Source organism: Pedobacter sp. ok626, from assembly GCF_900100435.1.
Lineage (GTDB): Bacteria > Bacteroidota > Bacteroidia > Sphingobacteriales > Sphingobacteriaceae > Pedobacter.
Genome location: NZ_FNEX01000016.1, coordinates 1 through 115,343, shown reverse-complemented (window position 1 = coordinate 115,343; position 115,343 = coordinate 1). Strand labels below are relative to the sequence as shown.

Sequence of the window (115,343 nt, the reverse complement as noted above, 5' to 3'; positions counted from 1 at the left end):
TTTACAAGGTAAAAACATTGCGATTGGCTTATTACCTTTAAATTCCCGTCCTTTGCAGGTTAAGCAAATGAGATGAATATTTTTATTGAGAAAAAGGACATTAGAGAGGTTTACGAAACAGCAATCATACAACAGACCGCATTTTGGTCTGAAGTAAAAACCAAACAAGGCCTGCAATCAAAAGCATTTAATTTTAAAGTTGAAGATGACAACATCTATAACAATGCCCTAAAAAACTCTTATACACACGCAGATTTCCTTGTATTGCTACAGCCATTGGATAATGAGCATTCTGTGGCTTACGTACCATATGGTCCGGAAATAGAACCTAATGAGGAATATCAAGGTAAGTTTCTTGAAGAGCTTTCTGAATCGCTTCGTTCATACCTGCCATCAAAATGTATTTTAATCAGATATGATCTGGCCTGGCAATCCCATTGGGCTAAGGATAGCGACAGCTTTGATCAATTGGGCAATTGGAATGGTCCGCCTGAGAAGAAATACCAGGAGTTTCGTTTTAATTTCAACACCACTAACTGGAACCTTAAAAAAGCCAATTCTGATATCCTTCCATCTAATACCATATTTTTGGATCTTCAGCGCGACAAAGACATGATGCTTGATGCGATGAAGCCTAAGACCAGGTATAACATTAACTTATCGTTTAGAAAAGGAATCAATGTTAAAAAAGTAGGTATGGAAAACCTACATATATGGTATGCGCTGTATCAGGAAACTGCCTTTAGAAACAGAATTCACATTAATGACATCAGTTATTTCAAGACAGTATTAACTGCGCGTGCGGAAAACACAGCCTCTCCTGCTGATGTTGAGTTGCTACTTGCCGATCTGGATGGCGTTCCTTTAGCTGCAATGTTTTTAGTGATATCGGGTAATCGAGGAACCTATCTTTATGGCGCATCCTCTTCCAGCAACCGGAATTATATGGCTACTTACGCATTACAATGGGAGGCTATGAAAATTGCGAAAGAACGCGGTTGTATAGAGTATGATCTGTTTGGAGTAGCCCCCAGGGCAGATCCATCACATCCGCTTTATGGCTTGTACAAATTTAAATCTGGATTCGGAGGACAATTATACCACAGAATGGGTTGTTGGGATTATCCTTTGGATGATGAGCAATACAATAGGTTTATTGCCACTGAAATGCATAGTCAGGGTTATCACCTTTAAGGACACAATGAATTTAAGTGGTCAGCCATTAGGACAGTTTTTGCATCTTTTTCCCGTGAGGTACTTTTCACAGCACACCTTTTTTTTCTTATCCTTCTTTTTATCTTTCTTTTTATCTTTTTTCTTTGACATGGCCTGATAGGATAATCACTAAACAAAAAAAGGTACATACTGTTTTGCTTTTCGCATAGTATGTACCTGATATATTTGTTTCCGGAAAAACCGGAACTAATGGTGTCTTAAGCTTCGCTGTAGGTGATTTGACCAACATGTTTGTCGATCTGCCATCTGCCAGTTCCTTCTTCTCCAATTACTTCAAACAATTCAACAGCTCTTCTAGCTTTATACTCTTCTTCTCTTTGTTCTTTAAAGAACCAGTTTAAGAATTCAAGTGTTACAAAATCCTGCTCTTTGTGGCAACGGGCAGCAATATTTTTGATAGATTGTGTTACGCTGATCTCTTGCTCCAAAGCTTCTTCAAAAACCTCACGGAATGAGTTGTATTCAGCTTTAACCTGAGTGATTTCAGGAGAAACAGCATTACCACCCATATCTAAAACATATTTGAAGAATTTCAATTGATGTAGTCTTTCTTCTTCTGCTTGAGCAAAGAAATAATCAGCAGAACCATCGTAACCGTTCCTATTACACCATGAAGCCATTGATAAATAAATTGCTGATGAATGTGCTTCTTTTTTTATTTGTTGGTTTATAAGTGTCTCTACATCTGATGATAGTAAACACTTAACACGCATAATGTCTTTCATATATTGTATGTATTAAGTTCCAATTTTCTAATACAAAAATACGGCTAAGTATTCACAATACTCAAAATAAGAATAATATGGAAAGAATCTAATTCTAGCCTAATCAGCTAATTATACGATGCAGACGATCGTAGATGATGTGATTGAGTTCCAGCATCACAAATGTCCCTTGTAACAATTCTTTTAAAGCAATGATTTCGATTAAGGATAACACATAGCAATGATCGCAAGCGCAAATAAAAAGAATCTCTACATCTGGAGATTTTGTGTTGTTAAGCAACAAATCCTCTATATCAATATGGTAAACCGCTTTCTTTAACTTCAAAATATTGCGATAGTCAAAGCGGGCAAGCTTTCCTGCAAAATCAATGTACCAGCAATTTTCAACATCAGATTGATAGATTGCACCTGCTTTAGTGCTAAACACCTCAACAAAATCGACAGAAGACTGGATGGTTAAATTTTGCATTAGTAAATATTGATTGATACAAAGGTGATTATTATTTAGATTTATTCCAAATCAACAAGAAATATTTTGTAAATTTTTATTTAGAGATGGTCTTATCTATGATTAATCGACCTTTTTCATAGATTACAGCCAGTTATAATCGTTCTAAATAAAAGAAAAAACCTTTAGCAATCATAAAATTACATTGTATTTATAATGCAAGAAGTAACTTTACAAAATTATGGCTTAGGGTTTGATAACATCGTTTACAAATGAGACAGAGCCCTTTACATTTAAGCACCACTACTGAGATAATTATGATATTAAGCCTTATTCATGGAGAACAAAGCTGAAAATCCATCCATACCTAACGCAGAAGTTAAAGGCCCGGGCAAATTGGCTCGCATGTTTTTAACTTTATACGATGTCTATAAATTCATAGCTCGCTTCTTTAAAGAAGGCTTTCTGCCTCCTTACGAAGCAAAAGAACTATTTCGTCAATGCTATGAAATTGGTTACCGTTCTGCCCTGCTGATTTCTACCACAGGATTTATTACGGGAATTGTATTCACCAAACAGTCGCGCCCCTCTCTATCAGAATTCGGTGCAACTTCATGGCTACCCTCTCTGGTGGGAATCGCCTTATTAAGAACCCTTGCGCCTTTACTTACTGGTCTTATTGCGGCCGGAAAAGTAGGCTCCAGCATAGGTGCCGAATTGGGTTCTATGCGGGTTACAGAGCAAATTGATGCCATGGAAGTTTCGGCAACTAACCCATTCAAATTTTTAGTTTCTACCCGTGTACTCGCTGCAACCATTACCATTCCAATCCTTACATTTTATACGGCTATGGTCGGAATGCTAGGTGCACTACTTAATGTATCCTTAAGTGAAGGCACAAGTGCACGCGCCTTTTTCCAAGCTTCCTTAGAGCAAATTACTTTTCTTGATATTACCGCCTCAACAATCAAAGCTGTTCTTTTTGGTTTTACTATCGGAATGGTTGGTTGTTACCAAGGTTATAATTCATCAAAAGGAACTGAAGGTGTAGGTAAGGCGGCAAACTCTGCCGTAGTGATTGCCATGTTCCTCATCTTTATTGAGGAAGTGGTTTCTGTACAATTTTTTGGTCTATTTAGAAGCTAATCTTAACAATGGAACAAAAACCGACACTTAAAAACACTGAAAAAGTAATAGAGATCAAAGAACTATATAAGTCCTTTGGCAACTACCATGTACTTAAAGGGGTTGATCTTGACCTTTACAAAGGAGAAAACCTTGTTGTTCTGGGAAAATCTGGTACAGGAAAATCAGTACTGATCAAAATATTGGTGGGTCTACTTACGCCCGGCTCAGGTGAGGTAAAAGTATTGAACCAGCATGTTGATCAGATTTCCTATAAGGAATTGCTTGCGTTAAGACTAAAAGTAGGCTTCTCTTTTCAGAATAGTGCATTATATGATAGCATGACGGTAAGGCAAAATCTTGAATTCCCTTTGGTAAGGAATCAAAGAAAACTAACCAAAGCAGAGGTTAACCTAGCTGTTGAGGAAATGTTGGATGCTGTGGGACTGCTACAAACCATCAACCAGATGCCTTCTGAATTGTCGGGTGGACAAAGAAAGCGGATTGGTATTGCCAGAACACTGATCCTTCGCCCAGAAATCATGCTTTATGATGAGCCAACGGCAGGTCTTGACCCTATTACCTGTTTGGAAATTAACAGTCTGATCAATCAGGTTCAAGAACGATTCCATACCAGCTCTATTGTAATTACGCATGATCTTACCTGTGCCAAAGCTGTTGGCAATAGAGTCGCCATGCTTTTAGATGGGCAATTCCAACGTATTGGAACATTTGAAGAAGTATTTAACACAACCGATGAAAGGGTTAAACCTTTTTACGATTATAATTTTATTCAGTAAAAAAATATGCAAGCAACAGACAACCGTAAACAGATAACAGTAGGTGTATTTATTCTCCTCGGTTTAGTCATATTCGTTTTAGGGGTATTCACTTTAGGAAGCCAGAGAAAAGCTTTTGTAAAGAGCTTTACTGTAAACGCTGTTTTTAATGATATCCAAGGTTTAAAAGCCGGAAACAATGTTTGGTTTTCGGGAGTTAAAATTGGTACGATCAAAAAAATCCAGTTCTATGGTACCTCACAGGTTCAGGTATTTATGAATATCGAGGAAGACTCCCACAAGTATATCCACAAAAATGCATCGGCAAGTATCAGTTCTGATGGATTGATTGGAAATAAAATTATTGTGATTACCGGTGGTAGTCCGAAATTTCCTTTTGTTGAAGATGGCGACCAGTTACAGGTAGCAAGTACGCTCTCTACTGATGACATCATGAAAACATTTCAGGTAAACAACAAAAACCTGGTAGATGTAACTTCAGATTTTAAGGTGTTAGCAGGTAACCTTGTCGAAGGAAAAGGTGCTGTAGGTGCTTTACTTACTGATGAGCAAATCGCTAAGAACTTTAAAGCGATTGTAGAGAATCTTAAAACTACTACGGAGTCGACAAACAGAATGGCTGAACAAATGAATACGTTTAGCAAAACATTGAACACAAAAGGTGGCTTAGCAGATAAATTAATGACAGATACTGCTGTGTTTGCGAAACTTCAACAAGCAGTAGCTGAGCTACAGAAGACTGCGCAATCGGCTTCTGCAATGACTGAGAACTTAAACAAAGCGACGTCTAAGTTTAATAAGACAGATAATGCGGTGGGTTTATTGATCAATGATCAAAACACTGCGGATCAGGTTAAAGTGATCATGAAGAATATGGAAACAAGTAGCAAGAAACTGGATGAGAACCTGGAGGCGCTTCAACATAATTTCTTGCTGAGGGGCTTCTTTAAGAAGAAAGCAAAGGCTGAGGCTGAAGCTGCGAGTCAAAACATTCAAAAGTAACGGTCAAAAATAACAGTCAAAAATAACCGTTCTCTTCAAGAGCTGCATTACTTCGCTGAAGAAGCGAAGAACGCTGAGGCTCTTTCTGAGAAGGTAATTTTTGTTTCAAAGCGTCCCATAAAAAAGGGGGGCTAAGCAGTGTGCTTAGCCCCCCTTTTTTATGGGATGTTTAATTATTTGATGACTGTAAATTCTTTTTTCAATTTGATATCTTCTGATGAGTTGCCGATCATGACTTGAAATTTACCGGGTTCAACCGTCCAGTTCATGTTTTTATCGAGTAGGGCCAGATCATCAGGGTGGAGTACAAATTTTAGGGTTTTAATTTCTCCTGGAGCAAGGCTTACTCTTTCGAAACCTCGCAGAACAGATTCGTAGGTTGTTACGCTACTCACCAGATCTTTAAGATATAGCTGTACCACTTCATCTCCTTTTCGGCTTCCGGTGTTTTTTATGTCAACACTGATTTGAACATCTGCTTGTTGATGGATTTCTGTTGCGTTGATTTGTAGATTGCTGAATTCAAAAGTAGTATAGCTTAATCCGTATCCAAAGGGATATAAGGCACCTAATACGCGTGTTTTACCATTTCCATTCGGATCATCATTTTTGCCTTGGCCAGCTTGAGAACCTGGCTTAAACGGGAAGTTTAGTTCGATCTGTCCGATTGATTTCGGATAGGTCATAGTTAACTTACCTCCAGGATTGTTTTCACCAAATAGAGTTTCTGCAACTACTTTACCTGCCGAAGGCCCAGGGAATCCAGCTTGAAGGATTGCCGGTAAATAACGGTTCTCCCAGTTGATTGTCAGTGGGCGACCGTTTACCATCACCATCACCACAGGTTTTCCTGTAGCATGTAAGGCTTGCAACAATAGCAATTGACGGCCGGGTAAGTTTAAGCCTGTTCTTGATTTACTTTCACCAACCTGATTATCTGTTTCACCTACTACCGCAATTACGATGTCTGAGTTTTTCGCATCAGCAACCGCTTTATCGATCAGTGTTTTCTCTTCCACCGTTAGGTCGGTTGGGATAATCTCACTTTCTGGCCATTTAGCATCGATCACTTCACAACCTTTACTGTAATTTACTTTTGCGTTATTACCTGCAAAGGCTTTAATCCCATCCAGAATAGAGATTATGGGGTTATTAGAAGGTCCGTATCTACTTGTCGTGTATTCTATTTCCGTTGCCAATGGACCTGTAACCAGTATATTTTTGTATTTACCGATGTCTAGCGGGAGCAGGTTCTTTTCATTTTTTAATAAAACCATTGATTCCCGGTTTAGCTGAACGGCCAATTCTTCATCAGCTTTAGTATGAACTTTTTTATCTGCCGTAGCGGGATCTTTTACATAAGGATCATCAAACAGACCCAACTTAAATTTCACCCTTAGCACATCAGCAACCCGATCATCCAGTGTTTTCATCGAGAGAGAACCTTCTTTTACCAACTCTCTTAACGGAAGTATAAAATTCTCCGGCATAGTGAAGTGTGTACGCACATTCAATCCGGCCTGTATCGACTGTCTTACGGCCTCTTTATAATCTTGGGCAACATGATGCTTACCTGAAAGAAATTCTACAGCCTCGCTGTCCGAAACCACATAACCATCAAAGCCAAATTGCTTACGCAAAAGTTCTGTCAGGAAGTAATAGCTACCGGTTACCGGCTCTCCATTCCAATCATTGTAGCTGCTCATGATTCCCATTGGCTTAGCTTCCTGAATCACCCTTCTAAAAGGATACAGAAACATTTCGTGCATTTCTCTTGGGGCTACATGTGGATCGGTACGTGCCTGACCATCTCGTCCACCTTTAGGTACACTATATACTGCATAATGCTTTAAGGTAGCTGCCGCTCCCTGGTCTTGAATGCCTAGGGTCATTTGCTTGCCCAGTTCGGCAATCAGAAAAGGATCTTCTGCATAACATTCAACTACCCTACCCCAACGCGGATCTCTAGCCACATCAAGTATGGGTGCATACACATTGGTATAGCCCAAAGCTCTGGCTTCACGCCCTACAATGCTACCGGCTTGATATACCAATTTTTTATTCCATGTGCTACCTATGTTTACCGGAGCAGGAAAAGGAGTAGCGCGATCATGGCATAAACCATGAATCCCTTCATTGCTAAAATCTACAGGGATGCCCAAACGTGTTTCCTCTACAAACCATTTTTGTACTGTATTGATGGCATTCGCATGTTTACTGAAAGGGAAAGAATAGCTAGTCACCGCCTTTTTATTATACGGGAGACTGTTCAACTCTTCATCGATGTTTGCAATACCATCTTTCCATATCTTTGTCTTCCATTCGGCAGTTGGCATTTCATCTTTCAATACCCTGCCATAGCCATATAATGTGGCAGTCTGACAAGTTTTCTCATCCAGATTCATCTGGCTCAACAAATCCTTTACCCGAGCATCAATAGTTTTTGAAGGATCTTCAAAAACATCCATTTCCCCATTTTTATTAAAATCTACCCAGCTCTTATGATATATATTCTTGTGCTGCGCAATAGCGGAATCTGCTAAAAGGGTCAATGCGATAACTGCAAGCGACTTGTATTTCATCATGTGTTAAAAAAATTACGGCAAATATGATGCTAGCAAATTACCTTTTTAAGTCAAGCCTAAATTGGCTAATGACTCAGTTATTTTTACATGGTGTGATCATTAAATCAGATCAATGTACCAATACCCTGCAAGCGCTCCCCCAACAGGAGATGGGTAAGTTCTAAATACCTTTTCACCAATGGTAAAATCTACAGGCCGCTTAAATATGGGGCCATCAAAGACAAAAGTATGGAACTCGCCATTCTCACCACATGGGTCTATACCGGGCGGCAGATCGGCAATAAAACTATCATCAATCACTCTTCCACAAAAGTCTTCAAGGCCTTCTTTAGCACATACCACGATTGTTTTATACCCCAAGCCAATAAATTCCTTTAAAATTTCTGTAGTATCCCTTTTCCAGAGTGGAAATACAGCTTTCAAACCCATTTCGGATAACTTGGCTTCCCGGTAAGCCTTTAAATCTTCCAGAAATATATCTCCAAATATAGAATGGGTAATGCCGGCTGATTTGAGTTGCGTCAAATGCTTGTGCATATGATCCTCATAAACCTTCATTTCCGGTGATTCAGGTAAACGGATTTGGTATAATGGAATGCCTATGCTCTCGGCTTGAGCAGTTAATAAACTTTCTCTCACTCCATGCATACTCACTCTGTTGTATGCTTCATTAACGGTAGTTAACAAATACCGCACATCAAAATTTTCATCTTGAAGGATATGATGCAAAGCCAGCGTGCTGTCCTTACCACCACTCCAATTAAATACACTAGGTTGGTTATTCATTGCTTTAATTAACAGCTAAGATATGGCTAAGATAACACTGACAATAGTTTCAATAATTTTTCAGGATGCTGGCGGTTGTCCCAAAAAGCAGTTACAATAATTCCAGTTTCCGAAATTTTATATATTATACTGAAATACCCCATGGCAGACAACCTCGAATCGGGATAGGAAGTAGATTTCCAGGAATTAGGGTATTTATCAATCGTGTTGATTCGCTTGTTAATGAGTTTAACCAATCTTTCAGCGTAAACAATAGAACCAGTTTTCTCTGTCCAATACTTTAGTATCGCTCTTCTTTGCTTAACTGCAGTCGCTGTCCAGACTACAGTACCTTTAACCATTTCAGGTCTTCCTTATCTAAATCCTGCTGATCAATAACATCTCCATTTTTAATATCGTTATCGCTCATCTTTAACATTAAAATCTGCTCCGCTGAAAGCTCAGCAATATCATTTTCCACAGAACTATTTTCGATCAGATTATTTAATGCAATTAAATAATCTTTATTAGATATAGCCATTAGCTTATCAATTATGGTATTCCTTAAATGATCTATAGAAGACGGCATAACAAATTGGTGTTTCATCAAATTTCGCTATTTAAGTTTTAAAATCCTATACAATATGCTCTGGCTTTAATACAAATCAGCCGACCAAACAAATATACATATTAAATAATAAATAAACTAAAACAACAAATAAAAAATAAATAATCAACAAATTAAATATAATTGAAATTAATCAAAAGAAATAAAAAAGGTGGCCAAGCATTACACATGCCTGGCCACCCTGCTTTACACTAAAATTACCTTCTCAGAAAGAGCCTAGCGTTCTTCGCTTCTTCGGCGAAGTACGCTAGGCTCTTTCTGAGAACGGTTATTTTAGCTTTTGGTATCTCAACAAGGCCTCCAAAAAGTAATAATCTGCATAGATTAAAGGCACATCAATTTCAGATTTATGAGGAAGACTTCCTACAGAATGCTTTAAGATAAAACCTGCATTTGTGCCTGGTTTCGCTAAGTACTTGTCGCCCGACAATGACTTCAACATCAACTCAGCCTGCGTAAAATACTTTTTACCATCCTTAGCAAATGTACTTAGCTCCAGTAATCCAGATGCAGCCAGTGCTCCAGCCGAAGCATCACGAGGGATATAGGATATTTTATTCGCTGCGTAATCAAAATCTGGCTTATAACCTTTTTGTTCCGCATTAAAGTCCCAGAATGGAATTTTATCTTTTGGCAAATTAGGATGGTTGATGTAAAAATCTGCTGCTTTTTCAGCCGCTTCTAAAAAGCGTTTGTCTTTCGTTTCTCTGTACATCATGGTAAAACCATAGATAGCCCAGCCCTGTCCTCTAGACCAGGTTGAATTATCTGCATAACCCTGATTGGTTTGCTGATGCAACACTTTGCCATCAGGTGCATAATCAACCACGTGATAAGTACTAAAATCAGGTCTAAAATGATTCTTCATCGTATTTAAAGCATGACTTATCGCTACATCTTTATACTTCGGGTTGCCCGTTAATTTAGATACATAACAAAGCATTTCCAGATTCATCATATTGTCGATGATTACAGGGTATTGCCACATTGTTTTATTGTCCCATGACTTTTTAGCGTTCCATGATTTAATTAAACCTACTTTAGGGTCAAAGCGAGTCAACGCAGACTCTGCCGACTGGATTAATATTTTATTATACAGTTCAATTTTCTTTGGATCTTTTTCAAATCTAATCGCATTACCATAAGAGCAATACATTACAAAACCCACATCATGGTGTTGTGTTAAAAACTGTGCTTGTTCTAAAGCTTCAGTCCATTTAGTAGCCGCAGCTTTCCATTCTGGATTCTGAGTATATTCATAAATATACCACAATCCACCAGCAAAAAAGCCCTGTGTCCAATCCCATACATCTGTACTTTTTACAGACCCATCCTTATTGGTAGTACGTGGAAACTGAGTAATATCCGTTGAAGTTTTAAGCAATTGGGTATACTGTTTTTCAGCAACAGCAAAGTCTTTTTTTATCAGTTCGGTTTTTGGCGATAGCAATAAGAATGAAGACGCGGTCACTGAAACCGCTAACGCTGATACAAGCAGCAGGTTACGTCTTTTCTTCGTGAGATTTAGTTTCATTTGTGTTGTTTTATATAGATATTAATATTCAATTACTTTTTCTTGCTGCTCTTCCCAAAGCTGTTGTCATTTGTGCTATAGGTAATCACATCCTGCAGGCCAATCTTTAAATCTTCTGGATTGACATAAAGAACTGCAGTTTCGCCTTTAGGAATGCTGCAGCTATAAATCTGGTTACCCATATCCAGGATTTTAACAGCGGGATTAGCTTTCAACTTTGCTGCGCTTACAAATCCAGGTTTAATCCGAAGTGTCCCTCCATTTAAGCTTTCTATTTTAATCCAGCGCGTAGTGCCGGACTTACGAACTGCAGTTAACAAAAAGGCCCCCTCAGTACGTAAATTCTCAAACGCGGCATTTGCCCAGTCTGATGGTACAGCAGGGAATACTCTTACTGTGTTGTCCCAATATTGAAGATAAAGCTCCTGAATACTTGCCGCTGCAGCCAGCGGGGTTTCTATAACCGGCCCACTTTCGAGGTACATGGTATTTGGCTTTACAAATTTATCGAAGAGCTGGTTCAAATAATCTCTGGCCGCATCTCCATTACCCATCAAGGCGTAAATAGAAGCCCCTCCGGTGAATGAATACCCTTGTAAAGCGGTTGGAAAACTATGCCAGTGTGCCAATGACTTTTTAATTATGTCCTGGTTTTCGGGCTGGTCCCAGTTCACAAGATATAGTGGATAAACCATCAACAAATGTGAATAATGACGATGCGATTGACTAAAAGGCACATCCGCGGCAATACGAAATCCATTTTCATCCTGTGGATAAGTAACAAGATTAGCTAATACATCTTTCCATTTAGTTGCCAAAGGATCATTTAATTTCAAATCATCGTTAATCTGAAGTAACGTCTTACAGCCCCAATTAAGCAATGCAAGATCATAGTTTGTGTCGGTACCTTTCCCTATCGGATACTCAGGCGAATGTGTCTTAACGCTGAAATGCCATTTACCATCATCCTCTTTTTTTAACAAGTGAAGGGGGTAGTTAATGCTACGCTTTAATAATGGATATAGCTTGTTTAACACGGTTTTATCCATGCTATACCTATAATGTTGCCAATAATAATATAAAATCCAGGTAAGGTTACTCAATTCAGCTTCGCCATTAGAAATTTCGGAAGTTGATCCAGCAATCAATTTGACAGGGGCTACAAGGTCTGCCCCCGAAGCCCTTGCTATTGCTGCAGCATCGTGTTGGTATTCTTTAGGAACATTCTTAATCAGATTGCCTTGCTGCTCATCAATAATACGCATTAAAGAAGTAGCAATATTTAGCCTATTGGCCGTATAAAGTGGACTATAAGTAAGCTGTATATTTAAGTTAAGCCAGTATGCAGGCCATGGCGTTTGCTTAAACCAGGGCCCCATTAAATCCAGAGCAGGCTTATCCGCTCTTGTGCCCGATGCTAGTTTATACTGCTGCATCCAATAAAAAGATTGCATCCTTGAATCAGGAATTGTCAGAAAGCTTTGAGGATAATAGGTATGCCACCATTGTTGATGCTTTTGAATTTGACTGTTGATTGGTGCCAATCCAAAGCTTTTAAGCGTTTGAACTGCTTTACTTACATATCGCTGGCCTTCCTTTGAAAAGGCAACGGTAATTACAATGTCTTTTCCCGATGCTATATTATGCTCCTGCCATGCAGTTGCATAACCACCACCAGCATTCAACGATTGGTCATACACCTGAGTTTCTCCTTGTTTAACCAGCTTACCTGACGGATTTCCTTTATAATTATCGGGGACTTTAATATGTGAATATTTAGTCCTGCTACTTACCGATTCCTCTGGTACCCAAGACCAGGTAAAACCTCGCTCATCACCGCTATATACTGCGCTATAGTAGATCACATCGGATTCGGAAAACGTAAGGCTTCGAAACGCTATGCTTCCCTTATCCGTATGAATGATTCCCCTGATCTCCGCATTCCATAAGTCCAGTCTAGCGCTCACCTTAGTGATCTTGCCGACAGGCTTTACCAGAAAGTGTCCAATTGGCAATCTTGCTTTAGCTAAAAGCGGAGAGGCATTTCCTGATTGGTGATCCCTTACGTCGCTACGTCCAATATCTATACGCAAACCATTTTCGGTATCCCTATAGATCATTGTCCCTAACAGCCCATTTCCAGTAAACAGTCCTTCGTTCCAATTTGTACTTAAATCGTCAAATACCAGGTCGCAACCCAAAAGAAACTTAGGCCAGTTTAACTCAGAACGCGGCTGACTGACAGCCTGCAAACAAGGCATAGCAAATAGGAGTATCAATACAATCCTGAGGGATATCGTTTTTTTCATTAAATGGTTACTTTAAATACATATACAGGAATGCCTATTGGTAATTTTGCCGGTAGTTTTACAGATAGCATACCACTATCCTGCTTCCATTGCACCTTTTCCTTTGAGCCCAAAAGTGATACGGTCTGAACAGGAGCAATAGTTTTTCCCAGACTCTTTATCAACATATCTCCAGCACTCCAGCTTCGTGCGTACACATAGATTACACGATTCTTTTGAGCAAAATAAATATCCGGAGTAATCCCTTTAACCGTGTTATCATTGTCTGTATCTACCAACCCTGTAGCGGCTTTCGGGCCAACGCTCGCTTCAACAGGAAGGCTTTCAGTCGTAATTGTCCAAGGTTGAGTACCATAAATGGCCTCATCATTTACTTTCATCCAGTCACCTATTGCTTTCAGGTTATCCACACTTTGCTGAGGCAGCGCACCTTGTCCATCTGGGTTTACATTTAGCAGGAAGTTTCCGCCTTTACAAACGATTTCCACCAATTGACGAATCAACAGTTCTGGAGACTTCCAGGCTTTGTCGTAGCGATTATAGCTCCATTTACCGCTCATAGTGATACAAGCCTCCCAAGGTTTCGTCATCTTTGCCGCCGAAATTTGCTGCTCCGAAACAAGGTAGTCGCCCAATCCATTACCAATACGACTGTTGATGATGCAATTTGGTTGAAGCTTGTGAATAAACTGCTCCAGTTCTAAACTTTCAGCTTTACTGATCAATTCAGGCGTATCAAACCAAATGATGCTGATAGGGCCATAATTACTTAAAAGCTCTTTAATCTGTGGTTTTACTTTGCGTTCAAAATACTTAGCAAACACTTTTCCATCCTCATTCGGGAAATCCCAGGTATTACTCCTTCCAGCTTTCTCTGGCCAGTTTGTTGGAACATCTGGATCCTCCCAATCACGACCCAGCGAATAATATAGGCCTAGCTTCAAACCATATTTTTTACATGCAGCAGCAAGCTCTTTTACTGGATCTCTGTGCCATTTCGTTGTTTTTACAATATTATAATCGCTCACTTTAGAATCATACATCGCATAGCCATCGTGATGTTTACTGGTAAAAACCACGTACTTCATTCCCGCCTCTTTTGCGCCCTTAACCCAGGCATCCGCGTTAAATTTAACGGGATTAAAATCATCAGCTATTTTAGCGTATTCCTTAACCGGAATACGCTCATATAACATAAAATGCTCATTTCCTTTTGAGGGTTTGCCTTTCCATTCTCCAGCAGCGACAGAATAAAGCCCCCAATGCACAAACATGCCAAACTTAGCATCTTTCCACCATTGCATATCAGCAGAAGTAGGATTTGATTGTTGTGCCTGCACAGAACCGGCGCAGAAAATCAGTATTAAAAGACCTTTTAGTACCTTCTTCATTTATAGGTTTATATTTTATGATTAAGGTTTAGTCACTTTTATTGACAGTGGTTTTACTACAGTAGCAGAACTATTAACGACATTATTTGAAGCTACAAAAGTTGGTTCGGACAGCGTTACCGACGAGTATTTATATGGGTAATTTTCGAATTTAGCGGAGATAGATTTAAGCCCTACACCAACATCCGGACTAACCTTCTTTAGGTTAATAGGTCCCATGATTGCCCATGCTTCTGCCGGAGCTGTTGCCGCTCCTACAGTTGCCGCACCAGTAATGACTAAGCTTGTTCCTGCAGTAAATACCCATGGATATTTATTAGCATTTTTGACTTCATCATAAGAAACCCACCAGCCTGGACTATAGGTAATCACGCCGTAATTTTTAATTTCAGTATTTGGCGCGCCTAAATTCCCTATTGTATAAATCGACTCATCTGCCAGTTTATTTGTAAGCGTTAACAAGGTAATGGTCCATTTATTTTGTACGGATCCTGCAGCAGCTACATATTTAAATGCGATGTATACAGGCTTACCTAAGTTTGCAAAAGAAGATAGATTGATCTCTCCTGATGGAGTTGCTGCACCGGTGGACAAAGCTGCTTGTGAAGTAATATCTGACCATTGTGCAGTTGCAATGTTAGCGTTCGTAGTAACAGTATCTCTAATTGTTGAACCAGGTTTTAATGCGATTCCCTTAAAATCAGACGACACCATTAATGCCAGAGAATTTGCCTGTGTTCCGGTAGCTCTTAAAGAAGTAAACTGCAAAATGGGAGTTCCATCGGCAACTGTTCTATCTTTATTAATATACTGCCGGTTAATTTCCCCTGAGTAGAACGTAATCACGTCAGGGTTCCCCTTGAAAGCAAAATTCAAAGAATCTGAAGTCGTATAAGTGTTACTAACAGCACCGTTAGTTTTAGATACGGTGACATCAAAATTAAGCGATTTTACTTCTATTTCTTTACTACAGCTTGCAAAAGTGAATGCTATTGCTGTAACCATTATATATCTATTGATCATAAATAAGTTCGTTTATTGGTTAATGGTTCTTATACTTTACCAGCCCGGATTTTGTGTCATGTTTTTATTTACAGATATTTCTGATGAAGGAATTGGATATAACAAATTCCGGTCACCGATACTTGATCCGGCTAATCCACCGTAGGAATTTCCGCCAGCATTAGCTTTCATATCTAAACCTAAATCATTCATCGTTTTCACCCATTTTCCCCAGCGAATCAAATCTGGTCTTCTCAAAGTCTCGTAACAAAGCTCTCTTGCGCGCTCATCTTCTATTGCCTGTTGAAAGTCTGCAAGTCCAGCCAAGTCCACTACAGAAGTTGCAATTGTAGCTGTAGCGGTTGCCCTCGCGCCTGCATAAGTAAAGACCGCTCCTGTTACTGCGGCAGATGAAGCTCCAGTCGTTTGTGTAGGTCCGGTAGCTGTTGAGGTACCTGCTGTTGTAACTGTATACAAATTACTTCCATTAAACACTTGCATTCCTACTACATACACAGTATTAGCCGTCCAAGCAGAACCAATGGTAACTGTTGGGACACTTGTATAACCTTTTCCGGGTTTAGTTAAAGCTAATGCAGTCACCTTGGCGGTCGCAGCAGTAGCTGAATAAACAACCAATGCCTCACCTGCTGCATCTGTACCTCCTCCTCCAGTAATGGTCACTGGAATATTATTTACACCTGCTGTAAGATAACCAGTATTACCAGCGGTGGCTAAGGTTAAACCGCTTACTACAGATATTGAGGCAACGGGCGTTTGAGGATTCAAGCCAAAACCGCGTCTTCTAACCTGATTTAACGCATCATAAGCAATCGGAGTAGCACCATTAACATGGAATTCTGCTTCTGCTAACATGAGCAAAACATCAGAATACCTTAAGATAGGGAAATTTATAGGTGTAATATTTTTTCCTTTAACCGCAGTAGTTTCATATTCCCTTCTCCATTTGCCGGCATTACGACCGTACAGATTTGTTGCTGTGAAATAGTTCTTATAAACTGTATTTGTGGCTGTATTGAATCCATAGGTATAAGCACCAATGGCCCAATCCCTTCTTAAATCACCAGCAGAATAATAATTATATAATTTAGCTGTAGTATTGATAAATCCATAGCTGTAGCCTATTGTAGCTACAATATTGTCAGCTGTAGCCACAATACCATTTGTATTTCCTAAACGATTTGCATTACCATAGCCATCAGATCCATTCCCTTTATTTTCAACTTCCCACATACTCTCTTTCACATCATATTTATCCTGATGTGCATTAATAAATACCTGGCTGTAATTGGAGTTCAAACTATGTGATCCTGATTCTTTTACCAGTGTAGCCCATTTCAGTGCTGCAGCATATTTACTTTGATCTTGTAAAGGAAAACCAGCCATTGTTAAACAAACTCTGGCTAAAATACCTTCAACGACTGTTTTTGAGACTCTTCCACTAAACCCAAGCTGATCAGGACTGAATACTTTACCTTCTGCCAACTCCATATCTGCAAGTATTTGTGCATACACTTGCTTTGCAGGTGTACGGGTTACAAATACGTCAGTAACTGATGGTGTAGGCTCTGTTTTTAGTGGTATGTCTCCAAAATTGCTAACCAACAAAAAGTGGTAATACCCGCGCATAAAATAAGCTTCACCTAATATTGCATTACGTTTTGTTTCATCTATTGAAGCTACATTGATGTTTTTGATGAGAATATTTGCTCTTTCAATGCCCTGATAGAGCTGAGACCAGAAACTATTCAATTCCGCATTTGTGTAATCAAAATTATAAACCATAACACCGGTCGCCTGTCCACTCCTGGCATAATACCCTTCGTCTGTTGCCGCGCCTAATTGGTCAAACATATTGTCACCATATATTCCAGCGGTACCTAAAGGTTGATATACACCCGCAAGCGCACTTATCAATTTAGCTTCAGTATTGTAGTATTCCTTTTCTGTTAACGAATCAGTTGGTTCCGTATTTAAAAACTTTTTACACGAGCTAAATCCAAGACTGATCAATATTGCTATTATGAATATGTGTTTCATAAACTTCTTTTTTTAAAATTAAAAACTCAGGTTAGCGCCGAAAGCAATTGTCCTGCCACGAGGATAAGCACTATAATCAAATCCTGCGGTTAATGCCGAAGCATAACTATTTACTTCTGGATCAAGACCAGTATATTTTGTGAAAGTGTATAAGTTCTGCCCTGACACATAAACTCTCAAAGACTGAACTTTAATCTTTTTCAACAAATTAGCTGGTATGTTATATCCAAAGGATACTGTTTTTAGCCTTAGATACGAGCCATCCTCTACAGTACGAGAAGAATAACCTCCACCAAAAAATCCATTTACCCGGTAATTGGATGCATTCTGAGTATCAGGTGTCCACCTGTCACTATAACTGGCAAACTGTTGCAAGTATGTTTTATTTAACCCATTTCCTTCAAATACCAGCCTGTTTGTATTTTGTATATCATTACCGTAAGACCACTGTAAGAACACATTCAAGTCAAAGTTTTTATAGGTAAAATTATTCCCAAAACCGCCAATATGTACAGGCAGGCCATTTCCTATTATTGTGTAATCTGAAGCATTTACAATACCATCACCGTTCAGATCTTTATACTTGATATCACCTGGTTGTATCAGTGCACGCGTATTTCCATTTGTAGGAACATTATCTTTTAAAAGATAAGCTCCACCACTGGTAACAGTAAAGTCGCTGTACTGGTAGTTACCATCCCATATAAAACCATACATGTCTCCCAGTGGCCTTCCTATTTTCGCTATATAAGCTGGCGTGTTCTGATAACCATTATCCCATCTTACCGCAGTAGTAATGGCCTCCTGGTTTTCTGCAAGCGCCAATACTTTATTCCCGTTAAATGAGATATTGAAACTACTCGACCATTTAAAATCTTTTGTGTCGATATTAATCGTGTTAAGCGCAAACTCGAGACCTTGATTTTGTACTTTCCCTATATTCTTAAATGCTCTATTGTAACCTGAGGATGTTGGAATATCAGCGGCTAACAAAAGATCTTTTGTAATTTTTCGATAAGCATCAACGGTAAGGTTTAGACGATTTTTAAAAAATGAGAGGTCTAAACCAGCATTATATTGATCAGTTGTCTCCCATTTCAGATCTTTATTACCGATGAAGTAATACCTGGTATCATTAATATTGTAACCTGGTATTACAGATGTAACATAAACATCATTAAACGAATAAGATAACGTTACTGGCAATGCTGAGGTAGATAGGTAAGAAAAATCACCTACCCGGTTGTTTCCGGTCTGACCATAACTTAATCTCAACTTACCATCAGAGATAACAGAGATCTTTTTCGCCCAGTCCTCCTGTTTAAATCTCCATGCAAATGATGCTGCTGGAAAATAAGACCAATGATTCTCCTCACTAAACTTTGATGATCCATCTGCACGATAAGAGACTTCTGCGTAATATTTAGACTTAAAATTATATTTTAAACGTCCCAAAAATGATGCAGCCGTCCACAAAGAACTTACCGCCCTGGTACTAGCAGGATTTAATATCCCTTCATCCAACCCACTTAAGCCCAAAGATTCATTCGGCAAGAAATTAGCACCAAAGCCATAAGCGCTGGATGTATTCCCTTGTTGGGTAAAACCAGCTAACACGTTCAGATTATGTATTTTATTATAGGTTTTATTCCAGGTTAATGTATTCTCATTTGCCCAGTTAAACGACTTGGTGGTAAGTATGCTACCGTTTACACCATTGGTCATTCCAGGATTCGTTTTGGGATTACCATAGTAAGACAAAGAGTTATTAAATGATTCTGCAATTGCTGTATTGTCAGTTAAAACACCCGTTGCGCGAAATTTCAAAGTTGGAGAAAGCGTCAGTTCAGCATACGTATTCGCGCTAATGTTTCTCGTTATGTTATCCCTGATTAAGTTCTTCTGATTGATCAAGGGATTATATTTATAATCATTGGTACTGTTAGTGGTTTCATCTACAGGCACTGTTTCCGACAGCGGCGAAGTAGGACTAGAGCCCCATACACTATATAAGATATTAGTTGTACCGCTATTCGTAGATGCCCCTACACTATTACCCGATTGCTTAAGAAAGGAGTAATTGGCATTAATACCAACCTTAAGGGCTTTACCTATATTTTGATCGAGTGTAATCCTTCCCTGGTAACGTTTGTAACTGGTATTAATAATGGTACCATCCTGTTGATTTGCAGAACCTGAAATTGAATACAATGTTTGTTTAGTACCACCTCTTACAGCCAGGTTATAATCCTGTAGACTTCCAGTTTGAAAAAATGGCGACTGCCAATCTGTAGCCGATTCATTTCTGTAATCTTCCAGTGATTTCCCCGGTCTGGTTAACAAATAATAAGTTGGTGTAGGATTTGCAGGAGTTCCAATAGCTGGATCACGTTCTAACTGATATCTCACATAGTCGTAGCTACTCATCAGATCCATTCTTTTGTTATTCGTTGTATAACTCTGAGTTGTACTAAGTGTAATCACAGGGTCACCTATTTTACCTTTTTTGGTGGTGATCATAATTACTCCATTGGCGCCTCGAGCTCCATATATTGCAGTTGCTGCAGCGTCTTTTAATACATCAATAGATTCGATGTCCTGTGGATTGATCACATTGTTATTAGCCCCTTCTATTGGAAATCCATCTATAACATACAATGGTGAGTTATCCTGAGTAATAGAGTTGGCCCCTCTTACTACAATACTTACTGGCGATCCCGGTTGACCATCTGAGGAAGTAACCTGTACACCGGCAACTCTTCCTGCCAGGGCCTCATCAAAAGAACGAACCGGAGCATTTAGCATATCCTTCATGTTTACCTGAGCCACTGAACTCACTAAATCAGCTTTCTTAGATGTCCCATATCCAATTACCACCACATCATTCAGCGTTTTATTATCCTCGGCCAGAATCACGTTAACAGTCGATCTGTCGCCAACAATAACTTCCTTCTGCAAATAACCGATATAGGTAAAAACCAATATGGCATTTCCTGCCTTAGGAATCATAATGGAAAACCTTCCATCACTGCCAGTTGTTGCGCCAACCTTAGTCCCTTTAACCAGCACACTTACTCCGATTAAGGGAACCTCGCTTCCTTGTTCTGTTACCTTACCATCTACCTTTCTTGTCTGTTGGGCAAATGTTGTAATGGCAAAAAACAAGCACATAAAAATCATGTAAATTTTTCTCATACATCAATAAGTTTAAATTTGGTATACTCTCTCGTAACCTTGGGATTACTACAATCAAATTTGAGCATCAATAAGATTAAAAAAGGGGCACTAATTAATTTAAAAGAGGGTAATAATTAGTCAAAACGGCTGCTTAAACACCTTATCACCCTCAATCTCAATTTATTTAAGCATTACCGTAGCGCCGGCAAACGCTTGCTGAGGGAAACTAACCGGGTAATCGGTTGTCTTCCCATCCTTGTTATTTGTGATGCTAATCACAGCATTTCTTTCTTTTTGTTTTGGGTCTGCCACAGAGATCACTACCTTACCATTCAGGGATTTAATTAACAGTGCACAGGCCTTATCCGACTTAATGGTATAGGCTGATGCCTTTAATACGCCGGGCTCATAAAAGATCGCCTGCACCATATTTAACGGCTCATTACTTACGGCCTGGACTTGGGGCGTATTGGCTAAAATCTGAATCCCTGACTTTCCAAAATTGACTAAAGGTGTAGTATTTTTAATACCTGGTAAAACTACATAAGCATACTTTGCAGCTTCTGGTTTTGCACCATGATTAATCCATAGTTTAAAAACATTCCCAGAAAGCTCCGTCTTTGAATTTGCATTATTGATCTTGTACCAACTCCCTTTCTGAGTATTGATACTCAAACTTATATCCGCAGCTTCAGGAAATACATAACCGATGCCATCGTGTAAGATCCAGCTTTGATGATCATTTTTAAATACTTCCGTTTTCCCCTTACCGAACTTGCCCTCTATAGCAGAACCTTGTACATCACCGTTTAACCAGCTTTGGTTAACAGTAGTTACAATCGACTCCGGTGTATTGCTACGAATATCTGCTCCCAGACATACAATCTCCTGATCAAAAAAGAACCAGGCCTTTTTTCCAGAGAGACTATCGTAATTTAATGTATAAGTACTTGCACCATATACACCATCAGAAACACCACCAACAAAATCAGTACTACCATCTTCGCCCCAAAACTTGGTAGTCAAACGATCTTCCGCATAATCTCTTGTTGTTGTTCCCGGAATCTTATCCCATTCCCAGATCGGCACAATATTGTAGTACTCCGGTCCACGAACCTGAATATTGGTCGCACCATCAGACAGGTACCTACCAAATAAATTCTCTTTGTTTCCAGACTCACTACGTTTAGTCCGATTACTCACCATCCTTACGTTAAAAGAATAACCAGGTCTTAGATGCATTACATAATCCCCAATCCAGAATTGCTTGTGCAATGGTTCAATTTTATAATCCGGCGCTGCTGAGCTATCTGTTCTTGCAATTGCACTTTTCCATTCATCCGCATGTAATGGATCAACGAGAACCGCTGTAATTAATCTGGTTTTCTCGGTATTCTTCCTTAAAATATTAGGCCTGCTCACCCCACGCCCTTCCGTATTAAAGTCCATATAACTACCTCTAATCGCTTTTAAATAAGTCTCACGGTAGTATTTAGAGAATAGCTGTAATTTTTCATTGCTGATTGCATATGGCGTTCCCTGTACGTAATTAATCATTTTCAATATCCCGGTAATATATACCGCGCCATAACTTGATATTTGAAGTTGCGGACCATGCTGCAAATAAGAATAATCATATTGCAAGCCCTCATCATAATGTACCAACCTAATTGGATCAAATAACTCTACAGATGAAGTAGCCAATAAAGCTTGATTATTAGTCAACAAAGCCCTATAAAAATAATGCAGTGCGACATCTGTTTTATTCGCTCCAGTTTGTTTTGCTAGGTCACCACGCTTCATTCTTTCAATCAGTGAGCTCTCTAAATCAGCAGGGATTCTACTTTCACCATTACGGAGTTGAATCAACAATTCGCCTATAGCCTGAGGAGTAGCGATTTCATTATGCCACCAGTTGCTACTTTTCGGATCCTGATCGTACCAATGTTTCAACGCAAGGGTAATGGCTTCAAGTACCTGGTCATTGCTAAAATAACGACTATCTTTTGTCACATAAGCCTGAACAAGGCTCTCTAATTTTACCAAATGATCACCTGGCTCCCATTTGGCAATGGTTTTAGCGGTATAATCTATACCCTTCCAGCTCCCATTAGCCTGCAAAGTCGCTAGATTCTTTTCCGCAGCTTTATCTACACTCTGTATTGGTTTTCTAAGATCCAATACAATTCTTTGCATAATTAATCCAGCTGCATCACCAGATTGCGCCTTGGCCGGTCTCGAGGTCAACATACTTAGGGTTAATACCCCGATTAACAATATTCTCTTCATTGAGCTATAATTTTCGTTGGTTTATTTGATTAAGGATACATTCTTTCCATGTCACGTCCAGTAGTCTCCATGCGGTGTTTCATGATCTGGTTCTGATCTCCATAAGCACTGGTCCAATGTGGGCTATCCAGTCCCTTTTCCCACTGGGCAAGCTTGGCGAGCATTTCTTTTACTTTAGCTGGATACTTTTGCACGAGATTGGTAGTTTCAGAAATATCCTTATTCAGGTCGAAAAGCAAAATATTGTCCTGTACACGGATCAATTTCCAGTTGTCTTCTCTCATAGCTGCAGCTATTCCTCTCCTCCAATAAAGAGCCTCGTGCGGAGATTTCTTATTCTGGCCAGTCAGATACGGCAATAGACTTACCCCATCTAACTTTTTACTTCCCTTTTGTTTACCATTACCGGCTGCAATTGAGGTAGGCAATATATCTAATGAACTTACAGGGCGACTGTAGGTTTTATTTTCGGCAATATGTCCCGGCCATTTCATCATCATAGCTACACGGATACCGCCTTCCCATTTTGATCCTTTCATACCACGCAAGGGCCCGTTATCAGAAGAGTTTACTGTAGCACCACCATTATCATTGATAAAAATAATGATGGTGTTCTTATCCAGCTTTTGCTGTTTCAGAGTAGCCATTACTCGTCCAACACCGTCATCCAAAGAAGTCATCATTGCTGCATAGGCTCTTCTACCAGTATCTTGAATACCGGCATAGCGCTCCATCAAGTCTTTCTTAGCATTCATAGGCGTATGAACAGCATTGTAAGCCAAATACATAAAGAAGGGTTTGTCCTTGTTTTCGGTGATAAAGCTAGTTGCCTTATCAGTAAACATATCTGTTAAATAAGTGATATTACTTTCTGGAACGATCTCATTGTTGTTATACAGCGCATGTTCGTTGGTACGCGCGCCTTTATAGGCAAAGAAATCCCTATGACCACCTGTAAAACCATAAAATTCATCAAAACCACGCTTTAGCGGAAAATGCTTTGGCTCATCGCCCTGATGCCATTTACCTATGGCAATGGTTTTATAACCATTGGCCTGCATCTCATTACCAATCGTTTGCTCTGATGGATCCATACCTACATCGGTAATTTTATATCCAGGAGCAACCAAATTAGAGGTGTTGTGCTCAAAGCCAAAACGCTGTTGATAACGGCCTGTTAAAATACCAGCTCTTGAAGGCGCACATACCGAGGCAGAAACATAAGCATCCGTAAAACGGATACCCTGACGGGCTATAGCATCAATATTTGGTGTTGGAATCTGTTTACCACCATAACATCCAAAGTCAACATATCCCGCATCATCACTGACAATGACAATTACATTGGGTTTATTTGAAGACTTATTTTGTGCTACCGCTCCGCCTACTGAAAACATAGCCAGCAATGCACACATCATTGTATTCTTCATTTTATATTCTCCTTTAATTTTCTTTTAAACAATTCAATTTTTGAGGCTATCCCGTCTGCACATTTCACACTAAGCAAGGTGTTACCATCGGGCTGCAAACTTACCTGCAAGCCATCTGTAACTCCTTTTACATCCCAACTACCTTTAATCAACAGCTTCATCACTGATGGTTTAGCCGGAGAACGGTACCAGTTACGGGAGTAAATACTCACTTCTTTTCTTTTGCCATCTACCGTTAAGGGACTATCATCTGGCCCCTCATAAAAAGCAAGATCAGGATCCGTAACCGAAATCGACAATTGTTCCCCATTTTGCTGATACATCAGCAAACATGGCCTATTATTGCCCATCAGTAAAGAATCAGAGAGGTTGTGATTAATTCCAAAAACGGCGATTGCAGTAATCTGCTGTGGAGCATACCATACAATATGCGCCGTGCTATCCCTTTGTAAAACTTTATACACGGGTTTAGTACTTTGCTGCAACAAAGCTAAGGTTTCTAATGCTTGCTTATCCGTCTTTATCAACATTGTATATTCGTATCCGGCATCTAAAGGCGCATTTCCATGTCGTAAGATTAACTTAGCAAAATTACCAGTGGTTTTACGGCTATCCTTCTGGTCACGTGAAACTTGTGTTGTTTTTGTTAACAATACGTCTCCACCGTCGGGGATATAGTAACCAATACTTCGGTTGTCCATGATCCTTAAAGGCTTTCCTGCTTCCCCTTTTCTGGTGTACGGGAATGAATTTATAGCTGTACCATTTATGTTGAGCACATCTGCCGAATCTTTCAGGTAATTTTGGAATAAGGTCGTTTCTGTCGGATATGCTGGTATGGCATTTTGAATGCCTGAGCCTAAATTGACAACCAGGTTATCAAACATAAACCAAGATTTGGTGGCTCCAAAACTCCCCATATCATATTTATCATGACCATGTAGTTTCATGGCAAACATACCTTGTTTCTTAAATGTTGTGCCACCTGCAAAACGCTCGTCGGAGATCAACATTTCTTCTATTCCACTATAATCATCAGCATTGATGATGTTAGCCCGCAGCTTATTTAAAGGTAGATGTAAAGTTGTTGTCCCCGGAATATTGTTCCAGTCCCAGCCCTCATCCTTAAAGTTGCTGCCATCATCAGCCTTGGTTTCAGGGAACAGCACTTCCAACTGTCCATAAGCCAGATATCGACCATACATATTTGCACCTGGATAGGACTCATGGCTAATGAAATACCGATTGTGACCGCGTACGGTAAGCAACCAATCCTGACGACGGTGTATATCAAACAAACCATAATTAAGATTCCAGTGCCCACTGGTATAACCTATTGGCTTAATCTGGCTATTTTTAAAAGCAGTGGTCCATTTATTTTGCTTATTGCCATTAAGCTTCAGATATATCGAGGCCATAAGTGTATCAGTTTCTAAGCTACCATCAGGAGTTCCAGCCATCGCCATATAGGCATAAGGTGCATCGGGAATACGCCAGTTTCCAGTCGGATGACGACCAGACACACTAATTGGCCACTTATAAGGATTGGTATAATAATGCATCATGAGTAAACTATTTCGTAGACTTTCATGTGCTTGTTGCGCTACCTTAAATGAAGTTCCACTAAGCACATATACAATTGGGGCAATCCCTGTATAACCGCCAATACCATAAGCTGGATAAAGATTACCATGATGAAAAACAGCACCATCGGGTTTAAAAGCTCCTTCAATAGTATGGTCAGGCTCGATATTTTTAGACAACCATTTCGAAAAAGCATTCAGATAACGTAGTTTCTCTGGTGTATCATCCATCACCAGAATAGCAGATAGCATACTCCCCAGCAAGGTATTGAATACATCAATGTTAGAAGATGGCAATTCGGAAGGGAGCTGAAAAGTACGCCCTAAGCCACTAAACCAAGCCATGCTTTTAAATGTGCGATCTAACTTATTTTGTTTTTTGATCACATCTTTCATGAGCAAACAAGCCGAATAATAGCCTTCAAGATTGTAACCATGGTGGTGCAATGCGCCCATACCACTGCCATAAGCCCAGCCCTGATCTTCAAGATGATCCAGCATATCCATAAAAATGCGCTCCAGTCTTTGTTTAATTATTGCATCTGATGAAGTTTGATAGGTTTGAGCAACCTGTAACATCAGTTGAGTATATCGTTTTATACCTGATAGGCGATTGGCTTCTTTCAGCCCTTCAGTTTGCGATAGAGACACCAACTCTACATCATTCATAGAATAAACTGGTCGCCCCGTTATTCGGCCGCCATTTCTGTTAATATTCCAATAACTAAAAGCCTTTTCAATATCTTGAACTACGTTTTTCCCATTGTTTTTTTCTGAAGTCAGAATCTGTTCTTTAAACCGTTGGCTGATTTGCTCCATATCGGTTCGTTCAGTTGGCTCCAATTTTCCTTTCAAGGGTGAATATATTGGGGTTCTATTAAAAGCGTACAAAGCGTTCCAGTGTGCATTAGCAGCTTTATCTCCCTCTGGATTAACAAAAGGCAATTGCTCGTCCCGCATTGGCGAACGTGGATTAATAGTTACATCATACATCAACTGATCAATAAACAAGCTCCCCTTTTTTACAGTTGCAGGTGCATATACAGTCATAACATCCATGTCTGCCTGAGGCTCGCCCAGCATATCTCTATGGTACATTACCCAAGCTGTGCGCCAACCCATAAAATTAAGGTTAAAATCGAAACTAGCAACCGTTTTATCTTGAGTACCAAATTTAAACACCAGCTTATCATTTACAGGTATTTCGTTGTATATCCATACCACGAAAGTACTTCTTGGATTTGCGACCACGGCTTTGAATGCAGCATTCTCAACTTTCAATATGCTTTTTTCAGCGCTTGTCCAGTCCCACTTTACGGATTGTTTACCCAATTTAAAATGGTCGGTGGTTATAGATAAGCTACCATTAATAACCTTCCAATTGTTGGGTACACTATTCTCGCAAATGTCTGTTTGTATTTGTGCATAACTGCTGGCAGACTGCCAACAAACAAATAAAAAAACTAAAAGCAAACGGTTCATACTTGGTCTTCTTCTGAAATTTGGTTCATACAAGATTCAAATATTCATTTTAATCCGTCTACAAAAGGTGACAAATCAGTTCAAAAGGGGGGTCTAATCTGTTTTTTGAACATAGTCCGAGGGAGCTACACCAAATTGCTTGCGAAACTCTTTACTAAAGTACTTCCGATCATTGAAACCAACAGAATAAGCTACTTCCGAAATATTCAATTTATCCTCCGACAATAACTGAGCGGCTCTTTTTAATCGTTGTGATTTGATAAAATCTGTAATGGATAAACCGGTAATGGCTTTGATCTTTTTGTACAGTACTGTCTGACTCATTCCAATATCTTCAACAAGGCTACCCACATTAAAATCAGGATCTTCCATATTTTCCTCAATCACAAGCATCAGTCTGTTCAAAAACTTATCCTCTGGCGATTCTGTTTCAAGCCTTCTCGGGGTCAGCATTACCTGACGCATGTATTTCTGCTTCAGCTCCTCGCGGCCCTGTAAAATGTTGCGGATACTGAGTTCCAAAACCTGGATACTGAAAGGTTTGGTAATATAAATATTGGCTCCTGCCTCCAATCCATTAACCAAATGTAGCTGCGATGCCATAGCAGTAAGTATAATTACAGGGATATGGCTGGTTCTTTCTTCCTTTTTTAATCTGGCACAAAGTTCCAGACCGTCCATTTCGGGCATGGTCACATCACTAATAATCACATCGGGAACATGTGCAATAGCCATCTCCCAACCTTCCCGCCCATTCAGGCCTTCCAGAATGTGATAAGTATTTTGCAGCGACTGCACAATAAAACCTCTCAATTCATCATTATCCTCGACAACCAGAATGGTATATTTTTTCTCTTCAGGAATAGATTCTCTTTCCTCATCGGCTTCAGCGATCGTTGATATAGCAACATCCCCTACAGCTGTCATGATTCTATCCCGATTCAGCATCTCTTCCTCCGTAAAATGAGCTTTACCAAGTAAAAGAACAACGGTCAGACTAGTTTCTCCACCTTCCCCAGCTATAGCCGGCACGCTGGAAACCGAAATTTCTCCTTTGTGCAGGTCTACTATATTTTTAACCAATGCCAAACCTATTCCCCAACCTTCAGCTGTAACCGCCCTCGATTTTACCTGGTAGAAATTAGTAAAGATTTTATCTTGTGCCTCTATAGGAATCCCAATACCGGTATCGGCAATAACCACTTTTACCTGCTCATTTTCCAGATAGATAGCGAAGCTTATTTTTCCACCATCGGGTGTATATTTAAACGCGTTGGAAAGGATGTTAAAAAACACTTTCTCCATCTGGCTGACATCAAAATACACCTGAATTTGAGGTTCGGTACTGCTAAAGCTATAATCTATATTTTTAATCTCAGCCAGGCTTTCGTAAGCATCGTAAATACCGCGGCAAAAAGAAACCAACTCCTGTTCTGAAACCTGTAGTTTGGCATTGCCTGTTTCTATCTTTCTAAAGTCTAACAACTCACTGATCAACCTTAGCAACCTGTCAGTATTTCTCTTAATACCCGTCAACTGCTGGTTAACGGTATTGTTTTCCTTAGTGAGGTTAATCAGCTTTTCAAGTGGTGCAAAGATGAGGGTTAGTGGTGTCCGGATCTCGTGTGATATCCGGGTAAAGAAATCCAGTTTCATCTGGTAAAGCTCTTGTTGCCGCTCATTATTCAGGTGCTCATAATACAACTCCGACTCCAGCCTTTGTTGTCTACGACTAAAGCGCAATATGAAATAAAGCAATGCTGAGCCTGCTATAAAATAAAGTAGGTATGCCCACCAGGTACGCCACATTGGTGGTAGGATACGAATCTCCAGACTAGCAGGGTTTTCATTCCAAAGGCCATCATTGTTACTGGCTTTCACTAAAAACCGATACTTGCCAGACGGTAGGTTGGTATAGGTTGCTGATGGAATATTGACATAGTTCCAATCCTTTTCAAAGCCTTCCAACTTATAGGCATACTTATTACGCCCCGGCTGTATATAGCTTAAAGCTAAAAAATCAATGGTAAAAATATTTTGTCCTGCCGAAAAGGTAATCTCCTTGGTAAAACTAATGTCCTGATTCAACAAATGATCTGGCCCATTAATGGCTACGGGTTTATTGAATAGCTTTAAACCAGAAAACACAATTTTCGGCACATGGGTATTCACCTTAATGTCGCGGGGAGTAAAACTTACTAAGCCGTTGTAGCTGCCAAAATAAAGCTTCCCGCTTTTATCCTTATAAGCGGAATTCACGTTAAACTCATTGGCAGGTAATCCATCTGTAATGTTATAATTTTTAAAGAATTTTCGTTGCTTATCAAACTTAGTAAGGCCACGGTCTGTACTCAGCCACAAGTTACCTTCATTGTCCTCCAAAATATCAATGATATTATCGCTCGCCATACCATTTGCCTTAGTATAGGTTGTAAAGGAATTGGTTTTAGGATGATAAAGGCTCAAGCCTCCTCGTAAAGAGCCTACCCAGATGTTACCTTGCTGATCTTCCCTTATACAATTGACCTGACCTGATTTAAGACTATCCTTGCTACTCCCTTTGAAGAAAAATTCGAATTGTTTGGATTGATCCTTTAATAAATTGAGTCCCCGTGGTGTACCCACCCAAAGATTTTTCTTGGAATCAGTATAAGCAAAACGAATGTAACTGCTACTCAGCCTTAGCCCGGATGAGGTAGGCACATCACTAATTACAGAGAAGTTTTCCTGCTCTGGATCAAATACATTTAATCCTTTTGATGAAGTACCGACAAGCAGCCTCCCCTGATCATCTTCAGCAATACTGCTTACATAGCCAAAACTTAGCGCTCTGGGATTCATGGGGTCAGGTTTGTAGTGCTTAAACTTACCAGTGTTTGGGTTAAAAAGCTCAAGTCCCCCTTGAAATAAGCCTATCCAGATTCTGTTCTTGCGATCTCGATAGATGGCCTTAATCGTGTTATTACCTAGACTTCCCGGATCACGAGCATCGTTCACATACTTTTTAAATTCACCGGTTTTAGTGTTGAAATAATTAAGGCCATGCCCTTCAGTACCAATCCAAAGATTTCCCTTTTCATCCCCCTCAATAACGCTGATGATGTCGCTGCTGATACTGTTCTTGTATTTATTGTATTTATAAACCGTAAATGGAATGGTATTACTGTGGGTAACATTTACACCTCCAAAATTAGTACCCACCCAAACTGAGCCCTGATTATCTTCATAAATGTCCTTAATAGAATTATCACTTAAGCTCTTACGGTTATCCGAATCGTGCTTAAAGTCGGTAAACCTTAAGGTATGTGGATTTAAAATATTCAAGCCGTTCATGGTCGCCACCCATAAATCACCTTTTTTACTTACAGTTACTTTGCGGACAATGTTATTACTCAGTCCATGTGGCTCAGCAGGATTATACTTAAATCTTTTAAAAGAAGCGCTTTCAGGTATAAACAAATTCAAACCATCTGCTTCTGTCCCTATCCATATTCTCCCTTGCTTATCCTCAACAATGGTTCTGATAAAATTTCCACTGATACTATTCAGATCAGCGGGATTATTACGAAAGGTCGTAAAGGTATACTCGCCATTCTTTAAGGTCATCCTGGTCAAGCCCTCAGTAGTCCCTACCCAAATATTGCCTTTACTATCTCCAAAAACTGCGTATATAGAATTCCCCGCCAGCCCGTCTTTTTGAAAAAACCTTTTAAACTTTCTGGAAGCAGCGTTTTCCAGCATGCTTAAGCCTAGATTAGTACCGAACCAGATCTTCCCTTTGCTATCGGAAAATATGGAAAGCACGATCTTATCGCTGATACTATTCGGATCGTTCTGGTTGTATGGGATACGCTCAAAGGCATCCTTCTCAGGAATATACCGATTAAGGCCGTTTTGCGTCCCAATCCATAGGTTTTGCTTTTTATCTTCCAGCAAAGCATAGATATAATCTTCCGAGCTTATGGTTGAAGGATCATCAGGGTTTGTATGGTAAATTTTAACACCTCTACCATCATAGCGATTCAGACAGTCGCGGGTACCAAACCACATGTATCCCCTACTGTCTTTACATATAGATAAAACGGTACTTTGAGATAATCCATTAGTGACCGATAAATGATCAAAGGATAACTGAGCAAATGAGCGCATGAAAAAGCAGTTGAATATTACGATTAGTAATATTCGCGTGGCAATTTTATGAAGGTTAGTAGGTTTAGTCATTTCCGCTTTAAAGATACAAAATAAACCATTCTGCTCGAAGGCTGGCATCTCTTGGGCTCCTGAAGGGGAGCAAAGCGCGCCTAGGCCTTTACGCAGAAGGTATATTTTGGTTAAGCAGGGTGTATAACAAATCAGGTCTATCCGTTTAATCGGATAGGCCTGATTTGTTAGAAAGGAGCCAATGAAATTCTTATTTTGCTCCTAAAGCTTCATTAATACGTCCAACCGTCTTATCCTCACTTGGTCTGGATGCATTATTGTCGAATATTTTTCCATCGCGACCAATGATCACATAATGTGGAATACCCGTAATGTTAAAGGCCTTTCCGACAGGGCTATTTGTTCCGCCAAGCGACAGCAAGTGTATACCTTCTATTTTATCATCGGCAATAGCTTTTTTCCAAGGTTCTTCTTTACTGTCTATACTGATGTACAGAAAAACCACATCCTTGTTATCTTTAAATTTCGCATGTAGTTTAGGGCTCCCATTTTTCATTTCGTACCTGCAGGGTGAGCACCAGCTCGCCCAGAAATCCATGTAGATCACTTTTCCGGCAAAATCCTTTAGGGTCACATCTTTACCGTCCAGGTCTTTTAAAATAAAAGGTGGGGGCGTTTTTCCGGCTGATAGCTTATCCACTTTAAGGTAATTAGCTCTTAATTCCTTTGCCTGGGCTTCAGTGGCATATTTAGCTATATAATCGTCCATTAATGGCTTAATCAGGGATAGCTCTTTGCTGCTAACCACAGCAGTATTTACAATCCCAAAAAGAGCAGCACGTTTTAGCTTTTCCGGATATAATTTTTCAACAAGTGCAATCTTAAAATTCAGCTCTGCTTCAGGCGACAAGATTTTGTCTAAAGTTCCTTGTTTGAACTTTTCCTTATTGCTTAAAAAAACCGGAAAAATATTCGTCATAAATCCCATATAATCAGGATTTGTGCTGAATTGGTCGTCTATTCGGATATCTTTTCCCAGATCCCAATAACTATCCGGAATACATTCAGAGAATTTTTTCTCTGGCGTAACATAGTATTTTGGGAGCAAAATCGGTAGCCCCAGCTTTTCACATGAAAAAGAAATAAAGCAGTCATTATAAAATGTTGCGCTAACTTTTTGCCTGCTGGCTTCCAGCGTATTTAACTTCAATTGCCCAAGGTCATAATAAGTTTTAATAGCATCTGCTGGGCTCAGTATTTTATCACCAATTTCCATTCTCTTCTTTTCGTATGCTGATGCATACACCCTTGTACACTCCTGGAATACCCTGGCATTTTCGGCACCCTTGCCCGAAAATGAGGTGTTTTTATCAAAGTCAGTAACGATATTCAGCTGGTCTCCCTGTTCCAGATATAAATTCATACTCCTTTTTTCCGGCTTGTCAAATCCCATTCTAACCTTTAAAGGTTTCTCGTGCTTAAAATGCAATACATACTTATTGTCTTTGCTTGGTTTGGCAAAAAAAACATCGCCATAGCCGGCGACCCAGATAGAATCGGGTCTTGTAGCGGTAATCTCAATGGTGACTTTTGTTTCTCCTTTTTGTCCGAATACTATACCTACGTACAGGCATAGTATGGACATCATGATTATTTTTTTCATGGTTCTCTTTATTAAAATCTTTTAATTTTTGTCCTTGTTTTTATGGATTTTGTTTCAAACCGGGGTTCGCAGTTATAATGTATTGAGGAAAACGAAATGTTAATCTTTCCGGCTTTAAAGGATAAGATTTTATAACGTTGCCCGATGCATCATACACGTTATGTACCATGCCAACGGTCGATTTGTAGGTATCATCAACGGAGAGCCGGCGCATATCCCACCAGCGTTCACCTGTGGTTGCAAACTCCCTGATCCTTTCTTCTAAGATATATTTAGTAAGCGCCACGTTATCCGAAGCAATACTTGCCGGGACATCTGCTGCGTTTGCCACATCTTTCTGCATTCTTGTTTTACGGAAAGTGACCAGGTCATTAACTGCGTTTGTAAGGTCACCTGTACGTGATTCGCATTCGGCCTTTAACAGATAGATATCGGGAACATTTATGCCCATATTGTTATACCTGCCATAACACCTCATCATTTTATTCGGATATATGGCCCCGGTTGGCGGGAAAGGAGAAGTCGTGAAAAAATTGAGGCGCAGATCTTCTTTTATGTACAATGCTGCAGTTTGGGGACTTACCGGAATACCGGAATAAATATAACTGTAATAATTGAGGAAGTTTTTAAAATACAGAACCTCTTTATCAGTAGCCAGGTTAAAACGGTTGGGCCCTGTAATAGGATTGGCGGGATAAAAAGCTCCTCCAACATTGAATGCCCCGTTGAAGTCGTACAATCCTACCGAGATGCTTGCATTTGATAGATTTGAAACAGACGATGTCAATGCCGGTAAGGCCTTATCAAATTGCTGCATATATACATATACTTTCCCTAGAATAGCCTCTGCGGCAGATTTTGACATACGGTGTCTGCTGATGATCTGAACAGGTAAATCAGGGATAGCCTTGGTTAAATCAGTAATAATCAGGTCGTACGCCGCTTGTACTGAAGCACGTGTAAAGGTAGTACGGGTTACATCAGCTATTGTCACCAATGGAATACCAGGATCCGAAGCGGCGGTTGCGGAATTATAGGGTTTGCCATAATAGTTGATCAGGATAAAATGGACCCATGCCCTGCCAGCAAGAGCTTCGGAAAGTAATGCTTTTTTCTGGTTATCATTCCCCTCTTTAGATTCCATTACCTCGTTGATCACCTTATTGTAGGTATACAATTGTCTTTCAAGCTGAGTCAGTTCCGAGCTACTTTCAGCTGCTAAATAAATATCATCCTGGTACTCAAATGCTTTTTGATCACTTACAGTGGCAACTCCTGATCCCACAGAGTATAATGGCATAAATCCAGCCAATTCATCAGACATCACTATTTGCGAGGCCGACAATAGGATGTTGAGATTAGGATCATTCAGCAAACGCTCATAATCTGAGGTATTGGTAGCAATGGCAACGCCTTTTGGAACAACCTCAAGGAAGTCTTTTTTGCAAGAACTGAAACTTATCGTTAATATCGTAAGGACAGCTATTTTTATAATATTTATATTGTAAAACATGGCTTTAGTATTTATAAGGTTAAATGGATGCCTACATTAAATGCATTTTGCCCTGTAGGCAACGTTCTTAAGCCATAGCGCGCATCCTGAAATTCAGGATCAATGTCATAATCATTGGCTTTCCAAAGCATAATATTGGTCATCCCTGCACGCAGACTCAGGCCTTCAACTTTTATTTTGGAGGCTATAGACCGGGGAAATGTATAAGTAAGCCCTAGGTCTCTAATTTTCATATACGAGGCGCTCACTACATTCAGGTTACCATAACTATAATAGTCCGTGTTTCTTTTTAAATTATCGGCTCTTGATTTATAGCCAGGAATATTGGTTATACTTTCATCACCGGATTTTTGCCAGCGATTGGCAAATTCAGCATGCAGATTGCCGCTTTGAAAACTCTGATTTGCGATGAAGCCATAACCATTTGTAGATTCCTCATAGGTACGATTTACATCACGGAACATGACATGACCAAGGTTGTAAATGACATTGATACTGAACGAAAAACCTTTATATCCGAATGTGTTGGACAATCCGCCACTCCATGCTGGCTGAAATACCCCCTTAAACAATACATCATCTGCTTTGGGTAGCTCCAAATCGGTCATACCTAACGAAGTGCTGCCGTCTGAAAGTCTCACCAATGGGTTTCCGGCAGCATCAAGCCCCGCATAATTATAAGCAAACACCGAGAACGCTGGATAATCCTGCAAATACTGAGCATTGAGTTTGTCGCGCCCAGTACTTACAGCTGTTAGTAAATTGATCTTAGTGATTTTATTTTTGTTATATGACATGGTAAAGGAGCTGCTCCATTGGAAGTTATGGCTCCGGATATTTACAGAATTAATAGAAGCTTCTACCCCCGTATTTGAAAGATCTCCCACATTGCCTACAATAGTAGGGAAACCGGTAAATGGATTTACCTCCAGTGGTCCGATCAGATCGGTTGATTTCTTCTGATAGAAATCAAGTGAAGCATTCAGGCGACGATCCAGCAAAGAAAAATCCAGGCCGACATTAAGTGTTCGGGTCTGCTCCCAGGTTAGGTTTTTATTACCGGCGGTAAGTATCCTGTATCCCTGTCCTCCAGGAACGTAAACATTCCCAACAGGTGCCAACACATCCTGGCTTGCACTTTTTCCGGGTAAGGGAGAATTTCCTCCTATACCATAAGTAATTCTGGCCGACAGGTCGTTAATAATGCTGTTGTCTTGAATAAACGCTTCCTTGCTAATCGTCCATTTACCGCCAATGCTCCAAGCAGGTTTACGCTGTGCAGACTTATTGATCCCAAAAAGATTGCTTTTATCCTGTCTCCAGCTAGCATTTAAAGTGTATTTTTTATCATAGGTATAGCCCAGGTTGGCATAATAAGATCTGAACCTTAACAACGATTCATGCTGTGCAAAAGGAGCTTCACCAAGCGTCGAATTTGCACCAAACTTTGCATTACCTGCGAGTGTAGGAAGAATGCCTCCTGCTATACCAGTTGTTGCCAATAAATTGTAATCCAGTAACGCAGCAGTTTCCGCATTCCGATCGTAACCATAAACTGTACTTCGGGTGACTATGTTTTTCTGCTCCTGCTCCTCATACCCTGCCAGTGCGGTAACCTGATGAAGCTGGTTGCTTGAAGCATAATCGTATACCAGCTGATTTCTAATTGTCCAGTTTTCATCTGTTAAATTGGAAGTGGTGTATCTGCCGCCGGTATTGGGCAAATTATATTTGATAGTTCCATTATTATTCTGGGCAAACTGAAGCAACAGAATATTCTGATTGTAATTGGTGTTGTCGTCGTAGTTTGTTGTCCGGTTTGTCCCTCTAAGATAACCAAATACGCCTTCATACCGCAGTCCGTTAGAAAGGTTAACAGTAATCCCTGACGTAAGGCGGGCGATTAGGGCATTACTGTTGGTGGTGCCTGTTTCCTGGTTCGCAAGTGGATTATACTTTAAATTCCGACCGGTCAGACTTGATAATCGTGTGATGTCTGAGCCAGGCAAAAGGCCCAGGTAAGACATATCTATATTATTTCCAGACGCTTCACGAAACAACTGATAAGGCAGAAACCTGTTATCAGGGGAAACTGCACGGTTTGAAGCCGTTCGTTGATTAGTCAGATCTCCTATAAGGTAAGCCCGAATCTGTTTATTAAAAGTATAATCGTTTCGGGTGTTTATTTTAAAAGTCTTGTCCTTGTTAGCCGGCGTATAATTTTGGTTATCGGTGTATGCCATTGAAGTATAATTGGCGTATTTTTCAGTTCCACCAGATAAAGAGAGACTATGGTTCATCAGCATTTGCGGACGATAAAATATATCTCTCATCTGGCTAAGGTTATTGATCCCCCCCAAACTGTCCAGCTTTACATTCTTTACAGATTCTGAGATCAGTCCCCTGGCATGATCCCATTCTATTTGCCTGTCAGGCGAGTACCCTGTGCCACCCAGCACTGGCGAATAATTGGGGTTATAGGTAAAATTAACCGGATCAAAAGTCTCTTTAGAGGCTTGGATATACTGACGGCTATTCAGTACCGGGAAATATTCAATATCAGGTCGCCCCTGAAAATTGACAAATGCATCATAATTGATTCTTAATTTCTGACTATTCTCTCCTTTTTTCGTTGTAATCACAATTACTCCATTTGAAGCACGTGCACCCCAGATGGAGGCTGCTGTGGCATCCTTTAGTACCGTTACATCAAGTACATCCTGTGGGTTTATGGACGAGATATCAGGGATCGCGATTCCATCAACAACAAATAAGGGAGAAGCACTGGTATAATTTTGGATTGTAGGTAAGGTTGTTAGGCCACGGATCAGAAACTGCTGCTTTCCTGATGTTGGAGAATTATTGATTACCAGTCCAGGTACTAAACCGTCTAAACGCTGAATGATATTCATACTTGTTGCTCTGTTGGATACAACGTCCATATCTGGTTTGGCAAAAGAACCGGCACTCCGTTCTTTTGATATTTTTTGATAACCGGTACTTACTATTACCTCTTCGAGGTTTCCAGAAAGTTTCATTTTAATCGTCCCGAGTTCTTTTGCAGGTTTAACCGGATAATCCTGATACCCCGTATAAGAAATAACGATAAATGCTTTTTCATCAACATTTTTCAGTTCAAATTCTCCGGCCGCATCGGTTACTGCAACAGCTTTTCGGCCTTTAACCATCATTGAAAAATCTCCTGTCTTCTTATTTTCAGACGATTCCTGAAAGATAATGCTTATGGTTGCCCCTGGCAAGGGTTTACCTTCTTCATCTACTACCCTGCCTTTTACGTCGATTTCACTGAAGAGATCTATAACTTTATCCAATACAGATTTTTTTTTTGCTTCAATGACTACAATTTTGCCGTCAATGTTATAGCTAAGCGGAATTTGGCTAAATAACGCCTTCAGTGCCTCGTCTAAAGTTACATTGTTAAGTTTAAGATCTACCAGCCCGGCTTCTTTTATCAACTTACGTTCAAATAAAAAGTCATAGCCGGTTTGTGATCTTATTTTTTTGAGGACGGTTTCAATTGACGATTTCTGTTCGTTGAGTGTTACCCGCTGGCCAAAGGTGGCGGCACTAACTTGCATAAATGTAGCTATGAGTATGACGGTGGTTAGACGCATAATGACCAATAGTTTATGGAGATGGACACTAGACATAGCCAGTTTCTCCGTATAAATTTTATACATTTGTTTAGGTTTTGGTTAGCATTATGCCTGTAGGTTCGAAGCTCTGGCATCATGCGAATTCGGTTGATATTTATTGTTAATCTTAGCCAAACTAAAGTCAGGGGTGTTTCAGAGCACTTCTGACTTCATCTTTAAAGTTTGATCCTATAATCGGTAGTTATTTAGTCACCAGTACCCTCCTTCCATCTACCTTAAAGTGAACATTACCTGCCAGCTCTATTCTCCGCAGCACTTCCGACAGTTTACTTTGTCTGGATACCCATCCACCCAGTTCGATATTTTCTTTTAAATCAGCATCATACACAATATCCACATCGTACCAACGGGCAATTTTTCGCATCGTTGTTTTAAAATCTTCTCCTTTGAATATAAAGTCGCCATTTTTCCAATCCATTGCCAATTCTATATCTACAGGAACAACTTTTAGCTCAGCACCTCTTAAAATGGACTGCTGCCCCGGTTTTAACAAGGTATCATTGGTCCTCACACTTCCTTCAAGTAAGGTAGTTTTAGTGGCATCCTCATCCTCATAACAACTAATATTAAAGTGCGTACCCAGCACTTCTACCCGTTGCCCTTTACTACCTACAATAAAAGGGTGTTGTCGATCTTTGGCAACTTCAAAATAAGCTTCCCCCATTAACTCTACCTTTCTTTCCTTAGTCGCACTAAAGCTTACAGGAAATTTTAATGTCGTTGCTGCGTTAAGCCATACCTTCGATCCATCTGGTAAAATCACCTGATAGGTTTCACCTTTAGCAGTAGAGAGTACGTTTACCTGATCTGTTTTACCTGTTATCTCCTTAACTTCATAGACCAATTGTCCGTCTGCCGTCTTTGATATGCTAATCCCGGCTTCTTTAGCCAGCTCACCATTGGCGGCGTCAGTCAATCGGATTTTCTTTCCATCAGCTAAGGTAAGTGTAGCGCCATTTCTCCCTGCCACACTAGCATTACCATATTCCGCTATATGCTGCTGACTTGAATAATAGAATAAACCGCCCCCAAAAAGTACCATAGCAATTGCTATAGCCGCAGCAAGTCTTGGCCATAGCTTTTTAATAGCGGGCTCTACCATTTGTTCTTTAGCGATTTCAGCAGATATACGCTTGTATACGTCTAAGCCCATTTGTATTTCTGGTGCGGTTGCTGGGGCTGATAACACCATCTGGTCAGGCAACTCAAGTTCGGTCCTAATCATCTGATATAAGTCATCCAGATTATTTGTTTCAAAATATTCCAGCAACCATTTCAATTCCTCCTCACTAATCTCTCGACTAATCAGCTTTGGATATAAACTTTTTAAGTATAATTTGTTGTCCACAGGATTCTCTATTTAACACTTATACGTTCAAATTGAAAATATCAATGACAAGAATGAGAAAAAAAAGTAAATTTATATTCATTGCACTTATTGCATATATTGCGCTAAAAAAACCAGAAACTCATAACACACTTGAAAATTAGGGAACTTGAACTGGATGAAGACTTATTGCTGATTGAACTAAAATCAGGAAGTCAAATTGCGTTCAGGTACTTTTACGACAAGTATCATCTTCAACTTTACAGGAAGCTGTTAAAAATGGTTCAAGTTGATGTTATTGCGGAGGAACTACTTCAGGATCTCTTTATGAAGATCTGGCAGAAACGAGAGTTAATAGATCCAAATCAATCATTCAAGGCCTATTTATACCGAATTGGAGAACATATCGTTTGTGATCATTTCCGCAAACTGGCACGCGAGATCAAGATAGAGCGTGAACTGAATCTTAACGAAATTGATTTTAGCGAATTCAATGAGGAAGGGCCACAAACGGAAGCCGTTCAGAAAGTCATCAACGAAGCAATCAATACACTCCCTACACAGCAACAAACAGTTTTTAAACTATGTAAGATTGAAGGAAAATCCTACGAAGAGGTGAGTAAGCTTTTGGATATTTCACATGCAACAATTAATACACACATTTCAAGGGCTTCAAAACGTGTGAAAGAGTATGTGATTAAAAATCATAATGGGACGATCACAATGATGAGTGCTTATGTCCTTTTCGAGATGATTCATCAAACAATTCACTAAAAGAGCAAAGAGCGGTGGATTGAGAGCCCGGAAAATCTCTTTAAAACAAAAAAGCTCCAGATTTCTCTGAAGCTTTTGCAGTTCATTTCTGACTTTTGCACTATCTCTATTTTATGTATATTAACGAAGAAGATAACGCGATAGCAAAACTATCTTTCACTGCAGTGTCTTTTTCCAATCTGCCTGAAGCATCCAATTTGAAACAATCACCTACAGCAAAAGAAAATGAACCATTGAAGAGTGGGGCAAACCTCCCGGTACCTATTACCTTGCAATTCTTGATCACCCGACCTAAAGTTTGAATTGTACTTAAAACTGGTAAATCGTCAATTGCCATACCATCTGGTATTTCGCCAATTGTAGCGAGTCTACATTGATTATAGCCAACAAATTTCACAAAGCTACTTTTTGGTATAAAAGATATTGGAGAAATATTCCCCTTGTAAAACAATACGTCAGTGCATTCATGATAATATTCAAGGTTTACACTAAAATAATCAGCAACTGCGTAACCGGCCAACTGAGAATTTATTGAATTTAGTATAGTATTGGCATCAATAAGCGGTGCTACAGCGTAATTGCCGTCAGAATAATTCAGATTAAATACAACAGTTCTATTGATACCATCAATATTTAACACCAAATTCTTATTTGCGGTAACACAATTACCCAACCTGTGCCCAATTATATTTTTTCTATTGGCAATACCTGATTGTATTAATTCATTATCTCCGTATAGAAAACATTTCAAACCTAATGAGCCCTTCCCAATAGTAAGGTTACCTAATAATCCAGCATCATCTGTTACCAGTTTAACTATCGACGTTGAGCCGGTTGTATTAGAAGTTATCCTCAATACTTGTCCGAATGTTTGATCATTTTGAAAGAAAAAAGGTGCATTCCCACCTCCATTAATTTTGATAGAGGGCACAATTTTATTCACACCAGACATTCCGGAACTTGCTAAAATGTTGACATAGAATTTCCCTTCGATAGCACAATTATTCAGCTCAACAAAGCGGCTCTCCCTTGAAGTTGGACTATTGTCAATATTGATTGCAACGCCATCAGAAAGCATAGAAGCGAACGTGCTATTCTTTAATACAAATTTATTCGGCATCTGATCAAGCGTATTTGAATGTATGCGCAACCCATACCTGGCCCCAATAATCCTAACTCCATCAAAATCATATTGAACTCCTGTGGTAATACCTGTTCCTACCGCATCTGTAGCCGTCCATCTTTGTGCTAAAGGTACTTCCTCACTGCCTAAATGTATTGCTTCCCATCTACTAGCCTTGAATATCGCATTTTGATTTATTATTCCGTTTGACCGCTCATAATGAAGTGCGTATCTTATGTTTTTCGCTACAACCCTAATATTTTCTAATTCTCCAAATCCATCCAGGTGCACAGTTTCCGTATTTTCATAATCAGCCAATAACAAATTGGCTGGTAATTCGCCGTAAATTGTTCTAACTCCATTCATGCCCATCAATTTTATGAAGGAACGAACATGCGCTAATACATAAAAAGACAAACCAGATGGCAAGACAAAATCGGTCTTCTGATAACCATAAATATCATCGTATAACTGAACAATGAATCTATTTGAAGCAGAAGCTGTTGTAATAGAAGCCAATGCTGTCATTAAGTTTGTAAAATCACCAGTGCCATCTTTTTTCACCTTTATAAAGGTATACTCAGACCAAACATCGGCATTCTGTAAGATTGACTTATTAAGGTACGCGACATTCAAATAATTAGCCATAAAAGCTTCAAAAGCAGCACTATTAATATTAGGATTAAATGTGACCTCATTTCCTAAGCCATCTTTTGTTCCTATTTTGTTGTTTATTGTAGGAAAGTATGCATTATATGGCAACACGGCACTGCCATAGTTTAATTGATCTTGTCTGCCTTCCCTCAATGTTGCCCTAAAATAAACAGCACCAGCATATTTGGTGAAGGTTTTAAGATTAGCAGCAGTTCCAGACCAGCTAGCCGTTATGGGCGCAAATGCAGCATCATACTGTAAAACTGAATAACACCCTTCTGTTGGTACTGCTCCCTGAAGTCCGACTGACACCATTGAATTGGCATCCCAAGGGATAAATGGGGATGGATGATAAGTGTTAGGACTTGAAGTTGACACCGCTCCTGAAGAATTTGACAAAAAGCCATTAACCAACCGTGCAGTTTCAAAGTCATAAATATTAGGCGACTGTATCATCACAGTATAGTACCCCACTTGATTTGCCTTTGCGGATTCCTTATAAGAATTTAAAGCACTCTCTTGAGCCGTACTTACTGGTTTATTCAAATCGGATGTATTGTCAACATTGGACAATCCCACATCAGCTTTAGTTGTTCCATGAGGATTTCCGACTATTTGGCTATGGTCATAAGCTGTTTTGCCCCTGTCACCCCGATAAGCTGTGCTTGGAGTTTCCCCTAAAGTGATACCCGGATTTAAAAGCGTGTAATTTGAAGTAGCCCAGCGATAGGTTAAATTTGTATCAGCAGCAATATATATTTTGTCACTTTCTCCACTAACTGGAAATGATGCTAAATTTGGGAATTCTAATACGGATGGTGTCTCTAAATTGCTCATAATGTTGTATATTATTTTTCATCGAGTTTTGGTTTATTGGTCATGGTAAATACAAGCTCCCCTCCTTCAGCAAGTTCATGATAACTGATAAAAGAGGTAGCTAATAAAGCCATGGCTAGTATTGTCTTCATAAACATATGGCATTGCCTTCATTTTATTTTCACCTGTTTGTGCGGCAAAATTGGTCATCGCAAAAGGTGGCCCAACACTATGATCATTTTATGATACAGAGGGTAATTTTAAAAGTAAAAGGGTGAAGCTGGGTCAAAATAATTTTATCTAATGGATTTTAACCTAGTTGCATTAGAATTAGTAGTCAATATGGCAATATGAATTCCCGGTTTTATAGTACTTACAAGTAGAGTAAACTTGTCACTCCCCTTCTCCAACATGACTTTTGTTTTTAATAGTGCTGTACCGTTAAGGTTGTAAATACTTAGATCCGCCTGTTCGGCTTTACCTGAATTAACGGACAGATCAACCAACAGTTGATCAGAAGGTACATAGACCGACAGTTAAAGAATGGACTGAGCCATTGTGAGATGGATTGCTGAATTAATCGGTCAATGACAGTGGGATACCCAACATCCTTCTCCCTCCATCACTTTTGGATATTTCTACCTTCCTAACAGCATGTGGACGATAATTACCTTCCAAGATATCAGATCTTAATGTTTGCCAGTTTGCATTCAGGTAGTCAGGAAGTTCATCGGTCTGCATACCATCAGTACCTCCGGCACCCTTATTGGCAGTAACCTGCCTAAAGGCTCTCTGTACATTTCGGATGTCTAATATTTCTTCAAGCATACTACTAAAAAAAACTCTTTCCCAGGCATTGTGCACATTGGTTGCATAAACTTTATGTTTCCTTTGCCATCCTAACATTCAGTCCTTCCCGCTCTGCGGTACTATGACTTCGGCTGACCTCTGAATATCCCATAATCCCTCTCCGGAAAATGTTTCCTCGCCTACATTCGCGCATGTATTTGACAGATTGCATTCAGATCTCCCAGGGTAAGACAATCTACTTTCTATGGATGTAGCCCCTGTATCTACGTAATAGTGTCCTCGCAGTATTGCGACTTCTGTTTGTGTCGCAACATGTTCGGGATTCGCACCCTATAGTCGATTGCCATGCCTGGCACCACAACAAAAAAGCTCCAGATTTCTCTGAAGCTTTTTGCAGTGGTATGGGCCGGGATCGAACCGGCGACACATGGATTTTCAGTCCATTGCTCTACCGACTGAGCTACCGTACCATCTTATTTAAACATAATTTCGTAATCATGTTCCCCTCGGTTGGGATTGCAAATGTAATATCTTTTCTGTTACTACCATATCCTAAACGCTGAAATAATCTTTAATCGCTCTCTTTCACATAATTAATTTTTTAAACACTACACTTCAATGCCAAAAAATCACTGTAAAACAAAAAAGCTCCAGATTTCTCTGAAGCTTTTTGCAGTGGTATGGGCCGGGATCGAACCGGCGACACATGGATTTTCAGTCCATTGCTCTACCGACTGAGCTACCGTACCATCTTATTTAAACATGATTTCGTAATCATGTCCCCCTCGGTTGGGAGTGCAAATGTAGTGTCTTTTTTTGAAAAGCAAAATCTTTTTTGAAAATAATGTGATTTTATTTAAATCCACTCTAAATTTTCAATTTTATGCATGCATAATAATCGGTTTTAAATGAAATACTTTAACTTCGCCTTACGATAAGAGATATTTCAAATGGTGTCACAAATCCTATTCATAGCCATCACGCTAGCCGCAATAGCTCTATTTAGCTATAACGTAAAGAAAGTAATCCGTAATATTCGCTTCGGAAGAGCTGTAGACCGGTCAGACCAACCTCAAAAAAGGCTGATGACCATGCTCAAAGTTGCATTCGGACAAACGAAAATGTTCTTCAGACCGATTCCAGCCGTCCTACACCTCATTGTGTATGCAGGCTTCGTGATCATCAATATTGAAGTATTGGAGATCATGATCGACGGAATCTTCGGTACTCACCGTGTATTCGGAGGCTTAGGTATTTTATATGATGTCTTGATAGGCTCATTCGAATTCCTTGCCCTGGGCGTATGGTTGGCCTGTGCCATCTTCCTAATCAGGAGAAACATCCTCAAACTGAAAAGATTTAGTGGGGTTGAAATGAAACGCTGGCCAAGATCAGATGCCAATTATATCTTGATTACTGAGATCCTATTGATGACGGCCTTTTTGCTTTTAAACGCAGCAGACTCCAAATTACAGACTATGGGTGTTGGTCATTACACCCTTGCCGGAGCTTTTCCAATTAGCCAATTCTTACAAGATCTTTTACCAAATACAGAAGCTGGTCTTATTGCGATAGAAAGAGGCTGTTGGTGGTTCCATATCATAGGCATATTTGCTTTCTTAAACTACCTGCCCTACTCTAAGCACTTCCACATCATATTCGCGTTTCCGAACACTTACTTCTCCAACCTGGAACCTAAAGGTGAGTTTACGAATATGCAAAGTGTAACCAATGAGGTTAAAGCGATGCTTGATCCTTCATTTACACCACCAGAAGCTGCACCTGGTCGTTTCGGAGCTAAAGATGTAAACGACTTAACCTGGGTTAATCTAATGAATGCCTATACCTGCACAGAGTGCGGAAGGTGTACCTCTGTTTGTCCGGCCAACATTACCGGAAAACTATTGTCGCCGCGTAAAATCATGATGGATACCCGCGACAGAATGGAAGAAGTAGGCAGAAGTCTGGATAAAGCAGGTAAAGGATTTGACGACGGTAAATCTTTAATTGACGACTACATTACCAGAGAAGAGATATGGGCTTGTACCAGTTGCAACGCCTGCACACAGGCCTGTCCAATCAACATAGATCCTTTAGCAATCATTACCGACCTGAGAAGGTACGCGGTAATGGAAGAATCACAATCTCCTACAAGTATCAGTACCATGTTGGGTAACATTGAAAACAATGGAGCTCCATGGAAATACTCTCCGGCCGACAGATTTAATTGGGCTAAAGAGGATTAAGGAACAAAAGAATTAAAAATCAAAGATTTAAAGAAATAGCTTAAACATCAATATATGAGCGCACAACTAAATTTTGAAGTGCCAACAATGGCAGAAATGATAGCCAAAGGCGAAGAACCTGAGATTTTATTTTGGGTAGGCTGCGCCGGTAGTTATGATGAAAGAGCACAAAAAACTACGCGCGACATCTGTAAAATATTACATCATGTCGGCTTAAAATATGCAGTATTGGGTACAGAAGAAAGCTGTACTGGCGATCCGGCTAAGCGTGCAGGAAATGAATTCCTGTTTCAAATGCAAGCCATGACCAACATAGAAGTCCTGAATGGTTATAACATCAAAAAGATTGTTACTGGCTGTCCACATTGCTTTAACACTATAAAAAACGAATACCCAGGATTAGGTGGCAATTACGAAGTAATACACCATACCCAGCTTATACAACAACTCATTGACGAAGGCAAGCTTAAAGCTGAAGGTGGTGAGAGCTTTAAAGGTAAAAAGATTACTTATCATGACCCATGTTATTTAGGTCGTGGAAACGATGTATATGAAGCGCCAAGAAAAGCTTTAGAAGCACTAGATGCCCAGCTCGTTGAAATGAAACGCTGCAAAACCAATGGCCTATGCTGTGGTGCAGGTGGCGCACAAATGTTTAAAGAACCTGAAAAAGGAAACAAAGACATCAATATCGAAAGAATTGAGGAAGCTTTAGAGACCCAACCACAGATCATTGCAGCATCCTGCCCTTTCTGCATGACCATGCTAAGTGATGGGGTAAAAATGAAAGATCAGGACCAGAATGTAAAGGTGTTAGATATTGCTGAAATCACAGTCAGAGCCAATGGATTGTAATCATCTTTTCATAGCCTCCTTAAACTCCGGCAGCAACGGAAACTGCTACTACGTTGGCAACAGCGACGAAGCCATACTTGTTGATGCCGGGATATCCTGCAGGGAGACTGAGAAAAGAATGCTGAGACTTGGCCTTTCGATGCAAAAAGTAAAGGCCATATTTATTTCTCACGAACATACTGACCATGTTAAAGGCTTGCCTACCCTTGCTGCTAAATACAGTTTACCCACTTATATCAATCCAGGCACCTTAGCAGGCTGCAGATTCAACCTCAGGGAAGATCTCATCCGACCTTTGCATTATGACACACAGGTCCAAGTAGGCAATCTGCTGATTACCGGCTTTCCTAAAATACATGATGCATCTGAACCTTATAGTTTTGTGATTTCCTGTGGAGAGACCAAAGTGGGTGTTTTTACGGATTTAGGAGCAGCTTGTGAGCAACTCACTTTCCATTTCAAACAGTGTCATGCTGCTTTTCTGGAGGCCAATTATGACGACGAGTTACTTCAAAAAAGTGCCTATCCTTACTTCTTAAAAAAACGCATCAGCGGAGGAAGAGGTCACTTGTCTAACAAGCAAGCATTGGAGCTCTTTAAAGCCCATAAGCCGAGCTATATGACTCATCTGTTGCTATCGCACCTATCTAAAGATAACAACTGCCCAGAACTGGTTGCAGACTTATTTACACAACATGCAAATGGCACAGAGATTATCGTAGCCTCCAGATATGAGGAAACAAAGGTTTATACTATTTTTGAGCCAGCAGCTGTGCATTCGTTTTAACGAGACGATCCAAAAGGTCTGAAAGATCCTGTGGCTCCATATTTTTCATCGGAATAACCATATAGGTGGCCATACTATCAACATCCCCGCCCTTTTTATCATTATAGGTTTGCACAATTACATTTTCACCTTCGGTACGCAAATAAAGCTGTCCATTTTTATCGGTCCCGTAGTAGTCCAAATCCTTAAATTTAACCAGGTTAAAAGAGAAGTATTCAATTTTACCGCTTGCATAATAACGCTTGTATCTGCAAAAGCCAGTGTTGGTAACATTTAGATCATAACGCTTAATCTGTTCCTCGCCATGTTCATTATCGTGATGTTCCAAGAGCTTCTTCTGAATATAGACAAGCTCTTCGTCCAGAAGCGTGTGTGTACTAAAAGCCATTAATATTAGGCCTAGCGACAAAAAGAGGGACATTCTTAAGCTTAATGTAAACTTATTCATCACGTTAATATTTTAGCACCAACAAATTAAATATTTTATTAAATTTGAACTATGAGTTTTTCTCCACAATCTAAAGTTTGGATCTACCAAAGCAACCGTGCATTTACTAATGACGAGGTATCCGCCATACAGCAAAAACTGGATGACTTTACTTCGCAATGGAAAGCCCATGGCCACCAGTTAAAAGCAACTGCACAAATACCACATCAGTTTTTTATTGTCTTTATTGTTGACGAGGCTTCTGCTGGCGTTACAGGATGTTCAATAGATGCTTCTGTACGAATCATCAAGGAAATTGAGCAAACTTACAACGTTGACCTATTCGACAGGTTTAACCTTGCTTATAAAATAGATGGCAAGGTGATTGTAACCAATAAAGAAGATTTTGAAACCCTGGTAAACATTAAAACTGTTGGGCCAAAGACTATTGTATTCAATAACCTTGTTCAAACCTTAGAGGAGTTTGAGACCAAATGGGAAACTCCATTCGAGGAAAGCTGGCACAGCAAAGTGTTTGCACACTTGCTGTAAGCTTCTTTATTTAAGCGTATTCAGTATTAAAAATCTAAAGGCCCCAGTCTTCTCATGTTTTTCATGATTAGGTATTGGCGGTGTTTGATATAGCGCGTTGGATTCCTTGGTGTCCACCTTCTTGGATTAGGGAAACAAGCAGCAATCAATGCAGCCTGAGAACGGCTTAATTTAGTGCAAGATTTACCAAAATAGGCCTGTGCAGCTGCTTCTGAACCATAGATACCATCGCCCATCTCAATCACATTCAGGTACACCTCCAATATCCGCTCCTTGCTCCAGAACATTTCTATCAGCAGCGTGAAATAAGCCTCAAAGCCTTTTCTAACCCATGAACGTCCAGGCCATAAAAACACATTCTTAGCCGTTTGCTGGGAAATGGTACTGCCTCCCTTAATTTTTTCACCTTTTTTGTTTGTTTTAAACGCCTTTTCTATCGCATTAACATCAAAACCTATATGCTTTAAAAACAACTGATCCTCTGCCGAAACAGCAGCACGCTTCATATTGTCAGATATATCATCGAAATCTACCCATTTCTTTTCCAGCTTTAATGGCTTGCCTTCGCTCTTGCGTTCTATATTACGCAAAACCATCAACAGGGTAATAGGTGGGTTAACAAAGCGGTAAATCAATACCCATAGTACACTAACCAATAAAAACCAAACAAAAATTCGGGTTAATATGGAAGATATTTTTTTAGTAAAGGATTGTTTAGATTTACTGCTCGAACGTTTTTTTTGTGCCATCGCTCAAAGGTAATAAAAACATTAATTTCAACTCACAAGCAAAGCTGACAAATAAAAGAATTAAATAAATTACTTAAATTTACTTCAACATGAAATTTACAGCATCCAGACTATCAGAAGGAAACAAGGTTTTCCCTACAGAGATTCACCTAGAAGAAAACAGTATAGAGATCAAATCACCAGGCTTATTTAGCGGGGATTCGAAATATCTAAACTACGAAGACATTACGTCGATTGAGGTAGACTCTCCGATGATTGGATTTTCTACGTTAAGGTTATTCTTAACAGGGAATAAAATTGAAATCAGTGGCTTTTCTAAGAGCGATATCAAACAGATCCGTCAGATCATTGACGAAGCTAAGAACAAGAGAAGGAAATAGAATTATATAGGCATAAAAAAAGCTTCCTGAAAATCAGGAAGCTTTTTTTGTATCTAAAAAGAAGATTACTCAGCTACAACTTCGAAAGCAACTTTAACTTTCACTTCTTTGTGTAAGTTTAAGTTTGCAACATATTCACCTACAAATTTAGGCTCAGTTTCGAAAGTGATACGGCGACGATCTACATCAAAACCTTTTTGTTTCAATGCTTCAGCAATCATAATGGTATTTACAGCACCAAAAATCTTACCTGTTTCACCAGCTTTAGCACCGATAGACAATTTAACATCAGTTAAACGCTCTGCGATACCTTCAGCATCTTTCTTAATTTTATCTTGTTTAAAAGCAGCTTGCTTTAAGTTTTCCGCTAATACTTTTTTAGCTGAAGGAGTAGCCAAAGCACCAAATCCTTGAGGGATTAAGTAGTTACGACCATATCCTGGCTTTACATTAACGATATCATCTTTCTCCCCTAGGGATTTGATATCTTGTTTTAAAATGATTTCCATCTCTCAGCTCCTATTTTAATTGGTCAGCAACAAAAGGTAACAAACCAATGTGACGTGCACGTTTTACCGCTTGAGCCACTTTACGTTGAAATTTCAATGAAGTACCAGTTAAACGGCGAGGTAATAATTTACCTTGATCATTGATGAATTTTAACAAGAAGTTTGCGTCTTTGTAATCAATATATTTAATTCCGTTTTTTCTGAAACGGCAATATTTTTTTCTGTTATCGTCCACTTTTGGAGCAGTAACATATTGTATTTGATCTTTAGCCATTATCCTGCAACCTCCTCTTTCTTAGGTTTTTTGTTAAAAGCACCACTGCGTTTCTTCTCATTATAAGCAACCGCGTGACGGTCTAATCTAATGGTAAGGAAACGTAGCACACGCTCATCACGCTTAAGCTCCAATTCCAATTTACTAATTAATTCACCAGAAGATTTGTATTCTGTAAGGTGGAAGAATCCGCTTGCTTTTTTCTCAATCGGATACGCTAATTTTCTCAAACCCCAATTGTCCTCTTGAACAATTTCGGCTCCGCTATCAGTAATGATTTTGCTGAATTTGGCTAATGCCTCTTTCGCAACTTCTTCTGACAACAACGGGGTTAGAACGATAACAGTTTCGTACTGATTCATTGTTATTTTGTTTATTTTTTAATTAATCCGCTCTTAATGCGGGATGCAAAAGTAGTAATTAATATCTTAAAAACAAAGGGTTTATTGAGAAATATTGACGCCTTCAGAACGCCCAGTCCCACCCAATTCTTTTTACAAAAAAAAAGAGCTTGCCCTTTTGAGACAACCTCTTCTAAACATAAAAAACTAATCTAATTAACGAATTTGCACCACTTTGGTAAATTCTTGATTTTCAGATTTGATCAAAAAAGTCAGATCACCTAAACCTACCCTGGCCACATTAAATCTTTTAGTAAAGGCCGACTCACCTTCAAAAATTTCGTTATATAATTCATCGTTGTATTCGTTCACAATTCGAACCGCAATTGGTCCCTTAGGTGCATTTTCCAAATTCAACGTGATCAATTCATCTTCCTTAGTTAAAACCGGCTTAAACTTTTCTGTAATCATAGGATTAGATACGATAGTTTTACCTTCCACAATCGAAAGTTGATATTCAGTTGAATTCGATTCTGTCGTTATTTTAAATGTATAATTTCCGTCAGGGAAAGAACTCAAGTCATAAGTTTTAGTAGATCCGCGTTTTGCCTTTATTCTTTTCTCATATAGAACCTCATTTTCTGCTCCATAAATCGAAACATCAACAATTTGAGCTTCATCTATATAAAAAGTAACTGATTTTTCATTTACCCCTTTAACTTTCAACACAAATGAGCCTTCACTTGCATATAAGCTAGCAGAAAAGAATAAGGAAACTGCTATTAGACTGATTTTTAATAAATTTTTCATGATAAAATTGTTTAAAAGGTTAACAATTATTTTATACTCCAAATTTACATCGCATTTTAATGAGAAATTTATTCCATATTCACTGATATCTATGCTATATTAACCGCACTTCAGTATCTTTCGGACAAAAAACAATAAATATGATTTTTTAAGTATTTTTGATCGTGCAAAACAGGAAAAATATAAAGCCAGGATTTGAAGTTATTGAGCCCACTTTCGGGAGTTCATTCTATTATTCGAAATACATAGAAAACGACAACAACAAAGCACATGTATGGCACTACCATCCCGAAATTGAAATGGTTTTTGTAAATGGCGGTGCAGGGAAACGACAAATCGGAAGCCATATCTCTTATTATACCGAGGGTGATTTAATACTGATTGGCAGTAATCTACCCCATTGCGGTTTCACCGACACCAATACCGGAAATAAAAACGAAACCGTTATACAAATGAAAGATGACTTTCTTGGAAAAGACTTTTTAGGTCTCCAGGAAACGAAATGTATATCCGACCTATTTAATAAGGCGAAGGGTGGTATTGCTTTTGGACAAAAAACAAAAGATGCCGTAGGCCACAAAATTGAACTTATGGACGAGCAAGAGCCTTTTGAAAGACTTTTAACCTTATTAAGTGTTTTAAAAGAGCTGGAGAACGCTACCGATTATAAAATTTTAAATGCTGCTGGATTTTCAATGGAAATGCAAATCCAGGACAATGACAGAATTAATATGGTATTTAACTATGTTAAAGATCATTTTCAGGAAGAGATTAATTTGATGGCTATTGCAGAAATGTCTAGCATGACCGTCCCTTCCTTCTGCCGGTATTTTAAGAAAATCACAAAAAAAACATTTACACAGTTTGTAAATGAATATCGGGTTGTACATGCCTCTAAACTTTTGGCTGAAAAACAAATCAGTGTAGCAAACATCAGCTACGAAAGCGGCTTTAATAATTTCAGTCACTTTAATAAGGTATTTAAAGAATTCACCGGAAAAAGCGCCTCGCAATATAGAAAAGAGCTAACAGCAGTTTTTAAATAAAAAATATTTCAATCTGCTTATCAACGCCCTTCTTTGGTGATTTTTTCAACATTCAAGACTTCCAGTATTCCAACCTCAACAAAAATTCCTATTTTCGTGGACGAAATGGAGAATTTTATAGTATCAGCCCGTAAATACCGCCCGGCAACGTTTGAAACCGTTGTTGGACAGCAGCACATTACAGGTACGCTAAAAAATGCTATAAAAAACAACCAACTGGCACAGGCCTTTTTATTTTGCGGGCCAAGAGGTGTAGGTAAAACTACCTGCGCACGTATCCTCGCCAAAACAATTAACTGTACCAATTTAACTCCCGAGCAGGAAGCCTGTGGCACTTGCGATTCCTGCGTTTCATTTCAAACCGGCCATTCTTTTAATTTTCATGAGCTCGATGCCGCATCGAATAACTCTGTGGATGACATCAGAAGCCTTATTGATCAGGTACGCATACCGCCACAAGCCGGAAAATATAAAATCTATATCATTGATGAGGTGCACATGCTATCAGCAAATGCCTTCAATGCGTTCCTAAAAACGCTTGAAGAGCCACCTTCTTATGCTATATTTATATTAGCTACCACAGAAAAGCACAAAATACTGCCTACTATATTGTCACGATGCCAGATCTTTGATTTCAACAGGATCCAGGTAGATGATATATCAAACCATTTAAATAAAATCGCACAACGCGAAAACATAGCCGTAGAAGCCGACGGTCTACACATCATTGCTCAAAAAGCCGATGGTGGACTAAGGGATGCCCTATCTATGTTTGATCAGATTGTAAGTTATACCAATAAAAACCTAACTTATAAATCGGTAATCGACAACCTTAATATACTTGATTACGATTATTATTTTAAGCTTACCCAATACCTTACAGCTGCAGATGTAAGCAACACCCTAATCTTGTTTGATGAAATATTAAACAATGGTTTTGATGGGAACAACTTCATCAATGGATTAGCCAGTCACATGCGCAATCTATTGGTAGCCAAAGACCCACAGACCACTAAACTTTTAGAGGTTAGCGAAAACATCAAACAAAAATACATCAGTCAAAGTCAGCAAACACCGGTATCGTTTATCCTTACCGCTTTAAATCTGGCCAACCAGTGCGATCTGAATTACAAAAACAGTAAAAATCAGCGGCTACAGGTAGAGATGGCTTTAATTAAAATGTGCCACATTCCATCGGTACTTCAACTAGCCAGCCAACCGCTTACCAACGCAACTGACAACGATCAGATTAAAAAAAAAACTAATGTAAGTCCTGTTGCAGCGCCTGCGCCAGCAACAAATCAAGTAGCCAATACAGCTCCAACAACTGCAATTCCTATAGCCCCACAAAATCCTGCTGCAACTGCAACACCGGCTATACCAGTTATGGAAACAAAACCTGTAGCTACCCACTCGGCAAGTATTCCGCTTCCTAAGAAAGCACCGGCACCGTCGGCCAAAATTGTACTTAAACCATCATCTCCTGCCCAAAATAATGCGGCAATGCTAATTCCGTCTTTAAATGGCATAGAAAAAAAGGGAGAAGGTGCTGTTGATGACGAACCGAAATATATCTCTGGTAGCGACCGTGAGTCGTTTACACATGAACAACTTCTATTTTACTGGAACGAGTATGTAAACATCGTAAAACAGGCTAACAGAATCAATGTGTACACCCTGATGAGTACCTCGCCACCAATATTGGTAAGTCAGGAAGAAATTTTAGTGCATATTGAGCATAAACTGCAAGAAGGTATACTCCAGGAAGAAATGATAGATCTACTTAATTTTTTAAGGCCAAGACTTAAAAACTTTAGCATTATCATTAAAACTAAGCAAGTGGTAAAAGAGGTAGTGAACCGTTTGTACACCAGTGTTGAAAAATACCAATACCTGGTAGAGAAAAACCCCAAGCTAGATGAAATGCGCCGTAGGTTTAACCTCGACGTCAATCCATAACCTACCTACCTGGTTTATCGTTGATGGGATAACCCTCCTCATCCAGATCATCACGGTCATCTTCAGGCGTACGGGCCAGTATTTCATCCTCAGGACTCACCATCACAACACTCTCACCATCATCTATGCGCATTCCTGCACCATCTAACCTTTCTTTCATCTCCCCCTCTTTATCGTACTCCAATCCAATATAAGGATTCGACTCATCGTAAGTTGAAATACTATCCTCACCATTTGGCGCGGAAGTATCATAAGGAAGTGGATGATCGTAATCCGTATCTTTCCCTTTTACATCAAACTCGAAACTATTCCGTTCTTTATCAAAAGACAAATTGTTAAAGTCCTTCGTTTCACCCAAATCTGTTGGATGAAGCTTATCCATTGCGCGCTTAGCACCACCTTGCTGATCATTATCGCCCGTCATCATATTGGTTAGGTTTTATACCGATATAACATAGAAAAACAGCTAAATGTTTTTAATTATTCGCACTATCAGGCAAAAAAATGGTCTGTACCATGATGATACAGACCATTTTTACAAGCACAAAGCTTTGCTTATAAACTTGCTAGAGCTGTGTTTAACGTTTTACTTGGACGCATTGCTGCAAAAGCTAAATCATCATTTGGATGATAATAACCACCAATATTTTGTGGCTTACCTTGTGCGCCGATTAACTCTTCTACAATCTTAGCTTCATTTTCAGTCAAAACTTTAGCAAGTGGTGCAAACTTAGCCTGCAATTCTGCATCCTTAGTCTGTCCAGCTAAACCTTGAGCCCAATACATCGCCAAATAGTAATGCGAACCTCTATTGTCAATCTGACCTACTTTACGAGCAGGTGATTTATCATTCGCTAAGAATTTCTCCGTTGCTAAATCTAATGTTTCAGCCAATACTAAGGCTTTTGCATTGTTTTGAGTTTGCCCTAAATGCTCTAAAGAAACTGCTAAAGCCAAAAACTCACCTAGAGAATCCCAACGTAGGTAACCTTCGTGTAAGAATTGCTCAATATGCTTAGGTGCAGAACCACCAGCTCCGGTTTCAAACAAACCACCACCGTTCATCAATGGTACAATAGATAGCATTTTTGCAGATGTACCTAATTCCAAAATTGGGAACAAATCGGTTAAATAATCACGCAATACGTTACCAGTTACCGAAATCGTGTCTTCACCTTTACGAATTCTATCTAATGTAAACTTAGTTGCTTCAACTGGTGATAAAATACGGATGTCTAAACCTGAAGTATCATGGTCAGCCAGGTACTTTTTCACTTTCGCAATAATTTCTCTATCATGTGCTCTGTTCTCATCTAACCAGAAAACTGCTGGTGTAGCTGACAAACGAGCTCTGTTTACTGCCAATTTAACCCAGTCCTGAATTGGAGCATCTTTAGTTTGACACATACGGAAGATGTCACCTTTTTCAACCTTTTGATCGAAGAAGACATTACCGTTTGCATCCGTTACACGGATGGTACCATTTGCAGTAGCCTGGAAAGTTTTATCATGAGAACCATATTCTTCTGCTTTTTGCGCCATTAAACCTACGTTTGGTACAGAACCCATTGTAGTTACATCAAAGGCACCATGCGCTTTACAATCCTCAATTGTAGCAGTATATACACCTGCATAGCAACGATCTGGAATTAAAGCAATGGTATCTTCTTGTTTGTTATCTTTATTCCACATCTGACCTGATGTACGAATCATTGCTGGCATTGAAGCATCAACGATCACGTCAGAAGGTACATGCAGGTTGGTAATTCCTTTATCTGAATTTACCATAGCCAATGCCGGGCCATTTGCAATGGCAGCATCAATAGCAGCTTTTACCTCTGCTTCTTTTGCGTTACCAGCAATTTTAGCATAAACATCGCCTAAACCATTACGGGTATCAATATTTAATTCTTTGAATAAATCAGCGTATTTAGCAAAAACATCAGCAAAGTAAACTTCTACGATAGCGCCAAAAATGATTGGGTCAGAAACTTTCATCATTGTTGCTTTTAAATGCACTGAAAGTAAAACCCCCGCTGCTTTTGTCTCTTCAATAGCCTTTGCTACAAAAGATTTCAATGCAGAAAGGTTCATTACTGAACTGTCAATTACTTCACCAGCTTTTAACGGCGCTAATCCTTTTAATTCAACAACAGCACCGTTGGCATCTACAAATTCTATTTTAAACTGAGCAGGTTCAGCTACGGTAACAGATTTTTCCGATCCGTAAAAATCACCTTCAGTCATGCTTTCTACTTTAGTTTTGGAATCTGCAGACCAAGCGCCCATCGAATGTGGATTTGCTTTCGCATAATTCTTAACTGCTTTAGGCGCTCTACGATCTGAGTTACCTTCACGTAAAACCGGGTTAACAGCAGAACCTAGGATCTTTGCATATTTTGCTTTGATTGCTTTTTCTTCTTCAGTCTGTGCATTATCCGGGTAATTAGGAAGTGCGAACCCTTGTGATTGCAATTCAGTAATTGCGCCCACCAACTGTGGAATAGAAGCAGAAATATTAGGTAATTTGATAATGTTGGCCTCTGGCGTAGTTGCCAATTGGCCAAGTTCCGTCAATGCATCTCCAATTTTTTGGTCCTCCTTTAAAAACTCTGGAAAATTCGCTAAAATCCTTCCGGCTAAAGAAATATCCCTGCTTTCTACGTCAATACCAGCTGATGCTGTAAAAGCTTGTACAATTGGTAGCAATGAATAGGTTGCCAACATTGGCGCTTCATCTGTCTTGGTATAGATAATTTTTGATGTGTTTGACATATTGTTATAAATACGATTATATGAATGTAAAATAAAGCTGCTTGTTTATGATAAACAAGCTCTTGATTAAATCGCCTAAAGATAGAATAAACTGATGGAAATAAGAAAAGTTTACATAACACAAGGATAAATAGCACATTTAGGAGCGTAAATAGCCAAATTAGGAGTTAAAATTGTTCGTTCTAAATTTTAGCTTTGCTGTAGATGAAAGCAATTTTTACAAGCTGTTTGATAGTGCTTAGTTATTTAGGTATTGCACAAACGAAACAAGACACCACAAAAAAACTAAATGAGGTTGTTATTCATCCTTATTTCTCGGCACAACCTCTATTAAGATCAACAGGCTCAATTGGTTTAATAGATCAGGCCGCCATGGATAAGCAACCTTCCGCATCATTTGTTTCTACGATGAATACCGTATCCGGGGTTCGGATGGAAGAACGCTCGCCGGGTAGTTACCGTCTTTCTATTCGCGGGAGCTTATTGCGCTCGCCCTTCGGTGTGAGGAATGTAAAAATCTACTTTGACGATTTCCCTTTAACAGATGCCGGTGGCAATACCTATTTCAATGCATTGGATGTATCCGCAGCGCAGAGTTTACAGATTTTAAAAGGTCCACATGGCAACATCTTTGGCGCAAACTCAGGTGGGGTAATATTAATCCAACCTCGAGGCGCAGTCCCAGATAGCACAACTTTAGATTTAAATCTTGAAGGAGGTTCTTATGGCCTCTTCCGGGAGAATTTAATTTTAAACAAGCAGTTTAATAAATATAGCTTTAACCTAACGCAATCTTATCAACGTAGTGATGGCTACCGCAACCACAGCGGTATGGATCGGAAATACTTCCAGACTTTCCACAAATGGGATTATGCAAAAAATGCAGCATTAAAAGCATTTGTATTTTATTCAGACCTCCATTACAATACGCCCGGGGGATTAACCGAAGAACAATATCTGCAAAACCCAAGGTTATCAAGACCTGCCGCAGGAGCTATAAAAAGCGCCATACAACAAAGTGCTGGAATTTATAGCAATACATTATATGGAGGTCTTGCTAACAACTGGCAGATCAACGAGCAGCTTAAACACGTAGTGACTGTCTTTTCTTCCTATACAGACTTTAAAAACCCATTTATTACCAATTATGAGAAACGCAAGGAGTTTACACTTGGCCTTAGATCTTATCTCGAATACGAACAGAAACGAACTGATTTGAACTGGAAATTCGATCTAGGTGTGGAAAGTATGCAGACCTCAACAAATGTTGATAATTATATTAATAACCTTGGTTTTCCAACTACATTGCAAGCTTCAGATAAGCTAAAGGCAGCATCTAATTTCGCCTTTGCTCATATCACAGCAGATCTATTTGACAAATGGCTATTTGAGCTTTCTGCCAGTGCCAATTTGTATAAATATGGTTATGAAAGCATTGCTCCCCTGGCTATTCCCAAAAATACAAACAGCTTTGATATCCAGGTAATGCCGAGGGCAGCACTATCTTATCTTGCAAGCGCTCAATTATCGTTAAGAGCTTCCGCAAGTAAAGGCTACTCCCCTCCTACGCTGGCAGAAATCAGGGCATCAAATAATGTAATTAATATAGACTTACAACCGGAATATGGTTGGAATTACGAAACTGGACTAAAATATCAGACGCTAAACAATAGATTATTTATTGATGTAGCCGGTTTCTACTACAATCTAAAAAGTGCAATTGTAAGACGGTTAGATGAAAATAATGCAGAATATTTTATCAATGCTGGCGGCACCAGGCAATGGGGATTGGAAAGTACGGTTGCTTTTTGGGTAATTCCGGTTAATGCTTCAAACTTTATACAGGGCTTACAGCTTCGCAGTGCTTATACTTTAAGTCATTTTAAGTTTGACAAGTACAAGGATAAAACGATTGATTTTTCAGGAAACGACCTTACAGGTGTTCCAAAAACCATGGTCGTAAGTAGTATTGATGTACAATTGCCGAAAGCTTGTTATGTTTTCTTGCAACACAACTTTACTTCGCAAATTCCATTAAATGATGCCAACACAGTTTATGCTAAAAAATATCATCTCTTGCAGGTCAAGATTGGGTATAAGAACTTACGCATTGGCCGCGTTCCTGTAGAGATATTTACTGGGGCGGACAATCTATTAAATGAGAATTACAGCCTGGGTAACGACCTCAATGCTTTAGGAGGCCGTTACTTTAATGCGGCTGCAAAACGTAATTTTTATGGCGGTTTAGCTGTACGGTTGAATTAAATCTTGATGAACTTCCTGTACCTTTGGTTCATCATTTTCAATTTCCACTTTTTCCTTGTTCTCCGGCTTTCTTTTGATTTCCAGAATATCTAACTCCATCGTATTCACGACAACTTCGGTAGAATAGCGCATCTCACCTGATTTGTCTTTGTAGCTTTGTATGTTTAGTTTTCCTTCAATACTAAATCGGGTTCCCTTCCTAACCGCTCTTTCGACCAACTCGACCTTTTTATTCCAAAAAATCAGGTTAAACCATTGTGTTTGGTTCATCGACACACCCAAACTATTTTTGTAAACTTCGTTCACTGCAATACTTATCCGCGCTAATCTTTTCTCATTTGCAAAATTGATGATGATCGGATCAGTTCCCGCAAACCCAGTTAACCGGACACTGTTTCTTACTTTTTCCATTTTTATGAATTTTTCGTTAGGTATTTACTTCATTAACAGTCGCTAGCACAATTGTCAATTAAGCAAATGTGTATAGAATGAGCAAAATAAACATGACCTTACACGGGTATATCCGGTTACATCCGTATAATTAAGATAATTGAAATACAACTCTGTATATTTACAATAATTAATCTGAAAAAATATTAACCTATTGTATTGTTTTCGTAAATTAAAGCTATGACCTCACCGATAACACGTTTATGTTTGGATTGCGGGAGCCCCCTACACGGGCGAATTGATAAGAAGTTCTGTGATGATCAGTGTAGAAGTAGCTACAACAATAAGATAAAAGCAGAAAACAACGGCATGATCAAATCAGTTAACCTCATCTTAAAAAGAAATCGCGACATACTGGAAAAACTTAATCCAGGCAAAGAAACCAAGGTTAGCGGAAGCAAGTTAATGGCTTCAGGATTCAATTTTAATTACCATACACATAGCTACGATTACCATAAAGGTAATATTTGCACCTTCTGTTATGAATATGGTTATATACGCCTGCCCAATGATGAATATCTATTGGTTAAAGAAGTCGTAAAGTAAGATCCTAAGATCTACGTTTTTTGTAACTACCAGTATTTAAAATCGTATTATTTCCTAACTTAGGCGCAAACTATTGAACCATGTCTAAGATTTTCTCCTACATTATTGCAACTAGCTTATTGATACTGTTTTTTGTAAACCCTATCGCTGCAAAGAAAAAAATACTCGTATTCTCTAAAACTGCCGGCTTTCACCACAGCTCGATAAAAGTAGGAATCGCTGCAATTCAAAAATTAGGCCTTGAAAATAAATTTCAGGTAGATACAACCATAGATGCAACTAAATTCAACTACAAAAACCTTAAAAAATATGCCGCCGTTGTTTTTTTAAGCACAACAGGAGATGTGCTCAATGACGAGCAACAAGCCGATTTTGAGCGATATATTAAAGGTGGCGGTGGCTTTGCTGGCATACATGCTGCTACGGATACAGAGTATGGCTGGCCATGGTATGGCAAACTTTCAGGTGCTTATTTTACAAGTCACCCTGCCCAACAAATGGCAGATTTAAATGTACTCAACAGGAAAACCATCGCTACTAGTCATTTACCTGAAATCTGGAAAAGAAAAGACGAATGGTATAATTTCAAAGAAATTGGAACGGATTTGAATGTATTGATAAAAATTGACGAGCGCAGTTATACCGGTGGAAAGAATGGTGATAACCATCCGGTCGCCTGGTACCATAATTTCGATGGAGGCAGATCATTTTATACCGCACTTGGTCATACGGAAGCATCTTATACAGAACCTTTATTCTTAAAACACATTCTTGGTGGCATCCAATATGCCATGGGGATCAAGAAAATGGAGCAATAGCCACTTTTCTTATACTTGACTCTTTATCTTTAAAGGACGTCTTCTCTTCAAGATTGGTGTTGAAGGATATTTTCGATGTCTTAAATTGTTAAATATCAATGCAACAGCAAAGAGAATCAGGACTCCGGTCAATACTGGCGACAATACATACAAATAACCCAGCTCTTCAATTTTTTTACCTCCGGTAACCGCAATTAGCGCGGTTGCTCCACCCGGCGGGTGCAAGGTTTTGGTAATTTGCATGGCTACAATAGATAAAGAAACAGCCAAAGCACAGGCAAACCATAGCTCACCGGCAAAGAGTTTAAAAACCGTTACTCCTATAATTGCAGAGATCATGTGTCCACCAATAAGATTACGCGGCTGAGCTAGTGGACTATTAATAATACCATAAACCAGCACGGAAGATGCCCCAAACGAACCAATAAGGAATAAATTATCACTCGCTACCAGATATTGACTATTTAACAATCCTATTAAACCTATTCCAACAAAAGATCCTATAAAGGTGAGTACATGTTCTTTGGCATCGATAAGTGTTTCACGGTACAGGATATATCGTGCTTTGCGGTATTGTTTTCTAATGATTCTTCTCGGCATTGCTTTTGTATATTCGCCGCAAAATTAACACAATATCTAGTCATCTACTAGTCATTATTGATCTTCTTAATAGCCAGCTGTAAACCTTTGTTGAAGATGTTTATTCTGCTCAAGTTCATCTGCAATTGCTACGGCCAAATCCTGAACGGAAAGCGAGCTTCTGCCGGTTTCATCAAAAATAGGACTATCCTTACCTAAACGATACTTTCCTGTACGACCTCTATCAATTCCGGGATGCATTTCGATGGCTGGACTAAAGAATGTCCATTGTAAGTCCTTCTCTTGTTTAATTGTATCCAAGTAATCCCTTGCAGCTGCTGCCCCTGCTTTATAAGCTTCAGGAAAATCAGCCCCATCAACCAATTGTTCACCATCAATTTCCAAACTACCTGCACCTCCAATTACGATCAATCGCTTTACACCGGATGCCTTCACTGCTTTTTGTATCGCTTCAGAACCTGCAATAAAATCAATGTATAGACTAGGGTTACTCCAACCTGCATTATAAGCACTAACAACTGCATCAGCGCCTTGTATTGCTGCAGCCAATTCATCTGTATTTAACACATCTATTTCCTTTACAATTAGCTTATCATTTTTGGTCGCGATCTTATCAGGATGACGGACAATTGCAGTCACTTCGTGACCACGGTTTAACAATTCGTTTAAAATACTGGATCCAACAAAACCACTTGCCCCTATTAATACTGTTTTCATATGTTTTTTATTTAATTCTCTATTGTTCGCACTTTATTTTTATCTGTTTATTGATCTGTTTGCCTACCAGGCACTTCGGATCTGGCGTATGGTTAGAAACACTCAATAAATTACTTTGTTTTATAACCCCGATACGCATCAGCTATGTATTCAATCAATTTTGGCGAAGTTATTGAGTATTTTCGCCCATGGTTAATGCCTGTGCTATTTTACGCCTACCTTCTTCTGTTTGTCTGATTTTATTGACACTTTTTTGCGTTTCCTGTAAAAAACCGGATCAAGCAACGATGTCGTTTTATTATTGGAAACAAAACTTTCAGCTTAGCAAAGGGCAGTCGGATATTTTAGCGGAAACGAACAGTAAGAAGCTTTACTTGCGTTTTTTTGATATTAAATGGAATGCCAAAGCTCAACGCCCTTACCCTGAAGCCATCATCAACTTTAAGCAAAGTTCAACAGCTTTCGACATTACCCCTGTCGTATTCATTACCAACCAAACTTTCGAAAAACTCGAGCAGCAGGGTATTGACAGCCTGGCAACAAAATGCAATGACCTACTAAAAAAACTTGCAGCTAAAGAACAACTCGATTACAAAGCCATACAGATAGATTGTGATTGGACACTGGGCACAAAGGACAAATACTTTAAATTCTTAGAGTCCCTTAAGGCACTTAGCAAAAAAACACTAGAGGCAACAATTAGGCTACACCAGGTTAAATATCAGTTTAAAACAGGTATTCCGCCGGTAGACCGCGGCGTACTAATGTTTTACAATATGGGCAAATTATCTGCTGATCTAAAAGAGCCCAATTCTATTTACAATGCTAAGACAGCAGAAAAATATATAGGCAGCCTAAACGATTACCTTTTACCTTTGGATATTGCATTACCTGTATTTTCCTGGGCTTTACAAATCAGAGAGAACAAAGTTATACAGGTATACGGAAAAATAGGAAGGGCTGAGTTGAACAATGCGCAGAACTTTAGTCCAACTGCGCACAAAGATTGGTATAGGGCCATTCGCAATTTCTTTATGGGTGGCATCTACATAAAAACAGGCGATCTGTTTAAACTCGAAGAAACAGACAAAACCTTATTGGAGCAGGCAGCAGAACAGTTGACTGCACATTTAAATAAAAACAAAAAAAGAACAATTATCTACTATGAACTGGGCAACCTCAATTTATCAGCGTTTAAAGCAAAGGATCTCGAAGAAATTTCTGCTTATTTTTAGTCTTTTCGGGCTCTCGGCCGGCGGCATAGTTTGGGCCTGCTCAGACTACGGATTTGACTATGAGTATTCGAGCTTTAGTCCAGAAGCCTTTGTGAGTACAGCATATACCCCTTTCTTTTATACGGAATACATTTCTTATTATGGAGATTACTACTATTCCGAGAACAGCACCTCCCGTTACAACGATGTGATTGTAAATGAATGGCAGGGTTATTTTAACGGTAAACTTGATAAAAAGTCCCTGCAATATTTGTTAACAATAGCGACGGCTAAAGGCGTTGACTCGGTGTATGAGCACATGAAAGGAAAAATAGCGGCACTTCCTAATGGTATGCCAGAATTAAAGTCTTTAAAACTCAATAAAAAGAAAGTAAATGCTTTTTTCGATTATCTTCAATTGGCCAAATCAACGGAGTCCTTTGCAGCTACTGATGTCACCTATTCATGGGAACCGCAGCCACAAATAAACGTACCGACTGCACTGGAAATCCAAATAATAAAGCAGTTAAAAAAGGCTAAAGATCCCTTTATTAAGCAGAGGTTATGGTTTCAATTGGTCCGTTATTATTATTTTATGGAACGCGGCGACTCTAGCATATCGACAGACGCATCTAAAACATTAAGCACCTTTAACGCTTATAAAACAACGTTTCCACAAAACATGATGTACCATCGGACTTTAGGTTATGTTGCTGGCTGGTATTATAAAAATAAGGATTATGCCACGTCCAATTACCTGAACAGCCTCTGTTATAATTATTCTAATGAGGCCAAGATTCCTGCAGAATGGAGTTTCCGTCCGCAAGAAGAGGCCGATTGGATCAAAACGCTGCAAATGGCGAAAACTACTGCAGAAAAGGCTACCTTATGGCATTTACTTGGCATTCATTATGATCCCCAAAGAGCGATTCAGGAAATTATCAAGCTGGATCCAAAGTCGGAGAAACTGGATCTATTGCTGGCCAGAGTTGTAAATGTAACAGAATATAACCTTGGCAACTTTTATCAATCTACACCCGATTCTGCAAGTAAAGAAAATTTAAAACGGAATACAGCATTAATCAGTGGTATCGCATTAAAAAACAATACATCGAAGCCGTATTTCTGGAACCTGTCCGCAGGATATCTAAACTTCCTGAACCAGAACTACACAGCAGCCAGAAGTTTCTATAAAACGGCAAAAGAACAGCTGCCCAAAGATGAGAAACTCGTTATGGCCCAATACAAGATACTGGATTGGACTTTGTACGTTAAGGAATTAAAAAAGATTGATGCAAAAGTTGAGGCACAAATGATAGAACCTTTAACCTGGTTTGCAAACCTCAAGGACGGGAAAGATACAATCCCATCATTAAGGTTTTATAAAGCATTGGATGAAAGCATCAGTAACGTGTCAGCGCTTTATAAGAAACAGGGCGATATGGTTAAAGCGAATGCTTTTAAAAGTTACTACGAGTTCTATGCGGATAACAATAAAATAGAACTGATGAAAGCTTTGCTGCAAAAACAAAAAAAATCGACGTTTGAGCAGGTTATGCTACGTTATTATCCCTTCGATATACACGACCTGTATTATCATCAATCGCAGGTGCTTACCTACCAGGATAAAATTGATGAAGCTATAGTGATGATGGACAAAAGTGAAAGCAGTGGCTTTATAATGCCTGCCAATCCATTTAACATCAGAATAAATGATTGCCATGATTGTGACCATGAAGTTAAACCAACTAAGGATATGTATGCCCTGGACGTTTTAAAAACCATGCGAGACATAAAAATGGAAATCAAGCAGGGCAAAAACGTTTACAACAACACCTATTTACTAGCCAATGCTTTTTACAACATTTCGTTTTATGGGAATTCGAGAATATTTTATCAAGGGAAAGTGATGGAAGCTGATGGGAACACCCCTTTCGAAATACCAAGTACATTCAGAAATATGGTACTATCCAATAAAATTGCCGAAGGTTACTACCTAATGGCCGCCAATGCTGCTAAGACAAAGGAACAAAAAGCCAGATGTATCTTTATGGCGAGTAAATGTGAACGCAACGAGAGTTACAACAAAGAATATAATAAACCGCAAAATGCAAACGAATCGTATTGGAATGTGAATATAGAACCCGTTTTCTATGGGAAATATTTTTCCGTTTTAAAAACCCAATATGAGGACACTAAATTCTATAGCGAAGCCATAAAAGAATGCGGATATTTCAGAAGCTATGATGATAAAATAAAAAATTATTAAAAAAAATTAAGTCGCATACAATATTCTCTATTATATAGCGTCTATATATTTGAGAGCGTTAATTTAGATGAGCGGGAGTGGTCGGTAGGATCATTCCCGCTTCTTTTTTATATTTAAATTACTGCATTGGCAATGTAAACGCTACTTTACCGGCTTTGATCCGTTACCTCATTACGATGATCTTCCCCACTTCAATTTTAAAGTGTATGCCGCCATTTAACTCAAGCTGCTTTAACGCCATAGAAGCATTTTCAAAACGCGAAGCCTTTCCGCTAAATAGTTTATTTTTATCTACACCCTCATATACTACATCTACATCATACCATCTGGATATCTTTTTCATAATATGCTCCAAAGGTTCGTTCTCGAATATAAATAGACCATTTTTCCAGGCCAAAACTTCCTCAGGATCGACTTTAACTATATTAACCAACCCTTGATTTATAATAAATTGCTGACCTGGCTTTAGGGTAGCCTTACTTACCTTAACAATCCCCTTAAAAAGTGTTGTTTTCATAAATGGATCATCAACATAGCTACTGATATTGAAATGTGTACCCAAAACTCGTACTTCTTCTTCTTTTACTGTAATTACCTTAAAAGGATGCCTTGCATCCTTCGTTACTTCAAAGTATGCCTCCCCACTCAGTTCAATTCTTCTTTCACTTAAGGAAACAAAGCTCGTTGGAAATTTAAGACTTGAAGCCGCATTTAGCCACACTTTGGTGCCATCCGGCAATGTGATCTGATAGGTACCTCCTTTTGGAGTTGAAATCGTATTGTAAGTATAACCAGTACAATCATTATCACCCGCCACAGCTTCATACACCAATTGTCCATTTCCTGTTTTACGAACCACAGTACCAGCCTCTTTTATCAACTCACCATCAGCGGCCTCATTGAGTATAATGCTTTTCCCATCAGCTAACATTAAAGTTGCTCTATTACCACCAGGAGGAATATCATGGGTAACAAACTCGGCTGCCAGATTTTTAAAACTGACATTCGGATAATTCTTATGAAACATTGCGGCTATCCCAGTTACAAGTAAAGCAGCGCAAGCAATAGAAAGGTAAATAAAAGCCCTTTTCTTATAAAAAGGAATGGGAACAATCTCACCATCATTTTCGGCCTTAAATTGTTGTTCATTCCCGCTTTCTGATTGCTGTGTTCGCATTTTTATAATTACTGATAAGCTTAGTTAAGATCCGAAAAAATAATGGATCATGCTACCAATATTATATATAATTTCTGAATTAAGTACAATATTCAGCAAGTTTTACCACTATTTATCTACATAAAAAGTATTTTAGTAAACAACTAGCGCATTGACTTGTTATAGCCTAACAACCATTTTAGCATGAAAACAACAACCTTAGTACTAGCAGCCTTTTCATTGATCATCTTATCTTGTAACAATGAAAACAAGGAGAAGCACGATGCCAACATCGCGCAAATAACTGCAAAAAATCCTGGTACAGAGCCTAAAATAAACAGTAACGATTGTTATGTGCATATCAAAAACAGAGATACGGCTAACCTTAAAATAAATATCGAAGGCCGTAATCTGATTGGAGATCTCGATTATAAACTATTTGAAAAGGATAGCAACAAAGGTAAAATTGTCGGTCAAATAAAAGGCGATACCATTATTGCTGAATATACCTTTTTCTCTGAAGGAGTAAAATCGGTACGAGAAGTCGCTTTTCTAAAAAAAGCTGATGGCACTCTTTCTGAAGGCTTCAGCGAAGTAATAGAAAAGGATGGCAAAATGGTTTTCAAAAACCACTCTGCCTTAAAGTTTGATGACTCAATGGTATTTACAAAAACAGACTGCAAATAGAACCCGCCTATACTTTATTATTCTTTATAGAATTTGAGGGTTAATTCGGCTTTCGGAGCCTCTAGAATTTCTCCGGTATCCTTATCTTCATATTTAATATTGGTGAAATTTGTCTGCCAGGTCATCTCATTTTTAGTTACATCAGTCAGGGTCCATACACGAGCATTAAATATTTCGGCATCATTCAATTTCATATAAATTAGGCTTCGCTCTTCTGCCAAATTATAGGGTGTATTCACGATAGTAGAATCCTGAGTTTCGATTTTAGCCTTTGCTCCCTTTACAAAACTGACATTTGTAGCCAAACCGTTAGCAACCAATACCTCTTCATATTCCTTTTGGCCCGTCTGATCAAAATAAATTATATGGTTTGATTGAACAGCCCATTTCCCTATCAAGTCATCGTTGATTTTTTCCACCTGCGAACCATCTTTTTTGCATCCAACAGCAACCAGTGCCATAAATGCGATTGCTATTGATAACATTTGTTTGGCAGAAGTTAGTTTCATTTACTCTTGTGTTAAGGAAACTAAAATTAGCGAATCGACTGTGGAAATAATTGTGTTTTATACGCTTAATTGTCAATCATCTTGACATTGGATTAGTATGAAGCACATAAAAAAAGGGATTCTTTAGAATCCCTCAAATTTTTCCCAGAAACCATCTACAGGCAGCTTTGCAAAAATATTTACCGGTTCCTTTTTAACCGGATGAATAAATTGGAGCCTGCGTGCATGTAGACAAATACTGCCTTTGCGACTACCACGGGGGTAGCCATATTTATTGTCGCCCACAATTGGACAGCCTAATGTAGACAGCTGTACCCTAATCTGATGTGAACGACCGGTTAATGGATCAACTTCGATTAAATAATAACCATTCAACTCCCCAATAAGCTTATAGCTCAATTCGGAACGTTGGCTACCAGGCACCTCTGTATTATAAGGTGTCACCACATTTTTTTGCGGATTCTTAATCAACCAATGAACCAAAGTACCAGATGACTTTGCCGGTTTATTGCGGACCACAGCCCAATAAGTCTTTTTAACCTCCCTGTTTTTGAACATTGCATTGATCCGTTCTAGCGCCTTGCTTGTTTTAGCAAACAAAATCACACCACTTACAGGTCTATCCAAACGGTGTACTACACCTAAAAATGCACTATTGGGCTTATTATACTTTGCAGCCAGGTACTTTTTAACCTGCTCGTCTAATGGCTCATCGCCAGTATCATCAACTTGTACAATATCCCCCGCACGTTTCATCACGGCAATAAGATGATTGTCTTCGTAAAGTATGTCTTTATCAGTTACAGGCATTAATATTGTTCCTTTTCGTTTGGAAAATCGTTCCCTTTAACATCTCTGATATAAGATTGTGCAGCTTCTTTAATCCCTTCATATAAATCCAGGTATTGACGTAAGAAGCGTGGCTTAAAACCTTTAGTTAAACCAATCATATCATTCACTACCAAAACCTGTCCATCACAGTCACCACCAGCACCAATACCAATAGTAGGGATATGTAAACTCTGAGAAACTTCCTTACCCAATTTAGCAGGTATTTTCTCCAGAACTACAGCAAAACATCCTGCTTCTTGCAAAGCAAGAGAATCAGTTCTTAATTTTTCAGCTTCTGCTTCGTCTTTTGCTCTTACCGTATAAGTACCAAATTTATAGATAGATTGAGGTGTAAGTCCCAAATGGCCCATTACAGGAATACCAGCAGTAATGATACGCTGTATAGAATCCACAACTTCAGTTCCACCCTCAAGTTTCACACCATGTGCACCAGATTCTTTCATAATGCGAATGGCAGAGTTTAAGGCTTCTTTTGAATTACCCTGGTAAGAACCAAAAGGCAAATCGACCACTACAAAAGCACGGGCAGCACCTCTAACTACTGATTGTGCGTGGTATATCATTTGATCTAATGTAATAGGAAGCGTAGTTTCGTGACCAGCCATAACATTAGAGGCCGAATCGCCTACCAATAAGACATCTAGTCCCGCATCATCAAGGATCGTTGCCATTGAATAATCGTAAGCAGTTAACATGGAGATCTTCTCACCACGTTGTTTCATTTCCTGTAATATATGAGTAGTTATTCTTTTTACTTCTTTATTTACCGACATGCTTTTATAGTTTTGTTAAGGCAAAATTAGTTTTTACATTCGAAATAAAGGGAATTTATTCCATTTCTGACATTCCGCCGTTATCTTGACAATGAAAACATAAACTCGCTTGAATGAAAATTCAAAACATCTACATATATATTCCTCCTGGACCAAGCGAATTGGTCCATAGTCATAGCCCATTTAAACTTCCTGAGAGGCCATTCCCTCCAAGTATACAAATAGATTTAGGAAATGTTAAAAAAAACCTTGAATAAAACATGCAAAACCCTATCTTTGTACCCCGAAATGCAGGGCTTAATTAACAGCACATTTGTTAAAAATCTAATCGGTGTAAAAACTGAACCTAAGACCTCATTTTTCCTTTTTTTTACACCCATAATTTCTCATTATAATTACCATGACTAACTACATCAAGTTACCTGCTATCTTGTTATTGGCTGATGGAACCGTATACTATGGCAAAGCTGCCGGAAAAATAGGTACGACCACGGGCGAAATTTGTTTTAATACTGGAATGACAGGATATCAAGAGATTTTTACAGATCCCTCTTATTTCGGTCAGATCATGGTGACTACCAATGCGCACATTGGAAATTACGGAATACATAAAGAAGAGATCGAATCTGACAGCATCAAAATTGCTGGTCTGGTTTGTAAAAACTACAACATCGGCTTTAGCCGTAAAGAGGCTTCTGAATCTATTCAGGATTATTTTCAGAATGAGAACATTGTAGGTATTTCAGATATTGATACTCGTGCACTTGTACGTCACATCAGAAACAAAGGCGCTATGAATGCCATTATTTCTTCTGAGATTACTGATTTAGAAGAATTGAAAAAGAAATTAGCTGAAGTACCTTCTATGGACGGTTTGGAGCTTTCTTCTCAAGTTTCAACTAAAACTTCTTATTTCTACGGTTCTCCAGATGCTACTTATAAAATAGCTGCCTTAGATCTTGGGATTAAAAAGAACATCCTTCGTAACTTTGAGCACAGAGATGCTTATGTACAAGTATTCCCGGCAAAAACCACGTTCGAAGAAATGGATAAATGGGGTGCTGATGGTTACTTCATCTCTAATGGCCCTGGCGATCCGTCGGCAATGCCTTACGCTATCGAAACCGTTAAAAAAGTATTAGCAGCAGACAAACCTATGTTTGGTATTTGCTTAGGTCACCAACTACTGGCAGAAGCCAATGGTATCGGTACCATGAAAATGTTTAACGGACACAGAGGTTTAAATCATCCAGTTAAAAATATCATTAAAAACCACTGCGAAGTAACTTCTCAGAATCATGGTTTTGGTGTAATCCCTGAAGAGGTAAAAAGCTCCGACAAGGTTGAAATCACCCATATTAACTTAAACGACCAGTCTATCGAGGGGATCCGTGTAAAAGGGAAAAAGGCATTCTCGGTACAATATCACCCAGAATCTTCTCCTGGTCCTCATGACTCACGTTACTTATTCGATGATTTCATCGAGATGATTAAAGGTGAACTGGCCTGGTAATGTCAACTAAAAATGCCATTATCAGTGTAAAAAACCTGGTAAAAAAATACGATGATTTCACAGCCGTTCAAGGCATTAGTTTTGAGGTGTATGAAAATGAAATCTTCGGACTTCTAGGTCCTAATGGTGCTGGAAAAACTACCACCTTAGAGATCATAGAGACACTTCGCGAGAAAACTTCAGGAGAAATTCTGGTAGATGGCTATTCGGTAGAAAAGGACGCCAATAAGATCAAAAGAATTATTGGCGTTCAATTACAAGCTGCCGGCTATTATCCGAATCTGAATCTGGTTGAGCTGATGGAGCTTTTCTCAGGTTTATATGGGGTAGACATTAAGCCAATGGAGATGCTTGAAAAAGTAAATCTTCAAGATAAGGCTAAAGCGAAATACAAAGCGCTTTCTGGTGGACAGAAGCAGCGTTTTTCAATCGCCACCACCTTAATCAATGCGCCAAAAATAATCTTTCTTGATGAACCCACTACTGGCTTAGACCCTCAAGCTCGTCGCAATTTATGGGACCTGATCGTCAGCATTAGAAATAATGGAACAACGGTAGTGATCACCACCCATTACATGGACGAGGCGGAGCAATTGTGCGACCGCGTTGCTTTTGTAGAACGTGGAGAAATCATTGCACTCGACACACCAGATAATCTAATAGATAAACTGGTGAGCAGTGGATTTGAAAGAAAAAAAGAAGTTAAAAAGGCCAACCTCGAAGACGTTTTCATTAACCTGACCGGTAAGGAATGGCGCGAGGACAATTAAGATAAACATGGGCAAACCCTACAACAATACCAAAGCTACACTGGCACTTGCCAAAGCAAGTTTCCGTTCCATCATGCGCAGTCCTTCTGCGGTTGTTTTTACACTTGCTTTTCCCTTAATATTTATCCTTGTTTTTGGCTTTATAGGTAGCGGAGAGATCAAAGTAAAACTAGCTGTTGCCCCGGGTTCTGATCTGCAAAACCCAGTTATTCAAGCATTAGAGCACAATGCAATGGTTAGCCTGGTAAAAGACAAAGATACTGCTGACATCAGAAATGGACTGGAAAAGGGAAATATTGATGCCCTGATTAATGTTAAAAAGAATGACGCTGGTACACCTGCATATCTCGCCAATGTTGAATATACATCTGCATCGATTGACAAAGGCAGCATCCTTAAATCTGTACTGAGTAATTTACTAAGCACGCTTAACGCTAAAGATGTAAAACCTACTGTTGCAGAGCTTTATGAAAGCACGGTACAAGGCAGAGTTTATCGCAGGATAGACTTCATTTTACCCGGACAATTGGGCTTCTCACTACTTAGTACAGGTGTATTTGGTACTGCATTTGTATTTTTCAGCTTACGCCAAAACCTGGTGATCAAACGCTTTTTTGCTACACCAGTTAAAAGATCTAGCATTGTTTTTGGAGAATGTCTGGCCAGAATAGGCTTTGCCCTATTGGGAGCAATTTTCATCATTGTAATTGGCCATTTCTTCTTCCATTTCACTTTGATACACGGAGTAATTACAGTCTTAAATATGTTATTGCTTTCTATCATAGGACTCATTGTATTTATGGGTTTTGGCTTTGTCGTATCAGGTATCGCTAAAAGCGAAAGCACCATCCCCCCTATTTCAAACATCATTACACTCCCTCAATTCTTATTGTCGGGAACCTTTTTTTCCATTGAAGTCTTCCCTTCCTGGCTTCAACCAATCAGTCGCGCTTTACCCCTAACCTACCTAAATGACGCCATGAGAAAGGTAGCTTTTGAAGGTGCTGGATTATGGGATGTAAAACACCAGATTTTGATTATGGTAATTTGGGGAATTGGCATCTACGCCGTCGCTGTTAAGACCTTTAAGTGGGAATAAACCCTGCTAAAGCTATAATTTCCCTATTGGAATATTAATAATTTGTAGTTAAATTCAGGGTATAAACAAACACATCGAAAACAAACTATTTATGAAAAAACTTGCTGCAGAATTTATTGGAACATTTTGGCTGGTATTAGGCGGTTGCGGAAGTGCCGTTTTAGCCTGTAATTATCCGGGTGCTGGCATCGGCTTTTTAGGCGTTGCCCTTGCATTTGGACTAACCGTAGTTACTATGGCTTATGCGATAGGACACATTTCTGGTGCGCACTTAAACCCTGCCGTTTCGGTTGGCTGTTGGGTTGCTGGTCGTTTAGATGGCAAAGACCTTATTGGCTATATTGTAGCACAGGTTTTGGGTGGTATAGCAGCAGCTGCTATTCTCTACATCATTGCTACAGGCAATGGAAGTTCTATTGGCAGCTTTGCCAGTAATGGTTATGGTGACCTTTCTCCAGGCAAATACAGTCTGGGTGCAGCCATGGTTTGCGAGATCGTAATGACCTTTATCTTTTTACTGGTTATCCTTAGCGCTACCGATAGCCAGGCACCAAAAGGCTTTGCAGGATTAGCAATAGGCTTATGTTTAACCTTAATCCACCTAATTAGCATTCCAGTGACCAATACTTCAGTAAACCCTGCCAGAAGTACCAGTCAAGCATTATTTGCAGGCAGTGATGCTTTAGGACAGCTTTGGTTATTCTGGCTTGCCCCAATTGCAGGTGCAATTTTAGCCGGAATTGTTTATAAAACCTGTTTTGCTTCTCCACCAGAAAGCAAATAAACACCCCCATCAGACAGTATAAAAGATGCCTGCTACATTGTTTTTAGCAGGCATCTTCAGTATTAGGTCATACTGATATAAACAAATCCAGTGGAGGAGCTGGAAATCCCCCACCGAATCCCCCCCGATAAACGGCTCTTAAGACAGCCCTGGCGTCCAGTCATTTTCTTTATTTTTTTTCAAAAAAGCTGGGATAATTAAAAAAAAGTGATCACAATCCCTATAATTTAAAATTTATTATAACTTTGGGTATTGTCTTAGTAATTGTACTTTTTACACTAAGGCGGATTTACTAATAAAAACCAAAAAAATGAGTTTAATAATCGATGTTCATGCACGGCAAATACTTGACTCCCGTGGCAATCCTACAATTGAAGTAGACGTAATGACAGAAAATGGTGTTCTTGGTCGTGCGGCAGTACCATCAGGCGCCTCAACAGGTATTCACGAAGCCGTTGAACTTCGCGATAACGACAAGGCTGTATACATGGGTAAAGGTGTATTAAAAGCCGTTGCAAATGTTAACGATGTAATTGCTACTGAATTAAGGGGGGTAGATGTATTTGAGCAAGTTGCAATCGATAACTTATTAATCAAATTAGACGGAACTGAAAACAAAGGTAAATTAGGTGCAAATGCTATTCTAGGTGTTTCTTTAGCTGTGGCTAAAGCAGCTGCACAAGAAAGCCGTCAGCCTTTATACCGTTACATTGGTGGTGTTAATGCTAACACATTGCCTATTCCAATGATGAACATTGTAAATGGCGGTTCTCACTCTGATGCCCCTATTGCTTTCCAGGAATTTATGATTATGCCTGTTGGCGCTTCTTCATTCTCTGAAGCGTTGAGATGGGGAACTGAAGTGTTCCATAACTTAAAAGCAATTTTACATAGTAGAGGTCTTTCTACTGCTGTAGGTGATGAAGGTGGATTTGCCCCAACTTTTGAAGGTACTGAAGATGCTGTAGAAACCATTATGCAAGCGATTGAAAAAGCAGGTTATACGCCAGGTAAACAAATTGCCTTAGCATTTGACTGTGCTGCTTCTGAGTTTTACAAAGATGGAAAATACGATTACACAAAATTTGAAGGTGATAAAGGTGCTATTCGCACAAGTGCTGAACAAGCTGAATACCTTGCATCTTTAACAGAAAAATATCCTATTATCTCTATTGAAGATGGAATGGGCGAAGATGACTGGGCTGGCTGGAAATTGTTAACTGAAAAAATCGGTGATCGCGTTCAGTTGGTAGGTGATGATTTGTTTGTAACGAATGTTAAAAGACTACAAACTGGTATCGATAGCGATACTGCAAACTCTATCCTTGTAAAAGTAAACCAAATCGGTTCTTTGACAGAGACAATTAATGCAGTTTCTTTAGCACAAACCAATGGATATACTTCAGTAATGTCTCACCGTTCGGGTGAAACTGAAGATGTTACCATCGCTGATTTAGCGGTAGCATTAAACTGTGGTCAGATTAAAACTGGTTCGGCTTCCCGTTCTGACAGGATTGCAAAATACAATCAGTTGTTACGTATTGAAGAAGAATTAGGTTCTGCTGCCAGATTTATTGGTAAGGACTTTAAATACGCAATAAAATAGTTTAAACTACACATATTTTAAAAAAGAGCCTGTCCTCAGGCTCTTTTTTTGCTTTTAGCAAAACAAAATAACAATTCATGCAGAATTGTTATTTTTATTTACATTTGTATATCATGAATCGCATATTAGAACTAGTCCGCAACAAATACTTCCTGTCTGTAGCAGCGTTTATAGTATGGATGTTGTTTTTCGATAGGAATGATATGATCTCTCAGTATGAGTTCAAATCTGAAGTAAATAAGCTTCAGGAAGAGAAGGACTTCTATGTTAAAGAGATTTCGCAAGTTAAAAAAGACTTAAACGAGCTGAATACCAATTTAAACACCGCCGAGAAATTTGCGCGTGAGAAATACTTTATGAAAAAAGACAATGAAGATGTCTTTGTAATCATTAAAGAAGCCCCTAAGGATTAATACCCAAACTTAGGCAAGGCAAGCTTAAAGCGAACTACAATTACCCTCAATATAAATATAAAGGCAATTACAATAACTGTAGATGCGCCATCTGTAACGTTAAAATACTTTAACAGAAAAAATAAGATTCCTCCTAAAATACAGGCTGTCGCATATATTTCTTTATGGAAAATTATAGGAATCGTATTTAACAGGGTATCCCGGATCACACCACCAAAACAACCGGTAATGGTACCAAGCGCCACACAGATACCAGGATCTAGCCCAAACGTAATCCCTTTCTGAATCCCCAGCATCGTAAATAAACCCAAGCCCAGTGAGTCGAAAAGGAACAATGTTACCTTGAACTTTTTAATGTGAGTTTTAAAGAAGATAGTTGCAAGGCTGGTCAGTAAAATCAGCAGACAATAATTTACATCCCTCATCCAGGCAACAGGTGTATCCCCCACCAAAAGGTCCCTAACGGTACCTCCACCAATAGAAGTTACAAAAGCAATGATCAGTACGCCAAATGGATCCAGTCGTCTTTGCATAGCAGCAAAAGTTCCGGATATCGCAAATGCGACGGTACCCAATGTTTCAATGGTTTCCATTGTATTGATCTGCATAGCTTTTCTTTGTTAAATTTCGCCGTTTCTTTTACGGAAGAACCATTCCATAGTTAGCAATGCCATAATCAGCACAAACAGCCACTTAAAGTTAATTAATTCTTCGTACTTCCGATCTTCATAACTCAATGTTTTGATCTGATCGTTCGACCTTATTGCATCAACCAACGTCAATAAATCCTGTGGCATATACATTTTCCCGCCTGTTTGTACCGACATAGTATTTAACAATTGATGGTTGGCAACCGTTTGCTGGTATTCTGCGACCATCGCATTCACATAAAAAACACCTTGTACAGCATAATTTTTATTCCCCAATACTGTGGTTGCTGTATATGTGTAATTACCCGCAGGTAAGGTTCCCGCATCAAGCTGATAAGCCGCATCAGTTCTGGAAAACAAGAACTTAAAAGCTTTACCGGCATCATTTTTAATGGTGATACTCACATCAGGAGTATTTACCGAAACATAACTATCATTATACAATACTGCGTTGAGGAGTATATTTTCATTCTCGTCAAAAGTATTTTTGGCGGCATATACTTTAAATTTCCGTTTGTCATCCTTAACAGAAAGGTACTGAACAGTTTTAGAGATTAAGCTATTAAATACCATTGGCTCTTGCTGCGCTTCTCCAGCTTCAGAAAGTTTCCAGCGCCACAATCCCTCTCCTATTAAAAAACCTGTTTTCTTGCCATTATCCGCCATAAAAAATAGCTGTGGGTAATCTGTACCAATTTTCCCAATGCGTTGGTTCAACACAACGGAACTATTTCCATTTACCACCACATTACCAAAGGGAGCCTGTAAAGGGTCAAAGCTTGCAATCTGTTTAGCCATTGCCTTATCCAGATCAAATGCAGTAAATCCAGTGTTTACATCACTAAATGTCTCCTGCAAAGTATTGTTACTCCCACTAAACCGCACTTGTTTTTGCAGCTGATTAAATGAATTTATATTGCTTTGAGCCCCTAGGATGTGCCATACAGCAACATTCGCTGCGCTTAATTTATTAATAAATGAAGAAGCATCAAACACCGTAGAAGGCAACTGATATAAGATAACCAGCCCATAGTCCTCAGGGCGCAAAGTATTTAATTCTTCTGCCATTGCAACTTTTACCTCAAAGTTTTTTTGAACTGCGATGGCTTGCTTTAGTGCCGTAATATCAGGATGTGGTCCGGCTGCAGCAATAAGCACCTTTTGCTTTGCATCTATCACATCAATAAAAATAAGCTGAACGTTGTTCTTTTCAGAGATCTCGCTTGACACAGGACTTAACTCCACGGTATACTTTTGCAGACCTAAGCCGGTTGCTTTAAGTTTAATAGGAATATTTTTGACAAAGGCATCTGATGTAACCGCCAAACGCTCCCCGTATATCCTTTTTCCATTAGTACTCACAGACAGCTGGCTTTCTGTGCCCCGAGCTTCAAAGGCTTGTACCTGTACCTCTATGGTAAAATCATTATCACGATAAACCAAATTGTTATGATTGATATTGGCAATCAGTAAATCCTTTTTGGGAACCGTATCTCCAAGGGCAATCGTATAAACGGGCGCTTTTAATTTATTTAACTCATAAAGCGGACTCCCACCACGGTTAAAAATCCCATCCGAAGCTAAAATAACTGCACCAACATTCCTATTCAGGTATTCGTCATTCAACTTCGCAATCAGTTGTGCTCCATTACTCAGCTTGCCCTGATTAGAAAAATCAAAGCCAGATTTAACACTATCGCTAAAATTATAAATACTCACTTCATATTGTTCGGATAGTTCCTTTGCAAGGCGCTGCATTTGCTCTTCATAGAGCTGCTTATTAAAGCCCGTAGACGTAATATTTCCTACAGATAGGGAATTGTCCTGCCCGATAACAATAATAGGTTTCTCAGGGTTATAAGAAACACTTCTGATCAATGGAAAGAAAAGCAAAAAACCAATGGCTGTAACCACAATCGTACGTGCAATAGCCAATCCATAACGCAGCCTTTTATCCAGATCTTTTGTCTTGCCGTACAATAACCAGGCAAACAAGACACCTATAAGCAGGCATACAAACAGAGACAAAAAGGTATAGAAGTTAAAAGAATCGCTCATAAGTATTTGGATAAAGATGCTAAATTTTAAAATAAACTACTAAGCATTTTATCTAAGTTTGTTTTACCAAACGCTTGTTAAACATGAAAGCCTACTTAAAGCTCATTTTATTATTCAGCATTACCTCACCGGCATTTGCTCAATCGGAATTTAAAACTAAACAATTATCCTTTACAAGGGTAAAAACTGCCTATAGTGAGAAATGGAACGCACTACAAAAGGAATTGACACAGGCCGGAATTAAAGGCCCTTTTAAACTTTATTTGTCCGCTTATAAAAGCGAAGGAAAATTAGAGTTATGGCTACAGTCCGAAAAGGAAAAAGCATATAAACTATTTAAAACATATAACTTTTGCGCCCATTCAGGTGTACTCGGCCCCAAAATAAAAGAAGGTGATCTTCAAACACCTGAGGGGTTTTATAACATTAATGTTTTTAATCCTGAAAGCAACTTTCATTTATCTCTTGGTGTAAATTACCCGAATGAGATCGACAGACAAAGAAGCAGGCTGGAAAAGCCAGGTGGTGACATCTATATTCATGGGAATTGCGTAACTGTTGGCTGCATTCCCTTAACAGATGAAAAAATAAAGGAAGTCTATGTATTGGCTGTTGAAGCAAGAAATGCCGGACAATTACAGATTCCTGTACATATTTTTCCATTTAAAATGAGCCATAAAAATCTCAACAAATACCTGGTTCAATTCCCCGCACAAAAAGCTTTCTGGAAAAATCTACAGCAAGGTTATGCTTACCTCGAGCGACATAATGTGCCACCAAATGTGGTCATGCAAAAAGACAAATATCTCTATAAATAAAAAATGGGCTGTATCAAGATCATGATACAGCCCATTCTTATTATAATTTACCTTACAACATTCCGCCGCAAACCGACAGTACTTGTCCAGTTACATACGAGCTCATATCTGAAGCTAAGAATACGCATACATTAGCTACATCTTCAGGCTCCCCTGCTCTTTTCAAAGGAATACCTTCTTCCCAGCCTTTAACAACTTTAGGATCCAGTACATCCGTCATTTCGGTACGGATAAAACCAGGAGCCACCACATTGGTACGAATGTTACGTGAACCCAATTCTTTAGCCAATGATTTAGAGAAACCAATGATACCAGCTTTTGAAGCCGCATAATTAGCCTGTCCAGCATTTCCTTGAACACCTACAACTGAACTCATGTTGATGATAGAACCTTTACGTGCTTTCATCATCACTTTAGAAGCAGCTTTACATACGTTAAATACTGATTTCAAATTAACATTGATCACATCATCCCAGTTCTCCTCGCTCATGCGCATCAACAAACCATCTTTTGTAATCCCCGCATTGTTTACCACAATATCTAAAGCACCAAAATCAGCTACAATATCATTGATCAATTGATCTGCTTCATCAAATTTAGATGCATCCGAACGATAGCCCTTTACTTTTGTTCCAAAACTTTGTAATTCCTGCTCTAAGGCTTGTCCCTTTTCTACAGATGATAAATAAGTAAAAGCAACATTAGCACCCTGTGCTACAAACTCTTCCGCTATTTTGCGGCCTATCCCTTTAGAGGCACCAGTAATAAGTGCCGTCTTTCCTTCTAATAACTTCATATATATTAATTTTTAATTGGGTGACCTGGAGACGTATAACCACCATCTTGTTGTGACGGTTCTTGCTGACTTAAACAGTGAAAGCTTCCCAGTCCCCATATAATGTCTGTTGAATCTATACCAACTACTTTTCTATCCGGGAATACACTTTGAATGATCTCCAAAGCAATCTCGTCGTTCACATCCCTAAACGTTGGTACAATTACCGCCGCGTTAGCGATATAAAAATTCGCATAAGAAGCTGGTAAGCGAGTGTCTTCATGAATAACTGGCGAAGGCATTGGCAGCTCCACAACATTTAATGGTCTACCATCCCATAAACGCATCTCTTTTAGCGCTGCTAGGTTCTCCTGAAGGATGAGATAGTTTTCATCCAGTGGATTACTTTCTACTGCCGTCAATACAGTATCTACATTCACAAAACGGGTAATGTCATCAATATGGCCATCAGTGTCATCACCAACTATCCCCTCACCCAACCATAAAACCTGTTCTGCACCGTAAAAATTAATTAAATACGCCTCTATCTCTTCCTTAGTTAAGTGCGGATTTCTGTTTTCATTTAACAAACAAGCCGTGGTGGTTAAAATCGTACCATCCCCATTAAATTCAACAGAACCACCCTCCATTACTATCTCAGGATAATATAACGGCAACTTAAAGTGATTTGCAATCTTGGTCGGAATATCATCATCCAGATCATACGGAGGATATTTATTCCCCCAGGCATTATACCCCCAGTCTACAACAGCTTTTTTATAAAAATAAACATCCATCAAAAATGCTGGTCCATGATCCCTACACCAGGCATCATTGGTTGGGAAAAAATAAAACTCAACCTGACTCATATCGACGCCTACCTTTTCCATTTCAGAAATAGCAAAAGCTTTCATCGCTTCGTCATTAACGTTAATCCTTACCTTTTCACCTTCAGCAATTATTTTGATAAACTGACAATAGGGGCCGTAAACCTTATCTAATTTACCAGGCCATGAGGCTTCTTTATGAGGCCAGCTTAGCCAGGTAGCATCGTGTGGTTCCCATTCTGCAGGGAAACTATAGCTCCTGTTTCTAGGGCTGTTGCGAAATTTTACGTCGTTAAATGCTGACATATGTAAGTGTTAATCTTCGTCAATATATCTTTTAGTAATCGGCTGATAAGAATCTATTCTACGATCTCTTAAAAAAGGCCAATGTTTACGGAAGAAATCAGATTCAGATAAATCCAATTCTACCACCTTAGTTTCTTCATTATCATGTGAACCTAAATAAAGTATCCTACCCTGCGCATTTGTTGCAAAACTTCCGCCCCAAAACTTCATAGCTCCATCTTGCTCAAGACCTACACGGTTTACACTTACTACAGGAACACCATTAGCTACAGCATGAGAACGCTGAATAGTCTGCCATGCATTATATTGATCTTTATTTGTTTCTTCATCCTGATCGGTCGCCCAGCCAATAGCTGTCGGATAAAACATAATCTCCGCACCCATCAACGCTGTAATACGCGATGCTTCAGGATACCATTGATCCCAGCAAATCAGTATACCGATTTTAGCAAACTTTGTCTGAAAAACCTTATAACCTAAGTCACCGGGAGTGAAGTAAAACTTCTCATAGAAAGCAGGATCATCCGGAATATGCATTTTACGATATTTACCCAGATAAGATCCGTCAGCATCTAAAACAGCAGTGGTATTATGATATAATCCTGCTGTACGCTTCTCGAATAACGAGGCAATAATAACCACGCCCAATTCCTTTGCAACAACTTGTAAAGCATCGGTGGATGGGCCAGGAATAGCCTCTGCCAAATTAAAGTTATCGTAATCTTCAACATCACAAAAGTATAGAGAAGTGAAAAGTTCTTGCAGACACACAATTTGTGCACCTTTTGCCGCTGCTTCTCTAATTTTTAAAATTGCCTTATCTAAATTTTCTTGTTTATTAGCGGTACAACTCATCTGCACCAGTCCAACCTGTACTTTAGCCATTCTTCAATATTTGAAATGCAAAGGTAAAATAAAAAAAATCCAAAAGGCATATTTTCCATCTTGATCGGAAGAGAAAACACGTATTCGCTAATCCAAATGAAAGTAAATATAGAAAATAAATTACACAGCTAGCAATTAAGATGTTACATCGGCTCTATATTCTTGCTGTAGTTCAAATAAGCACTTGGCGCAAAGACAGCCATCATATAGCTCACTAATGTATTGCACCTCATTTAAATCGAGATGAATCACACTGCACTGGCATTTAGTATACGCGTTCGCTTTACACTCTATAGGAGTGCTACAACGTTCGCAAGGTATGATTTCGTGTTTTGCCATTGCTGCAAAGATACGGTATGGAAGAATAAGGAGTACAAAAAAAGGAGTAAGAATTGCTTCTTACTCCTTTATAGAGATATCAATCTGAATGATTAGCCTGAACAGCTGATGCAACCTTCCTCCATTGAGCAAGTAGGACCTTCTGCAATTTCTTCAGCACTTTGTTCAATGTGCTCTGGAATTACAGGCTCCATGTTTTTACCAGCTTGATTTTCTACCGTGAACTTAACAGCTTGAGAAGCTGCCTGAGTACGCAGATAGTACATTCCAGTTTTCAATCCTTTTTTCCAAGCATAGAAATGCATTGAAGTTAGTTTTGAAGTATTTGGAGCGTTGATAAACAAGTTTAGTGATTGAGACTGACAGATGTAAGCACCTCTGTCGGCAGCCATATCAATAATGCTACGCATTTTGATCTCCCAAACTGTTTTATATAATTCTTTGATATAATCAGGGATCTCAGCAATGTCCTGAATAGAACCGTTAGCCAAAATAATCCTGTCTTTCATAGCTGGAGTCCATAAACCTAAGGCTACTAAATCTTTCAACAAGTGTTTGTTTACCACGATAAACTCACCGCTCAATACCCTTCTTGTGTAAATGTTAGAAGTGTAAGGTTCAAAACATTCGTTGTTACCCAAAATCTGTGAAGTAGAAGCAGTTGGCATTGGTGCAACCAATAAAGAGTTGTAAGCACCATCTTTCATTACTTTCGCACGTAAAGCTTCCCAATCCCAACGACCGCTATCTGGTTGTACATTCCAAAGATCAAACTGGAATTTACCCTTAGATAAAGGAGAACCAGCAAAAGTCTCATATGGACCATGCTTAACAGCCAGGTCGTTAGAAGCAGTCATAGCTGCAAAATAGATCGTTTCAAAGATCTCTTTATTTAAGATACGAGCACCTTCACTTTCAAAAGGCAAACGCATTAAGATAAAGGCATCAGCTAAGCCCTGTACACCCAAACCAATTGGTCTGTGACGCATGTTAGAGTTTTTAGCTTCTTCTACCGGGTAGTAGTTATAATCTATGATTTTGTTCAGGTTTAATGTAGCCTGATAAGTCACATCATATAATTTTTGGTGATCAAATTCACCGTTGATTACATATCTTGGTAAAGCAAGTGAAGCTAAGTTACAAACGGCAACTTCATCTTTAGATGTGTACTCAATAATTTCTGTACAAAGGTTAGAGCTTTTTATTGTACCCAGGTTTTGTTGGTTAGACTTGCTGTTAGCAGCATCTTTATACAATAAATAAGGTGTACCTGTTTCAATTTGTGAATCTAGAATAGCAAACCACAATTCTTGTGCTTTGATGGTTTTACGTGCTCTTCCTTCTTTTTCGTAACGCTCATATAAAGCATCAAACTCTTCACCAAAGCAATCAGCTAAACCTGGTGCTTCATGTGGACAGAATAAGCTCCAGTCGCCATTCTCTTCCACACGTCTCATAAACAAATCGCAAACCCAAAGTGCGTAGAATAAATCACGCGCACGCAATTCTTCTTTACCATGGTTTTTACGCAAGTCTAAGAAACTGAAAACATCAGCATGCCAAGGCTCTAAATAGATAGCAAAAGCACCTTTACGTTTACCTCCACCTTGATCTACATAACGTGCCGTATCATTAAATACCTTCAACATCGGCACAATACCATTACTTGTACCATTGGTACCACCAATGTAAGATCCTGTAGCTCTAATGTTATGAATACTTAAACCGATACCACCAGCACTCTGAGAGATTTTAGCAGTTTGTTTTAACGTATCATAAATTCCTTCAATACTATCGTCCTGCATGGTTAGCAAAAAGCAAGAAGACATCTGAGGTTTAGGTGTAGCTGCATTAAACAAAGTTGGTGTAGCATGTGTAAACCAACGCTCACTCATTAGGTTATACGTTTGAATCGCACTATCGATATCACCTTTGTGGATACCTACAGCAACACGCATAAATAAATGCTGAGGACGCTCAACAATTTGTCCTTCAACCTTTAGAAGGTAAGATTTTTCTAACGTTTTGAACCCGAAGTAATCAAAACCAAAATCCCTGTCATATATAATTGTGCTGTCTAAAATATCAGCATTCTTCTCTATCACTTCCCAAACATCATCTGCAATCAGCGATGCTGGTTTACCAGTTTTAGCGTCGATATAATTATATAACATCTCCATAGTTTTGGAGAATGACTTCGTTGTATTTTTATGAAGGTTAGACACGGCTATACGAGAAGCCAGCAGGGCATAATCAGGATGCTTTGTAGTTAAAGAAGCTGCTGTTTCTGCTGCAAGATTATCTAGCTCTGATGTTGTAACACCATCATACAACCCCTCGATCACCTTCTTGGCAACGTCGATCGGGTCTACAAGTTCAACATTAAAACCATAGCATAACTTCTCTACCCGAGCCGTTATTTTATCAAATCTTACCGCTTCTTTGCGGCCATCTCTTTTTATTACGAACATATTTTCAAGTATTTAATTGCTTATTGAGTTTTAGAGCAGAAACTCAACATAGGCAACGAATTATAATTATTATTTATTTTCTTATCGTCTAACCCCGATAAGGACTAAAAATCATCATCTAATGAGAATGCAGCTGCTTTATCCTCTGTTGAAGTCAATACACCACTTTTCTGATAATCACCTACCCTTTTTTCAAAGAAGTTGGTTTTACCCTGCAAAGAGATCATCTCCATAAAATCAAAAGGATTAGTTGCGTTGTAAACTTTAGCATAGCCTAATTCCTGCAACCATCTGTCGGCAACAAACTCGATGTATTGCGACATTAATTTAGCATTCATTCCAATCAAAGCAACAGGCAATGCATCGGTAATAAATTCTTTCTCAATTTCTACAGCATCTTTAATGATGCCATGAACTTGCTCTTCGCTTAATTTGTTTTTAAGCATCTTATACAAAAGACAAGCAAATTCGCAATGCGCACCTTCATCTCTGGAGATCAATTCATTACTAAAGGTTAACCCTGGCATTAGCCCACGTTTCTTTAACCAGAATATAGAGCAGAAACTACCGCTGAAGAAAATTCCTTCTACCGCAGCAAATGCCACTAAACGCTCCGCAAAAGTACCGTTCTCAATCCAACGTAAAGCCCATTCTGCTTTTCTCTTAACTGCAGGAACAGTATCAATAGCGTGGAATAATCTATCTTTTTCTTCTGGATCTTTGATATAAGTATCGATCAATAAAGCATAAGTCTCAGCATGGATATTTTCCATCATGATTTGGAAACCATAAAAGCAACGTGCTTCAGGTAACTGCACTTCGCTCATGAAGTTTACCGCAAGGTTTTCATTTACGATGCCATCGCTAGCAGAAAAGAAAGCAAGGATATGTGAAATAAAATGTCTTTCTCCATCATTCAGATTATCCCAGTGCTTCTGGTCATCCGAAAGATCAATTTCCTCAGCAGTCCAAAAACTGGCCTCGGTCTTCTTATACATTTCCCAGATTTCAGGATATTTAATCGGCAAAAGAACAAATCTGTCTTTGTTTTCTTTTAATAATACTTCTTCTTCTTGCATAAGCATCTATTTAATAAGGTAAATGTATATTGAATTATAAAGCGCAAGTAAATCTGGCAGCCAAGCAATCCATACCCAGTCATAGAAAGTTTAGAAGACATCTATTTATCCAACAACCTTAAGCAACTAAATATTATAGCTTTAACTAAAAAATCTTTGAGTGATTTACTAAAGAACTTTATGTAAACAAATATAAAGTCTGCCGCCCTGATAAGAGAACAATAGTTGTTAACAAGCGGGCATTTTTATCAACACTAAAAGGAGAAATTGACACACTAATTACCCTGAAATGTTGGTATTTATTTCATTTTGTAAGAAGAGAAACTCTGAGAATGGTGTTAATAAATTCAAGAAACTGACTATAACGCAGTTAAAGTTAAAAAACTAATCCGTATCCGGAAGGTAGCTAATTTCGACTTTAGCCACGCCTTTTCCATAAATACCAATCGCTTTGGCCGCAGCCTCAGAAAGATCTATTTTGAATTTTCTCGAATGCGGCCCCCTATCATTCACTTCAACATCAACAGATTCCCCATTTGCCGGATTTGTTACGGTTACAATGGTTCCAAAGGGTAACTTCATATGGGCTGCCGTCATTTTACTTCTACGGTACCTTGCCCCACTTGTAGTTCTACGTCCTTCAAATTTTCTGTGGTAGTATGTTGCGTAAACAGTTTTTGAGATTAATTTAGAAGAGTGATTGGATGAGGATGCTGGCGAATCAGTAACCGTATTTAAGCCCGGTTGATCTGAAATATCCTGAGAAAAACCCAGAAAAGAAATTAGCATACCGCATAACAATAAACAATACTTCATATTTACTATCGTTGGTGAGCTGACAAACATAAGTAAACTAATCACTTAAAAACAAGAAATGCCCGACAAGTTATCATCGGACACTATAATAATATCATTGTTAAAAATATTATTTCTTATCAGGAACAAAATCCATAGAAATGGAGTTCACACAGTTGCGTGTATTTTTCTCTGTAAAACCTTCACCAATAAATACGTGCCCCAAATGAGCCTTGCAATTTGCACATACAATCTCCGTACGCATCCCATCTGCATCATCGATTCTTTCTACCGCACCTGCAATCTCATCATCAAAACTTGGCCATCCACAATGTGATTCAAATTTAGATTCAGAGCGGTACAAAGGAGCATTACAACGTCTGCACACATAGGTTCCTTTTTCCTTATTGTTCAGAAACTTCCCAGTACCCGGATATTCGGTTCCCTTACGAACAATTATATCTTCTTCTTCCTTAGTTAATTTATTCCATTCCATATTCTTCACAGTTTTTTTAGTATCCTCTTTTTTAGGTTGCTGACCACAGGCCGTTAGATTTACTAAAATCAACAGCCCAGCAAACATAAATGTTTTATTGATTATAGCCTTCATTTGCGTGCATGTCATTTAACACAAGGTACGGAAAAAGCGTCCTCAGAGTTGTAATGAGAATGTCAGTTCTAAATATCCCAGCTCAGCTGGTCACAAATAAAAAAACTCCGATGAACGAATTCACCGGAGCTTTTTAATTTATACAAGAAGATCTTTATTGTAATTTTTATTTTTTCAATAGCTCAGCCATTGCTGCGCCAATCTCTGCAGGGCTTTCCACAACGCGGATACCACACTCAGCCATAATTTTCATTTTTGCAGCAGCAGTATCATCAGCACCGCCAACAATTGCACCAGCATGGCCCATTCTACGTCCAGCAGGAGCAGTTTGACCAGCGATAAAACCAACTACCGGTTTAGTACCGTTTGCTTTGATCCAAAGTGCAGCTTCCGCTTCCATACCACCACCAATTTCACCAATCATGATGATACCTTCAGTTTCAGGATCGTTCATCAACAATTCAACAGCTTCTTTAGTAGTTGTTCCAATGATTGGATCGCCACCAATACCTATTGCAGTTGTGATACCTAATCCAGCTTTCACCACCTGATCAACAGCTTCGTAAGTTAAAGTACCCGATTTAGACACAACACCTACAGTACCTTTTTTGAAGATAAAACCTGGCATGATACCAACTTTAGCTTCATCAGCTGTAATTACACCTGGACAGTTAGGACCGATTAAACGGCAATCTCTGTCAGAAATATATTCTTTAACCTGAATCATATCCTTAGTAGGGATACCCTCAGTAATACAAACAATAACTTTAATTCCCGCTTCAGCAGCTTCCATAATAGCGTCTGCTGCAAATGCAGGTGGAACAAAAATGATAGATACATTTGCGCCGGCTTGATCAACCGCATCCTTTACGGTATTAAATACCGGTTTATCTAAATGAGTTTGTCCTCCTTTGCCCGGTGTAACGCCACCAACAACATTAGTTCCGTACTCGATCATTTGAGAAGCATGATAAGTACCCTCATTTCCAGTAAAACCCTGAACAATAACTTTTGAATCTTTATTTACTAAAACACTCATGTATCTTTATTTTTTTGTGCAAAGCTAAGCTAATTGAAATGCAATGTCAAATGCAATCCGAATTTTATTGCATTTATTCCAGCTCTTCCTTTTGAAGCGTTTTTTCCACCCTTGTATCGGGGATAAACCAAATCACAGCTACCAGTATATACCCCGCGATACCAATCCAGGAACTCACAAAACCTCCCGCTATAGCCAAAATGTAAATAGCTGTCGAAATCTTCCCCTTAGTATCAGCACCATATGCCTTCGCAATTGCGGAATCAGGGCCATGCAATTTCACCAATGTCCTTTCCAAAATAAAATAAGCAATAGAAGCCATCAACACAATGCATCCGTAAATAATTACGGGCCAGGATTCATAGTGATTTTCACCCATCCATGCGGTCGCAAACGGAAATAGAGAAAGCCAGAAAAGTAAATGCAAGTTTGCCCACAAAGCATTCCCATTTACTTTTTTTACCAACATCATCATATGATGATGATTGTTCCAATATATACCCACGTAAATAAAGCTCAACAAATAACTCATCAATACAGGTATTAGCGGAACTAAAGCTGCAATAGTCGCTCCATGAGGCACTTTTAATTCCAAAACCATAATCGTGATAATAATGGCTAACACACCATCACTAAAAGCTTCTAACCTATTCTTATTCATAAATTAAAGATAATATTTTGGGCAATCATTAAAAGCAGATTTTTATATATTTGGCCCAGCAGCGCTGCTTGTCAATTCAATCGCACATGAAACCATTAAAAATCTACTTTAAAATATTAAAAATTGGCAACGGGAAACTCCTGAAAAATAAGGATGAAGTAAACAATCTCATTGTAGATCTGATTAACAAGAACCCAAGTCAGCCTGCAGCAGGATTAAGAACTACTGCACTCGAAGCGCTTAAACATACCGATGCAGGTCAGCAATCCCTACAAACCAGTGATCGTTTCTTCATCAATAAAGCTACAGACATTGAAGTCATCATCACTTTTTTACCGAACGAGAAAGACATTCAGAACCAGTTTTACACACAGTGGCGATATATCCAAGTATCAAGCCCTTACAGACTAGTGCAATATCTGGACGAGAACAAAGTGGTTGTGTATAGTGAAAAAACAAAAATTCTTCACACCATCAAACTTGATAAAGACATTACCGTAATAGTAGACGAGGATTAAAACTGTATCTCGCTAAACCATTTCTTATAAATATTCTGATAAGTGCCATTTTCTTTAAGCATGGTTATGGCGTCATTAAATTGGGCTTTAAGTTTTACATCGCCTTTTTTCATGGCGATGGCGTACGATGAATCCGTTTTCGGCAGAAACATTCCTATTTTCAACTTTTTGTTATTTTGCAAAAAGCCACCAGCGATTGGTGAATCATCAACCAACAGATCAATTTTCCCAGATTGTAGCTTTCTATAAAGCTCCTTGTTAGTAACCGCATATACAATATTGTTTGCAGGAAACTGTTCCCGCACATACTTTTCTGCTTCTGTAGCTTCCCTTACTCCTATCGTTTTATTTTTAAAATGATGCAAACCAGTCAATGTATCATCTGCTGACACAACTGCGCAGAGTCTGAAATATAAATAAGGGTTACTAAATTCTAGAATATGTTGGCGAGAAGCGGTCACTGTTACAGCAGAGCAAATAAGATCAAGCTCACCTTTAAATAACTTTTCCAATATGGTAGACCATAAGGAAACTTCATATTCGACTTCTAAATTTAGCTGACTGGTAATGGCCTGGAGTAAATCAACCTCAAATCCTTCGAAATTTCCAGCGTTGTAATCAGAGTGCATCGGAAATGGTGCCGCAGAATCCAATCCGACTTTTAATACTTTCTTATTGGCCATACAATAGGGTTTAAATTCCCAGATCCACTCACAAGACAACAACAAACACCGGGTTTTTCTGCAAATAACAACAAAAAAATCTAAATTCTGTTTGTCACAACACCAATTCTGCGTAAAAAAAGCATTTTTAAAGCTGAAAGAAGACATTATAAGAAACTTTGTAACAAAACCAGGAGAATAAAAATCTAAAAAGACAAAAATCTACACAGATCACAATAGAAACTACAAAAACTATTAATTTACCCTATAAAAGCCCATACCATACCCTATCCACCCTTTTTTGAATTTATTTTTCAAAAAAAGCAAGAAAAAATAAACTAAAAATAATTTAAATTGTTTATAAGCCACCAAACAAGTCGATCACAAACAAAACGAAAAAAAATTAACCACGTAAATACTTAATCTGATATATTTACACCAAAATATGCCAAATATGAATTATCCACACGAAAACCTTTCACCTGAAGCGCTCCCAGGTGAATTATGGTCCCCAATTCCAAAACTGGATGCGCCATACGAGGTTTCCAACTTTGGGAGAGTACGTAGATTGGAGAAAAACACTCTCGATAAAAAAGGCATTCCCAGAAAAAAACCGGGTATGATCATTAAGACAATCATTTCTGAGAGTCAAAATTCCCAAACTGGTGACACCGCAAAATATGCAGGAATCACATTATCTGCCAACAAAAAACGATATTATTTAAGCGTTGCCAGATTGGTTTATTATTGTTTCGTAGACGAATTTGACCTCTCAAATAAGCAACTTTTGGTATTCCCTAAAGACGGAGACAACCTTAACTTAAGTGCAGATAATTTGCTTTTGGGCACCCCGAAAGATAAAGCTGCAAGAATGATGGCATCTGGTAGAAGGAGATCTTTTTTCCCAGAATTTAGTGAGGAAGTAAAGAAAAAGAGCCGTGACAAGATAACGGCAACCAAAAAAGAAAAAGGCACTTACAATGTTAGTCGCTACTCCTTAACCGGGCAATTACTCGAAACTTATTCCAACGCCCGAATTGCAGCCGAGGCAATGAACACTGCCCAGGGATACATTTCCATTGCTGCCAGAGATACTGGAAAAGTAGTCACCGCCTGCGGATACTTATGGCGACGCGGGAATGAACCTGAGCTGGACCTAAAACCTATATTAAAGGAAAGGTGGTACGGACATTCGCCTCTAGCAAAACAACAGCACATTATCGGACAATACGATCTTGAAGGCAACCTGGTTAACACCCATGTGAACACAGTAGAAGCCGCAAAAGCGGTTAGAGTCCATAAAAATGGCATCCGTAATGTAATTAATGGCAGAGGCTTAACTTATGGTGGCTTTATATGGAGTAAGGTAATTCGAAAAAAGATTACTGTCGACCCCAAAATAACGGAAAGTAGGTCAGGGATATCGCAATATGACCTGGATGGCCGATGGATCCAAACTTTCAAAAATTGTGTTGCCGCAGCAAGAGCAACCCAGGTTGACAACACGAACATCCATTTGGCAGTTAACGGGCATACCCTAACTGCTGGCGGATATTTATGGCGCAAAGGCCAGCAGCTAAGGATCAACATCAACGAATTGCGCAAGCATCCGCATTATGCTGGGTCTGGCTTACAAAGACACATGAAAAGAAAAAGGGAAGCAGCAGTACTACAATAGCTTACTGATTCAGGATGTTTTTTTTTTTAAGAGGGTGTAAATGCACCCTCTTTTAGTTTCAATTTGTCCGAGAGAATACCAGAAAATAATGTTATTGACTCTCTTAATATCGAGGACACTTTTTGTGAATAGAATTTGTATTCCTCAAAACAATATCGTAATATTGCAATGTAATTATGGGACTTACTAAATCAGAAATATTCACAGCGGAACAAAACCAACTTTCACAATTGTTGAAAGCAATGGCACATCCTGCACGTATCGCTATTTTGCAGCAAATCATTTCTGCCAATGCGTGTATTTGTGGCGACTTGGTAGAAGAGCTTGGTCTGGCGCAAGCCACCATATCTCAACATTTAAAGGAGCTTAAAAATGCAGGGATCATTCAGGGAACCATCGAGGGTGTAACTGTTTGCTACTGCATTAATCCTACAACATGGAAATTATTAGAAACACAATTAGGCGCATTTTTGGGTTCGTTTAAAGATCCAAAAGGCTGCTGTTAACCTTTTTTTATTTACATCAATCGTAAAATTGCAATATTATGAACACAACAGAATTAACAACCTGGAATACCTTTAAAACTGCTTTAATGCAGCATCCAGAATTGACGCTTCAATTTCAATATGCCCAGGATAAGTGGGTAGATGCTTCTTACCACATCACTGAAATTAAGCAAGCTCCTATTGTCTCGGTAGACTGCGGTGGTGTAATGAATTCATGGACTGAAATCATTGTACAACTTTGGGAGCCTACGGTTAAAGAAGCTGACCGGGCAATGCAGGTGAAGAAAGCACTATCTATTATAGAGCTGGTGGAAAAAAGCTTAGCCCTTAACCCAATAGCTATAGTAAAAATAGAATTTGGAAACTCTGCTTTCGACACCCGCCAGATGTATCCCACTGAGATCAACGTTGAAGGGGATAACCTTGTTGTAAACCTAAGTCCCGACTTTACGCAATGCAAAGCAATTAACAGAGGTGGAAGCTGTGGAACTACAGATACAGGAGAGGAATGCTGTGCTCCTGAACCAAAAACAGAAAAACCAAAACTAGTGATGATGAACCTGGCTGCAGACGGAAATGTTTGTACCCCTGGATCAGGTTGCTGCTAACAATAAAACGAATATACAGTAATGAAAAAAGTATTAATATTATGTACCGGCAATAGCTGCCGTAGTCAGCTAGCCGAAGGGTTTATCAGGCATTTTGCTGGTGATACTGCAATCGTTTATAGCGCTGGAATCGAAACACACGGTGTGAATCCCAGAGCCATAGCTGTGATGGCTGAACGTGGAATTGACATTTCAGGCCATACGTCCAACAATGTAAACGAGTATGCCAATATAGACTTTGACTACATAATTACGGTATGCGACAATGCTAAAGAAAGCTGTCCGTACTTCCCTACTCAGGCACAAAAGTTCCATTATAACTTTCCTGACCCGGCTAAAGCTTCAGGAACGGAAGCTGAAATTATGCAAGAGTTTAGGCGAGTAAGAGATCTGATTGAAACCTACTGCAGTGACTTTGTCAAAACACATCTAAGCAATTAAATCGCTCTTCTATGTTAGCAAATAACTGCGTTCCTGCGGCCGACAGGAAAAAACTGAGTTTTTTAGATCGTTATTTAACTTTATGGATTTTCCTGGCTATGGCTTTGGGTATTGGCATTGGCTATTTTATTCCTTCTTCGGCAGGTTTTATCAATTCCTTTTCAAGTGGGTCAACGAATATCCCACTCGCCATTGGTCTGATTTTAATGATGTATCCACCTCTGGCAAAAGTAAGGTATGAACATATGGGCGAAGTATTTAAGGATACCAAAGTACTAACGACATCCTTAGTCCTAAATTGGATTATCGGACCTATACTGATGTTTGTCCTGGCCATTACCTTTCTAAAGGATTATCCAGAATATATGACAGGCCTCATTCTAATTGGGCTTGCCCGATGTATCGCAATGGTCGTAGTATGGAATGAACTCGCAGAAGGAAACAGGGAGTACGCCGCCGGATTGATCGCCTTAAATAGCATTTTTCAAGTCCTATTTTATAGTATCCTCGCCTATTTCTTTATCACCGTTTTACCTCCCTGGTTTGGCATTCAAGGATTAGAAGTCAACATCTCCATCTTAGAGATTGCTCAAAGTGTTGGTATTTATCTGGGCATCCCCTTTATCCTAGGCATAATAAGCCGTTATACTCTTATAAAATGGAAAGGCGAAGATTGGTTTCAGCATAATTTTGTGCCCATCATATCCCCTATTACACTCATTGCCCTCTTATTTACCATTGTGGTGATGTTTAGCTTAAAAGGTGAACTGATTGTCCAAATCCCCTTAGATGTGGCAAGAATTGCAGTTCCATTGCTCATTTACTTCGCCCTAATGTTTGTGATCAGCTTCTTTGCTGGAAAACACTTTGGCGCTGATTATTCCAAACGAACCGCAATCGCCTTCACTGCTACCGGGAACAATTTTGAATTGGCCATTGCCGTGGCTATTGGTGTATTCGGCATCAACTCAGGACAAGCCTTTGTTGGCGTTATCGGGCCATTAGTAGAAGTCCCGGCCCTAATCGCCCTGGTAAACCTGGCGTTTTGGTTCAGAAAAAAATATCAGTAAAATAAAATTCATAGAACAACCTGCTTGTGGTACTAACTTGCCACCCTGCTTAGAGAAAAATTACCTTCTCTGAAACGGCCTAGCGTTCTTCGCTTCTTCAGCGAAGCAATGCAGCCGTAGAAGAGAATGGTTATTTTTCACCTTTATTTTTCGACCCCGATAGAGTTAAACTGCAACTCGTACAATCTTTTATAATACCCATTCAGCTTAAGCAGCTCCTGGTGCGTCCCCATCTCCTTAATCTCACCTTTATCCAGCACCAATATCTTATCCGCTTTCTGAATCGTTGAAAGGCGGTGAGCAATAACAATAGAGGTCCTACCCTCCATCAAATTCTCGATAGCGTGTTGGATCAACATTTCCGTTTCCGTATCTACAGAAGAAGTAGCTTCATCCAATACCAAAATAGAAGGATTATAAACCAGCGCACGAATAAACGAAATCAGCTGAGCTTGTCCAGCCGAAAGCGTAGCCCCGCGCTCCATAACGTTGTACTGATAACCTCCTGGCAAACGCATTATAAAATCATGCGCCCCAACCTTTTTTGCCGCATCAACAACCTCTTCCATTGTGATCGCCATATTATTCAGCGTAATGTTATTGAAAATCGTATCAGAGAAGAGGAATACATCCTGTAAAACTGTAGCAATATTACTACGCAGATAACTCAGTTCATAATCCTGGATCTTTACCCCATCTACCTTGATGACGCCTTTCTGAACCTCATAAAAGCGGTTCAGGATATTGATTGTAGAAGATTTTCCGGCACCTGTAGCACCAACAAGGGCGATGGTTTTACCGGCAGGCACCTCGAAAGAAATATCCTTCAGTACATAATTCTCCTCATTATAAGCAAACCATACCCTGTCGAAAGAAATGGCGCCTTTCATCTGATCAGGCACAAATGATCCCTTATTTTCCGTCACCTCATCCGTGTCCAGCACTTTAAAAACCCGCTCAGCCCCTACCATTCCCATTTGCAGGGTATTAAATTTATCTGCAAGCTCCCGAATAGGTCTGAACAGCATGTTAATATATAGGATAAATTCAGCAATAATACCTGGTGTTACTGTTAAAGGCTTGGATAAGATACTTCTTGAACCGTACCATACCAGTAAGCCTAAGGACATGGCCGAAATAATCTCTACAACGGGAAAGAAAATAGAATAATACCAGTTGGAGCGGATATTTGCATCGCGGTAGCGCGCATTGATCTTTACAAACTTTTTATACTCCTGCTCTTCACGGGCAAAATATTGAATGATGGATACCCCGGAAATATGTTCCTGCAAATAAGTATTGAGATTAGATACCTCGGTTCGGATTTCTTGAAATGCAGACTTAATGGCCTTTTGAAAAACAGAAGTAGCTACAATCAATAATGGCATGGGTAGCAATACCACGAGCGTAAGTGCCCAATCTTTATAAACCATTACCCCAATGATCACAATGACCATCAGAATATCACCAATGATTACAATTAAACCTTCCGAGAAGATTTCTGCAATAGTTTCAAGATCCGACACCGTACGGGTAATCAGCTGTCCGATGGGTGTATTATCGAAATATTTAAGCCTTAGCTTAGTAATGTGGTTAAAAACATTAATCCTTAAATCTCTAATGGCGGACTGCCCTAATGTGTTGGTCAGAAGGGTATGGCTAAATTGTATCCCAGCCTGCAACACCAATAATACCAACATCAGAATGGTCATTCCTAGTAGACCATTATACTGGTCCTTCATGATGTAATTATCCAGCGTATGCTGAATAAGAAACGGTCTGGCAGGCGCAATTAAAGCCAGCAGTATCGTTAAAATAATTGATAGTATAAAGGTTTTGCGATAAGGCTTTACGTATTGAAAAACCCTTTTCAATAAGCTTACATTAAACGCGTCACCAGCTATTCTAGACATATTTATTTTACAAAAGGATAAATTACATTTACTAAATATAAACCGCAGGCAGGAACAGACTGACCTGCATTGCTACGGTTTTTACTTTCAACTATTTCTTTAAAATCGGTCAGAGTAAGCTCTTTTTTGCCAATTCTGATCAATGTGCCCACAATTGCGCGCACCATATTTCTTAAAAATCGGTCGGCTCTGATGGTAAACTGCAAACCATCGTCTTTTCTTTCAAAAAAGGCTTCCATAACTTTGCAGTTATTGGTAAAGGTCTGCGTGTTTGATTTACTGAAACAAGAAAAATCGGTGTAACCCAACAATAGCTGCGCAGCCTCATTCATAGCTTCTACATCCAGTTCACCTTTGTACAACCAGGAACGGTTAAGTTTAAAAGGATCTTTATGAAAATGAATTTGATAATGGTAAGCGCGCTCTGTAGCACCAAAACGTGCATGCGCCTCATTATCTACTTCAAAAACACGCTTTACAGCAATCTGGTAAGGCAACAGAGAATTGATCCCCGGTACAGACCTTAAGGGATCTGGGACCTTAACAGTTGATTTTTCTTCAGCCCCCTCTGCATCGCCGATTTCTAAATCGAAATGCGCATAAAACTGCGTAGCATGTACGCCGCTATCTGTACGGCCGCAGCCTAATGAAAAAACGGGTTGCCTAAAATAAGTAGATAAGGCTTTATCCAGGCATTCCTGCACAGTAGTGGCATTAGGCTGTATCTGCCAGCCATGATAAGCAGTGCCGTCGTACGACAATTCAATAAAATACCGTTGCATATTCAATTGTACAAAATTATCTTTTTAATCGGATATCGGATTGGTTACTATTTGCTTTTAATATATTTGTTGAAATTATTGAACTGATATGATACAACGCGTACAATCTATATGGCTACTTCTTGCTTCATTCACCTTGATCGGCCTGTTTTTTATTCCTTTAATAACTAAAAGCATTAACAATACAGAATATCTACTATATATAGATGGTCACTATCCCTTGATCAAGGGAGCAAGTACTGCAGCGATTGCTGTTACACCGATTGGTGCAATGATCATCAACGGTGTTGCCGTTCTACTGTCTCTAATTTGCATTTTCCAGTTTAGAAACCGCGTGATGCAAAAACGTTTAATCATGATCGACATGGTACTGATTATCGCAACAGCCGTATTATCAACTTTAAATGCCTCGTTATTACCGGGTGGAATCGCCGGTTCCTCTATTCATATTGGCTCTTCATTATTTGTTCTGGCCCTCCTATTTTGCATGCTTGCTATACGCGGAATTAGAAAAGATGAGCAATTATTAAGATCGGCCGATAGACTCAGATAATTAATCGCCTGATTTTTATTCAGTTACAAAGGATTGAAATACCAATAATTAAACTTACCTTTGCGGCTTAATAAATTATAATACATGATAAACCCATTTAGTAAATTGGGGATAAGTGATGACGTTGTTAATGCCGTAAAGGATTTGGGATTCGAAAACCCAACACCTATTCAGGAACAAAGTATTCCTGTACTGTTAGAGGGCAATAACGATTTTGTTGGTTTGGCCCAAACAGGAACAGGAAAAACAGCAGCATTTGGTTTGCCGCTGTTAGAATTGATAGACTTTAAGAGCAATAAGCCTCAGGCATTGATTTTATGCCCTACCAGAGAGCTTTGCTTGCAAATTACTAGCGACATCAAGAATTTCTCAAAAAACATCAGTGGTGCTAATGTCGTTGCCGTTTACGGTGGCGCAAACATTATGCAGCAGCTGCGTGAAATTAGAAACGGTGTACAAATTGTAGTGGCTACACCGGGCCGCATGTTGGACATTATCGGCCGTAAGGCTATAGATTTCAGTAACGTGAAGTTTGTAGTGCTTGATGAAGCTGACGAAATGTTAAACATGGGCTTCCAGGAAGACATTAACGATATTTTGTCTACTACACCTGACGATAAAAAAACATGGTTATTCTCTGCAACTATGCCTCCTGAGGTAAGAAGAATAGCTAAGAACTACATGGACTCACCTGTTGAGTTAACCATGGGTACTAAAAACACTGGTAACGTAAATATCGAACATGAGTACTACATTGTACGTGCAAGAGATAAATACGCTGCTTTAAAACGTATTGTGGATTTCAATCCAGAAATTTTTGCAGTAGTTTTCTGTAAAACTAAACTGGATACACAAGATGTAGCAGAGCACTTAATTAAAGATGGTTACAATGCTGATGCTTTGCATGGTGACTTATCTCAGCAACAACGTGATAAAGTAATGCAACGTTTCCGCGACCGTAACATGCAGTTGTTAATTGCTACTGATGTTGCAGCCCGTGGTATCGACGTAAACAACGTTACTCACGTAATTAACTACTCTTTACCTGATGAAATTGAAAGTTATACCCACCGTAGTGGCCGTACTGGTCGTGCCGGAAAAACTGGTATTTCGATCTGTATCGTAAACTCGAAAGAGCTTGGTAAAATTCGTCAGATTGAAAGAATCATTGGAAAATCGTTTACAAAAGCGGAACTTCCTACAGGTTTTGACGTTTGCGAAAAACAATTGTTTGCTTTGGTACACAAAGTTCACAATGTTGAGGTTAACGAAAGCCAAATTGAGCAGTACATGCCACGCATCATGGATGAGTTTGCTGAACTGAGCAAAGATGAGGTGATCAAACGTTTTGCATCTTTAGAGTTTAACCGCTTTTTAGAGTATTACAAAAACGCACCTGATTTGAACTCTTCTGCAGATGATAGAGGTGAACGTGGTGAGCGCGGAGAAAGAGGTCCGAGAAGCAGCGAAGGTTATACCCGTCTGTTTATTAACCTTGGTTCTGTTGATGATTTCACAAGAGGTGACTTGTTATCTTTTGTTTGCAACAACGGTAAAATCAGCGGAAAAGGCATTGGCAAAATTGACTTGAAAGGTGTTTACTCATTCTTCGAAGTTGAAAATGCTGCTGTTGAGTCGTTATTCAACAACTTTAAAGGTGTTGAGTTTAACAACCGCGGAGTAAGAATCGAAAAAACAGCTGATGGCGATGGTGGCGGCGGTGGCCGTAGTCGTGGTGGCTTTGGTGGCGGTGGCAGACGCGAAGGCGGAAGTTACGGTGGCGGAAGACGCGAAGGCGGCGGCGGTGAACGCAGAAGCTATGGCGGCGGTAACAGACGTGAAGGCGGTAACAGCGGTGGTGGTTTCAGAGATTTCTCTGGAAGAAGCCGTGAAGATAAAGGTGGAGCTGGAAGACGCGAAGGCGGAAATAGCGGTGGTAGCGATAGAAGACGTAGATCTTAATTAGCAGCCAACCTAATATAATAAAAATGCCTTCGGAAATTCCGGAGGCATTTTTATTTATAGGTAGTTGTAGGGTTACATTTTCTGTTCAGGTCTATTTCTAATCTGAGACGCTTTCAAATAAACCTTGCCCCCTTTTTTGTTTACGTAATACTTTCTGTTTTTACTATCTATATACACATCGGTTCCATCAGGCGCCATTTTACCTTTATAAACCTTATCCGCAACCTTAGAGGTTCCCTTTACAGCAACTTCAGCAGTTTTATTCCCAACAGTTGTTGCAGTTTTACCAATTGCCTTCCCGGTTTTATCAAGCGCCTTTCCTACTCCTGTTTCTTTCTTCTTATCCTGCGCATTAGCACTAAAGACAAGAGTTGTGCACATTGCCAGGGTTAAAAACCCCAATAAATACTTTCTTTTCATCGCTGTATGATTTTCTAGACTATAAAACCATCAACAATCTACATGGTGTTTTTGTTTTTGCTGTTAATTAAGCTGTTCGGTAAGCAAGCGCATTTCAATATGCGGAGAGTGTTTTTCGTATAGAATAGCATATACAGCCCTACTTATAGGCATATCTACCTTATATTTTTTATTGATATGATGCATACAGCTCACTGCATAGTACCCTTCAGCAATCATATTCATTTCCAACTGAGCAGATTTTACAGTATACCCCTTTCCGATCATATTACCAAAGGTGCGATTGCGACTAAATTGTGAATAGGCCGTAACCAGCAAATCGCCCAGATAGGCAGATTCCATGATATCCCTATTAATGGGATGAACCGCATCGACAAAGCGTTTGATTTCACGAATGGCATTAGAAATCAATACGGCTTGAAAATTATCTCCATAGCCTATACCGTGACAAATGCCGCTTGCTACTGCATAAATATTTTTCAGCACAGCCGCATATTCCGTTCCGAAAATATCATCGGAAACATTTGTTTTAATGTAGCGTGTATTTAAAAGATTAGCAAAAAAGCCGGCAAGACCTACATTTACAGAGGCAATGGTTAAATAAGATAATTTTTCCAAGGCTACTTCTTCAGCATGGCATGGTCCACTGATCACTAAGATGTCTTCTAATGGAATGTTGTATTTGTGTTGAAGAAACTCACCAATGATCTGATTTTCATCCGGTACGATCCCCTTAATGGCCGATACGATCTTTTTCCCTTTCAGTTGCTCAGGTGTAATCGTACTCAGCGTTTCTTTAAGAAAAGCTGCCGGCACATTTAATATAATAAAATCCGCTTTTTTAATAATCGCAGCAATATCATCAGAGATATTATCCTCAGGAATCCTTACCTCTACCGAACTTAAATAATTCGGGTTGTGCTTATATTTCTGAATATGCGTTATAGCGTCTGCATTTCGCATCCACCAATAAATCTCTTTTGCAGAAAAGTTATCTGAGAGCATTTTTATAATAGCAGTAGCCCAACTACCCCCACCAATCATTGCGACTTTAGGTATCATACATTATAAATAAAAAATCCCGGTCTAATGTTTTAAACCGGGACAATTTACTCATTTAAAAAGTATTGATAAAGTTTACTTCTTACCTGGCTCAGCAAACAATTGATCCTTAGTCACTTTCTTTACTTTCATTCCGTCCTTTAATTTGTTTTGTATGGCAGAATAAGGACCTGTTATTACTTCCTGACCTGCTTTAAGTCCAGATTTGATGATGATAAACTGGTCATTTTGGATACCTGTAGTCACTTCTACTTGCTTAACGGTTTCATCAGCATTGTATAAGTAAACGTATTGTTTAACTTTCTTATCCGTCAATTTTGTCTTTTGTTTCTCAGCATTATCCTGGTTGTCTTCTGTTTTCTTCTCCTTATCATCTTTCTTTTTATCGATTGTAAAAACAGATTGAATAGGAACAGACAGACCATTTACAGTTTCACTTTCTATATCCACAGTAGCAGACAAGCCCGGTCTGAATGGCGAAGGAAGATCTTTTGCTCCACCAGTAACACTGCTATAAGATTCTGGAAGGATACGAACTTTCACAATAAAGTTGGTCACCTGATCTACCGAGCTAGTTGCTGTACCTACATCTTTAGAAGAACTTGCAATTTCAGTTACAGTACCTTTAAATTTTTTATCCGCAAAGGCATCTACTTCAATAGTGGCCTGGTCGCCAACTTTAACTCTATTGATATCATTTTCGTTCACATCTACGTTTACTTCCATTGAAGTAAGGTTTGAAATCCGCATAATCTCCGTACCTGCATTTTGAATAGTACCCAGAATACGATCGCCCAACTCTACCGAGAGTTTAGAGATTACTCCGTCCACAGGCGCAAATATGGTTGCTTTTGCCAGGTTCGCACTTGCCTCCTGAACATTCGCTCCAGTTTGTTCTAAACTAAATTTTGAGGCGTTAAGATCCTCTTTTGCTCTTCCCAAATTTGTCTTTGCAGTTAGATACGCAGCTTTTGCAGCATCAAATTCTGAAGCTGAGATTACCTTTTTATTAAACAGCTCCACATTACGTTTATAAGTTACTTCTCCATTTGCAAAATTAGCCTCAGCCTGTTTAAGCATTTGAGCAGCACCAGCCACACTGGCCTTTTGAGAGCTATATGAAGCAACAGCACGGTCGTAACCTGACTTAAGCACATCAGGACGCACCTTAACCAACAGTTGCCCTTTCTTCACAATATCACCTTCTTTAACCAACAGTTCTGTTACCTCTCCCGACACTTCGGAACTTAGTTTGACTTCTGTTTCAGGTTGTATTTTTCCACTGGCAGTAACCGTTTCAATAACTTTTCTTTCCGCAGCCTTTTCAGCGGTTACTTTCTCTCTCTTATCACCGCCAATAACTCCGGAATATACACCACCAGCAATCAGGACAATGATAATTCCTACTATAATTAATATGGTTTTTAGTTTCATCTGCTTTTATTTATTTGATTCAAGAGTAATTAAAATGTGATCGGCTGTCCAAGGTAGTAATCAATCACCTTAGCTCTAAATATGATGTCATATCTTGCCTGGATCATATCTATTTCTGCTTTATTTAAATTTGTTTGTGAGGTGTTAAAATCTAAGGAGTTGACTAAACCAACAGCATATCGTTGCTCAATCACCCCAAAGGCATCTTTCTGTGCTTGGAAAGCCTTTGTAGTGGAAGCATAACGACCTTCAGCAGCCCTTAGATCAGCAACGGCCTGATAAATCACCTTGTTCAGGTTATTTTTTGCCAACTGTTCCTGAGTTTGATTTTGCAGGTAATTAATTTTTGCCTTTCTAACATTAGATCTTGCACTGAAACCATTGAAAATTGGAATCTGTAAGGTTAGGCCTAAGCCTTGACCAAAGTTATCTTTAAACTGATCTCCAAATTTGTAAGGTTCAGTGGTAGGAATCCCATTAACAAGAAGCCCTCTTTCTCTACCACTCGAATAACTGGTATTCATACCCGCAGAAAAAGATAAACTAGGATAATAGCTACCCTTTGCAATGTCAATTCCTTTTTTAGCAGCTTCGGTCCGCAATGCGGCCAGTTTAATATCCGGATAACTACTTAACGCGCCCTGATAAATTTCATCAGCTTTATAAACTACAACTGGCTTATCATAATTAGCAAGTATAGGTGATTCAACACGGTAAGAAGTTGTAGGAGGCACATCCATTAGTTGGGCCAACGTTAAATAAGATATAGTCAAAGCATTATCCGCATTGGTTACATTTAACTCAGAAGTTGCTACTTGAGATTTCGCCTGAGATAAGTCTGCAAGAGTTTTATTCCCCGCATCTAACAATTGTTGCTCGCGCGCCAATTGTTGCTGAGAAACTGCCAACTGCTGTTTGGCCGCCACAAGAAAGTCTTTATTATATAAGATCTGTAAATAAGAAGTAATTACCTGTAAAATAAGGTCATTCTTAACCTTTTCCGTATTCGTTTTATCAGCATCCAACAATAGCTTATTTTGCTTAATCTGGTTTACTTTTTGATAACCCTGAAATAGACCAAGTCCTGCAGATGCACCAGCTGTCACACTAGAATATTGCTGACTAAGCAACTCATTTGTTGTTTGATTAAGACTACGTCCAAAATTCATATTATATCCTGAATTAGCACTTAACGTTGGAAGTAACGCATTTTTTGACTGAATCAAGTTCTCCTCTGATAAACTTTCGTTCAATTGGCTCTGCTTAACCTGGAGGTTATTCTTTAGTGTTATTTCTATAGCTCGCTGCACAGTAATCACTTCCTGAGCAACTGCATGCTGCAGAAAAGCGCTAAGAAAAACAAAGGATAAAGCCAGCAAGAGCTTAGATAAGGCATTATAGGAGATGATTGTCTTCATAGATTTTTTTCACAATATTAATATAAACAACTTACATTTGGACATGTACCTGGTCAAATCCCCACTTTTGCTAAAATGGTATTACCCATCTTTAACATGGAATAAGTCCCGCAGTGAAAAAGTTATTTATTTAACCTTTGACGATGGACCCATCCCTGATGTTACAACCTTTGTTTTAAAAACTTTAAAAAGCTTCGATGCAAAAGCTACGTTCTTCTGTATCGGAGACAATATCGTTAAACATCCTGATGTTTTTGAACAGATTAAAAAAGACGGTCACCAGATTGGAAACCACACTTTCAATCACCTTAAAGGCTGGAAAACTGAGGATAAGACTTATCTTAATAATTTTAAAGCTTGTCAAAAATTGACTCAAACTCATTTATTCCGGCCACCTTATGGCAGGATAAAAAAATCACAGATTTCAGAAATCAAATCCGCTTATCCTGAAATGCAAATTGTCATGTGGGATGTCATCACCGGCGATTTCGACCTCAATCTTTCTCCTGAGGAATGCTATCGGAATGCAATTAAACACACCACCAGCGGCTCAATTGTTGTTTTTCACGATAGTTTAAAAGCATTTGATAGATTGGAATATGCACTACCACGATTTCTACAATATTTTACTGATAAAGGTTTCAGTTTTTTAACATTATAGCACTGAGCGATTCACACCCAACAATCGTAATTTAGAACGATTCCAAATTACTTAATCACCTGCCTAAATTGCACTTAAAGGTTGTTTTTTGCTATTTTTGTTTTGGACAAGAAATTCGTTTTTTTGTCCAAAAATCACGAGTTAATACGCCAAAAACAGTATTCTGTTTGTGAAGATCTGGTGGATATTTTGATCCGCAAAGTTTTCGCACAAAAATAAACAAACCAAGATGAGTATTTATAACGATTATATCCAGGAGATTGAAGACAGAAAAGCTCAAGGTCTTCACCCTAAACCTATTGATGGAGCTGAATTATTGAGTGAAATCATCACTCAAATCAAAAGTGTAAACAATCTTAGCAGAGAAGAATCTGTTAATTTTTTCATATACAATACCCTACCTGGCACTACCGCAGCGGCCGCTGTAAAAGCACAATTTTTAAAAGATATTATTTTAGGCGAAGCCGTTGTTAGAGAAATTACGCCTGATTTTGCTTTCGAATTGTTGTCTCACATGAAAGGCGGACCATCTATTAAAGTTTTATTAGACATCGCATTGGCTGACAATGGCGATAAAGCTAAGAAAGCGGCAGATGTTCTTAAGACGCAAGTTTACTTATACGATGCAGATACAGATCGATTGAAAGAAGCTTACAATAATGGCAATGAGATCGCTAAAGAAATATTGGAGAGTTACGCAAATGCTGAATTTTTCACCAACCTTCCTGAAGTACCAGAAGAAATCAAAGTGGTAACTTTTATCGCCGGTATTGGAGATATTTCTACAGATTTATTGTCTCCGGGTAATCAGGCTCACTCGCGTTCGGATCGTGAATTGCATGGCAAGTGCATGATCACTCCAGAGGCTCAAGAGGAAATCCAGGCATTGCAAGCACAACACCCAGATAAAAGTGTGATGTTGGTGGCTGAAAAAGGCACCATGGGTGTGGGTTCTTCACGTATGTCGGGTGTGAACAATGTCGCACTTTGGACAGGAAAAAAATCTAGCCCTTATATTCCATTTGTAAACATTGCTCCAATTGTGGGGGGTACCAATGGTATTTCTCCAATTTTCTTAACAACTGTTGATGTAACTGGTGGTATCGGTATCGACCTTAAAAACTGGGTAAAGAAAACAGACGAGGATGGGAATGTCGTTCGTAATGAAAAAGATGAGCCAATTTTAGAGGAAGTTTATTCTATCGAAACTGGAACTGTTCTTACGATCAATACTAAGACTCAGAAATTATATAATGGAGATCAAGAGCTGATTAATATTTCAAAAGCATTGACTCCTCAAAAAATGGAATTTATCAAAGCTGGCGGTTCTTATGCTATCGTATTTGGTAAAAAAATTCAAACTTTTGCAGCTAAAACTTTAGGCATCGAAGCGCCAACAGTATTTGCTCCAGCGAAAGAAGTATCTATCGAAGGTCAGGGCTTAACGGCTGCAGAAAAAATATTCAACAGAAACGCTGTAGGCCTAGCTCCTGGTAAAGTTTTACATGCTGGTTCTGATGTTCGTGTAGAAGTAAACATTGTTGGCTCTCAAGATACAACAGGCTTAATGACTGCTCAAGAATTAGAGGCGATGGCTGCTACAGTTATTTCTCCAATTGTTGATGGTGCTTATCAATCAGGTTGCCACACTGCGTCTGTTTGGGATAAAAAAGCACAGGCAAACATTCCTAAATTGATGAAATTTATGAATGACTTTGGTGTAATTACTGCTCGTGATCCTAAAGGCGAATATCATTCAATGACAGACGTTATTCACAAAGTATTGAATGACATCACAATTGACGAATGGGCAATCATTATAGGTGGCGACTCACACACTCGCATGTCTAAAGGTGTAGCTTTCGGTGCCGATTCTGGTACAGTGGCGTTAGCATTGGCAACTGGTGAGGCTTCGATGCCAATTCCCGAATCGGTAAAAGTTACTTTCAAAGGCGAAATGAAGCAACACATGGATTTCCGTGACGTTGTTCATGCTACACAATTGCAAATGTTGCAACAATTTGATGGCGAAAACGTATTTCAGGGTCGTATCATCGAGGTACACATTGGTACATTATTAGCAGATCAGGCCTTTACATTTACTGATTGGACAGCAGAAATGAAAGCAAAGGCTTCTATCTGTATTTCTCTGGATGACACCCTAATTCAATCTTTAGAGATTGCTAAAAACCGCATTCAAATCATGATAGACAAGGGGATGGACAACCATAACCAAGTGCTTCAAGGATTGATTAATAAAGCAAACAAACGTATCGAAGAAATTAAAACTGGTATTAAGCCAGCTTTAATGCCAGACGATAATGCAAAATACTATGCGGAAGTAATTATTGATTTGGATTTGATTGAAGAACCAATGATTGCCGATCCGGATGTAAATAATGTAGACGTTTCTAAACGCTATACCCACGATACCATAAGGGATTTAACTTTCTATGGTGGCGATAAAAAAGTAGACCTTGGTTTCGTAGGTTCTTGTATGGTGCATAAAGACGACTTGAAAATCGTTTCTCAAATGTTGAGAAATGTAGAGCAAAAAACCGGCACAGTGTCATTTAAAGCACCGTTGGTTGTGGCTGCTCCAACTTACAACATCATCGATGAATTAAAAGCAGAAGGCGATTGGGAATACCTACAAAAGTATTCTGGATTTGAATTCAGTGATGCATTACCTAAAGGCTCGGCAAGAACCGAATATGAGAATATCATGTATCTGGAGCGCCCGGGTTGTAACTTATGCATGGGTAACCAAGAAAAGGCAGCTAAAGGTGATACGGTAATGGCTACTTCTACACGCTTGTTCCAAGGTCGTGTGGTAGAAGATAGAGACAATAAAAAAGGAGAGTCCTTATTGGCCTCTACGCCAGTAGTTGTTCTTTCTGCAATCTTAGGCCGTATTCCGAGTATCGAAGAATACAAAATAGCCGTAGAAGGAATCAATTTAACAAAGTTCAGCCCTATTTCTACAAAACAATAAGAAACAAATAATCACATATTTTGCTAATAATACCAAGAGGGGTATCCAATGTATCGGATACCCCTCTTTATTTATGCATGCCAAAATGCGCATAGAATGGTTTTAAATAACACAATTAAACAATTCTCAAAAAAAATCCGTCAAAAATTGTTTAATTTAGTTTGTTTTGTTACCGACAGTAATCTTTAAAAAATATGGCTTTTGATATAGAAATGATCAAAAAGGTGTATGCAAACTTTGGCCCCCGTGTAGAGGCGGCTCGTAAATTAGTAGGCAGACCTTTAACACTTTCAGAAAAAATACTTTATACCCACCTTTGGGAGGGAACCACGAATACTTCTTACAACAGAGGTGTTGATTATGTAGATTTTGCTCCTGACCGTGTGGCCATGCAAGATGCTACTGCACAAATGGCTTTATTGCAGTTTATGCAAGCTGGTAGACCACAGGTAGCTGTTCCTTCTACAGTTCACTGTGATCACTTAATTACAGCTAAGTTTGGTGCCGAGATTGATTTACCGGCAGCAAATACAGAGAGTAAAGAAGTTTTTGACTTTTTAGCTTCAGTTTCTAACAAATACGGCATTGGTTTCTGGAAACCAGGTGCAGGTATCATTCACCAGGTAGTATTAGAAAACTATGCTTTCCCAGGTGGTATGATGATCGGTACTGACTCACACACTGTAAATGCAGGTGGTTTGGGTATGGTTGCGATTGGTGTTGGCGGTGCTGATGCCTGTGATGTAATGGCAGGCTTGCCATGGGAGCTTAAATTCCCTAAACTAATTGGTGTTAAATTAACTGGAAAACTGAATGGATGGGCTTCTGCAAAAGATGTGATCCTTAAAGTTGCTGGTATCCTAACAGTTAAAGGTGGTACAGGTGCAATTGTTGAATATTTTGGCGAAGGTGCAGAAAACCTAAGCTGTACTGGTAAAGGTACCATCTGTAATATGGGTGCTGAAATTGGTGCAACTACTTCTACTTTCGGTTACGATGAGAGCATGGAGCGTTATTTACGTGCAACCAACAGAGCTGATATTGCTGATGCTGCAAACGCGGTAAAAGAACACTTAACAGGTGATGCAGAAGTTTATGCTGATCCAGAAAAATATTTTGACCAGGTAATTGAAATCAACCTTTCTGAGCTTGAGCCTTACATAAACGGTCCTTTCACTCCAGATTTGGCTACGCCTATTTCTAAAATGAAAGAAGTAGCTACTGCAAACGGATGGCCTTTAAAAGTAGAATGGGGTTTAATTGGTTCTTGTACCAACTCATCATACGAAGATTTATCAAGAGCAGCATCTATTGCTAAACAAGCTATTGATAAAGGCTTAGTGACTAAAGCAGATTTTGGTATCAACCCTGGTTCTGAACAAGTACGTTATACTGCAAACCGCGATGGTTTATTGAAGACTTTTGAAGACTTGAATGCAACGATCTTTACAAATGCTTGTGGACCATGTATCGGTATGTGGGACAGAGTAGGTGCAGAAAAACAAGAGAAAAACACTATCGTTCACTCGTTTAACAGAAACTTTGCTAAACGTGCTGATGGTAACCCGAATACCTATGCTTTTGTAACTTCTCCGGAAATTGTAGCAGCAATTGCTATTGCAGGTGATTTGAGCTTTAACCCATTAACAGATACCTTAACTAACAATAAAGGTGAGCAGGTTAAATTAGATCCACCAAAAGGTGATGAACTACCTCTAAACGGTTATGCGGTTGAAGATGCAGGTTATCAGAAACCAGCAGAAGATGGTAATGGTGTAAATGTAATCGTATCTCCTACTTCACACAGGTTACAATTACTTGATCCATTTACGCCTTGGGAAGGAACAGACCTTAAAGGCTTAAAACTCCTGATCAAAGCAAAAGGCAAATGTACTACGGATCATATCTCTATGGCTGGTCCATGGTTGAAATTCCGTGGTCACCTTGACAATATCTCTAACAATATGTTAATCGGTGCAGTTAACTACTTCAATGAGAAAACTGACAACGTTAAGAATGAACTGACTGGCGAATACGGTCCAGTACCAGCAACTCAACGTGCTTATAAAGCAGCAGGAATTGGTTCTATCGTAGTTGGTGATGAAAACTATGGTGAAGGTTCAAGCCGTGAGCACGCAGCAATGGAGCCACGTCATTTAGGTGTTCGTGCAGTATTGGTAAAATCTTTTGCCCGTATCCACGAAACCAACCTTAAAAAACAAGGTATGCTTGGTTTAACGTTTGCCAACAAAGAGGATTACGATAAAATCCTTGAGGATGATACAATTGACATCGTTGGTTTAACAACTTTCACTCCTGATGTTCCATTAACTTTGGTATTACACCATGCTGATGGCTCTAAAGAAGAGATTGCTGTTAATCATAGCTACAATGCACAGCAAATCGATTGGTTTAAAGCAGGTGGTGCTTTAAATATCATCCGCAGAGAAGCTGCAGCTAAAAACGCTTAGTCAGCAATTGATATAAATTAAATAGGGGGTTTTACCAATGGTAAAACCCCCTATTTTTTTACATTTATCTTTTATAATTTAAAATTCGTGTTCGCAGTTAAAGCAGTGGTAGGTTTTCTTTGCATGAAAAGGATATACGGCTAACAGGACTGAAACAATTACAGTAAATATTCCAAAACGTTTTTTTGTAGCTTGCACATAACCCACATTGGTAGAGCCACAATTGGGGCATACCTCTGCCCCCTCTATCTCTTCTAAGTCGATTTCAACGTTTTCGTCCTTGAGAATACTTTTTGCATCTTCAACATCTCTTTCAAATAAGTGCAGCTTAACACCTCCTAAAGCCTGGGTATACAAAGGATTGATGGTAATTGTATTCTCATCAGAAAGAAAGCATTGTATTCCTGCATCCATTAACCTGGATTTTACAATATTAGCCTCTATTGGATTATAAAAAGTTTGAAAGACGATGATTTTATCCATTTGTTTTTGCGTTTGATTTAATATACTAAAAAAACACTAATGTCCCAAAAAGTCTTTAAACCAGAGTCCGAAGTGTTTATCTGTAGGATTAATAAATTTCACTAATATAGTAGATAAGTAAGATATTATTGAAAATAAATTCACCCTGGAATAACTGAGTTTGTTGTTTTATTCTTATATTAGACATATGAAATAAAACACTAACAAAATATTATTAAGAGTCTTGCGGTTACACAATCTGAGGCCGTCAACGCAGGACAGCAGAGTAATGCCATATCTATGTTTAGATGTGCTATATTTGCGCATCATCATAGATGTGGGATCTGCTGTAAATCCATGTTGACCTAAGGCCTCAGAAACTTTTGTGTAACCATGGTTGGCAGATCCCACATTTATTGTTTCTGCTACTTTGAGACTCATTTAAACTGTAACCAATTAAATGAGATCAATATGGAACTACAAACCTTATCACCAACAGAAGACCACGCGATTTACTTTAGAGAGTTCATTCATCAGCTTGTTCAAAAGTTCAAGCCTCTTCAAATCTTTAGCTTTTTTAAACACGCTTACAGCCAAGATGATGAGGGCTGTTTTAAAGAAAAATCCGATACCTTTCATTGTAATTATTGCTTACTACTTGTTACCGAGAGCAATACCCGAATTGATCATGAGGTCCAAGATTTCACAAATGGGAATTACAAACAGGGTGTAATTACAATCCTCTGTCATGCTAAAGAAGCCATTGAGGAAGCTATCATAGCCAACAATCGTTTTTTCATTACGGTTTGCAGTACCGCTAAATTGATTTATAGTCATAATGGACTGACAACTTTCGATTTTTCCAATCGTTTTATTCCAACTGAAGCCGCTATAAAAGCAAGAAAACATTTCGACCACAGAATGACATTAGCAGACGGCTTCTTAACCGGAGCGCATGAGTGCATCATTACTGAACAGCACAATGTTTGCGCATTTATGCTGCATCAGGCAGTAGAACAGACCTGTATTGCACTGATCAGGGTGCACCTCGCCTATCGAGCAGAGATGCATAATTTACGTCGTCTTTTACACCTCTGCTCCTGCTTTTCAAACGCCCCCATTAAAATGTTCTTATCCGGTAGCCCTGATGACGAAAGACTTTTTGAAGTATTACTTAAAAGTTATTCGGGAGCGAGATACAAAGATACTTTTAACATTTCCGAAGATGACTCCTGGCTTTTATACAATAAGATTATGGAATTTGTAGCACTTGCTAAGGTAATGTGTGAAGAGAAAATAACGCAGTTAACACAACAAGCCATGCGATATAACGAATTTGCTAATCCAGCCACAGCCTCCAATTAGCAACCAATTTTACTATTCAATACTGATTTAAAAATAAGATTATGGAAAACATCATGAAAAAACTGGATTACCAGCCAACAAACTTATCAGACTATGAATTAGAAAACCCTTTAAGTACAATGGTCGACTTTTTGGGTAACAATGATCTCCATCGCATTAGGGAAAAAGCTTGGCAACTCTATAAGGGATGGGTGAATAACTCAGTCGGATTTACCGAGGGAGATGAAAATGCCGATATGCTATACTTTTACACCCAACTCGTGGATTTTATAAACGCGGCGTTTATATATACGGAAAAGAGGAAACTGGAAATTCAGCCACCTAAGGGGTAAACAGAAAAGTTTTGGGGCAAGCTTGGACAAAACCTACACTCCATTATGGAGTACTTCCGCTAACATACATCAAAAGTACTTGATTTGCTTGCTCTCAATTATTTATATAAATTACCTTTCTCTTCCCCGATTATAAATGGCCAATCTTTTAAAATATATTCATTCGCTAACCGTATTTTCTGAGGAAAGTTGGGAATTGCTGCAACCTGCATTATCAAAAAAACAGTATAAGAAGAATGAATTTTTACGACATGAAGGACACATCTGTAATTCTTTATTTTATATTGACTCGAGATACTGTAAAAGTTATTATGAAATTGACGGAGTAAAGAAAAACACAGCGTTCTTCTTTGAAAATGACATCGCGACAAACATCAACAGCTTTGGTAGCGGAGAAAAATCAGAATTTAATATCGTTGCTTGTGAACCATTAACAGCCGTAATTTTGACAAACAGAAATTATTTAAAGCTGCAAAACAAACGAAATAGAAGCCTTAGGAACGTTTAAAGTACTCAGAAGTCAACCATCCTGACATGGTTTGAAATTCCCCCACTCTCCGCCAAGATGGTATCAAAACCAAGGAAAAGCCTGAAATCAAAAGAGAGGGCACTGAAAAAGTGGCTTAAAAATAGACGAGAAAAATAAAGCTATGTAATAACTGAATTTGAAGCCTTTAGAATCGGCTATAGGAAATTTTAGTTAAGAGAACTACTTACAGCTTAAAGAAAACGGGGCAATTCATGATTTATGAACTCCCCCGTTTTCGTACTGGACTTTTTCAGTGCCCTCTCAAAAGATCTCAGGCTTTTTGTATTTTAATTGATAAACTTCAAGACAATGATGTTTTAGTTTCAGATTTTAATGAACTTTAATGTCCAATGCTAAACATATGAGTAAGATAATTCAGGACGGAGATTATAATGATCTTGTAAGCAAAATTTCAACTAGATATACAGACGGCCAGTATCAAGCCGTTCGAGCGGTGAATATCGGTTTACTTGATACTTATTGGCAAATTGGCCAATACATTGTTGAATTTGAACAGGGTGGTTCCGAACGAGCAACTTATGGTAAGGCGTTAATTAACAACCTTTCAGATGATTTAAGTGTCATTCATGGAAAGGGATTTAGCCGAAGTAATCTGATTTACATGAGACTTTTGTATTTAGAGTATCCAATAAGTGAGAAGCCTTCTCACTTATTGAGTTGGTCTCATTACGTTGAGCTTCTTAAAATTGACGATAAGCTCGAACGTAATTTCTACGAACAGCAATCAATTATTGAGAAGTGGTCAATACCAGAACTTAAGCGCCAGAACAATTAACGCTTCTTAAACATCAACTAAAGAGTCTTCTACTAACATATACGGATAAGACAAAAATAAGTAAGCGACCGGTCTGAGTAGTATAAAACTCCAAGTATAGTCCAAGTATACAGCAACTATACTCCAACTTTTTCTATAAAAATATGGAGTATGATCCCTTTTTAATTTTTTTTAACTTGAAATTTTGTAATACGCAATCCGAACATTATCTTAGATCAGTTGTTTATTTATAAAAACTATAGATCATGGCAAAATTCGACGGAAAATTCCTGACAGGCATAGTAGGACCTGCTGTTTATAAGAAATATCGCAATATGCAAGTGGTTACAGCCAAATCCAGGTTGACAAAAAAACAGCAAACTAAAAACACACACAAAGCAGCAACTCAATTTGGGATCGCCAGTACGCTGGCAGAACAATTTCGGCGAGATGCATACGAGGTCATCACAGATTTTTATGATGGAACCATGGTTTATCGCTTTAGAACCGATGTACAAAAGGCTTTGCGACAAGCATTCGACGCTCAATCTGAAACCTATCATTTTACA

Annotated in this window: 100 protein-coding genes and 2 tRNA genes; 41 read left to right on the top strand and 61 right to left on the bottom strand. The window is 39.0% G+C overall.

Translation table 11 applies throughout. The features are described 5' to 3' along the window. The first annotated feature begins 72 nt into the window (after window positions 1-72). Window positions 73-1,194, top strand: a complete 1,122-nt coding sequence (locus BLS35_RS20695; RefSeq protein ID WP_090785015.1) for a lipid II:glycine glycyltransferase FemX — start codon at window positions 73-75, stop codon at window positions 1,192-1,194. A gap of 239 nt (window positions 1,195-1,433) precedes the next feature. On the opposite strand, the gene BLS35_RS20690 is transcribed toward BLS35_RS20695, so the two are convergent. Together BLS35_RS20690 and BLS35_RS20685 are read right to left on the bottom strand one after the other, a co-directional pair. Beyond that, window positions 1,434-1,961 (bottom strand): ferritin, encoded by a 528-nt coding sequence (locus BLS35_RS20690; protein WP_090785013.1) that lies wholly within the window; start codon window positions 1,959-1,961, stop codon window positions 1,434-1,436. 103 nt (window positions 1,962-2,064) lie between these two features. Continuing rightward, a complete protein-coding gene (locus BLS35_RS20685) occupies window positions 2,065-2,430 on the bottom strand; it encodes a hypothetical protein (protein WP_090785010.1) in 366 nt (121 codons plus the stop codon). Between the two features lie 315 nt (window positions 2,431-2,745). Between BLS35_RS20685 and BLS35_RS20680 the strand changes: the two genes are divergently transcribed. From BLS35_RS20680 to BLS35_RS20670, 3 genes are read left to right on the top strand one after another with little or no spacing between them, the layout of a single operon-like run. Beyond that, a complete protein-coding gene (locus BLS35_RS20680; protein ID WP_090785009.1) occupies window positions 2,746-3,555 on the top strand; it encodes an MlaE family ABC transporter permease in 810 nt (269 codons plus the stop codon). Between the two features lie 8 nt (window positions 3,556-3,563). After that, a complete protein-coding gene (locus BLS35_RS20675) occupies window positions 3,564-4,334 on the top strand; it encodes an ABC transporter ATP-binding protein (protein WP_090785006.1) in 771 nt (256 codons plus the stop codon). Window positions 4,335-4,340: 6 nt separating this feature from the next. Continuing rightward, complete coding sequence (locus BLS35_RS20670; RefSeq protein WP_090785004.1) at window positions 4,341-5,336, top strand: MlaD family protein; 996 nt, start codon at window positions 4,341-4,343, stop codon at window positions 5,334-5,336. 173 nt (window positions 5,337-5,509) lie between these two features. On the opposite strand, the gene BLS35_RS20665 is transcribed toward BLS35_RS20670, so the two are convergent. The 18 genes from BLS35_RS20665 to BLS35_RS20580 all read right to left on the bottom strand — a co-directional run bounded on the left by BLS35_RS20665 (window position 5,510) and on the right by BLS35_RS20580 (window position 39,934). Continuing rightward, a complete protein-coding gene (locus tag BLS35_RS20665) occupies window positions 5,510-7,921 on the bottom strand; it encodes a glycoside hydrolase family 3 N-terminal domain-containing protein (protein ID WP_254779010.1) in 2,412 nt (803 codons plus the stop codon). Window positions 7,922-8,020: 99 nt separating this feature from the next. Continuing rightward, a complete protein-coding gene (locus tag BLS35_RS20660) occupies window positions 8,021-8,707 on the bottom strand; it encodes a Dph6-related ATP pyrophosphatase (protein WP_090784999.1) in 687 nt (228 codons plus the stop codon). A 26-nt stretch (window positions 8,708-8,733) separates the two neighbouring features. Next, window positions 8,734-9,048, bottom strand: coding sequence for a type II toxin-antitoxin system RelE/ParE family toxin (locus tag BLS35_RS20655; protein ID WP_090784996.1), 315 nt, complete (start codon window positions 9,046-9,048; stop codon window positions 8,734-8,736). Beyond that, a complete protein-coding gene (locus BLS35_RS20650) occupies window positions 9,030-9,293 on the bottom strand; it encodes a hypothetical protein (RefSeq protein WP_254779008.1) in 264 nt (87 codons plus the stop codon). The genes BLS35_RS20655 and BLS35_RS20650 overlap by 19 nt, the downstream gene beginning before the upstream one ends. A 289-nt stretch (window positions 9,294-9,582) precedes the next feature. Further along, complete coding sequence (locus BLS35_RS20645; protein ID WP_090784993.1) at window positions 9,583-10,848, bottom strand: glycoside hydrolase family 88 protein; 1,266 nt, start codon at window positions 10,846-10,848, stop codon at window positions 9,583-9,585. Window positions 10,849-10,880: 32 nt separating this feature from the next. Then, window positions 10,881-13,157, bottom strand: coding sequence for a glycosyl hydrolase family 95 catalytic domain-containing protein (locus tag BLS35_RS20640; protein ID WP_090784990.1), 2,277 nt, complete (start codon window positions 13,155-13,157; stop codon window positions 10,881-10,883). Beyond that, the gene (locus BLS35_RS20635; RefSeq protein ID WP_090784986.1) at window positions 13,157-14,548 is read right to left on the bottom strand and encodes an alpha-L-fucosidase; all 1,392 of its coding nucleotides are present in this window, start codon (window positions 14,546-14,548) and stop codon (window positions 13,157-13,159) included. Before BLS35_RS20635 ends, BLS35_RS20640 begins: the two co-directional genes overlap by 1 nt. Before the next feature lie 21 nt (window positions 14,549-14,569). Further along, window positions 14,570-15,571, bottom strand: coding sequence for a DUF5017 domain-containing protein (locus tag BLS35_RS20630; RefSeq protein ID WP_090784982.1), 1,002 nt, complete (start codon window positions 15,569-15,571; stop codon window positions 14,570-14,572). Window positions 15,572-15,607: 36 nt separating this feature from the next. Continuing rightward, entirely contained in the window at window positions 15,608-17,611 is a 2,004-nt protein-coding gene (locus BLS35_RS20625; protein WP_090784978.1) for a RagB/SusD family nutrient uptake outer membrane protein, read from the bottom strand. Between the two features lie 18 nt (window positions 17,612-17,629). Next, window positions 17,630-20,806: a SusC/RagA family TonB-linked outer membrane protein gene (locus BLS35_RS20620; RefSeq protein ID WP_207909142.1), complete on the bottom strand. Its 3,177-nt coding sequence runs from the start codon at window positions 20,804-20,806 to the stop codon at window positions 17,630-17,632. A gap of 162 nt (window positions 20,807-20,968) precedes the next feature. Beyond that, a complete protein-coding gene (gene cslA / locus BLS35_RS20615) occupies window positions 20,969-23,077 on the bottom strand; it encodes a chondroitinase-AC (RefSeq protein WP_090784975.1) in 2,109 nt (702 codons plus the stop codon). A 29-nt stretch (window positions 23,078-23,106) separates the two neighbouring features. Further along, entirely contained in the window at window positions 23,107-24,507 is a 1,401-nt protein-coding gene (locus BLS35_RS20610; RefSeq protein ID WP_254779006.1) for a sulfatase, read from the bottom strand. Next, window positions 24,504-27,572 (bottom strand): chondroitinase family polysaccharide lyase, encoded by a 3,069-nt coding sequence (locus BLS35_RS20605; RefSeq protein ID WP_090784974.1) that lies wholly within the window; start codon window positions 27,570-27,572, stop codon window positions 24,504-24,506. Before BLS35_RS20605 ends, BLS35_RS20610 begins: the two co-directional genes overlap by 4 nt. Before the next feature lie 93 nt (window positions 27,573-27,665). After that, a complete protein-coding gene (locus BLS35_RS20600; RefSeq protein ID WP_090785191.1) occupies window positions 27,666-31,721 on the bottom strand; it encodes a hybrid sensor histidine kinase/response regulator transcription factor in 4,056 nt (1,351 codons plus the stop codon). Between the two features lie 262 nt (window positions 31,722-31,983). Continuing rightward, the gene (locus BLS35_RS20595) at window positions 31,984-33,396 is read right to left on the bottom strand and encodes a TlpA family protein disulfide reductase (protein WP_090784972.1); all 1,413 of its coding nucleotides are present in this window, start codon (window positions 33,394-33,396) and stop codon (window positions 31,984-31,986) included. Window positions 33,397-33,436: 40 nt separating this feature from the next. Beyond that, complete coding sequence (locus tag BLS35_RS20590; RefSeq protein WP_090784969.1) at window positions 33,437-34,909, bottom strand: RagB/SusD family nutrient uptake outer membrane protein; 1,473 nt, start codon at window positions 34,907-34,909, stop codon at window positions 33,437-33,439. An 11-nt stretch (window positions 34,910-34,920) separates the two neighbouring features. Next, window positions 34,921-38,610: a SusC/RagA family TonB-linked outer membrane protein gene (locus tag BLS35_RS20585; protein WP_090784966.1), complete on the bottom strand. Its 3,690-nt coding sequence runs from the start codon at window positions 38,608-38,610 to the stop codon at window positions 34,921-34,923. Window positions 38,611-38,767: 157 nt separating this feature from the next. After that, the gene (locus BLS35_RS20580) at window positions 38,768-39,934 is read right to left on the bottom strand and encodes a FecR family protein (RefSeq protein WP_254779004.1); all 1,167 of its coding nucleotides are present in this window, start codon (window positions 39,932-39,934) and stop codon (window positions 38,768-38,770) included. A gap of 132 nt (window positions 39,935-40,066) precedes the next feature. Between BLS35_RS20580 and BLS35_RS20575 the strand changes: the two genes are divergently transcribed. Continuing rightward, entirely contained in the window at window positions 40,067-40,687 is a 621-nt protein-coding gene (locus BLS35_RS20575; protein ID WP_165973355.1) for an RNA polymerase sigma factor, read from the top strand. Window positions 40,688-40,793: 106 nt separating this feature from the next. On the opposite strand, the gene BLS35_RS20570 is transcribed toward BLS35_RS20575, so the two are convergent. The 6 genes from BLS35_RS20570 to BLS35_RS20550 all read right to left on the bottom strand — a co-directional run bounded on the left by BLS35_RS20570 (window position 40,794) and on the right by BLS35_RS20550 (window position 44,839). Further along, window positions 40,794-43,301 (bottom strand): hypothetical protein, encoded by a 2,508-nt coding sequence (locus BLS35_RS20570; RefSeq protein ID WP_090784958.1) that lies wholly within the window; start codon window positions 43,299-43,301, stop codon window positions 40,794-40,796. 11 nt (window positions 43,302-43,312) lie between these two features. Beyond that, on the bottom strand, window positions 43,313-43,432 hold the full coding sequence (locus BLS35_RS28325; protein ID WP_139205891.1) for a glycoside hydrolase family 92 protein: 120 nt from the start codon (window positions 43,430-43,432) through the stop codon (window positions 43,313-43,315). A 144-nt stretch (window positions 43,433-43,576) separates the two neighbouring features. Next, window positions 43,577-43,786 carry a T9SS type A sorting domain-containing protein gene (locus BLS35_RS28415; RefSeq protein ID WP_165973354.1) on the bottom strand — a complete coding sequence of 70 codons (210 nt, stop codon included), beginning with the start codon at window positions 43,784-43,786 and terminating at the stop codon, window positions 43,577-43,579. A gap of 70 nt (window positions 43,787-43,856) precedes the next feature. After that, the gene (locus BLS35_RS20560) at window positions 43,857-44,108 is read right to left on the bottom strand and encodes a hypothetical protein (protein WP_207909141.1); all 252 of its coding nucleotides are present in this window, start codon (window positions 44,106-44,108) and stop codon (window positions 43,857-43,859) included. Between the two features lie 379 nt (window positions 44,109-44,487). After that, a tRNA-Phe gene (locus tag BLS35_RS20555) sits at window positions 44,488-44,560 on the bottom strand. A 206-nt stretch (window positions 44,561-44,766) separates the two neighbouring features. Next, a tRNA-Phe gene (locus tag BLS35_RS20550) sits at window positions 44,767-44,839 on the bottom strand. Between the two features lie 201 nt (window positions 44,840-45,040). Here BLS35_RS20550 and BLS35_RS20545 point away from each other — a divergent pair. Genes BLS35_RS20545 through BLS35_RS20535 form a run of 3 tightly spaced genes read left to right on the top strand, consistent with a single transcriptional unit; the run spans window position 45,041 to window position 47,978 of the window. Then, complete coding sequence (locus tag BLS35_RS20545) at window positions 45,041-46,336, top strand: 4Fe-4S dicluster domain-containing protein (RefSeq protein WP_090784951.1); 1,296 nt, start codon at window positions 45,041-45,043, stop codon at window positions 46,334-46,336. 54 nt (window positions 46,337-46,390) lie between these two features. After that, window positions 46,391-47,191, top strand: coding sequence for a (Fe-S)-binding protein (locus tag BLS35_RS20540; RefSeq protein WP_090784948.1), 801 nt, complete (start codon window positions 46,391-46,393; stop codon window positions 47,189-47,191). Then, the gene (locus BLS35_RS20535; protein ID WP_090784945.1) at window positions 47,181-47,978 is read left to right on the top strand and encodes an MBL fold metallo-hydrolase; all 798 of its coding nucleotides are present in this window, start codon (window positions 47,181-47,183) and stop codon (window positions 47,976-47,978) included. The genes BLS35_RS20540 and BLS35_RS20535 overlap by 11 nt, the downstream gene beginning before the upstream one ends. Here BLS35_RS20535 and BLS35_RS20530 read toward each other — a convergent pair. Then, a complete protein-coding gene (locus tag BLS35_RS20530; RefSeq protein WP_090784941.1) occupies window positions 47,944-48,426 on the bottom strand; it encodes a hypothetical protein in 483 nt (160 codons plus the stop codon). The genes BLS35_RS20535 and BLS35_RS20530 overlap by 35 nt on opposite strands. Window positions 48,427-48,477: 51 nt before the next feature. On the opposite strand from BLS35_RS20530, the gene BLS35_RS20525 reads away from it, so the two are divergent. Beyond that, entirely contained in the window at window positions 48,478-48,957 is a 480-nt protein-coding gene (locus tag BLS35_RS20525; RefSeq protein WP_090784937.1) for an ABC transporter ATPase, read from the top strand. 26 nt (window positions 48,958-48,983) lie between these two features. Here the strand turns inward: BLS35_RS20525 and mtgA are convergent, their stop codons facing one another. After that, on the bottom strand, window positions 48,984-49,706 hold the full coding sequence (gene mtgA / locus BLS35_RS20520; protein ID WP_090784935.1) for a monofunctional biosynthetic peptidoglycan transglycosylase: 723 nt from the start codon (window positions 49,704-49,706) through the stop codon (window positions 48,984-48,986). A gap of 89 nt (window positions 49,707-49,795) precedes the next feature. Between mtgA and BLS35_RS20515 the strand changes: the two genes are divergently transcribed. Then, window positions 49,796-50,086, top strand: a complete 291-nt coding sequence (locus BLS35_RS20515; protein ID WP_090784933.1) for a PH domain-containing protein — start codon at window positions 49,796-49,798, stop codon at window positions 50,084-50,086. Between the two features lie 65 nt (window positions 50,087-50,151). On the opposite strand, the gene rplI is transcribed toward BLS35_RS20515, so the two are convergent. From rplI to BLS35_RS20495, 4 genes are all read right to left on the bottom strand, one after another. Beyond that, the gene (rplI, locus tag BLS35_RS20510; protein ID WP_090784932.1) at window positions 50,152-50,595 is read right to left on the bottom strand and encodes a 50S ribosomal protein L9; all 444 of its coding nucleotides are present in this window, start codon (window positions 50,593-50,595) and stop codon (window positions 50,152-50,154) included. 10 nt (window positions 50,596-50,605) lie between these two features. Beyond that, window positions 50,606-50,869: a 30S ribosomal protein S18 gene (rpsR, locus tag BLS35_RS20505; RefSeq protein WP_084291565.1), complete on the bottom strand. Its 264-nt coding sequence runs from the start codon at window positions 50,867-50,869 to the stop codon at window positions 50,606-50,608. Continuing rightward, a complete protein-coding gene (gene rpsF, locus BLS35_RS20500) occupies window positions 50,869-51,231 on the bottom strand; it encodes a 30S ribosomal protein S6 (protein WP_090784930.1) in 363 nt (120 codons plus the stop codon). The genes rpsR and rpsF overlap by 1 nt, the downstream gene beginning before the upstream one ends. 195 nt (window positions 51,232-51,426) lie before the next feature. Beyond that, window positions 51,427-52,020: a hypothetical protein gene (locus BLS35_RS20495; RefSeq protein ID WP_090784927.1), complete on the bottom strand. Its 594-nt coding sequence runs from the start codon at window positions 52,018-52,020 to the stop codon at window positions 51,427-51,429. Window positions 52,021-52,184: 164 nt separating this feature from the next. Here BLS35_RS20495 and BLS35_RS20490 point away from each other — a divergent pair, with 164 nt between their 5' ends. After that, window positions 52,185-53,066: an AraC family transcriptional regulator gene (locus tag BLS35_RS20490; protein WP_207909140.1), complete on the top strand. Its 882-nt coding sequence runs from the start codon at window positions 52,185-52,187 to the stop codon at window positions 53,064-53,066. Between the two features lie 105 nt (window positions 53,067-53,171). Beyond that, complete coding sequence (locus tag BLS35_RS20485) at window positions 53,172-55,025, top strand: DNA polymerase III subunit gamma/tau (protein WP_090784923.1); 1,854 nt, start codon at window positions 53,172-53,174, stop codon at window positions 55,023-55,025. 1 nt (window position 55,026) lies between these two features. Here BLS35_RS20485 and BLS35_RS20480 read toward each other — a convergent pair whose 3' ends face one another. Together BLS35_RS20480 and BLS35_RS20475 are read right to left on the bottom strand one after the other, a co-directional pair. Beyond that, window positions 55,027-55,452 carry a hypothetical protein gene (locus BLS35_RS20480; RefSeq protein WP_090784921.1) on the bottom strand — a complete coding sequence of 142 codons (426 nt, stop codon included), beginning with the start codon at window positions 55,450-55,452 and terminating at the stop codon, window positions 55,027-55,029. A gap of 128 nt (window positions 55,453-55,580) precedes the next feature. Then, entirely contained in the window at window positions 55,581-57,800 is a 2,220-nt protein-coding gene (locus tag BLS35_RS20475) for an NADP-dependent isocitrate dehydrogenase (protein ID WP_090784918.1), read from the bottom strand. A 204-nt stretch (window positions 57,801-58,004) separates the two neighbouring features. On the opposite strand from BLS35_RS20475, the gene BLS35_RS20470 reads away from it, so the two are divergent. After that, window positions 58,005-60,065: a TonB-dependent receptor gene (locus tag BLS35_RS20470; protein ID WP_090784915.1), complete on the top strand. Its 2,061-nt coding sequence runs from the start codon at window positions 58,005-58,007 to the stop codon at window positions 60,063-60,065. Here the strand turns inward: BLS35_RS20470 and BLS35_RS20465 are convergent. Then, entirely contained in the window at window positions 60,045-60,476 is a 432-nt protein-coding gene (locus BLS35_RS20465; protein ID WP_090784911.1) for a single-stranded DNA-binding protein, read from the bottom strand. The two genes, BLS35_RS20470 and BLS35_RS20465, sit on opposite strands and share 21 nt — an antisense overlap. 219 nt (window positions 60,477-60,695) lie before the next feature. Here BLS35_RS20465 and BLS35_RS20460 point away from each other — a divergent pair, with 219 nt between their 5' ends. Both BLS35_RS20460 and BLS35_RS20455 read left to right on the top strand, forming a co-directional pair. Then, window positions 60,696-61,061 (top strand): hypothetical protein, encoded by a 366-nt coding sequence (locus BLS35_RS20460; protein ID WP_254779002.1) that lies wholly within the window; start codon window positions 60,696-60,698, stop codon window positions 61,059-61,061. Between the two features lie 80 nt (window positions 61,062-61,141). Continuing rightward, entirely contained in the window at window positions 61,142-61,879 is a 738-nt protein-coding gene (locus BLS35_RS20455; RefSeq protein WP_090784908.1) for a ThuA domain-containing protein, read from the top strand. Between the two features lie 9 nt (window positions 61,880-61,888). On the opposite strand, the gene BLS35_RS20450 is transcribed toward BLS35_RS20455, so the two are convergent. Both BLS35_RS20450 and BLS35_RS20445 read right to left on the bottom strand, forming a co-directional pair. Next, the gene (locus BLS35_RS20450; RefSeq protein WP_090784906.1) at window positions 61,889-62,479 is read right to left on the bottom strand and encodes an HPP family protein; all 591 of its coding nucleotides are present in this window, start codon (window positions 62,477-62,479) and stop codon (window positions 61,889-61,891) included. A gap of 66 nt (window positions 62,480-62,545) precedes the next feature. Next, entirely contained in the window at window positions 62,546-63,196 is a 651-nt protein-coding gene (locus BLS35_RS20445; protein ID WP_090784904.1) for an NAD(P)-dependent oxidoreductase, read from the bottom strand. A 287-nt stretch (window positions 63,197-63,483) separates the two neighbouring features. Between BLS35_RS20445 and BLS35_RS20440 the strand changes: the two genes are divergently transcribed. Next, complete coding sequence (locus tag BLS35_RS20440; protein WP_254779000.1) at window positions 63,484-64,431, top strand: hypothetical protein; 948 nt, start codon at window positions 63,484-63,486, stop codon at window positions 64,429-64,431. Beyond that, on the top strand, window positions 64,361-66,679 hold the full coding sequence (locus tag BLS35_RS20435; RefSeq protein WP_090784903.1) for a hypothetical protein: 2,319 nt from the start codon (window positions 64,361-64,363) through the stop codon (window positions 66,677-66,679). Before BLS35_RS20440 ends, BLS35_RS20435 begins: the two co-directional genes overlap by 71 nt. 163 nt (window positions 66,680-66,842) lie before the next feature. Here BLS35_RS20435 and BLS35_RS20430 read toward each other — a convergent pair whose 3' ends face one another. Next, window positions 66,843-67,856, bottom strand: a complete 1,014-nt coding sequence (locus BLS35_RS20430) for a FecR family protein (protein WP_090784901.1) — start codon at window positions 67,854-67,856, stop codon at window positions 66,843-66,845. 183 nt (window positions 67,857-68,039) lie between these two features. On the opposite strand from BLS35_RS20430, the gene BLS35_RS20425 reads away from it, so the two are divergent. Beyond that, a complete protein-coding gene (locus tag BLS35_RS20425) occupies window positions 68,040-68,522 on the top strand; it encodes a hypothetical protein (RefSeq protein WP_254778998.1) in 483 nt (160 codons plus the stop codon). A gap of 17 nt (window positions 68,523-68,539) precedes the next feature. Here BLS35_RS20425 and BLS35_RS20420 read toward each other — a convergent pair whose 3' ends face one another. The 3 genes from BLS35_RS20420 to panB form a co-directional block, all read right to left on the bottom strand. Beyond that, entirely contained in the window at window positions 68,540-69,031 is a 492-nt protein-coding gene (locus BLS35_RS20420) for a hypothetical protein (protein ID WP_090784899.1), read from the bottom strand. 123 nt (window positions 69,032-69,154) lie between these two features. Beyond that, the gene (locus BLS35_RS20415) at window positions 69,155-69,841 is read right to left on the bottom strand and encodes an RluA family pseudouridine synthase (RefSeq protein WP_090784895.1); all 687 of its coding nucleotides are present in this window, start codon (window positions 69,839-69,841) and stop codon (window positions 69,155-69,157) included. Next, a complete protein-coding gene (panB, locus tag BLS35_RS20410) occupies window positions 69,841-70,656 on the bottom strand; it encodes a 3-methyl-2-oxobutanoate hydroxymethyltransferase (RefSeq protein ID WP_090784893.1) in 816 nt (271 codons plus the stop codon). The genes BLS35_RS20415 and panB overlap by 1 nt, the downstream gene beginning before the upstream one ends. A gap of 400 nt (window positions 70,657-71,056) precedes the next feature. Between panB and carA the strand changes: the two genes are divergently transcribed. The 6 genes from carA to BLS35_RS20380 all read left to right on the top strand — a co-directional run bounded on the left by carA (window position 71,057) and on the right by BLS35_RS20380 (window position 76,841). Continuing rightward, window positions 71,057-72,169 carry a glutamine-hydrolyzing carbamoyl-phosphate synthase small subunit gene (gene carA / locus BLS35_RS20405; RefSeq protein WP_090784891.1) on the top strand — a complete coding sequence of 371 codons (1,113 nt, stop codon included), beginning with the start codon at window positions 71,057-71,059 and terminating at the stop codon, window positions 72,167-72,169. Then, window positions 72,169-72,939: an ABC transporter ATP-binding protein gene (locus BLS35_RS20400; protein ID WP_090784890.1), complete on the top strand. Its 771-nt coding sequence runs from the start codon at window positions 72,169-72,171 to the stop codon at window positions 72,937-72,939. Before carA ends, BLS35_RS20400 begins: the two co-directional genes overlap by 1 nt. 7 nt (window positions 72,940-72,946) lie before the next feature. Further along, window positions 72,947-74,038, top strand: coding sequence for an ABC transporter permease (locus BLS35_RS20395; protein WP_090784888.1), 1,092 nt, complete (start codon window positions 72,947-72,949; stop codon window positions 74,036-74,038). A gap of 91 nt (window positions 74,039-74,129) precedes the next feature. Beyond that, complete coding sequence (gene aqpZ / locus BLS35_RS20390; protein ID WP_090784886.1) at window positions 74,130-74,822, top strand: aquaporin Z; 693 nt, start codon at window positions 74,130-74,132, stop codon at window positions 74,820-74,822. Window positions 74,823-75,132: 310 nt separating this feature from the next. Continuing rightward, entirely contained in the window at window positions 75,133-76,428 is a 1,296-nt protein-coding gene (gene eno / locus BLS35_RS20385) for a phosphopyruvate hydratase (RefSeq protein ID WP_090784883.1), read from the top strand. Between the two features lie 113 nt (window positions 76,429-76,541). Beyond that, window positions 76,542-76,841 carry an FtsB family cell division protein gene (locus BLS35_RS20380; protein WP_090784879.1) on the top strand — a complete coding sequence of 100 codons (300 nt, stop codon included), beginning with the start codon at window positions 76,542-76,544 and terminating at the stop codon, window positions 76,839-76,841. On the opposite strand, the gene BLS35_RS20375 is transcribed toward BLS35_RS20380, so the two are convergent. Together BLS35_RS20375 and BLS35_RS20370 are read right to left on the bottom strand one after the other, a co-directional pair. Then, complete coding sequence (locus BLS35_RS20375) at window positions 76,838-77,449, bottom strand: trimeric intracellular cation channel family protein (RefSeq protein WP_090784876.1); 612 nt, start codon at window positions 77,447-77,449, stop codon at window positions 76,838-76,840. The two genes, BLS35_RS20380 and BLS35_RS20375, sit on opposite strands and share 4 nt — an antisense overlap. Before the next feature lie 12 nt (window positions 77,450-77,461). Beyond that, window positions 77,462-79,549, bottom strand: coding sequence for a hypothetical protein (locus BLS35_RS20370; RefSeq protein WP_090784872.1), 2,088 nt, complete (start codon window positions 79,547-79,549; stop codon window positions 77,462-77,464). 83 nt (window positions 79,550-79,632) lie between these two features. On the opposite strand from BLS35_RS20370, the gene BLS35_RS20365 reads away from it, so the two are divergent. After that, window positions 79,633-80,367: a L,D-transpeptidase family protein gene (locus tag BLS35_RS20365; protein WP_090784868.1), complete on the top strand. Its 735-nt coding sequence runs from the start codon at window positions 79,633-79,635 to the stop codon at window positions 80,365-80,367. 52 nt (window positions 80,368-80,419) lie between these two features. On the opposite strand, the gene fabG is transcribed toward BLS35_RS20365, so the two are convergent. From fabG to BLS35_RS20315, 10 genes are all read right to left on the bottom strand, one after another. After that, entirely contained in the window at window positions 80,420-81,163 is a 744-nt protein-coding gene (fabG, locus tag BLS35_RS20360; protein ID WP_090784865.1) for a 3-oxoacyl-[acyl-carrier-protein] reductase, read from the bottom strand. 5 nt (window positions 81,164-81,168) lie between these two features. Next, window positions 81,169-82,275: an agmatine deiminase family protein gene (locus BLS35_RS20355; RefSeq protein ID WP_090784863.1), complete on the bottom strand. Its 1,107-nt coding sequence runs from the start codon at window positions 82,273-82,275 to the stop codon at window positions 81,169-81,171. A 9-nt stretch (window positions 82,276-82,284) separates the two neighbouring features. Beyond that, a complete protein-coding gene (locus tag BLS35_RS20350) occupies window positions 82,285-83,160 on the bottom strand; it encodes a carbon-nitrogen hydrolase (RefSeq protein ID WP_090784861.1) in 876 nt (291 codons plus the stop codon). Window positions 83,161-83,295: 135 nt separating this feature from the next. Next, window positions 83,296-83,499: a cysteine-rich CWC family protein gene (locus tag BLS35_RS20345; RefSeq protein ID WP_090784859.1), complete on the bottom strand. Its 204-nt coding sequence runs from the start codon at window positions 83,497-83,499 to the stop codon at window positions 83,296-83,298. Window positions 83,500-83,591: 92 nt separating this feature from the next. Beyond that, window positions 83,592-85,970, bottom strand: coding sequence for a ribonucleoside-diphosphate reductase subunit alpha (locus BLS35_RS20340; RefSeq protein WP_090784857.1), 2,379 nt, complete (start codon window positions 85,968-85,970; stop codon window positions 83,592-83,594). Window positions 85,971-86,074: 104 nt separating this feature from the next. Further along, the gene (locus tag BLS35_RS20335) at window positions 86,075-87,049 is read right to left on the bottom strand and encodes a ribonucleoside-diphosphate reductase small subunit (protein WP_090785179.1); all 975 of its coding nucleotides are present in this window, start codon (window positions 87,047-87,049) and stop codon (window positions 86,075-86,077) included. A gap of 384 nt (window positions 87,050-87,433) precedes the next feature. Then, on the bottom strand, window positions 87,434-87,865 hold the full coding sequence (locus BLS35_RS20330; protein WP_254778996.1) for a septal ring lytic transglycosylase RlpA family protein: 432 nt from the start codon (window positions 87,863-87,865) through the stop codon (window positions 87,434-87,436). Between the two features lie 109 nt (window positions 87,866-87,974). Further along, window positions 87,975-88,454 carry a methionine-R-sulfoxide reductase gene (locus BLS35_RS20325; RefSeq protein ID WP_090784851.1) on the bottom strand — a complete coding sequence of 160 codons (480 nt, stop codon included), beginning with the start codon at window positions 88,452-88,454 and terminating at the stop codon, window positions 87,975-87,977. A gap of 166 nt (window positions 88,455-88,620) precedes the next feature. Then, a complete protein-coding gene (sucD, locus tag BLS35_RS20320; RefSeq protein WP_090784848.1) occupies window positions 88,621-89,493 on the bottom strand; it encodes a succinate--CoA ligase subunit alpha in 873 nt (290 codons plus the stop codon). A 73-nt stretch (window positions 89,494-89,566) separates the two neighbouring features. Next, on the bottom strand, window positions 89,567-90,154 hold the full coding sequence (locus BLS35_RS20315) for a TMEM175 family protein (protein ID WP_090784845.1): 588 nt from the start codon (window positions 90,152-90,154) through the stop codon (window positions 89,567-89,569). Between the two features lie 86 nt (window positions 90,155-90,240). On the opposite strand from BLS35_RS20315, the gene BLS35_RS20310 reads away from it, so the two are divergent. Next, a complete protein-coding gene (locus BLS35_RS20310; RefSeq protein ID WP_090784842.1) occupies window positions 90,241-90,672 on the top strand; it encodes a hypothetical protein in 432 nt (143 codons plus the stop codon). Here the strand turns inward: BLS35_RS20310 and BLS35_RS20305 are convergent. Next, entirely contained in the window at window positions 90,669-91,355 is a 687-nt protein-coding gene (locus BLS35_RS20305; protein WP_090785177.1) for a substrate-binding periplasmic protein, read from the bottom strand. The genes BLS35_RS20310 and BLS35_RS20305 overlap by 4 nt on opposite strands. Window positions 91,356-91,788: 433 nt before the next feature. Here BLS35_RS20305 and BLS35_RS20300 point away from each other — a divergent pair, with 433 nt between their 5' ends. From BLS35_RS20300 to arsB, 5 genes are all read left to right on the top strand, one after another. Further along, window positions 91,789-93,012, top strand: a complete 1,224-nt coding sequence (locus BLS35_RS20300; RefSeq protein ID WP_165973353.1) for an NUMOD1 domain-containing DNA-binding protein — start codon at window positions 91,789-91,791, stop codon at window positions 93,010-93,012. Between the two features lie 176 nt (window positions 93,013-93,188). After that, window positions 93,189-93,518 (top strand): ArsR/SmtB family transcription factor, encoded by a 330-nt coding sequence (locus tag BLS35_RS20295; protein ID WP_090784836.1) that lies wholly within the window; start codon window positions 93,189-93,191, stop codon window positions 93,516-93,518. A gap of 38 nt (window positions 93,519-93,556) precedes the next feature. Further along, the gene (locus BLS35_RS20290) at window positions 93,557-94,126 is read left to right on the top strand and encodes a DUF6428 family protein (RefSeq protein ID WP_090784834.1); all 570 of its coding nucleotides are present in this window, start codon (window positions 93,557-93,559) and stop codon (window positions 94,124-94,126) included. Window positions 94,127-94,147: 21 nt separating this feature from the next. Next, a complete protein-coding gene (locus tag BLS35_RS20285) occupies window positions 94,148-94,567 on the top strand; it encodes an arsenate reductase ArsC (RefSeq protein WP_090784829.1) in 420 nt (139 codons plus the stop codon). 11 nt (window positions 94,568-94,578) lie between these two features. Further along, the gene (arsB, locus tag BLS35_RS20280) at window positions 94,579-95,637 is read left to right on the top strand and encodes an ACR3 family arsenite efflux transporter (RefSeq protein WP_090784827.1); all 1,059 of its coding nucleotides are present in this window, start codon (window positions 94,579-94,581) and stop codon (window positions 95,635-95,637) included. Between the two features lie 143 nt (window positions 95,638-95,780). Here the strand turns inward: arsB and BLS35_RS20275 are convergent, their stop codons facing one another. After that, complete coding sequence (locus BLS35_RS20275; RefSeq protein ID WP_175459618.1) at window positions 95,781-97,550, bottom strand: ABC transporter ATP-binding protein; 1,770 nt, start codon at window positions 97,548-97,550, stop codon at window positions 95,781-95,783. 2 nt (window positions 97,551-97,552) lie between these two features. Continuing rightward, window positions 97,553-98,332: a tRNA pseudouridine(38-40) synthase TruA gene (gene truA / locus BLS35_RS20270; protein WP_090784818.1), complete on the bottom strand. Its 780-nt coding sequence runs from the start codon at window positions 98,330-98,332 to the stop codon at window positions 97,553-97,555. A gap of 88 nt (window positions 98,333-98,420) precedes the next feature. Here truA and BLS35_RS20265 point away from each other — a divergent pair, with 88 nt between their 5' ends. Together BLS35_RS20265 and BLS35_RS20260 are read left to right on the top strand one after the other, a co-directional pair. Further along, the gene (locus tag BLS35_RS20265) at window positions 98,421-98,885 is read left to right on the top strand and encodes a DUF4293 domain-containing protein (RefSeq protein ID WP_090784814.1); all 465 of its coding nucleotides are present in this window, start codon (window positions 98,421-98,423) and stop codon (window positions 98,883-98,885) included. A gap of 84 nt (window positions 98,886-98,969) precedes the next feature. Continuing rightward, window positions 98,970-100,847, top strand: coding sequence for a DEAD/DEAH box helicase (locus tag BLS35_RS20260; protein WP_175459617.1), 1,878 nt, complete (start codon window positions 98,970-98,972; stop codon window positions 100,845-100,847). A gap of 75 nt (window positions 100,848-100,922) precedes the next feature. Here BLS35_RS20260 and BLS35_RS20255 read toward each other — a convergent pair whose 3' ends face one another. From BLS35_RS20255 to BLS35_RS20240, 4 genes are all read right to left on the bottom strand, one after another. Continuing rightward, window positions 100,923-101,270, bottom strand: coding sequence for a hypothetical protein (locus tag BLS35_RS20255; protein WP_090784811.1), 348 nt, complete (start codon window positions 101,268-101,270; stop codon window positions 100,923-100,925). Window positions 101,271-101,333: 63 nt separating this feature from the next. After that, window positions 101,334-102,332: an NAD(P)H-dependent glycerol-3-phosphate dehydrogenase gene (locus tag BLS35_RS20250; RefSeq protein ID WP_090784810.1), complete on the bottom strand. Its 999-nt coding sequence runs from the start codon at window positions 102,330-102,332 to the stop codon at window positions 101,334-101,336. Between the two features lie 75 nt (window positions 102,333-102,407). After that, a complete protein-coding gene (locus tag BLS35_RS20245) occupies window positions 102,408-103,766 on the bottom strand; it encodes an efflux RND transporter periplasmic adaptor subunit (RefSeq protein ID WP_090784806.1) in 1,359 nt (452 codons plus the stop codon). A 29-nt stretch (window positions 103,767-103,795) separates the two neighbouring features. Next, window positions 103,796-105,184, bottom strand: coding sequence for a TolC family protein (locus tag BLS35_RS20240; protein WP_090784803.1), 1,389 nt, complete (start codon window positions 105,182-105,184; stop codon window positions 103,796-103,798). 43 nt (window positions 105,185-105,227) lie between these two features. On the opposite strand from BLS35_RS20240, the gene BLS35_RS20235 reads away from it, so the two are divergent. The 3 genes from BLS35_RS20235 (at window position 105,228) to BLS35_RS20225 (ending at window position 111,311) form a co-directional block, all read left to right on the top strand. Beyond that, window positions 105,228-105,845 carry a polysaccharide deacetylase family protein gene (locus tag BLS35_RS20235; RefSeq protein WP_090785173.1) on the top strand — a complete coding sequence of 206 codons (618 nt, stop codon included), beginning with the start codon at window positions 105,228-105,230 and terminating at the stop codon, window positions 105,843-105,845. Between the two features lie 229 nt (window positions 105,846-106,074). After that, complete coding sequence (locus BLS35_RS20230; protein WP_090784801.1) at window positions 106,075-108,840, top strand: bifunctional aconitate hydratase 2/2-methylisocitrate dehydratase; 2,766 nt, start codon at window positions 106,075-106,077, stop codon at window positions 108,838-108,840. Between the two features lie 194 nt (window positions 108,841-109,034). After that, window positions 109,035-111,311, top strand: coding sequence for an aconitate hydratase (locus BLS35_RS20225; RefSeq protein ID WP_090784798.1), 2,277 nt, complete (start codon window positions 109,035-109,037; stop codon window positions 111,309-111,311). 78 nt (window positions 111,312-111,389) lie between these two features. On the opposite strand, the gene BLS35_RS20220 is transcribed toward BLS35_RS20225, so the two are convergent. Further along, window positions 111,390-111,794 (bottom strand): putative signal transducing protein, encoded by a 405-nt coding sequence (locus tag BLS35_RS20220; RefSeq protein ID WP_090784794.1) that lies wholly within the window; start codon window positions 111,792-111,794, stop codon window positions 111,390-111,392. A 450-nt stretch (window positions 111,795-112,244) separates the two neighbouring features. Here BLS35_RS20220 and BLS35_RS20215 point away from each other — a divergent pair, with 450 nt between their 5' ends. The 5 genes from BLS35_RS20215 to BLS35_RS20195 all read left to right on the top strand — a co-directional run. Further along, on the top strand, window positions 112,245-113,138 hold the full coding sequence (locus BLS35_RS20215; protein WP_165973352.1) for a HEPN domain-containing protein: 894 nt from the start codon (window positions 112,245-112,247) through the stop codon (window positions 113,136-113,138). Between the two features lie 41 nt (window positions 113,139-113,179). After that, window positions 113,180-113,470, top strand: coding sequence for a hypothetical protein (locus BLS35_RS20210; protein WP_090784788.1), 291 nt, complete (start codon window positions 113,180-113,182; stop codon window positions 113,468-113,470). Between the two features lie 136 nt (window positions 113,471-113,606). Beyond that, the gene (locus BLS35_RS20205; RefSeq protein WP_090784785.1) at window positions 113,607-113,978 is read left to right on the top strand and encodes a Crp/Fnr family transcriptional regulator; all 372 of its coding nucleotides are present in this window, start codon (window positions 113,607-113,609) and stop codon (window positions 113,976-113,978) included. Between the two features lie 382 nt (window positions 113,979-114,360). Beyond that, entirely contained in the window at window positions 114,361-114,795 is a 435-nt protein-coding gene (locus BLS35_RS20200; protein WP_090785171.1) for a DUF1016 N-terminal domain-containing protein, read from the top strand. Between the two features lie 245 nt (window positions 114,796-115,040). Beyond that, a partial coding sequence (locus BLS35_RS20195; RefSeq protein WP_139205890.1) for a hypothetical protein occupies window positions 115,041-115,343 on the top strand: 303 nt, incomplete at its 3' end.

Bases quoted from the DNA above. Each gene is read 5' to 3' on its own strand.
- BLS35_RS20450 (WP_090784906.1), bottom strand. From the start codon at position 62,479: ATGCCGAGAAGAATCATTAGAAAACAATACCGCAAAGCACGATATATC.
- BLS35_RS20380 (WP_090784879.1), top strand. From the start codon at position 76,542: ATGAATCGCATATTAGAACTAGTCCGCAACAAATACTTCCTGTCTGTA.
- BLS35_RS20430 (WP_090784901.1), bottom strand. From the start codon at position 67,856: ATGCGAACACAGCAATCAGAAAGCGGGAATGAACAACAATTTAAGGCC.
- panB (WP_090784893.1), bottom strand. From the start codon at position 70,656: ATGTCGGTAAATAAAGAAGTAAAAAGAATAACTACTCATATATTACAG.
- BLS35_RS20440 (WP_254779000.1), top strand. From the start codon at position 63,484: ATGTCGTTTTATTATTGGAAACAAAACTTTCAGCTTAGCAAAGGGCAG.
- BLS35_RS20255 (WP_090784811.1), bottom strand. From the start codon at position 101,270: ATGAAAAGAAAGTATTTATTGGGGTTTTTAACCCTGGCAATGTGCACA.
- BLS35_RS20605 (WP_090784974.1), bottom strand. From the start codon at position 27,572: ATGAACCGTTTGCTTTTAGTTTTTTTATTTGTTTGTTGGCAGTCTGCC.
- BLS35_RS20250 (WP_090784810.1), bottom strand. From the start codon at position 102,332: ATGATACCTAAAGTCGCAATGATTGGTGGGGGTAGTTGGGCTACTGCT.
- BLS35_RS20355 (WP_090784863.1), bottom strand. From the start codon at position 82,275: ATGTCAGCATTTAACGACGTAAAATTTCGCAACAGCCCTAGAAACAGG.
- BLS35_RS20230 (WP_090784801.1), top strand. From the start codon at position 106,075: ATGAGTATTTATAACGATTATATCCAGGAGATTGAAGACAGAAAAGCT.
- BLS35_RS20210 (WP_090784788.1), top strand. From the start codon at position 113,180: ATGGAAAACATCATGAAAAAACTGGATTACCAGCCAACAAACTTATCA.
- BLS35_RS20655 (WP_090784996.1), bottom strand. From the start codon at position 9,048: ATGGTTAAAGGTACTGTAGTCTGGACAGCGACTGCAGTTAAGCAAAGA.
- BLS35_RS20260 (WP_175459617.1), top strand. From the start codon at position 98,970: ATGATAAACCCATTTAGTAAATTGGGGATAAGTGATGACGTTGTTAAT.
- BLS35_RS20395 (WP_090784888.1), top strand. From the start codon at position 72,947: ATGGGCAAACCCTACAACAATACCAAAGCTACACTGGCACTTGCCAAA.
- BLS35_RS20650 (WP_254779008.1), bottom strand. From the start codon at position 9,293: ATGAAACACCAATTTGTTATGCCGTCTTCTATAGATCATTTAAGGAAT.
- BLS35_RS20465 (WP_090784911.1), bottom strand. From the start codon at position 60,476: ATGGAAAAAGTAAGAAACAGTGTCCGGTTAACTGGGTTTGCGGGAACT.
- BLS35_RS20635 (WP_090784986.1), bottom strand. From the start codon at position 14,548: ATGAAGAAGGTACTAAAAGGTCTTTTAATACTGATTTTCTGCGCCGGT.
- BLS35_RS20690 (WP_090785013.1), bottom strand. From the start codon at position 1,961: ATGAAAGACATTATGCGTGTTAAGTGTTTACTATCATCAGATGTAGAG.
- rpsF (WP_090784930.1), bottom strand. From the start codon at position 51,231: ATGAATCAGTACGAAACTGTTATCGTTCTAACCCCGTTGTTGTCAGAA.
- truA (WP_090784818.1), bottom strand. From the start codon at position 98,332: ATGCAACGGTATTTTATTGAATTGTCGTACGACGGCACTGCTTATCAT.
- BLS35_RS20415 (WP_090784895.1), bottom strand. From the start codon at position 69,841: ATGCCTGTAACTGATAAAGACATACTTTACGAAGACAATCATCTTATT.
- BLS35_RS20485 (WP_090784923.1), top strand. From the start codon at position 53,172: ATGGAGAATTTTATAGTATCAGCCCGTAAATACCGCCCGGCAACGTTT.
- BLS35_RS28325 (WP_139205891.1), bottom strand. From the start codon at position 43,432: ATGAAGACAATACTAGCCATGGCTTTATTAGCTACCTCTTTTATCAGT.
- BLS35_RS20665 (WP_254779010.1), bottom strand. From the start codon at position 7,921: ATGATGAAATACAAGTCGCTTGCAGTTATCGCATTGACCCTTTTAGCA.
- BLS35_RS20290 (WP_090784834.1), top strand. From the start codon at position 93,557: ATGAACACAACAGAATTAACAACCTGGAATACCTTTAAAACTGCTTTA.
- BLS35_RS20560 (WP_207909141.1), bottom strand. From the start codon at position 44,108: ATGCTTGAAGAAATATTAGACATCCGAAATGTACAGAGAGCCTTTAGG.
- BLS35_RS20695 (WP_090785015.1), top strand. From the start codon at position 73: ATGAATATTTTTATTGAGAAAAAGGACATTAGAGAGGTTTACGAAACA.
- BLS35_RS20435 (WP_090784903.1), top strand. From the start codon at position 64,361: ATGAACTGGGCAACCTCAATTTATCAGCGTTTAAAGCAAAGGATCTCG.
- BLS35_RS20470 (WP_090784915.1), top strand. From the start codon at position 58,005: ATGAAAGCAATTTTTACAAGCTGTTTGATAGTGCTTAGTTATTTAGGT.
- arsB (WP_090784827.1), top strand. From the start codon at position 94,579: ATGTTAGCAAATAACTGCGTTCCTGCGGCCGACAGGAAAAAACTGAGT.
- BLS35_RS20295 (WP_090784836.1), top strand. From the start codon at position 93,189: ATGGGACTTACTAAATCAGAAATATTCACAGCGGAACAAAACCAACTT.
- BLS35_RS20340 (WP_090784857.1), bottom strand. From the start codon at position 85,970: ATGTTCGTAATAAAAAGAGATGGCCGCAAAGAAGCGGTAAGATTTGAT.
- BLS35_RS20235 (WP_090785173.1), top strand. From the start codon at position 105,228: ATGTACCTGGTCAAATCCCCACTTTTGCTAAAATGGTATTACCCATCT.
- BLS35_RS20245 (WP_090784806.1), bottom strand. From the start codon at position 103,766: ATGAAACTAAAAACCATATTAATTATAGTAGGAATTATCATTGTCCTG.
- BLS35_RS20535 (WP_090784945.1), top strand. From the start codon at position 47,181: ATGGATTGTAATCATCTTTTCATAGCCTCCTTAAACTCCGGCAGCAAC.
- BLS35_RS20600 (WP_090785191.1), bottom strand. From the start codon at position 31,721: ATGCGCTCATTTGCTCAGTTATCCTTTGATCATTTATCGGTCACTAAT.
- BLS35_RS20305 (WP_090785177.1), bottom strand. From the start codon at position 91,355: ATGGCCAATAAGAAAGTATTAAAAGTCGGATTGGATTCTGCGGCACCA.
- BLS35_RS20365 (WP_090784868.1), top strand. From the start codon at position 79,633: ATGAAAGCCTACTTAAAGCTCATTTTATTATTCAGCATTACCTCACCG.
- BLS35_RS20595 (WP_090784972.1), bottom strand. From the start codon at position 33,396: ATGAAAAAAATAATCATGATGTCCATACTATGCCTGTACGTAGGTATA.
- BLS35_RS20275 (WP_175459618.1), bottom strand. From the start codon at position 97,550: ATGTCTAGAATAGCTGGTGACGCGTTTAATGTAAGCTTATTGAAAAGG.
- BLS35_RS20350 (WP_090784861.1), bottom strand. From the start codon at position 83,160: ATGGCTAAAGTACAGGTTGGACTGGTGCAGATGAGTTGTACCGCTAAT.
- BLS35_RS20475 (WP_090784918.1), bottom strand. From the start codon at position 57,800: ATGTCAAACACATCAAAAATTATCTATACCAAGACAGATGAAGCGCCA.
- BLS35_RS20670 (WP_090785004.1), top strand. From the start codon at position 4,341: ATGCAAGCAACAGACAACCGTAAACAGATAACAGTAGGTGTATTTATT.
- BLS35_RS20610 (WP_254779006.1), bottom strand. From the start codon at position 24,507: ATGAAGAATACAATGATGTGTGCATTGCTGGCTATGTTTTCAGTAGGC.
- eno (WP_090784883.1), top strand. From the start codon at position 75,133: ATGAGTTTAATAATCGATGTTCATGCACGGCAAATACTTGACTCCCGT.
- carA (WP_090784891.1), top strand. From the start codon at position 71,057: ATGACTAACTACATCAAGTTACCTGCTATCTTGTTATTGGCTGATGGA.
- BLS35_RS20205 (WP_090784785.1), top strand. From the start codon at position 113,607: ATGGCCAATCTTTTAAAATATATTCATTCGCTAACCGTATTTTCTGAG.
- BLS35_RS20640 (WP_090784990.1), bottom strand. From the start codon at position 13,157: ATGAAAAAAACGATATCCCTCAGGATTGTATTGATACTCCTATTTGCT.
- BLS35_RS20645 (WP_090784993.1), bottom strand. From the start codon at position 10,848: ATGAAACTAAATCTCACGAAGAAAAGACGTAACCTGCTGCTTGTATCA.
- BLS35_RS20215 (WP_165973352.1), top strand. From the start codon at position 112,245: ATGGAACTACAAACCTTATCACCAACAGAAGACCACGCGATTTACTTT.
- BLS35_RS20400 (WP_090784890.1), top strand. From the start codon at position 72,169: ATGTCAACTAAAAATGCCATTATCAGTGTAAAAAACCTGGTAAAAAAA.
- BLS35_RS20325 (WP_090784851.1), bottom strand. From the start codon at position 88,454: ATGAAGGCTATAATCAATAAAACATTTATGTTTGCTGGGCTGTTGATT.
- BLS35_RS20375 (WP_090784876.1), bottom strand. From the start codon at position 77,449: ATGCAGATCAATACAATGGAAACCATTGAAACATTGGGTACCGTCGCA.
- BLS35_RS20480 (WP_090784921.1), bottom strand. From the start codon at position 55,452: ATGATGACGGGCGATAATGATCAGCAAGGTGGTGCTAAGCGCGCAATG.
- BLS35_RS20460 (WP_254779002.1), top strand. From the start codon at position 60,696: ATGACCTCACCGATAACACGTTTATGTTTGGATTGCGGGAGCCCCCTA.
- BLS35_RS20370 (WP_090784872.1), bottom strand. From the start codon at position 79,549: ATGAGCGATTCTTTTAACTTCTATACCTTTTTGTCTCTGTTTGTATGC.
- BLS35_RS20225 (WP_090784798.1), top strand. From the start codon at position 109,035: ATGGCTTTTGATATAGAAATGATCAAAAAGGTGTATGCAAACTTTGGC.
- BLS35_RS20685 (WP_090785010.1), bottom strand. From the start codon at position 2,430: ATGCAAAATTTAACCATCCAGTCTTCTGTCGATTTTGTTGAGGTGTTT.
- BLS35_RS20315 (WP_090784845.1), bottom strand. From the start codon at position 90,154: ATGAATAAGAATAGGTTAGAAGCTTTTAGTGATGGTGTGTTAGCCATT.
- BLS35_RS20495 (WP_090784927.1), bottom strand. From the start codon at position 52,020: ATGAAAAATTTATTAAAAATCAGTCTAATAGCAGTTTCCTTATTCTTT.
- BLS35_RS20300 (WP_165973353.1), top strand. From the start codon at position 91,789: ATGAATTATCCACACGAAAACCTTTCACCTGAAGCGCTCCCAGGTGAA.
- BLS35_RS20630 (WP_090784982.1), bottom strand. From the start codon at position 15,571: ATGATCAATAGATATATAATGGTTACAGCAATAGCATTCACTTTTGCA.
- rplI (WP_090784932.1), bottom strand. From the start codon at position 50,595: ATGGAAATCATTTTAAAACAAGATATCAAATCCCTAGGGGAGAAAGAT.
- BLS35_RS20570 (WP_090784958.1), bottom strand. From the start codon at position 43,301: ATGAGCAATTTAGAGACACCATCCGTATTAGAATTCCCAAATTTAGCA.
- BLS35_RS20530 (WP_090784941.1), bottom strand. From the start codon at position 48,426: ATGAATAAGTTTACATTAAGCTTAAGAATGTCCCTCTTTTTGTCGCTA.
- sucD (WP_090784848.1), bottom strand. From the start codon at position 89,493: ATGAGTGTTTTAGTAAATAAAGATTCAAAAGTTATTGTTCAGGGTTTT.
- BLS35_RS20590 (WP_090784969.1), bottom strand. From the start codon at position 34,909: ATGTTTTACAATATAAATATTATAAAAATAGCTGTCCTTACGATATTA.
- BLS35_RS20525 (WP_090784937.1), top strand. From the start codon at position 48,478: ATGAGTTTTTCTCCACAATCTAAAGTTTGGATCTACCAAAGCAACCGT.
- BLS35_RS20455 (WP_090784908.1), top strand. From the start codon at position 61,142: ATGTCTAAGATTTTCTCCTACATTATTGCAACTAGCTTATTGATACTG.
- cslA (WP_090784975.1), bottom strand. From the start codon at position 23,077: ATGAAGAGAATATTGTTAATCGGGGTATTAACCCTAAGTATGTTGACC.
- BLS35_RS20515 (WP_090784933.1), top strand. From the start codon at position 49,796: ATGAAATTTACAGCATCCAGACTATCAGAAGGAAACAAGGTTTTCCCT.
- BLS35_RS20200 (WP_090785171.1), top strand. From the start codon at position 114,361: ATGAGTAAGATAATTCAGGACGGAGATTATAATGATCTTGTAAGCAAA.
- BLS35_RS20545 (WP_090784951.1), top strand. From the start codon at position 45,041: ATGGTGTCACAAATCCTATTCATAGCCATCACGCTAGCCGCAATAGCT.
- BLS35_RS20620 (WP_207909142.1), bottom strand. From the start codon at position 20,806: ATGAGAAAAATTTACATGATTTTTATGTGCTTGTTTTTTGCCATTACA.
- BLS35_RS20540 (WP_090784948.1), top strand. From the start codon at position 46,391: ATGAGCGCACAACTAAATTTTGAAGTGCCAACAATGGCAGAAATGATA.
- BLS35_RS20220 (WP_090784794.1), bottom strand. From the start codon at position 111,794: ATGGATAAAATCATCGTCTTTCAAACTTTTTATAATCCAATAGAGGCT.
- BLS35_RS20675 (WP_090785006.1), top strand. From the start codon at position 3,564: ATGGAACAAAAACCGACACTTAAAAACACTGAAAAAGTAATAGAGATC.
- BLS35_RS20680 (WP_090785009.1), top strand. From the start codon at position 2,746: ATGGAGAACAAAGCTGAAAATCCATCCATACCTAACGCAGAAGTTAAA.
- aqpZ (WP_090784886.1), top strand. From the start codon at position 74,130: ATGAAAAAACTTGCTGCAGAATTTATTGGAACATTTTGGCTGGTATTA.
- BLS35_RS20585 (WP_090784966.1), bottom strand. From the start codon at position 38,610: ATGTATAAAATTTATACGGAGAAACTGGCTATGTCTAGTGTCCATCTC.
- BLS35_RS20445 (WP_090784904.1), bottom strand. From the start codon at position 63,196: ATGAAAACAGTATTAATAGGGGCAAGTGGTTTTGTTGGATCCAGTATT.
- fabG (WP_090784865.1), bottom strand. From the start codon at position 81,163: ATGAAGTTATTAGAAGGAAAGACGGCACTTATTACTGGTGCCTCTAAA.
- BLS35_RS20310 (WP_090784842.1), top strand. From the start codon at position 90,241: ATGAAACCATTAAAAATCTACTTTAAAATATTAAAAATTGGCAACGGG.
- BLS35_RS20335 (WP_090785179.1), bottom strand. From the start codon at position 87,049: ATGCAAGAAGAAGAAGTATTATTAAAAGAAAACAAAGACAGATTTGTT.
- mtgA (WP_090784935.1), bottom strand. From the start codon at position 49,706: ATGGCACAAAAAAAACGTTCGAGCAGTAAATCTAAACAATCCTTTACT.
- BLS35_RS20285 (WP_090784829.1), top strand. From the start codon at position 94,148: ATGAAAAAAGTATTAATATTATGTACCGGCAATAGCTGCCGTAGTCAG.
- BLS35_RS20420 (WP_090784899.1), bottom strand. From the start codon at position 69,031: ATGAAACTAACTTCTGCCAAACAAATGTTATCAATAGCAATCGCATTT.
- BLS35_RS20330 (WP_254778996.1), bottom strand. From the start codon at position 87,865: ATGAAGTATTGTTTATTGTTATGCGGTATGCTAATTTCTTTTCTGGGT.
- rpsR (WP_084291565.1), bottom strand. From the start codon at position 50,869: ATGGCTAAAGATCAAATACAATATGTTACTGCTCCAAAAGTGGACGAT.
- BLS35_RS20425 (WP_254778998.1), top strand. From the start codon at position 68,040: ATGAAAACAACAACCTTAGTACTAGCAGCCTTTTCATTGATCATCTTA.
- BLS35_RS20625 (WP_090784978.1), bottom strand. From the start codon at position 17,611: ATGAAACACATATTCATAATAGCAATATTGATCAGTCTTGGATTTAGC.
- BLS35_RS20265 (WP_090784814.1), top strand. From the start codon at position 98,421: ATGATACAACGCGTACAATCTATATGGCTACTTCTTGCTTCATTCACC.
- BLS35_RS20240 (WP_090784803.1), bottom strand. From the start codon at position 105,184: ATGAAGACAATCATCTCCTATAATGCCTTATCTAAGCTCTTGCTGGCT.
- BLS35_RS20660 (WP_090784999.1), bottom strand. From the start codon at position 8,707: ATGAATAACCAACCTAGTGTATTTAATTGGAGTGGTGGTAAGGACAGC.
- BLS35_RS20345 (WP_090784859.1), bottom strand. From the start codon at position 83,499: ATGGCAAAACACGAAATCATACCTTGCGAACGTTGTAGCACTCCTATA.